This window comes from Morganella morganii H1r (genome assembly GCF_000633515.1).
GTDB lineage: Bacteria > Pseudomonadota > Gammaproteobacteria > Enterobacterales > Enterobacteriaceae > Morganella > Morganella morganii_B.
Genome location: NZ_AYMP01000049.1, coordinates 1 through 89,590, shown reverse-complemented (window position 1 = coordinate 89,590; position 89,590 = coordinate 1). Strand labels below are relative to the sequence as shown.

Annotated in this window: 79 protein-coding genes, 1 tRNA gene and 1 pseudogene; 22 read left to right on the top strand and 59 right to left on the bottom strand. The window is 52.0% G+C overall.

Translation table 11 applies throughout. The features are described from left to right. Positions 1-34: 34 nt before the first annotated feature. Positions 35-685, bottom strand: a complete 651-nt coding sequence (locus U868_RS0120890) for a CatB-related O-acetyltransferase (RefSeq protein ID WP_025154969.1) — start codon at positions 683-685, stop codon at positions 35-37. A 164-nt stretch (positions 686-849) separates the two neighbouring features. Beyond that, positions 850-2,304 carry an alanine/glycine:cation symporter family protein gene (locus U868_RS0120885; RefSeq protein WP_025154968.1) on the bottom strand — a complete coding sequence of 485 codons (1,455 nt, stop codon included), beginning with the start codon at positions 2,302-2,304 and terminating at the stop codon, positions 850-852. Positions 2,305-3,392: 1,088 nt separating this feature from the next. Between U868_RS0120885 and U868_RS24820 the strand changes: the two genes are divergently transcribed. Continuing rightward, entirely contained in the window at positions 3,393-3,569 is a 177-nt protein-coding gene (locus tag U868_RS24820; protein ID WP_071243230.1) for a GhoT/OrtT family toxin, read from the top strand. A 251-nt stretch (positions 3,570-3,820) separates the two neighbouring features. On the opposite strand, the gene U868_RS0120870 is transcribed toward U868_RS24820, so the two are convergent. Beyond that, positions 3,821-4,021 (bottom strand): hypothetical protein, encoded by a 201-nt coding sequence (locus U868_RS0120870; RefSeq protein ID WP_004235196.1) that lies wholly within the window; start codon positions 4,019-4,021, stop codon positions 3,821-3,823. A 918-nt stretch (positions 4,022-4,939) separates the two neighbouring features. On the opposite strand from U868_RS0120870, the gene satP reads away from it, so the two are divergent. Further along, positions 4,940-5,509 carry an acetate uptake transporter gene (gene satP, locus U868_RS0120865; protein ID WP_025154967.1) on the top strand — a complete coding sequence of 190 codons (570 nt, stop codon included), beginning with the start codon at positions 4,940-4,942 and terminating at the stop codon, positions 5,507-5,509. A gap of 64 nt (positions 5,510-5,573) precedes the next feature. On the opposite strand, the gene U868_RS0120860 is transcribed toward satP, so the two are convergent. Continuing rightward, positions 5,574-6,113, bottom strand: coding sequence for a YfaZ family outer membrane protein (locus U868_RS0120860; RefSeq protein ID WP_025154966.1), 540 nt, complete (start codon positions 6,111-6,113; stop codon positions 5,574-5,576). A 296-nt stretch (positions 6,114-6,409) separates the two neighbouring features. On the opposite strand from U868_RS0120860, the gene U868_RS0120855 reads away from it, so the two are divergent. Next, entirely contained in the window at positions 6,410-7,852 is a 1,443-nt protein-coding gene (locus U868_RS0120855) for a catalase (RefSeq protein WP_036412242.1), read from the top strand. Between the two features lie 61 nt (positions 7,853-7,913). Here the strand turns inward: U868_RS0120855 and menE are convergent, their stop codons facing one another. The 6 genes from menE to U868_RS0120825 form a co-directional block, all read right to left on the bottom strand. Beyond that, on the bottom strand, positions 7,914-9,305 hold the full coding sequence (gene menE / locus U868_RS0120850) for an o-succinylbenzoate--CoA ligase (protein WP_025154964.1): 1,392 nt from the start codon (positions 9,303-9,305) through the stop codon (positions 7,914-7,916). After that, positions 9,305-10,276, bottom strand: a complete 972-nt coding sequence (gene menC, locus U868_RS0120845) for an o-succinylbenzoate synthase (protein WP_025154963.1) — start codon at positions 10,274-10,276, stop codon at positions 9,305-9,307. Before menC ends, menE begins: the two co-directional genes overlap by 1 nt. After that, entirely contained in the window at positions 10,276-11,133 is an 858-nt protein-coding gene (gene menB, locus U868_RS0120840; protein WP_004235182.1) for a 1,4-dihydroxy-2-naphthoyl-CoA synthase, read from the bottom strand. The genes menC and menB overlap by 1 nt, the downstream gene beginning before the upstream one ends. Positions 11,134-11,146: 13 nt before the next feature. After that, a complete protein-coding gene (menH, locus tag U868_RS0120835; protein ID WP_025154962.1) occupies positions 11,147-11,920 on the bottom strand; it encodes a 2-succinyl-6-hydroxy-2,4-cyclohexadiene-1-carboxylate synthase in 774 nt (257 codons plus the stop codon). Beyond that, a complete protein-coding gene (gene menD / locus U868_RS0120830) occupies positions 11,917-13,587 on the bottom strand; it encodes a 2-succinyl-5-enolpyruvyl-6-hydroxy-3-cyclohexene-1-carboxylic-acid synthase (protein ID WP_025154961.1) in 1,671 nt (556 codons plus the stop codon). Before menD ends, menH begins: the two co-directional genes overlap by 4 nt. A gap of 126 nt (positions 13,588-13,713) precedes the next feature. After that, positions 13,714-15,045, bottom strand: a complete 1,332-nt coding sequence (locus U868_RS0120825; RefSeq protein ID WP_025154960.1) for an isochorismate synthase — start codon at positions 15,043-15,045, stop codon at positions 13,714-13,716. A gap of 184 nt (positions 15,046-15,229) precedes the next feature. Here U868_RS0120825 and U868_RS0120820 point away from each other — a divergent pair, with 184 nt between their 5' ends. Continuing rightward, positions 15,230-16,429, top strand: a complete 1,200-nt coding sequence (locus U868_RS0120820) for an alpha-xenorhabdolysin family binary toxin subunit A (protein ID WP_025154959.1) — start codon at positions 15,230-15,232, stop codon at positions 16,427-16,429. Between the two features lie 13 nt (positions 16,430-16,442). Next, positions 16,443-17,429 (top strand): alpha-xenorhabdolysin family binary toxin subunit B, encoded by a 987-nt coding sequence (locus U868_RS0120815; RefSeq protein ID WP_025154958.1) that lies wholly within the window; start codon positions 16,443-16,445, stop codon positions 17,427-17,429. A 43-nt stretch (positions 17,430-17,472) separates the two neighbouring features. On the opposite strand, the gene nuoN is transcribed toward U868_RS0120815, so the two are convergent. The 14 genes from nuoN to U868_RS0120745 form a co-directional block, all read right to left on the bottom strand. After that, positions 17,473-18,930: an NADH-quinone oxidoreductase subunit NuoN gene (nuoN, locus tag U868_RS0120810; RefSeq protein WP_025154957.1), complete on the bottom strand. Its 1,458-nt coding sequence runs from the start codon at positions 18,928-18,930 to the stop codon at positions 17,473-17,475. A gap of 6 nt (positions 18,931-18,936) precedes the next feature. After that, positions 18,937-20,457 carry an NADH-quinone oxidoreductase subunit M gene (gene nuoM / locus U868_RS0120805; RefSeq protein ID WP_025154956.1) on the bottom strand — a complete coding sequence of 507 codons (1,521 nt, stop codon included), beginning with the start codon at positions 20,455-20,457 and terminating at the stop codon, positions 18,937-18,939. Between the two features lie 19 nt (positions 20,458-20,476). Continuing rightward, positions 20,477-22,318, bottom strand: a complete 1,842-nt coding sequence (gene nuoL / locus U868_RS0120800) for an NADH-quinone oxidoreductase subunit L (protein ID WP_025154955.1) — start codon at positions 22,316-22,318, stop codon at positions 20,477-20,479. Then, positions 22,315-22,617, bottom strand: coding sequence for an NADH-quinone oxidoreductase subunit NuoK (nuoK, locus tag U868_RS0120795; protein ID WP_004235168.1), 303 nt, complete (start codon positions 22,615-22,617; stop codon positions 22,315-22,317). Before nuoK ends, nuoL begins: the two co-directional genes overlap by 4 nt. Continuing rightward, positions 22,614-23,150 carry an NADH-quinone oxidoreductase subunit J gene (nuoJ, locus tag U868_RS0120790; protein WP_025154954.1) on the bottom strand — a complete coding sequence of 179 codons (537 nt, stop codon included), beginning with the start codon at positions 23,148-23,150 and terminating at the stop codon, positions 22,614-22,616. The genes nuoK and nuoJ overlap by 4 nt, the downstream gene beginning before the upstream one ends. A gap of 13 nt (positions 23,151-23,163) precedes the next feature. Further along, positions 23,164-23,706, bottom strand: coding sequence for an NADH-quinone oxidoreductase subunit NuoI (nuoI, locus tag U868_RS0120785; RefSeq protein ID WP_004235164.1), 543 nt, complete (start codon positions 23,704-23,706; stop codon positions 23,164-23,166). Between the two features lie 14 nt (positions 23,707-23,720). Beyond that, positions 23,721-24,698 (bottom strand): NADH-quinone oxidoreductase subunit NuoH, encoded by a 978-nt coding sequence (gene nuoH / locus U868_RS0120780; RefSeq protein ID WP_004235162.1) that lies wholly within the window; start codon positions 24,696-24,698, stop codon positions 23,721-23,723. Next, positions 24,695-27,427, bottom strand: a complete 2,733-nt coding sequence (gene nuoG / locus U868_RS0120775) for an NADH-quinone oxidoreductase subunit NuoG (RefSeq protein ID WP_029991413.1) — start codon at positions 27,425-27,427, stop codon at positions 24,695-24,697. The genes nuoH and nuoG overlap by 4 nt, the downstream gene beginning before the upstream one ends. Positions 27,428-27,476: 49 nt before the next feature. Continuing rightward, positions 27,477-28,829 (bottom strand): NADH-quinone oxidoreductase subunit NuoF, encoded by a 1,353-nt coding sequence (gene nuoF, locus U868_RS0120770; protein WP_025154952.1) that lies wholly within the window; start codon positions 28,827-28,829, stop codon positions 27,477-27,479. Continuing rightward, a complete protein-coding gene (nuoE, locus tag U868_RS0120765) occupies positions 28,826-29,374 on the bottom strand; it encodes an NADH-quinone oxidoreductase subunit NuoE (RefSeq protein WP_004235157.1) in 549 nt (182 codons plus the stop codon). The genes nuoF and nuoE overlap by 4 nt, the downstream gene beginning before the upstream one ends. Before the next feature lie 2 nt (positions 29,375-29,376). Next, the gene (gene nuoC / locus U868_RS0120760) at positions 29,377-31,173 is read right to left on the bottom strand and encodes an NADH-quinone oxidoreductase subunit C/D (RefSeq protein WP_025154951.1); all 1,797 of its coding nucleotides are present in this window, start codon (positions 31,171-31,173) and stop codon (positions 29,377-29,379) included. Between the two features lie 78 nt (positions 31,174-31,251). Then, complete coding sequence (locus U868_RS0120755; RefSeq protein WP_004235152.1) at positions 31,252-31,926, bottom strand: NuoB/complex I 20 kDa subunit family protein; 675 nt, start codon at positions 31,924-31,926, stop codon at positions 31,252-31,254. Positions 31,927-31,944: 18 nt separating this feature from the next. Further along, positions 31,945-32,391: an NADH-quinone oxidoreductase subunit A gene (locus tag U868_RS0120750; RefSeq protein ID WP_004235150.1), complete on the bottom strand. Its 447-nt coding sequence runs from the start codon at positions 32,389-32,391 to the stop codon at positions 31,945-31,947. A gap of 676 nt (positions 32,392-33,067) precedes the next feature. Then, positions 33,068-33,979: a LysR family transcriptional regulator gene (locus U868_RS0120745; protein WP_025154950.1), complete on the bottom strand. Its 912-nt coding sequence runs from the start codon at positions 33,977-33,979 to the stop codon at positions 33,068-33,070. A 740-nt stretch (positions 33,980-34,719) separates the two neighbouring features. Here U868_RS0120745 and U868_RS0120735 point away from each other — a divergent pair. The 3 genes from U868_RS0120735 (at position 34,720) to yfbR (ending at position 37,723) form a co-directional block, all read left to right on the top strand. Further along, entirely contained in the window at positions 34,720-35,934 is a 1,215-nt protein-coding gene (locus U868_RS0120735; protein WP_025154949.1) for a pyridoxal phosphate-dependent aminotransferase, read from the top strand. Positions 35,935-36,201: 267 nt separating this feature from the next. After that, a complete protein-coding gene (locus tag U868_RS0120730; protein WP_025154948.1) occupies positions 36,202-37,020 on the top strand; it encodes a hypothetical protein in 819 nt (272 codons plus the stop codon). A gap of 121 nt (positions 37,021-37,141) precedes the next feature. After that, a complete protein-coding gene (gene yfbR / locus U868_RS0120725; RefSeq protein ID WP_025154947.1) occupies positions 37,142-37,723 on the top strand; it encodes a 5'-deoxynucleotidase in 582 nt (193 codons plus the stop codon). Positions 37,724-37,755: 32 nt separating this feature from the next. On the opposite strand, the gene U868_RS0120720 is transcribed toward yfbR, so the two are convergent. The 4 genes from U868_RS0120720 to yfbV all read right to left on the bottom strand — a co-directional run bounded on the left by U868_RS0120720 (position 37,756) and on the right by yfbV (position 41,565). Next, positions 37,756-39,585 (bottom strand): SLC13 family permease, encoded by a 1,830-nt coding sequence (locus U868_RS0120720; RefSeq protein WP_025154946.1) that lies wholly within the window; start codon positions 39,583-39,585, stop codon positions 37,756-37,758. 116 nt (positions 39,586-39,701) lie between these two features. Further along, positions 39,702-40,370: a sugar phosphatase gene (locus U868_RS0120715; protein ID WP_025154945.1), complete on the bottom strand. Its 669-nt coding sequence runs from the start codon at positions 40,368-40,370 to the stop codon at positions 39,702-39,704. A gap of 30 nt (positions 40,371-40,400) precedes the next feature. Then, entirely contained in the window at positions 40,401-40,895 is a 495-nt protein-coding gene (locus U868_RS0120710) for a YfbU family protein (RefSeq protein WP_025154944.1), read from the bottom strand. A 214-nt stretch (positions 40,896-41,109) separates the two neighbouring features. Further along, positions 41,110-41,565, bottom strand: coding sequence for a terminus macrodomain insulation protein YfbV (gene yfbV, locus U868_RS0120705; RefSeq protein ID WP_004239859.1), 456 nt, complete (start codon positions 41,563-41,565; stop codon positions 41,110-41,112). 367 nt (positions 41,566-41,932) lie between these two features. Between yfbV and U868_RS0120700 the strand changes: the two genes are divergently transcribed. Together U868_RS0120700 and pta are read left to right on the top strand one after the other, a co-directional pair. Then, positions 41,933-43,135, top strand: coding sequence for an acetate kinase (locus U868_RS0120700; RefSeq protein WP_025154943.1), 1,203 nt, complete (start codon positions 41,933-41,935; stop codon positions 43,133-43,135). 72 nt (positions 43,136-43,207) lie between these two features. Then, positions 43,208-45,355, top strand: coding sequence for a phosphate acetyltransferase (gene pta / locus U868_RS0120695; RefSeq protein WP_025154942.1), 2,148 nt, complete (start codon positions 43,208-43,210; stop codon positions 45,353-45,355). A gap of 117 nt (positions 45,356-45,472) precedes the next feature. Here the strand turns inward: pta and U868_RS0120690 are convergent, their stop codons facing one another. Next, positions 45,473-47,551 (bottom strand): M48 family metallopeptidase, encoded by a 2,079-nt coding sequence (locus tag U868_RS0120690; RefSeq protein ID WP_025154941.1) that lies wholly within the window; start codon positions 47,549-47,551, stop codon positions 45,473-45,475. Positions 47,552-47,951: 400 nt separating this feature from the next. Then, positions 47,952-48,527 carry an NUDIX hydrolase YfcD gene (gene yfcD, locus U868_RS0120685; protein WP_025154940.1) on the bottom strand — a complete coding sequence of 192 codons (576 nt, stop codon included), beginning with the start codon at positions 48,525-48,527 and terminating at the stop codon, positions 47,952-47,954. Positions 48,528-48,784: 257 nt separating this feature from the next. Between yfcD and U868_RS0120680 the strand changes: the two genes are divergently transcribed. Then, the gene (locus U868_RS0120680; RefSeq protein WP_025154939.1) at positions 48,785-49,696 is read left to right on the top strand and encodes a TIGR01777 family oxidoreductase; all 912 of its coding nucleotides are present in this window, start codon (positions 48,785-48,787) and stop codon (positions 49,694-49,696) included. Positions 49,697-49,737: 41 nt separating this feature from the next. Here U868_RS0120680 and U868_RS0120675 read toward each other — a convergent pair whose 3' ends face one another. The 11 genes from U868_RS0120675 to U868_RS0120625 all read right to left on the bottom strand — a co-directional run bounded on the left by U868_RS0120675 (position 49,738) and on the right by U868_RS0120625 (position 60,258). Further along, positions 49,738-50,331 (bottom strand): UbiX family flavin prenyltransferase, encoded by a 594-nt coding sequence (locus U868_RS0120675; protein ID WP_025154938.1) that lies wholly within the window; start codon positions 50,329-50,331, stop codon positions 49,738-49,740. A 23-nt stretch (positions 50,332-50,354) separates the two neighbouring features. Continuing rightward, positions 50,355-51,872 carry an amidophosphoribosyltransferase gene (purF, locus tag U868_RS0120670; protein WP_025154937.1) on the bottom strand — a complete coding sequence of 506 codons (1,518 nt, stop codon included), beginning with the start codon at positions 51,870-51,872 and terminating at the stop codon, positions 50,355-50,357. Between the two features lie 15 nt (positions 51,873-51,887). Continuing rightward, positions 51,888-52,394, bottom strand: coding sequence for a colicin V production protein (cvpA, locus tag U868_RS0120665; RefSeq protein ID WP_025154936.1), 507 nt, complete (start codon positions 52,392-52,394; stop codon positions 51,888-51,890). Positions 52,395-52,573: 179 nt separating this feature from the next. Then, positions 52,574-53,254 carry a cell division protein DedD gene (gene dedD, locus U868_RS0120660; protein ID WP_025154935.1) on the bottom strand — a complete coding sequence of 227 codons (681 nt, stop codon included), beginning with the start codon at positions 53,252-53,254 and terminating at the stop codon, positions 52,574-52,576. Continuing rightward, entirely contained in the window at positions 53,244-54,542 is a 1,299-nt protein-coding gene (gene folC / locus U868_RS0120655; protein ID WP_025154934.1) for a bifunctional tetrahydrofolate synthase/dihydrofolate synthase, read from the bottom strand. Before folC ends, dedD begins: the two co-directional genes overlap by 11 nt. After that, positions 54,535-55,485 carry an acetyl-CoA carboxylase, carboxyltransferase subunit beta gene (gene accD, locus U868_RS0120650; RefSeq protein ID WP_025154933.1) on the bottom strand — a complete coding sequence of 317 codons (951 nt, stop codon included), beginning with the start codon at positions 55,483-55,485 and terminating at the stop codon, positions 54,535-54,537. The genes folC and accD overlap by 8 nt, the downstream gene beginning before the upstream one ends. 101 nt (positions 55,486-55,586) lie before the next feature. Beyond that, positions 55,587-56,258, bottom strand: coding sequence for a DedA family protein (locus U868_RS0120645; RefSeq protein WP_025154932.1), 672 nt, complete (start codon positions 56,256-56,258; stop codon positions 55,587-55,589). 45 nt (positions 56,259-56,303) lie between these two features. After that, complete coding sequence (truA, locus tag U868_RS0120640; protein WP_025154931.1) at positions 56,304-57,125, bottom strand: tRNA pseudouridine(38-40) synthase TruA; 822 nt, start codon at positions 57,123-57,125, stop codon at positions 56,304-56,306. Further along, positions 57,125-58,135 carry an aspartate-semialdehyde dehydrogenase gene (locus U868_RS0120635; RefSeq protein ID WP_025154930.1) on the bottom strand — a complete coding sequence of 337 codons (1,011 nt, stop codon included), beginning with the start codon at positions 58,133-58,135 and terminating at the stop codon, positions 57,125-57,127. Before U868_RS0120635 ends, truA begins: the two co-directional genes overlap by 1 nt. A gap of 71 nt (positions 58,136-58,206) precedes the next feature. Beyond that, a complete protein-coding gene (gene pdxB, locus U868_RS0120630; protein ID WP_025154929.1) occupies positions 58,207-59,337 on the bottom strand; it encodes a 4-phosphoerythronate dehydrogenase PdxB in 1,131 nt (376 codons plus the stop codon). A 144-nt stretch (positions 59,338-59,481) separates the two neighbouring features. Further along, positions 59,482-60,258, bottom strand: coding sequence for an AraC family transcriptional regulator (locus tag U868_RS0120625; RefSeq protein ID WP_025154928.1), 777 nt, complete (start codon positions 60,256-60,258; stop codon positions 59,482-59,484). A gap of 101 nt (positions 60,259-60,359) precedes the next feature. Between U868_RS0120625 and U868_RS0120620 the strand changes: the two genes are divergently transcribed. Next, on the top strand, positions 60,360-61,289 hold the full coding sequence (locus tag U868_RS0120620) for a DMT family transporter (RefSeq protein ID WP_025154927.1): 930 nt from the start codon (positions 60,360-60,362) through the stop codon (positions 61,287-61,289). A 116-nt stretch (positions 61,290-61,405) separates the two neighbouring features. Then, on the top strand, positions 61,406-61,894 hold the full coding sequence (locus tag U868_RS26275; protein WP_345840337.1) for a colicin E1 family microcin immunity protein: 489 nt from the start codon (positions 61,406-61,408) through the stop codon (positions 61,892-61,894). Positions 61,895-61,924: 30 nt separating this feature from the next. On the opposite strand, the gene U868_RS24210 is transcribed toward U868_RS26275, so the two are convergent. The 3 genes from U868_RS24210 to fabB all read right to left on the bottom strand — a co-directional run bounded on the left by U868_RS24210 (position 61,925) and on the right by fabB (position 64,964). Beyond that, a complete protein-coding gene (locus U868_RS24210; RefSeq protein WP_025154925.1) occupies positions 61,925-63,160 on the bottom strand; it encodes a colicin-like pore-forming protein in 1,236 nt (411 codons plus the stop codon). A 201-nt stretch (positions 63,161-63,361) separates the two neighbouring features. Further along, a complete protein-coding gene (locus U868_RS0120605) occupies positions 63,362-63,631 on the bottom strand; it encodes a DUF3811 domain-containing protein (RefSeq protein ID WP_025154924.1) in 270 nt (89 codons plus the stop codon). Between the two features lie 118 nt (positions 63,632-63,749). Then, on the bottom strand, positions 63,750-64,964 hold the full coding sequence (gene fabB, locus U868_RS0120600; RefSeq protein WP_025154923.1) for a beta-ketoacyl-ACP synthase I: 1,215 nt from the start codon (positions 64,962-64,964) through the stop codon (positions 63,750-63,752). A 195-nt stretch (positions 64,965-65,159) separates the two neighbouring features. Here fabB and mnmC point away from each other — a divergent pair, with 195 nt between their 5' ends. Together mnmC and glsA are read left to right on the top strand one after the other, a co-directional pair. Next, on the top strand, positions 65,160-67,187 hold the full coding sequence (gene mnmC, locus U868_RS0120595) for a bifunctional tRNA (5-methylaminomethyl-2-thiouridine)(34)-methyltransferase MnmD/FAD-dependent 5-carboxymethylaminomethyl-2-thiouridine(34) oxidoreductase MnmC (protein ID WP_025154922.1): 2,028 nt from the start codon (positions 65,160-65,162) through the stop codon (positions 67,185-67,187). A 243-nt stretch (positions 67,188-67,430) separates the two neighbouring features. Further along, positions 67,431-68,438, top strand: a complete 1,008-nt coding sequence (glsA, locus tag U868_RS0120590) for a glutaminase A (RefSeq protein ID WP_025154921.1) — start codon at positions 67,431-67,433, stop codon at positions 68,436-68,438. Between the two features lie 92 nt (positions 68,439-68,530). Here the strand turns inward: glsA and U868_RS0120585 are convergent, their stop codons facing one another. The 7 genes from U868_RS0120585 to prmB all read right to left on the bottom strand — a co-directional run bounded on the left by U868_RS0120585 (position 68,531) and on the right by prmB (position 73,553). After that, positions 68,531-68,794, bottom strand: a complete 264-nt coding sequence (locus U868_RS0120585) for a hypothetical protein (RefSeq protein ID WP_025154920.1) — start codon at positions 68,792-68,794, stop codon at positions 68,531-68,533. A 389-nt stretch (positions 68,795-69,183) separates the two neighbouring features. Then, complete coding sequence (locus U868_RS0120580) at positions 69,184-69,711, bottom strand: GNAT family N-acetyltransferase (protein WP_025154919.1); 528 nt, start codon at positions 69,709-69,711, stop codon at positions 69,184-69,186. Beyond that, a complete protein-coding gene (locus U868_RS0120575; protein ID WP_004235092.1) occupies positions 69,708-69,989 on the bottom strand; it encodes a YfcL family protein in 282 nt (93 codons plus the stop codon). The genes U868_RS0120580 and U868_RS0120575 overlap by 4 nt, the downstream gene beginning before the upstream one ends. Before the next feature lie 36 nt (positions 69,990-70,025). Continuing rightward, positions 70,026-70,577 (bottom strand): elongation factor P hydroxylase, encoded by a 552-nt coding sequence (locus tag U868_RS0120570; protein WP_025154918.1) that lies wholly within the window; start codon positions 70,575-70,577, stop codon positions 70,026-70,028. Positions 70,578-70,602: 25 nt separating this feature from the next. Then, positions 70,603-71,403: a sulfite exporter TauE/SafE family protein gene (locus U868_RS0120565; RefSeq protein ID WP_025154917.1), complete on the bottom strand. Its 801-nt coding sequence runs from the start codon at positions 71,401-71,403 to the stop codon at positions 70,603-70,605. A 52-nt stretch (positions 71,404-71,455) separates the two neighbouring features. After that, positions 71,456-72,544 carry a chorismate synthase gene (gene aroC / locus U868_RS0120560; RefSeq protein WP_025154916.1) on the bottom strand — a complete coding sequence of 363 codons (1,089 nt, stop codon included), beginning with the start codon at positions 72,542-72,544 and terminating at the stop codon, positions 71,456-71,458. A 79-nt stretch (positions 72,545-72,623) separates the two neighbouring features. Then, the gene (gene prmB, locus U868_RS0120555) at positions 72,624-73,553 is read right to left on the bottom strand and encodes a 50S ribosomal protein L3 N(5)-glutamine methyltransferase (RefSeq protein WP_025154915.1); all 930 of its coding nucleotides are present in this window, start codon (positions 73,551-73,553) and stop codon (positions 72,624-72,626) included. Positions 73,554-73,747: 194 nt separating this feature from the next. On the opposite strand from prmB, the gene smrB reads away from it, so the two are divergent. Further along, a complete protein-coding gene (smrB, locus tag U868_RS0120550) occupies positions 73,748-74,293 on the top strand; it encodes an endonuclease SmrB (RefSeq protein WP_025154914.1) in 546 nt (181 codons plus the stop codon). On the opposite strand, the gene sixA is transcribed toward smrB, so the two are convergent. From sixA to U868_RS0120525, 4 genes are all read right to left on the bottom strand, one after another. After that, complete coding sequence (sixA, locus tag U868_RS0120545; RefSeq protein ID WP_029991407.1) at positions 74,294-74,764, bottom strand: phosphohistidine phosphatase SixA; 471 nt, start codon at positions 74,762-74,764, stop codon at positions 74,294-74,296. Positions 74,765-75,009: 245 nt separating this feature from the next. After that, positions 75,010-77,163: a fatty acid oxidation complex subunit alpha FadJ gene (fadJ, locus tag U868_RS0120535; RefSeq protein ID WP_025154913.1), complete on the bottom strand. Its 2,154-nt coding sequence runs from the start codon at positions 77,161-77,163 to the stop codon at positions 75,010-75,012. 12 nt (positions 77,164-77,175) lie between these two features. Next, positions 77,176-78,468 carry an acetyl-CoA C-acyltransferase FadI gene (fadI, locus tag U868_RS0120530; protein ID WP_025154912.1) on the bottom strand — a complete coding sequence of 431 codons (1,293 nt, stop codon included), beginning with the start codon at positions 78,466-78,468 and terminating at the stop codon, positions 77,176-77,178. Between the two features lie 210 nt (positions 78,469-78,678). Then, positions 78,679-78,975, bottom strand: a complete 297-nt coding sequence (locus U868_RS0120525; RefSeq protein ID WP_025154911.1) for a YfcZ/YiiS family protein — start codon at positions 78,973-78,975, stop codon at positions 78,679-78,681. A 338-nt stretch (positions 78,976-79,313) separates the two neighbouring features. On the opposite strand from U868_RS0120525, the gene fadL reads away from it, so the two are divergent. Then, positions 79,314-80,654 (top strand): long-chain fatty acid transporter FadL, encoded by a 1,341-nt coding sequence (gene fadL / locus U868_RS0120520; protein WP_025154910.1) that lies wholly within the window; start codon positions 79,314-79,316, stop codon positions 80,652-80,654. A gap of 72 nt (positions 80,655-80,726) precedes the next feature. Here fadL and mlaA read toward each other — a convergent pair whose 3' ends face one another. Next, the gene (gene mlaA, locus U868_RS0120510) at positions 80,727-81,485 is read right to left on the bottom strand and encodes a phospholipid-binding lipoprotein MlaA (RefSeq protein WP_025154909.1); all 759 of its coding nucleotides are present in this window, start codon (positions 81,483-81,485) and stop codon (positions 80,727-80,729) included. Positions 81,486-81,667: 182 nt separating this feature from the next. Between mlaA and proC the strand changes: the two genes are divergently transcribed. Next, a complete protein-coding gene (gene proC, locus U868_RS0120505; protein ID WP_025154908.1) occupies positions 81,668-82,477 on the top strand; it encodes a pyrroline-5-carboxylate reductase in 810 nt (269 codons plus the stop codon). Between the two features lie 65 nt (positions 82,478-82,542). On the opposite strand, the gene U868_RS0120500 is transcribed toward proC, so the two are convergent. Both U868_RS0120500 and dsdX read right to left on the bottom strand, forming a co-directional pair. Continuing rightward, complete coding sequence (locus tag U868_RS0120500; protein WP_025154907.1) at positions 82,543-83,877, bottom strand: D-serine ammonia-lyase; 1,335 nt, start codon at positions 83,875-83,877, stop codon at positions 82,543-82,545. Positions 83,878-83,889: 12 nt separating this feature from the next. Next, a complete protein-coding gene (gene dsdX, locus U868_RS0120495; protein WP_025154906.1) occupies positions 83,890-85,227 on the bottom strand; it encodes a D-serine transporter DsdX in 1,338 nt (445 codons plus the stop codon). Positions 85,228-85,444: 217 nt separating this feature from the next. On the opposite strand from dsdX, the gene dsdC reads away from it, so the two are divergent. The 4 genes from dsdC (at position 85,445) to U868_RS0120475 (ending at position 88,243) form a co-directional block, all read left to right on the top strand. Next, positions 85,445-86,410 (top strand): DNA-binding transcriptional regulator DsdC, encoded by a 966-nt coding sequence (gene dsdC / locus U868_RS0120490; RefSeq protein WP_025154905.1) that lies wholly within the window; start codon positions 85,445-85,447, stop codon positions 86,408-86,410. A 193-nt stretch (positions 86,411-86,603) separates the two neighbouring features. After that, a tRNA-Arg gene (locus U868_RS0120485) sits at positions 86,604-86,678 on the top strand. Between the two features lie 164 nt (positions 86,679-86,842). After that, positions 86,843-88,006: a tyrosine-type recombinase/integrase gene (locus tag U868_RS0120480; protein ID WP_025154904.1), complete on the top strand. Its 1,164-nt coding sequence runs from the start codon at positions 86,843-86,845 to the stop codon at positions 88,004-88,006. A 12-nt stretch (positions 88,007-88,018) separates the two neighbouring features. Beyond that, positions 88,019-88,243, top strand: coding sequence for a DNA polymerase III subunit theta (locus U868_RS0120475; RefSeq protein WP_025154903.1), 225 nt, complete (start codon positions 88,019-88,021; stop codon positions 88,241-88,243). On the opposite strand, the pseudogene U868_RS23805 reads toward U868_RS0120475, so the two are convergent. Further along, positions 88,244-89,590 (bottom strand): annotated as a pseudogene (locus U868_RS23805) (hypothetical protein); the annotation flags it as partial.

Below are 89,590 nucleotides of genomic sequence, written 5' to 3'. Positions count from 1 at the left end.
CTCTCAGCGCCGCAGCGGGTATTCAATAAGTCAGTTATGACTGAGTGAGTTTTTCTGTCCTGTCATACCGTTCAGACGCCGCTTTCAGCCCGGCAAAATCCGCCGAACAAATCAGTGGCTTCAGCGCATCAAACTTCGCCTGCGGCCAGTCATAAAGAGACAACGCCAGCAATCCGCAGATGGTATTTTCATCAAACCGGCTGCGGATAAAGGCAGCCGGATTACCGCCGACAATGGCATAGGGCGGCACATCGCGGACAACCACACTGTTCGCGGCAATCACCGCGCCCTCCCCGATAGTCACACCGGGCATAATCATGGCCCGCATGCCTATCCAGGCACCGTCACCGATACGGGTATCCCCTTTACCGGTATAAGCCTCATCAATCATATCCGGAAACGGATAAAGGCTGAACCAGTCATGGCGGTGTGTATGATTACCGCCCATCAGGATCACGGCTTCTGCCCCGATACAGACATAATCCCCGATATACAGCTCATCCGCTTTCCAGCTGAGCTGCCAGTCACGGCTGATTTCATCGCCCTGCAAATAGCGGACAACAGAGGCTTCAAAGCCCTTATCCCAGCAATCGCTGTAATAACTGTGCGTACCTTTGATATGAATATTCGGGTTTGTGACGGTTTCATGCAGCCGTTCACAGACAGACCAGTGTTTTTGTTTCATGGTAAATCTCATTATTGAATGAATCGTTACCACAGAACGCTATTCTGTGGTGATGTACCCGCGTTCAAAGCACATCACACCGGGTTATCCTCGCCCGTTTCAGCCGGGGATTGTCCATGATTCTCTCCCATACAGAAAAACACCCGCTTTCGCGGGTGTTATCATCAGTTAACTTTTTGTTCAACCAGCGATTCAGGCGTTTCTTCCCAGATGCCGTCTTCGACCTGTTTACGGATTTCAGGATAAAGGTTGATATCAAACTGCGGTAATTTCCCCGTTTTACGCTGTTGGTTATAATCTTTCGCCAGCTTAAATGCAACGCCGGATAACAACAGAATCGCAATCAGATTCGTCACCGCCATCAGCCCCATCGAGAAATCTGCCATTTTCCAGACCAGCGGCATTTCTGACAACGCCCCGAACATCACCATACCCAGCGCCGCCAGACGCAGCACAAACAGCCCTTTGGTGTGCTTATGTTCAAGGAACACCATATTGCTCTCTGCATAGGCGTAATTGGCAATAATAGAGGTAAACGCGAAGAAGAAAATCGCTACAGCCACAAAGATGGAACCCCAGCTGCCGACAACCGAGCTCAGCGCCAGCTGTGTGATTTCAATCCCGTTAATATTCCCCTGCGGATTATCCAGCACACCGGAGGACAGAATAATCATCGCAGTGGCACTGCAGATAACCAGTGTGTCCATGAAAACACCCAGCATCTGCACATACCCCTGCGAAACCGGATGCGGCGGGAACGGTGCTGCGGAAGCGGCGGCATTCGGCGCGGAACCCATACCGGCCTCATTCGAGAACAGGCCGCGCTGTACGCCGTTAATCATAGCCTGTGCCACACCGTAACCGACAGCGCCGGAAACCGCTTCCTGTAACCCGAAGGCACTTTTGATAATCAGCATAAAGACATCCGGCAGACGCTCTGCGTAATGGCCCATCACCCAGAAGGCGAGGATTAGATACGCAACCGCCATCACCGGTACCACCAGCTCCGCCACACGGGCAATCGAACGCAGACCGCCGAAAATGATCACGCCGCAGATAACCACCAGCACGGCACCGACATAACCGGCATCCGCACCAAAGGCCATTTTGGACGCCTGGGCAATCGAATTGGCCTGAACTGCATTAAAGACCAGCCCGAACGCAATAATCAGAAAGATTGAGAACAACACGCCCATCCAGCGGGCTTTCAGTCCGCGTTCCATATAATACGCCGGTCCGCCGCGATAATTTCCCTGGTCGTCCCGTGTTTTATAGAGCTGTGCAAGTGTGCTTTCGATAAAGGATGTCGCCATCCCGATCACGGCAACCACCCACATCCAGAATATAGCGCCGGGGCCACCTGCAGTCAGGGCGATCGCCACCCCGGTCAGGTTTCCGGTGCCGACCCGTGCGGCCAGGCTTGTACAAAGCGCCTGGAACGGCGAGATGCCGGATTTATCCGATTTCTTACTGTGCTTTAGCACGCTGAACATGTGTCCGAAGTGACGGAATTGGATAAATCCGGTACGAAATGTGAAGTACAGTCCGATACCCAGTAATAAATAGATGAGCAGGTGGTTCCAGAGCAGTCCGTTTAATGTATTAATTATATCGGTCAAAGTTATACCTCTTATATTGCTGTGCTGATTTGCGGCGAATAAGCCCCTTAACGAATGACAGGTAATATCCGTATTGTCATATCTGATAGTAATTGTTTAAAAAAAAGACACCTCTTATTAAGAATCAGCCAGACTTTACCATAAGAAATATTTCCCTGTATATTTTTTTATTTCTTTTTTTTCGTTCTATTAATCATCGTTACTTTTTCGCTTTAATACAGCGTTTAACACGATCTATTAACTCAATAAAACCGCTGAAAACATCATCATAAAACTCCATTTATTACATATAGTTACGTAAACACTTGTTTTATGGCGTGATTTATCACGCGCTTCTTTCAATTTACCGCCATAATTTATTTTGTTGTCTGAATTAAAACATGTGATTGCATTTAGCCTGAAAACTAAAAATGTATTACCTGTTATTTTAAAAGAGTATTTTACTTTATTTATTTACTATTTTAAGTAACGCGAAGACTTAATAATAAAATCCCATATTTATAATCAATAATAAATCCCGGCATTATTTCCGGGCAATGTTCCTTATTTCTGTTACCGGCAACGCAACATAAGAAGAGCAATCCGGGTATCCCGGCCAGCGCGGTTCATCACAGGCGGATACTGATTCCGGGCCAAACTTTGCTCTGTGACACACTCTCGTGAAAAAAAGCTTTCGCCGCTGACCTGTTTCCGCTACCATAGCGTTATATAATCTGTTATATACCGGATTGTATACATTGCTCTTAATATATTTTTTGCCGGTCAGCTGATCGGCAATTTTTTTGCCTGTCCTGTCAGATTTCGACTGATGAAAATGTGATCCCGCCTTGTATTTAGCATAAAGACAGGAATAACCGTATAGTAATTTTGTCATTAATCATTATTATCAGAACAGATAATCGTGCATTTCTTCGTTATTTTTCTTTATTTTTGCTCCCTCACGGGAGCATTTTCTTATCAGCAGGGCTGTAAAACACCACTGCCGGCACGGAAAATCGCAAAAATTTCTGTGCCGGCAGCAGATCCGCCATGATTTATCACGCCGGGTGAGATACACTACCCTCATCAGTTTAACTAATGTAACCGTTATGTCCTCAGCACAGATTTTACTGACTATCTACGCAACAGGTGGTCTTTTTTCATTTATTCTGACTTTTTTCCTGACAAAAGATCCGAACCCGTTTTTCCGCCTGCTCAGTTGTCTGCTGATAGCCCTCACCTGGCCGATGTCACTGCCGGTGGTGATCTTATTCTCTCTGTTCTGACGGTTTTATAGCCATAATATTTCCGCACCGTCCACCTGACAATAATCATCAGCCGCCCCCGCGTCAGAGAACTGCCGTGCCGCTGTCACAGTACATTTATTTGAGATGCCGGTGCATAACCGCGCTGAGAATACGGCGGCGGATATGGCGGGCAAGGAAAAGACGGAATACCAAATAGAGAACCGCAACCACAAAAAGGCAGGGATTGCGCGGCTGAGTTCTCCTTTATTCAGAATTAAGACTGACAGCTGTCAGTCCAGTGCATTGATAGCTTTTTCATAGATGACATTCATAAAGTCATCATTCTGCTGTTCCCAATATATTTCCAGCATTACCTGAATGGCTTCTTTAGTCACAGGCTCGCCACTTTTGCATAAAAGGACAGCGGCTCTGCCGATTGCCTGGCAAATTTCGCCATAAACATATGCGTCGCTAACTCGTTCTGAAATCATATTTATGCCTATTTATTTTTAATATAACGACAGCCTGTCCGTCTTTACTTAAGACATCCCGGCATTGCTGTTGACTGACACTCCGGTAAGAATTATCTAAAAATCCCTTGAGATTTATTATCGTCACATTGCATTTAATGTTCAAAGAAAAACATATTATTCCGGAGAATATTTTTTTGAAAAAACCGAAAAGTGACTAGTATCAAACAGTTATGCCAAATACATGCGATCATTGCTGCGGATTGTTACTTTCTGGTTGTTTATTGGTTAATACTATATCATGCGATATGTGCTTTTTCGCTATTAAAATACATAAATTTATCAATTTTTACCTGCATAAATAACGTCCTTTTTTAAGAAGTAAATAAATTAAATTAAATAAATTCGTCGTACTCATTTATGGATTATTATAATCATATAAAATCTCAATGCCCCTTCAACAAGCAGTAGTTCACATTATTCCTTTACTCTTTATGTGGGAATGATGGTATTTACACAATATAGGGATATAAGTATTAACCGATATACATCACACCTTTAATACGTAGTTTTATTGCCATAGTTAATTATATTTTTATTAGTAACAGTAATAAACACTTTCCGCTCTATTATTACTCAGTTCTCTTTATTTAATAAGATTATAAAATAATTCTGCGTAATTACGCTTAATCATAATTTGAATACACTTATTAACGGTAAAATAAACAGGTTATTCCATCCGGCAGTGAAGTGCTTTCGTTTCGCTATGTTTTTAAACAAATCTGTCGTAAACAAGACATCTTGTTTTACAAAATATTAATATTTAACATTCTCCCTGCAGTAAACAGTTTTTTATAGTTGTATTCCTGCGCGTTTCCCCTTATCATCCGCGCCTTTGAATAGCGTGTCTCTCTTTTATATATATCTGATTGAGGTTCTATGAGCTCTGACCGTATCGCGAATCCAGGCCCGCTGGGCTTACTGGGATTTGGTATGACGACTATCCTGCTGAATGTCCACAACGCCGGATTCTTCCCGATGGCTTCTGTTATTCTGAGCATGGGGATTTTCTACGGTGGCATTGCGCAGGTCATCGCAGGTCTTTTTGAATATAAGAAAGGAAATACTTTCGCTGCTACTGCCTTTACATCGTATGGCTTTTTCTGGATAAGTCTGGTCGGCATACTGGTCATGCCGTCAATGGGATTCGGCGAGGCAACCAGCCATGAATTCCTGGCTGTGTATCTGGCACTGTGGGGTATTTTCTCGTTCTTTATGTTTATTGCCACACTGAAAGCAAACCTGACACTGCGCGCGGTTTTCTTTTTACTGGTGATTTTATTCGCCCTGCTGGTTATCGGTAATGCTACCGGTAATGCTGCATTACTGAAATTTGCCGGTTATGAAGGTATTTTATGTGGTGCGACTGCATTTTATCTGGCAATGGCTGAAGTACTGAATGAGCAGTATGGCCGGACAATTTTACCTATCGGTGAACGTCACGCCTGATAACGGCTCTCCCGTATAAAAAAACCCGTTCAGTGAACGGGTTTTTTTGTCTGCAAAACGGGGATCAGAAACTCAGCCCCGCGCCCAGATAAGCGCCATCCGCGATACGGTTTTCATGACCGTTATTCGATTCAACTTCAATCATACGGTAACCGGCTTTCACATTCAGCGGCGCAAACACTGTCCAGTTCGCCCCCACATCCGCTTCTTTGTATGAATCATTACCGGAAGTCAGGCCTGACGGCGCGCCGTAAAACTCACCATAAACACGCACTGACGGCAGGATGCTCCACGCCACACCGACACCCGGTGCAACAGCCAGGCCTTTTTTACCCACATCCGGGTCCAGGTAAACGGCTTTACCGCCGACACTCGCGGAAACCGGGCCCAGCGGGAAGGCAAATTTGGCACGTGCGCCGCCTAACTGTCCCTGGTGATCACTGCGTGCCCAGTTACCGTCAAATGACAGACCGGAGTACGGGTCACCTACGCCCACATTGATATCGGTATATTTTTTACCGGCTTCAACGTCCATCGAGATTGCATTTGCAGCACCTGCCGCAAGCATCAGTGTTGCAGCCGCAGCTGCTTTATATTTTTTCATTTTTGCCACCACATAAATTCAGACAGGGTTTCGGGCATTCTCCCCGAAACTGTCACCGTTTGAAAGTTAATATTCTGATTTTTATGTAAAGTTATCTATATATTCAATCAATAGGTCACGCCAATCCATCAAATTGATACATTCTTTTTATGACAGTGCTATATTTTATAGCAAGTCATAAATACAGATAAAAACAACAACGCTCAGTACAATTTATGATTTACCATGCTGATTTTGCACATCGCGCCAATTTCTGCAATCAGTGTCTTTTTCCCTTTACCGACTGGAGATATGTGATGAAAAAGAAAGGATTAACAACAGCTGCGGGCGCCCCCGTTGTTGATAACAACAATGTCATGACCGCCGGAAAACGCGGCCCTATGCTGTTACAGGATGTGTGGTTTCTGGAAAAACTGGCGCATTTCGACCGCGAAGTGATCCCGGAGCGCCGTATGCACGCCAAAGGCTCCGGTGCATTCGGTACATTTACCGTCACCCATGATATTACCCGTTTTACCCGCGCAAAAATTTTCTCTCAGGTCGGCAAAAAAACCGATATGTTTGCCCGCTTCTCCACCGTAGCCGGTGAGCGCGGTGCGGCAGATGCGGAACGGGATATCCGCGGCTTTGCCCTGAAATTTTATACCGAGGAAGGCAACTGGGATATGGTCGGTAACAATACCCCGGTGTTCTACCTGCGTGACCCGCTTAAATTCCCCGATCTGAACCACGTGGTAAAACGTGACCCGCGCACTAACCTGCGCAATATGGCTTACAAATGGGATTTTTTCTCCCATCTGCCGGAATCACTCCACCAGCTGACCATCGATGTCAGTGACCGTGGTCTGCCGCAGAGCTACCGCAATATGCACGGTTTCGGCAGTCATACTTACAGCTTTATCAACGGTAATAATGAGCGGTTCTGGGTGAAATTCCACTTCCGCTGCCAGCAGGGCATTGCTAACCTGATGGATGATGAGGCAGAGCAGTTAATCGGGAAAGATCGTGAAAGTTCACAGCGTGATCTGTTCAGTGCAATTGAGAAAGGTGATTATCCGCGCTGGAATCTGCAGATTCAGGTGATGCCGGAAACCGATGCGGCAAAAGTACCGTATAACCCGTTTGATCTGACCAAAGTATGGCCGCATGCGGATTATCCGCTGATGGATGTCGGTTATTTTGAGCTGAACCGTAACCCTGAAAACTATTTCTCCGATGTGGAACAGGCGGCATTCAGCCCGGCCAACGTGGTTCCCGGTATCGGTTTCTCACCGGATAAAATGTTGCAGGGGCGTCTGTTCTCCTACGGCGATGCTCACCGCTACCGTTTAGGGGTCAACCACCACCAGATCCCGGTCAATAAACCGCGCTGCCCGTTCCACAACTATCACCGTGACGGCGCAATGCGTATCGACGGCAACAGCGGTAATGCGGAAACGTATGAACCGAACAGTGCCGGTCTCTTTCAGGAGCAGCCGGATTTCAGTGAGCCGCCGCTGTCTGTCGACGGTGCCGCCGACCACTGGAACCACCGCGAAGATACCGATTACTTCAGCCAGCCGCGTGCGCTGTATGAACTTCTTAGTGACGCAGAGCATCAGCGTATGTTTGCCCGCATCGCCGGTGAACTGGTGCAGGCCGCAGAAGCGACTCAGGCACGCCAGATAGCGCTGTTTAAACAGGTGCATCCGGAATACGGTGCCGGTGTGGAAGCCGCAATCGCAAAACTGAAAAAATAATCGTGTGATGACATGACAAAACCGCTGCGATCCGTGACCGCAGCGGTTTTTTTATATGAACTCAGCGGGTATGAAAACGATCCTGCGCCATCCGGATCAGCGGTGCGCGGGTGCGTTTGATACCACTGCCCGCATCCGCTTCCGGTAATGCATAGCAGGCTGCCGGGCGCATAAAGGCAGGCAGTTCCGCCAGACACCAGTCACTGAAATGCTGCCGCTGTTCATCTGTCCAGTCATCATAATCACGGATCAGATACACCGGCACAGCACCGAACTCGTCACTGCTGACCGGTACCACCAGACACTCCGTGATCAGCGGATAGTGCATCAGCTGCTTTTCTGTCACTTCCGGCTGGACATTCTCACCGCCGCAGCAGAAAAGATTATCCAGCCGTCCGTCGATCACCAGCTCACCATCCTGCATATGGCCTTTGTCACGGGTCGGGTACCAGCCGTCATGGGCCGGCAATGTATGCAGCGCGCCGTTCAGCCAGACACCGGCGGCAAAACTGTCGCCGTTGACCAGGATTTGCTGTTGCTCATCCAGGCGGATATCTTTGCCGGACAGCGGATACCCGACTCCCGGTTTGCCGTCCGCCCGTTTGGCACAGACTGTTGAGGCAAATTCAGTCATACCGTAACCGCACCAGCAGCGGATCCCGCGGGCTTCCGCCGCTTCCGTCAGCGCAACAGGGATTGCCGCACCACCGAGCAGGACATCCTGCAGCGGCGGCAGCGTTTCCGGTGATTGCAGCAGACGCCAGAGCTGTGTCGGTACCAGCGAGGCGTGAGTACATCCGCGCAGCGATTCCGCCAGCGTTTCCCCCTCAGCCCTGAGAACCATTTCCCCGCCCTGCAGCAGCCAGCGCCAGAGAATCCCCTGTCCTGAAACATGACACAACGGCAACGATAACAGCCAGCTGTCACCCGCCTGATAATTGAGCAGTGAGACCACGCCCTGTGCCGCAGCCAGATGCGCGACCGGACGGTGGGCAATGGCTTTCGGTAACCCGGTGGATCCGGATGTCAGGATCAGTGTTGCCAGCCGTTTCGGATGCGGGATCACGTCCGGCGGTGCTGTGCCGGTCACGGACGGATCCAGGGTTTTCAGCGGCAGCGCGATTGTGCCGTCGCTCCGGTCACACAGATAATCCGCATCGAGTGACGCGGCCAGTTCCGCCTGTAACCCGCGCGGCAGTGCGGGATTAAGTGTCAGAATCACCGCCCCGCAACGCAGCAGCGCCAGAAAATCGATCACCAGTTCTGTGCTGTTTTTGCCGCGCAGCACCACACAGTTACTTTCCCGCACTCCCTGCTGATAAAACCCGGCGGCACGGGCATCCGCCAGCGCCGTCAGCTCTGCCCATGTCAGCGATGAGTCCGCACAGCGCAGCGCGGTTTTATGCGGTGTCTGCTGAGCATGTGCAACCCACGGCCATTGTGCTGCCGTCATTACCATTGTCCTGTCTGAGTTAATTGCTCTGCGGTTATCAGTGCCAGTGTGCTGCCCGGCCACGGGCGCACCAGCTGTGACTGCATCAGGGAAAGCGTATCCAGCCCCGGCAGCGTGTCCGGCGTCAGCCATCCGGCAAGACGCGCCAGTTGTGTCAGGCCGAAACTGCTCTCCACCGAGGAGCTGATCACCGCCTGCAACCCTTCGCGGTGCGCCGCAGTGATCAGTTCACGGCAGCGGGCGATACTGCCCGTCAGCGTGGGTTTGATCACAATCGCTGTCACACCGGGCTGTGCTGTTACCGTAAATCCCGGTTCACGGACAGATTCATCCCAGGCAATGGCGATACCGGTGTCCTGTGCATAACACAGGGACTCTTCCGGCGTTTTGCACGGCTCTTCGAGGAAATCGATCCGCGTGCGGTGTTCCGGCGCCACATATTTCGCGAAACCGTCCGCTTTGGCCCGGGTCCAGCTGCGGTTGGCATCCAGACGCAGGCGCAGATCCGGCACCGCCTCCAGCAGCAGATTCACCACCATGCCGTCCCGGACTGCCTCATACAGCCCGACTTTCACTTTGGCGATTTTCTCACCGTCCATGGCATCGAGTGCAAGGATCAGATCATCCGGGTCACCGGTGCAGAGCGGTGCTTTGCGGGTACTGAGGATCTGCGGCAGCGTATCATCCAGCTCAGCGAGTGCGCAGCTCAGGCCGAATGCGACTGACGGCAGCGGGCTTTCCGCCGGATCATTGCCCTGACACCAGGCCGCGATCCACGCTTCTGCCGCCTGCAGGGCTTGCGCAAGGGTTTCACGGCTGAACTCCGGCAACGGGGAGATTTCCCCCCACCCTTCGCGATCATCCTCCCGCAGGCAGACCAGCAGTCCGTCACGGGTTTTCAGGCGCTGATTACGCAAAATAACGCCTGCCTCCATCGGCAGGCTGAAACTGTATAATGTGGCGTGGCGCATTACGGGTTACGTTTGAATTTAGAGAAATCCGGTGAGCGTTTTTCGTTGAATGCGTTACGCCCTTCCTGGCCTTCTTCGGTCATATAGAACAGCATCGTGGCATTACCCGCCAGCTCCTGCAGACCGGACTGACCGTCACAATCCGCATTGAGTGCCGCTTTCAGGCAGCGCAGCGCCATCGGGCTGTTTTCCAGCATCTCACGGCACCAGCGCACGGTCTCTTTTTCCAGATCCGCGTAAGGCACCACGGTGTTGACCAGCCCCATATCCAGTGCTTCCTGTGCATTGTACTGACGGCACAGGAACCAGATTTCACGGGCTTTTTTCTGACCGACAATCCGCGCCATGTAAGAAGCACCCCAGCCGCCGTCAAATGAACCGACTTTCGGCCCGGTCTGACCGAATACCGCGTTATCCGCCGCGATGGTCAGGTCACAGATCATGTGCAGCACATGACCGCCGCCGATAGCATAACCTGCCACCATCGCCACCACCGGCTTCGGACAGGTACGGATATCGCGCTGTAAATCGAGGACATTCAGATGATGTGTGCCGCTGTCATCACGGTAGCCACCGTAGTCACCGCGGATTTTCTGATCACCGCCCGCACAGAAGGCTTTTTCGCCCTGTCCGGTAAAAATAATGGTGCCGATGCCGTCATCATAACGGGCATTCGCCAGCGCGCTGATCATTTCTTTCACTGTTAACGGACGGAACGCATTGCGCACCTGCGGACGATTAATGGTGATTTTGGCGATCCCGTCTTTTGATTTATGAAACAGAATATCCTGATAATCGCCGGTGCAGTCGACCCATTCAACCGGGGCAGAAAGCTTTTCTTCGCTCGGATACATCATAGCGGTGAGTTCCTTAAACAGAATGTAATGATAAAAATGTCCGGACTGCCTCCGCAAACGCGGCGGGATTTGCCTGATGGGTGTTATGCCCGGCATATCGGATAGTCCGTAACGGAAAATGGTGTGCTTCTGCAATGGCGCGGAATTTGCTGTCCCGTTCACCGCAGAGATAGAGCAGCGGCAGATTCAGGGCATGCAGTTTCTCCGCCAGCTGCGGCTGATGCCCGAGCGAGGTGTCAGAGAGCATATCCGCAATCGCAAAAGCATTATGATGCAGATGCTGTTCCACCCGCTGCTGCCGCTGAACCTCATTGAGATCAGCGAAAACGCCCTGACGATACCAGTCATACAGCACCGATACCAGCGGGCGTTCACGTAACTGTTGTGCCTGGCGGTTATCGTGCAGCAACCGGGCATTGCGCTCATCGAGTGTGGCAAGCCCGGGATTCCCGGCTTCAATAATCAGCCCGCGCAATCCTGCCGGGTCGCCGTATGCGGCGTGGTACATCGCCAGCCGCCCGCCGAGTGAATAACCAATCAGCCAGTAATCGTCTATCTGGTGCGCGGCCAGGGTATCAGCAATCAATCGGCTGACATGCGGAAAATTTTTTGCACGGACAGATTGCGAGCCGCCGTGGCCCGGTAAGTCAATCAGTAATGAGGGATAGTGTCCGGCTTCTTCCGCCGGCGCCTGCCACTCTTCTTTATTTCCCCACAGGCCGTGCAGCCAGACCAGCCACGGACCGGGCCTGTCCGCATAACAGCGCTGTGCGGCCAGTACCGTCATTGTGCTGCCTCACGAACCAGTTGCTGAAGGTATTTTGCCCCCTCGTCGCCGTTTGTCACCACCTCAATGACAGTGGCGGAGTGCTGTGACCAGGCTTTGCTGATCGCGGCTTTCAGTGACGGCCAGTCCTGCGGGGCACTGTAGCTGAGGCCGAACATCTGCGCCGCACCGGCAAAACTGACCGACTGCGGCATACAGTAAAAGCGCTGACGCTCCTGCTCCGGTGTCGGCAGCATGGAAAAGATTTGTCCGCCGTTGTTGTTGACGATCAGCAGCACAAACGGCCCGGAGGTATAACGCAGCAGCGCCAGGCTGTTGAGATCATACAGCGCCGAGATATCCCCGACGACAGCAAGTGCCGGTTTGGCACTGCCGCGCTGAACACCGGCAGCGGTGGAAATCAGGCCGTCGATACCGCTCGCCCCCCGGTTGCTGTACACCGGATAGCCGCACGGCAACTGAGCAAACGCATCAATCAGCCGGACAATCAGGCTGTTACCGGCAAATAATACCCCCTGCGGCGGCAGCAGTTCAGGCAGGCGGCAGGCAATCTGTGCCTCTCCCCAGCCATCGCCCAGCGTTTCTGTAACATGAATGTTCAGTGCCCGCGCCCATTCCGTCAGCTGCGGAGCCCACGGTGTGCGGGTTTGTGCCGGATGGTCATCCAGCCATTCGCTGACACTGCACTCAAATTTACGGCCCCGGTGATTTGCCGGATCCAGCCGTCCCGGGATGGTATCCACAATCCAGTATTCCGGCGGCAAGCAGGCAGCCTGCCACTGTAAAAGCCGTTTGCCGGTCAGGCTTGAGCCGAACTGGATCACCACATCCGCCTGAGCCAGTACTTCGCGGTAACGCGGGGATGCCAGCCAGAGATCGGCATGCGGCAGCAGTTGCCCGGTCTGGGACAACACATCACTGATCAGCGGCCAGCCAAGGCATTCAGCCCACTGACGCAACTGTTTGCCTTCAGCGGCCTGCATACGTCCGGCAATAATCACGCCTTTTTTCTGCCGCCAGAAAAACCAGTCATCCACACTGATCACAGAGGTACAGCGGGTCTGCTGCAACCAGGGTTTATCACTCTGCCACCAGTTGCCGAGTTGTGCCTGCCATTCCTTACCGGTCTGTCCGTCATCATCATACAGCGGCTCGGCAAACGGGCAGTTAATATGCGCTGCGCCGTGCTGCAGGCGGTTCATGATGTCATCGAGGGAGGAGACCAGCCAGGACGCCGGGATATCAAAAACCGGACGCGGCAATGCCAGTGCGGCAAACGGGTGGGAAGAAAAAATACCCGGCTGGCGGACAGCCTGATTTGCGCCGCAGTCAATCAGTTCCGGCGGGCGGTCGGCGGTCAGAAAAACAAGGCGTTCGCCGGTCAGCCCGGCTTCAATCAGTGCCGGATAGAGATTTGCCACCGCCGTGCCGGAGGTGACAATCACCGCCACCGGCAACCGGGTACTTTTCGCCAGTCCCAGCGCCAGATGCGCAAGCCCGCGCTCATCAAAATGGGTGTGACAGATAAATTTGTCATCAGCGGCGGCAGCCAGTGTCAGTGGTGTTGACCGGGATCCCGGCGCGATACAGATATGACGCAACCCGTGACGGCTGAGCGCCTCCAAAATCACTTCCGCCCAGCGGCGGTTCAATGCACTGTTTGACATAGCTCACCTTTCCTGACCTGTAGTTCTCCGTAGTCTACGGATTGACTCAGGAAATACCTTAATGTAGTTCAATAAACCGGTAGATTATTTCACGGTTTCTGCCCCGGTAAGCAGAAAATGGCACAATCAGTGAGTTTCACCTTCCAGCAGGGTTCGCAGTCCGGCAGCTTTGTTTTCAATTTCGCTCCACTCTGCCTGCGGATCAGAACCGGCGACAATCCCCGCTCCGGCATACAAATCCACCCGGCTGCCGCTGATTTTCGCACAGCGCAGCGACACCGCAAATTCACTGCGGGACGGGCTGCAATAACCACCGCTGCCTGCATACCAGTCGCGGTCAAACGGTTCATTATCGCGCAAAAAGGCCAGCGCGGCACTGCGCGGCAGACCGGCAACCGCAGCTGTCGGCTGAAGACGCTGTAAACAATCACTGTCACGGGGGGCATATAACGTGGCAGCGATAACGCGGTAAAGGTGCTGCACTTTGCGCAGACGGATAACATCTGCCGCGCTCACATCCAGCGCACTGACAGCCCCCTGCAGGCGCTGACAAATATCATCAACCACCACGCTGTTTTCATGCACATTCTTTTTATCAGCCAGAAGCCATTGCGCCGCTTGTGCCGCGCGGTCATCTTCCGGGTAATTTGCCACTGTTCCCGCCAGCGCTTCGGTATACAACTGCGCCCCGGCCCTGAAATAGAGGCGTTCCGGCGGCGAAGCCACAAACGCGGTATCCGGCCCGGTGACCAGCATATAGTGATAACAGTGGTGATTGCAGTCACAACTGGCCTGCATAAAGGCTGCCGGAGAGACCGGTGCAGACAGTTCCAGTGCGGTTTTGCGGGCTGTCACCACTTTTTCCATCTCACCGCCGGTGATGGCAGTCACCGCATTCGTCACCAGCTGTGTCCAGCCCGCTTCATCCGGATGATGCCGGGCACTGATAACCGTGCTGTGCAACGCCGGAAGCGCGGTTTGCCAGACCAGCGAACGCAGAAACGTCAGGGTTTCTTCCGCCGGGCGGCGGCTGTCAATATTGACCAGAAAGTGTGTTTCATTGCCGGATATCCGCAGTTCGGCGCGGGGAACAAACAGATAACTGCCGCCGGTACCCTGTGCCGGAGACGGGGTATCAAACTGCCAGCTGTTCAGTCCCCAGATCCGGATTTGACTCTGTGCCGGTAACGTATCCAGCAGTGCCTGTGCCCCGCTGATATGCGTGAAACGGCACACTTCCCCGCACACCGCCGCTGTCTCTGTACCGTCACGGTGCTGCCAGTAAAACTGCGGCCAGCAGGTCTGGGCATTCAGCCAGCCGGTCAGGGCTGACGGGGGTAATGCATCAGCCAGTGGCGGCGGTAACGTCACCGCGTACTGATAAATACCATCGGGTTTATTTTTGTTATTCGTTATTTCAGTACAGACCTGAGAAATAAAATCAGAAAAAAGAGTCACTGCTTGCTCCGGATATGCAAAATGCGCGGGTCACTGTGATTATACGGTGAGATAAAAATTATTAAAACCATCCTTCTTTTTTATCCTTGTCACCGCTGTGCATTTTAAGCCATTAATGCGGAAACCGATGCTGTTTCGGCCTCATTCACCACTGAGTTATGTATCTCATGACAGGGAAATATTTATGCACACACAAACCATGCCGGCTGACCGGCTTATTACAGCTGATGAAATAGGCCCGGCTACATTAAAGTTACTTCTCAATGAAGAGGAGGACACTTTCCGGGCTGCAGGTATATTCACACATAATGACCTGGTTCATATCAAACGCTACATTAATTACGGGATGACACTTCCCCGGGAGGAAGAAGATATTATTGAGTTTATCGGCTACCGCGATACTGATCTGCCGGGATTTGAGCCTCACAATATTCAGCGCTTATTTTCTCATATTTATCAGCATGCACTGAGCTGGGAACAGGTTGAATCCATGACCAAACAACAGGCGATTGATCTTGAAATTGCCGGTGCCGGCATCACGACGACCGGGGATTATATTCTTAATGCAATAAACGAAATGCCGGTTATTACTCAGGCAAAAATAATAATGCAGGATGAACCTCCGGAAAATTTAAAAAATATTGTCTATAAAAGGCAGGATCGGATTATTTCCGGTGAATTGACAAAGATATTAACCATCATACGGGATGATATCGCGGAAGAAAGAAAAAAAACGCAGAGGGTAAAAAATATCATCGCACGATTCCGGCTGGAGCTGATCGGGGGTCTTGATGATTCCGGCAATGAGATCCCGTCGCTGATTTATGAAGTAAAACGTAAACAAAAAGTCTTATTAAAAAATCAGACTGACGATAACAGCTCAGATTTGCAGTCAGAAATCCGGGTCAGAAACGATGAGATTGAGATCCTCAAGCGGGAATACAACCAGTTTGTGAAGCTGTCCTTCTCCGGACTGGTCGGCGGTATTATCGGGCTTATCATCACCGGCGGTATTTTCGGCTACCGGGCAGAACAGGTCAGGCGGCGTAAAAACAAACTGATTGAGGAAGTCGCTGCTCTGGAAGAGCAGATTCTGACCCAGCAGAACATCCAGAAACTGATTATTAAGCTGGATAAAGAACTCAATACGCTGGACAGCTATTTTACTGATGCACATATTGCCGTCGATCATCTGGATTTTATGTGGCAGGTTATGCTGACTGAAATTAATGAATCCCTCAATACCTTTATGCAGATAAATGATGCATACAGCCTTTTGCAATTTTCATTACAACTGAAAAAAATCACCCTTCCCTGGCAGCGGATCCGTGGTTATGCCAAAGAACTCATCGCTATTTTTGATACCGCTAATCTGGCCGCATAATAAGGAAAATCACATGACACATTCTGATATTAATCCTGAACATATTACTTTGTCACACTTAAGAGCTAAATATCATGATATCAGTAACGATACCGAAACATTATCACTGCCTGTAGCCGATCTGCATTTTCAGATCCGTGATATAAAAAAATGGCAGACCAGAATACTGAATATGATTTCCGCTGATGCCGCCATTATTTATACTCATCTTCATAATTTTGATCTTGAAAATTTACTCGGTACACTTTCTTCCGATACAGGGACGAATCTGTTTTCGCTTCCCCATGAAAAACAAATTTATGAATTTTTAACCAGCCAGATGAATACGATTTATCATTCGGTGAACAACATTAATACCCTGTTTAATACTGAATTTGATGCCACCGCTATTTCGCTGTTACAGGGTGGGTTATTGTACCATCAGTCTTATCTGGACAAGGCTATCAGTAATGCACTGCCGGATATTGATAAATTTAAATGCGATAAACTCTATTGGGAGGAAAAACTGGCGGTCATTATTCAGTCTGAGGAAATTATTCATCAGCGCGGACTGCAGTCACTTTTCGGTACCACCACGCTGCCGACAGCTGATGAACTGAAGAATGTGGAGATGTCCTCTTCCGAGCGGTTTATTATGAATGAACTTCACCGGATTATTTCAGCGGTTATCAATACATTAACCGAAGGGCTGAGTTATGTTCAGTTGGTCGAAACCCGGACGACACTCAGTCAGCGGATCAATGACCTCAGCAAACTTATCCGTAACCTGAAAAAAGATCTGAAGCAGCTGCAGGATCATATGCAGGAAATCAGCAATGCCCTGACATTACTTCCGAAACTGCGGGAATTTAACAACCGGATCAGTGCGGTATTATTATTCTGGCTGCAAAGTGTCCGCCAGTATGAACCGTATTTCAGTCAGAATGTTCCTCTTCCCGGACTGGATACTCTTATCCTTGCGCAGCGCCGCTATTTCTCGGTATTTATCGGGATGGCATAAAAAAACCGGGCTGATTGCGGCCCGGTTTTTCTCAGTACAGATATCAGTAACTCAGTACCGCATATCCGGTCAGGGTGATAAACGGCTGCGGCCAGATACCGAGCACGATCACAATAATCGCGGAGAGCAGTACCACAATACCGCCGGCACTCATTGCCCAGTTGGACGGTGCCATACGGGCCGGAGACTCCGAACCGCGGATATAGAGGCTGATCATCATACGCAGATAGTAGTAAAGACCGATTGCACTGCCGAGTACCACTGCGGCGGTCAGCCACCACAGTTCCGCATTCACGGCGGTTGCCACCACGAAGAACTTACCGATAAAGCCGAAGGTCATCGGGATCCCCGCCAGGGACAGCATCATCACGGTCATGACCGCAGCCAGAACCGGCTTGCGCCAGAACAGACCGCGATAGGCATGCAGGGAATCCGCATCCGGCCCGGTGTACGGGCTGGACATCAGACTGACCACACCGAACGCGCCGAGGCTGGCAAACAGATAACCGGCCAGATAGATGCCGGCGGTCTCTTCCGCCAGTTTCGGGTCATTCACCGCGATAAAGGCCACCAGCAGATAACCGAGGTGTGCGATCGAAGAATAACCCAGCATACGCTTGATGCTGTTCTGGGTGATCGCCATCAGGTTACCGAACAGGATTGAGGCAATCGCAATCACCGTCAGGACAATCTGCAATGTCCCGGAATCCGCCATCGGCGCCAGTACCAGCAGGCGCAGCACTGCGGCAAAAATCCCGATCTTGCTGGCGGTTGCCAGGAAGGTGGAGACCGGTGCCGGCGCACCCTGATACACATCCGGTGTCCATAACTGGAACGGGAACAGTGACAGCTTAAAGCCGATACCGACAATCATCATCCCCAGACCGGTCAGAACCAGCGGCTGGTGAATCTGGCTGTCCGCCAGGCTGCGGCCTAAACCGGCAAAGGACAAATCACCGGATTCCGCGTACAGCAGCGCCATCCCGAACAGCAGGAAAGACGAGGCCGCCGCAGACATCAGCATATATTTGATGGACGCTTCCAGTGAGCGTTTCTGGCGGAAAGCATAGCCTATCAGCCCGAACAGCGGCAGCGTCAGCAGTTCAATCCCGATAAAGAAGGACGCCAGGTGATCCGCGCCCGACAGCAGGATGCCGCCGAGTGTGGCAATCAGTACCAGCAGATAGAACTCTTCTTTGTTATCCGGATAGGTCTCCAGCCACGAATAGGCAAAGGTCGTGGTGGCCAGTGACGAAATCAGGATAAGCCCGGTGTAAAACATGCTGTAGCCGTCGATGTGCACCAGCGGTGTCACATCCATCGGCTGCTGCTGCCCGACAAAGTACAGAGACAGCAGCGCAAGGTTCAGACCAACGACGGTCAGTGTGGCATTAATAAAGTGATCGCGTCGCCACGCAATGGACAGCATCACAACCACCACTGTCAACCCGATAATCAGCAGTGGTGAGAGTGCGATCAGTTGTTGAGGAGTTATTGTCATGGCGCGTTACAACCCTGTATTTGAAATTGAAGCAGTGTACCACTGCTGAATATTTGCCATCGCCGCTGACGAGGTATCCAGCACCGGCTGCGGGTAAACACCCAGAATCACCAGTAAGACCACCAGCAGCATCACAATGGAAAATTCACGCAGATTCATGCCCGCGATTGGCTCTTCCGACTTCGGTGCACCGTAATACGCCTGCTGCATCATCCACAGCGCGTAAACGGAGGCAAACACCAGGCCCGCCGAGGAAATCACGGTGATCAGGGTGTAGTTGCCGAAGCTGCCGAACAGGATCATGAATTCACCGACGAAGTTACCGGTGCCCGGCATCCCGAGCGTTGCCACCGCAAAGAACAGTGACAGTGCAGGCAGGAACTTAATCCGCTTCCACAGGCCGCCCATCCGGCGCATATCACGGGTACCGAGACGCTCATATAACTGACCGCACAGAATAAACAGACCCGCCGCAGACAGACCGTGTGCAATCATCTGCACCACCGCGCCCTGATACGCCAGCATGCTCGCCGAGTAAATCGCAATCAGCACGAAGCCCATATGCGACACACTGGTGTAGGCGATCAGACGCTTGATATCCGTCTGTTTAAACGCCATCCACGCGCCGTAGAAGATACCGGCGACACCCAGCCACATCGCGATAGGTGTGAAATCGGCAGAGGCTTCCGGGAACAGCGGCAGACTGAAACGCAGCAGACCATACGCAGCGGTTTTCAGCAGAATACCCGCCAGGTCGACAGAACCGGCTGTCGGTGCCTGACTGTGAGCATCCGGCAGCCAGCCGTGCAGCGGCACCACCGGCATCTTGACCGCGAACGCGATAAAGAAGCCCAGCATCAGCATATACTGCACACCATAGCTCATCGGCGTATTCAGCAGATCTTCATACGCGAAGCTCCACTGACCGGTGGCGTTCTGATGAACAATCGCCAGTGCCATAATGGCAATCAGCATCACCAGACCGCTCGCCTGGGTGTAGATGAAGAATTTGGTCGCCGCCCCGATACGGGTTTTGCCGTCAGAACCGCTGTGTCCCCACAGGGCGATCAGGAAGTACATCGGCACCAGCATCATTTCCCAGAAGAAGAAGAACAGGAAAAGATCCATCGCCAGGAACACGCCCATCACACCGCCGAGGATCCACAGCAGGTTCAGATGGAAGAAGCCCTGATACGGCTGGTTTTCCCCCCAGGAACAGAGGATAGCCAGCAGGCCGAGCAGCGCGGTCAGTACTACCATCAGCAGTGACAGACCATCGAGAGCCAGATGAATATTGATGCCGAAACGCGGGATCCACTCCAGGAAATACTGCTCCTGCCAGTCCGGAATACCTTTCGGGTTAACTAAGCTGTAGTTCCCCTGCATCCACAGATACAGAGAAAGAAATAACGTAATCCCCATCGCCAGCAGCGCGATCCAGCGCGGCAGCTTTGTGCCGAAGCGCTCAGCCTGCCAGCACAGCAGGCCGCCGATGAAGGGAAGTAAAATCAGCCAGGGTAATAGCATGGCGCAATGTGTCCCTTATTTAAACCAAAAACAGCAGAGCGAGAACCAGCACTGCACCCAGCCCCATAGAGGCGATATACCAGCGGACCTGTCCGTTTTCACTCAGGCTCAGTCCTTTGTTACTCCAGCGGGCAAACAGCGCAGGCAGATTCATCAGGCTGTTCAGCGGGTCACTCTGCAGCAACCAGCCCACCGCTTTAAACGGCTTAACAAAAATCGCATCATACAGGTTATCAAAGCCCCATGCGCGGAACCACCAGGCCGAGAAGAAACGTCCCGGCGCGGAATTCGCGATTGCTGTCACCAGCGTGCGGCGTCCCAGCCAGAGCATTGCGGCCAGCACAATCCCCGCCACAGCAACCACACCGGAAATAATTTCGGTGGTCAGTTTGCCGTCAGCAGAACCGGTCAGGGTTTCCGCCGGGAACACGCCGTGCAGCGGCTGCGGGATAAAGGCACCGGCAGCAGTGGAAAGTACCATCAGCACCAGTAACGGGAAAGTATGGGTAAAGCCTTTCACCGCATGCGCCTGTGTATGCTCTTTACCGTGGAACACGATGAAAATCATCCGGAAGGTATAGAGCGATGTCATAAAGGCACCGACCAGACCGGCGATAAACAGCGGGTTCTGCCCCTGAACCACCGCACCCCACAGGATTTCATCTTTACTGTAGAAACCGGCGGTGATAAGCGGCAGCGCAGCCAGTGCGGCACCGCCGACCAGGAAGCAGAGATAGACAAACGGAATTTTTTTCCGCAGTCCGCCCATCTTAAAGATGTTCTGCTCGTGGTGGCAGGCCAGGATCACCGAGCCGGAGGCCAGGAATAACAGGGCTTTGAAGAATGCATGGGTCATCAGGTGGAAAATCGCCGCATCCCACGCCTGCACACCGAGCGCCAGGAACATATAACCAATCTGGCTCATGGTGGAATACGCGAGAACACGTTTGATATCCGTCTGCACCAGCGCGGCAAAACCGGCCATCACCAGGGTGACAGCACCGACCACACCGACTAAATGCAGCACTTCCGGTGATAACAGGAACAGCTCATGGGTACGGGCAATCAGATACACACCCGCCGTGACCATGGTCGCGGCGTGGATCAGTGCCGAAACCGGTGTCGGACCGGCCATGGCGTCCGCAAGCCAGGTCTGGAGCGGTAACTGCGCGGATTTACCGACCGCACCGCCGAGGATCATCAGGGTCGCCCAGAAAATCAGGTCAGAACCGGCCGCGATATGCTGCGGAGCCATAACTGCCAGTTCACGGAAGCTCAGGGTGCCCAGTTTATCCCACAGGATAAACATACCGATCGCCAGGAACACATCACCGATACGGGTGACGATAAAGGCTTTCATTGCCGCTGCGCCGTTGGCCGGATTGGTGTAATAGAAGCCGATCAGCAGATAACTGCACAGCCCCACCCCTTCCCAGCCGAGGTACATCAGCAGCATGTTATCGGCCAGTACCAGAATCACCATACTGGCGATAAAGAGGTTGGTGTAGGCGAAGAAGCGGGAGTAGCCCTCTTCACCGCGCATATACCAGGAGGCATACATGTGGATCAGGAAACCGACACCGGTGACCACACCCAGCATGGTCAGCGACAGGCCGTCCAGCACCAGGGTGACCGGGATGGAGAAGGAAGCGGTATCCATCCATGTCCACAGGGTCTGCTGATACACCCCGCCGCCGTTAGCGAAGAAATCCATCCCCGCCCACAGCGCCGTGAGTGCCGCCAGTCCCACCGACCCGGTGCCGATGGTGGCTGACACATTTTCTGACCAGCGGCCGCGTGAAAAGGCTAATAACAGAAAGCCAATCAGCGGCAGCAAAATGGTTAAAAAGAGTAAGTTCATCCGCGCATCTCACTGACTTTATCAATATCCAGATCCTGACGCTGACGATGCAATTGCAGCAACAGTGCCAGCCCGATACTCGCTTCAGCCGCCGCCAGACTGATGGCCAGGATATACATCACCTGTCCGTCCGGCTGGTTCCAGTAGCTGCCGCCGACGACAAACGCCAGAGCCGCCGCGTTAATCATCACTTCCAGACCAATCAGCATAAACAGCAGATTGCGGCGGATCACCAGACAGGTGAAACCGAGGATGAAGAGCACAGCCGCGAGAATTAATCCGTGGTGCAGAGGGATCATGCTTTTTCCTCCGTGTTGCGCTGACTGACAAGATCGCCGCCCGCTTTTTCGTCACGCCCGATGTGGTATGCCACCACCAGACCCGCCAGCAGCAGGAAGGAGGCCAGTTCCACCACCAGAACATACGGGCCGAACAGACTGATACCCACCTGTTTCGCGGTAACCACCTCACCGGCGATACCGTTATCTTTCAGGGAGCTGATACCGTAAATCATCACGCCGAGCAGAACCGCCGAAAGCAGGCCCGGTCCCATCCAGACAGACGGGGACAGCCATTTGCGTTCCTGGTCGACAACCGCCCGCCCGAGATTGAGCATCATCACCACAAACACAAACAGCACCATGATGGCACCCGCGTAGACGATAATCTCCAGTGCCCCGGCGAAATACGCGCCGAGAGCAAAGAAGACCGCAGAGAGTGCCAGCAGCGAGGTGATCAGATACAGCAGCGCATGCACCGGGTTGGTCTGTGTGATCACACACAGCGTGGACAGAATGGCGATCAGTCCGGCGACATAAAAGGTAATTTCCATGTATGTTCTCCCCTTATGGCAACAGACTTTTCACATCAATCGGCTTGGCTTCATTGTCGGCTTCGCCTTTGGCTTTGCCCGCAACCGCCATCCCGGTTTTGTGATAGAAGTTATAGTCAGGATATTTACCCGGACCGGAGATTAATAAATCCTCTTTCTCATACACCAGATCCTGGCGCTTAAACTCACCCAGTTCGAAATCCGGCGTCAGCTGGATTGCGGTGGTCGGGCAGGCTTCTTCGCATAATCCGCAGAAAATGCAGCGAGAGAAGTTGATGCGGAAAAATTCCGGATACCAGCGGCCGTCCTCATGTTCTGCTTTCTGCAGAGAGATACAGCCGACCGGACATACCGCGGCGCACAGGTTACAGGCGACACAGCGCTCCTCGCCGTCCGGGTCGCGCGTCAGCACAATCCGGCCGCGGTAGCGCGGCGGCAGGTAAACCGGCTCTTCCGGGTACATCTGGGTTTCGCGTTTATGGAAGGCATGAAGCCCTATCATCCAAATACTGCGTACCTGGGTGGCGAAACCAACCACTAACTCTTTCAATGTCATGGTTCAATCACCCCTTATTGAGCTATCAGGATCACGGCTGCTGTCACCAGCAGGTTTATCAGTGTCAGCGGCAGACACACTTTCCAGCCGAATGACATCACCTGGTCATAACGCGGTCGCGGCAGCGACGCACGGATCAGGATAAACATCATCATAAAGAAAGCGGTTTTCAGCGCGAACCAGACAAACGGCGGCAGGAATGGTCCGTGCCAGCCCCCGAAGAACAGCGTCACAATCAGGGCGGAAACTGTCACGATACCGATATATTCCCCGACGAAGAACAGACCGAACTTCATCCCCGAATATTCAATGTGATAACCGTCCGCCAGTTCCTGCTCAGCTTCCGGCTGGTCAAACGGGTGACGGTGGCACACTGCCACGCCCGCAATCGCAAAGGTGATAAAGCCGAAAATCTGCGGAATGACGTTCCAGACTGTGCTCTGGGAGTTGACGATATCCAGCAGGTTAAACGACCCTGCCTGCGCCACCACACCCAGAACCGAGAGACCGAGGAACACTTCATAACTGACTGTCTGTGCCGAGGCACGCATTGCGCCGAGCAGTGAGTATTTGTTGTTACTCGACCAGCCCGCGAACAGCACGGCATACACCGCCAGTCCCGCCAGCATCAGGAAGAACAGGATCCCGATGTTGAGATCCGCCACCACCCAGTCCGGGCTGACCGGCACAATCGCAAAGGCCAGCAGCAGCGAGGTGAATGCCACCATCGGTGCCAGGGTGAAGATAAAGCGGTCAGCGAATTTCGGTGTCCAGTCCTCTTTAAAGAACATTTTGATCATGTCCGCGACCAGCTGGAGCGATCCGCCCCAGCCCACACGGTTCGGCCCGTAACGGTTCTGGAACAGCCCCAGCAGGCGGCGCTCACCAAAACTCATAAAGGCACCGCAGGTCACAACCACCAGCAGGATCACAACGGCTTTGAGAACATTAATCAGCACATCGATTAATTCAGGTGTAAACCAGCTGCTCATTGTGCCACCTCCTGCAGATTAACCGCCGCACCCGCCAGTACCGGCGAAATGCCCGGCATGCCCAGCGGCAGACCGATTTGCCCGGCTGTCAGCTGAGTGCTGATGCGTACCGGCAGTGTCAGTGCGCTGTCAGCCAGTTGTACCGACAGTACCTGACCTTCCGCCACATTCAGCTTCTGAGCATCCTGTGCATTTAACATCACATAGCTGTCCGTCATCCGTTCCTGAATCACCGGTGCCCGCTGTGATAACTCCTCACTGCCGAACAGGTGATAATACGGCGCAACCGTCCAGACATTCTGCTGCGGCGCAAATGCCGCCGGGATGGCACTGAAGTAATCCATACCGCCGTCTTTTTCGCTGAACAGACGCACACCCGGATCACCGAAACGCAGATGACCACCCACTTCCGCCTGGAATTTGTTCCATGCCTGCGGTGAGTTCCAGCCCGGCGCCCAGGCAAACGGAATTTGCTGACGCGGTGCTGCCGGGCTGTTGTTCCCTTCCATCGAGAAGGCAAACGCCGTGTCTTTGTCCTGCGGCTGACGCTGCTCATGAACACTGATATTCGCCAGCATCGCGGTACGCCCGCTGTAGCGGTGCGGCTCACGGGCCAGTTTCTGTCCGCGGATACGGAATGCGGCATCCGGTGCGGCATCTTTGATACCGGCCAGGTGCGGCATCTGCTCAATGCAGGCATCAATCACATGATCCAGCTGTGACCAGTCACGGGTGTTTTCACTCAGGTCATTGTACAGCGCTGTCAGCCAGCGCCAGCTTTCATGCATAATGATGGATTTGTCGTAGAAGGATGGCTCATAGACCTGGAAGAAGCGCTGTGCGCGGCCTTCGTGGTTGATGAGTGTGCCGTCACTTTCCGCAAAACTGCTGGCGGAGAGGATAAGTGACGCTTTATCCATGATGTCAGTGCGCTGGTGATCCAGCACAATCACATTTGCGGCGGCATCCAGCGCACAGTCAACAGCGGCTTTATCCGCATGGCGGTAAAGGTCGTTTTCCATCACCACCACGGTATCCGCGCTGCCGTCTGCCAGCAGAGCCAGTGCTTTATCCAGCGGCTGTGCTTCTGTCATGGCGGCACCAAAGCTGTTGGCTTCCGCACCGACAAAAGTCAGCCCGGCGTCAATGCCTTTATCTTTCAGTGCCCAGGCCACGTTTGCCGCCGCCTGAATCAGTGCGTCACTGCCCGGGTTGCTGCCGCTGATAATCAGCGGTTTTTTCGCACCACTGAGTGCCTGTGCAATCATTTCTGCCTGTGCTTTCACATCTGCCGGTAAATCCGTCACCGCCGGGGCCGTGTTATCAATGATATTGGCAACGGCAAAGCCCAGACGCGCCTGATCATCCACCGGAGCGTTGTAATGCAGTGCCGCCACATCTGCCAGACGGGTGGTATCCACCGCCGTGACAAACAGCGGGTATTTCGCACGCTGGCCGATATTCTGGATAGCGGCGATCTGCCAGTCCGCCACTTTCTGTGCAGCGGCCATTTCACGGGCTTTGCCTTTCACGGCCTGACGGACAGAGAGTGCCACACGGGCTGCGGTTTGAGTCAGATCTTCACCCAGCACCAGTACCGCATCATAGTTTTCCATCTCACGCAGTGACGGCGTATAGATTCCGCCCTGCTGTAAAATTTCCAGCATCATTTCCAGGCGGTGCTGTTCACCGGCTGACAGGCCGCTGAAGAAGTTTTCCGCCCCGACCAGTTCACGCAGTGCAAAGTTGCTTTCCACACTGGCACGCGGCGAACCGATACCGATGGTGCGTTTCGCGTGATACAGCATATCTGCCGCCGCACGTTCCGCCTGCTCTGCATTGATGGTGATCCAGTCATCACCACGGCGCTGCTGCGGCTGACGCGGACGGTCATCACGGTTGACATAACCGTAACCGAAGCGCCCTTTGTCGCACAGGAAGTAGTGGTTGATGGTGCCGTTATAACGGTTTTCGATACGGCGCAATTCGCCGTAACGTTCGCCCGGGCTGATGTTACAGCCGACGCTGCACTGCTGGCAGACGCTCGGTGCAAACTGCATATCCCATTTGCGGTTATAACGTTCAGAGTGGGTTTTATCGGTAAAGACCCCGGTCGGACAAATTTCAACCAGGTTACCGGAGAATTCACTTTCCAGCGTGCCGCTTTCCGGACGCCCGAAGTACACGTTGTCGTGTGCGCCGTAAACCCCGAAATCCGTACCGTCCGCATAATCTTTGTAGTAACGGACACAACGGTAACAGGCGATACAGCGGTTCATTTCATGTGCAACAAACGGCCCCAGCTCCTGATTCTGATGGGTACGTTTTGTGAAGCGGTATTTGCGCACTGAATGCCCGGTCATGACGGTCATATCCTGAAGATGGCAGTTACCGCCCTCTTCACAGACAGGACAATCGTGCGGGTGGTTGGTCATCAGCCATTCCACCACACTTTCCCGGAACTTTTTGGCTTCTTCATCATCAATCGAGATAAAGGTGCCGTCCTGTGCCGGTGTCATACATGACATTACCAGACGACCACGGGTGTCATCGGCATTCTGATATTGCTTTACCGCACACTGGCGGCAAGCGCCGACGCTTCCCAGCGCCGGATGCCAGCAAAAATACGGAATATCAAGTCCGAGCGAAAGACAGGCATGCAGCAGGTTATCCGCGCCGTCGACTTCATATTCTTTGCCGTCTACATGTATTGTAGCCATAGTCAGCATGCTTCCAAAAGGCCTGCTATGCAGGCGTTAAACGAAAATCCGTAAGGGATCACCAGCGCTGCTTCAGCAGGTTCGGCTGGATCCCGGCAATGGTCTGCACGTTGCCGTAAACCGGCTGTACGATCCCCGCTTCAAATTCATCACGGAAATATTTGATCGCACTCTGTAACGGCTCTACCGCGCCCGGCGCGTGTGCGCAGAAGGTTTTACCCGGTCCCAGGAAACGACATAATTGCTCTAATGTCTCAATGTCTCCCGGCTGGCCTTCCCCTTTTTCTATTGCGCGCAGAATTTTCACGCTCCACGGCAGTCCGTCACGGCACGGTGTACACCAGCCGCAGGATTCGCGGGCAAAAAATTCTTCGAGGTTACGGGTCAGTGACACCATGTTGATTTCATTGTCCACCGCCATTGCCAGCGCCGTTCCCAGACGGCTGCCCGCTTTGCCGATATGCTCAAAATCCATCGGTAAATCAAGGTGATCCTGTGTCAGGAAGTCGGTTCCCGCACCGCCGGGCTGCCAGGCTTTTAAGGTCAGTCCGTCACGCATGCCCCCGGCGTAATCCTCCAGGATCTCGCGGGCAGTAGTGCCGAACGGCAGTTCCCAGACCCCCGGATTTTTCACGCGGCCGGAAAAGCCCATCAGTTTGGTCCCGGCATCGGTACTTTTGCCTTCACTCAGACCGATGTACCACTCTTTGCCGTGTGCCAGAATCGCCGGTACGTTACACAGGGTTTCGACGTTGTTGACACAGGTCGGTTTTCCCCATACCCCGGAACTGGCCGGGAACGGCGGTTTGGAGCGAGGATTGGCACGGCGGCCTTCCAGGGAGTTAATCAGTGCGGTTTCTTCCCCGCAGATATAACGCCCGGCACCGGTGTGCACAAACAGCTCGAAATCAAACCCGCTGCCGAGGATATTTTTCCCCAGCAGACCGGCTGCTTTCGCTTCTTCAATGGCATGACGCAGGTGTTTCGCTGCCTCAATGTACTCGCCGCGCAGGAAGATATAGCCCCGGTATGCTTTCAGGGCAAAGGCGCTGATCAGCATCCCTTCCACCAGCAGATGCGGCAGTTGTTCCATCAGGAGCCGGTCTTTGTAGGTACCCGGTTCCATTTCGTCGGCGTTACACAGCAGGTAACGGATATTCATGCTCTCGTCTTTCGGCATCAGGCTCCACTTCAGACCCGTGGAGAACCCCGCACCGCCGCGGCCCTTCAGACCCGCGTCTTTGACAAGATTTGTGATCTCATCCGGTGCCATGCCTTTCAGGGCGCGTTCCGCCCCCGCATAACCGTTTTTGCTGCGGTATTCATCCAGCCACACCGGCTGATGGTCGTCGCGCAACCGCCAGGTGAGAGGATGGGTTTCCGCAGTACGGCAAACCGTTTTAACTGTCATGGATACTGCTCCAGTAACGTTTCAATGGCTTCAGGCGTCACGTGACTGTGGGTATCTTCATCAACCATCATGGTCGGCCCTTTGTCACAGTTCCCGAGGCAGCAGGTCGGCAGCAGCGTAAAGCGGCCGTCGGCGGTTGTCTGTCCCGGCTGAATATTCAGTTTGCGCTCAAGTGCGGCCTTGATCCCCTGGTAACCGGTGATGTGGCACACCACGCTGTCACAGTAACGGATCACATGGCGGCCGACCGGCTGACGGTAGATCTGGCTGTAGAATGTCGCCACACCTTCCACGTCACTTGCCGGGATGCCCAGCACATCGCTGATGGCGTAAATCGCGCCGTCTTCCACCCAGCCACGGTGTTTCTGTACGATTTTCAGCGCTTCGATAGAGGCGGCACGCGGATCTTCGTAATGGTGTTTTTCCGCTTCGATTTCGGCGCGCTCTTCGTCACTCAGCACAAAATCAGGTTGTTTTCCGGCCGGCTGCGCCGCATTCACTGCGCCTTGCAGTGCTTTTTTTGCTTCAGGGTTCAGTTCTTGCATAATCAGCGATCCACATCCGACATAACGAAATCGATACTTCCGAGGTACACAATCAGGTCAGAGACCAGGCTGCCGCTGATCACCGACGGGATCTGCTGCAGATGGGCATAACTTGGTGTACGGATTCGGGTACGGTAACTCATGGTGCTGCCGTCACTGGTCAGGTAATAACTGTTAATCCCTTTCGTGGCCTCAATCATCTGGAACGATTCCTGAGCCGGCATCACCGGACCCCATGACACCTGGAGGAAATGGTTAATCATGGTTTCTATGTGCTGTAACGTGCGCTCTTTCGGCGGCGGCGTGGTCAGCGGGTGGTCTGCTTTAAACGGCCCTTCCGGCATGTTTTTCAGGCACTGTTCCAGAATACGCAGACTCTGGCGCACTTCTTCCACTTTCAGCATCACGCGGTCATAGCAGTCACCGTTGGCGGCAACAGGCACTTCAAAATCGAAATTCTCATAACCGGAGTACGGACGCCATTTACGCACGTCGAAATCAATCCCGGTGGCGCGCAGACCGGCCCCGGTCACACCCCAGTCAAGGGCTTCTTTCGCGTTGTAAGCAGCCACGCCGACAGAACGGCCTTTGAGGATGGAGTTTTTCAGTGCGGCAGTGACATAGGATTCCAGGCGTTTCGGCATCCAGTCGAGGAAATCACGCAGCAGGCGATCCCAGCCTTTCGGCAGATCATGCGCCACACCACCGATACGGAACCAGGCCGGATGCATACGGAAACCGGTAATGGCTTCCACCACATCATAAATTTTCTGGCGGTCGGTAAAGGCAAAGAAGACCGGCGTCATCGCCCCGGTATCCTGAATGAAGGTACTGATATACAGCAGGTGACTGTTAATGCGGAACAGTTCTGACAGCATCACGCGGATCACATCCACACGTGCCGGAACCTCAATCCCCGCCAGTTTTTCCACCGCCAGTACATACGGCATCTCGTTGACGCAGCCGCCGAGGTATTCGATACGGTCAGTGTACGGAATGTAGCTGTGCCAGGACTGGCGCTCACCCATTTTTTCCGCACCACGATGGTGGTAGCCGATATCCGGCACACAGTCGACAATCTCTTCACCGTCGAGCTGAAGGATGATACGGAAAGCACCGTGAGAAGACGGGTGGTTCGGGCCGAGGTTCAGGAACATAAAGTCCTCGTTCTCGTTGCCGCGCTTCATGCCCCACTCTTCCGGTTTGAAGGTCAGCGCCTCCATTTCCAGATCTTCTTTCTGTTTGGTCAGGACAAACGGATCAAATTCCGTTGCCCGCGCCGGGTAATCTTTGCGCAGCGGATGCCCTTCCCAGGTCGGCGGCATCATAATACGGCGCAGGTTCGGGTGCCCGTCGATAATAATACCGAACATTTCCCAGGTTTCGCGCTCATACCAGTTTGCGTTAGGGAACGCGGAAATTACTGTCGGCACATGCAGGTCATTTTCACTCAGCGCCACCTTAAGCATGATATCGCGGTTACGCTCAATGGAAATCAGGTGATAAAACACGGAATAGTCCGCCGCCGGCAGACCTTCGCGGTGGGTGCGCTGGCGCTCATCCGTCCCGTGCAGATCGAACAGCATCACATACGGTTTCGGCAGCGATTTAAGATAAAACAGTACTTCCAGAAGCTGCTCACGCTTCACCCAGACGACCGGCATCCCGGTACGTGTCGGCTGAACCGTAAATGCGTCAGGACCGAACTTACGGCGCAGCTCCTCAATTACCGGATCATCCAGGTAATCGTGAGTCTGCCACGCGGGACGCTGTGCGGTCTGCGTATTACTTTCTGTCATCATTCTTCACCACAACAGTTGTTCAGGGTTCAATGGACGCAACACATTGCAAATATTGCGCCCGGTGGCCCGAAAGCCTTAAATTTCGTCCGGGGAGCGCAGGTTGGTCACTGCAATCCGTTCACCGCGTTTACGTTCTTTTTCTGACTGCATATTGGCGCGGTAAACGCCCTGATCACCGACCACCCACGACAGCGGGCGGCGCTCTTTTCCGATAGATTCCTGTAACAGCATCAGTGCCTGCATATAGGCTTCAGGACGCGGCGGACAACCCGGAATATACACATCCACCGGAATAAATTTATCCACCCCCTGCACGACAGAGTAAATGTCATACATACCGCCGGAGTTGGCACAGGAGCCCATGGAGATAACCCATTTCGGTTCCAGCATCTGGTCATACAGGCGCTGAATCACCGGTGCCATTTTGGTAAAGCAGGTTCCGGCCACAACCATAAAGTCCGCCTGACGCGGGGAGGCACGCAGCACTTCCGCACCGAAACGGGCAACGTCGTGCACCGCCGTAAAGGAGGTCACCATCTCTACATAACAGCAGGAAAGACCGAAGTTATACGGCCACAGGGAATTTTTACGGCCCCAGTTAACCATATCGTGTAATGCATGTTCGAGTTTCCCCATATACACACTGCGGTGAACGTGCTGTTCAAGCGGATCACTGACAACCTCTTGTTTTTGCAGGGGATAACGGTCATTCTCACCGTTTGGATCGATGCGGGTGAGCGTATAATCCATCTTGTGCCTCACTATTGACTACGGTTGATTGTTATTGATTTTGTTCACAACGCTCGGGTGTTTCACCTCGCGGCGTGAACGTGCAGGTGTCCAGTCCAGCGCGCCGATACGTGCCAGATAGAAAAGCCCTGCCAATAACACCAGAATAAAGATCGCGGCTTCGGTGAACCCTATCCAGCCCGATTCTCTGACCGAAACAGACCAGGCGAAAAGGTATAAGGCTTCAACATCGAAAATCACGAAAAACATGGCAACCAGGTAGAACTTTGCAGACATCCGCAGGCGTGCGCTGCCGACCGAGTCAATACCTGATTCGTAAGGGAGATGTTTGGCACGTGCTTTTGCACGGCCCCCGAGATAACGGGCGCCCAGCAACATAAATGCACATAACCCGAGAGCACCTAAAAGGTAGATGGCAAATGCCCAGTTATGGGCCAGAACTTCAGTGGCTGTTGACATACTCATTGCTTACTCATTAAAGGTGGTGTTGCCTGCCGTACCTGCATACAGCACCACAGCGACACACGAGAGGAACAACTCAGTGGCGGATACAACACTTATCGTGATGAGAAAGCCGGTAACCCGGTTTGTTCCCCGCTCTTCCCAATTTTGTTACAAACAATCAACTCAATATTAACCCGTTGTGCGACTTTATCGCTAAAACGAGTCAGTAAGTAACCAAATTGAAAATTAACTTTATTATATTAACGGATAGATCGCTTTTACTAACCCATTATCTCAGGAAAAACCTGTCTTTCCATCGGTAAATAGGGGCAATATTTTTGATCCCGGTCACAGTTTGGCTGAAAATTATTTAACAAATGATTAATTCATAATCATTTCTTAAAACCTGAGAAAACCAGTCAGGTTTTTAACAAAGTTTTATTGCAATGTAATGAGCACGGTTAATTTTGGCAATCACAGAACTTGTGTTTTGTTAACATTGTAACAAACAAGTAAACAAAACTGCGATGTGACGCTTAAAACGGCATCAAAAACCGGAACACGGCGTGATGCTGTTAACATTTATATGATATTTCCGTACCGGCGGAGAGGATACAAAAAAGCCGGGGGAATTTATCCCCCGGCTATGTGTCTGATTGTCACAAAGTATGTCGGTTCTGTATCAGAGTATAACGGCTTACTCTGCGGCTTTGTCATCATCCGCCGGTGTAACAGTATACGGCGTCTTTTTGTTTTCAATCGCCTGGTAGACCGTCAGCACTGACTCGCTCTGCTCGTCAATGTTACGGTATAACCAGTACTGAATTTCCGGCAGACGCGGCACCCCTTCGCTGACACTCAGAATGCGCAGGTCAGCATTCTGCATTTCCAGCGGACGGGCGGTGATCCCGACCTCGGCATTCACCGCCGCACGGACAGCAGAGAGTGATGCGGCCTCATAGGCGATCCGCCACGGAACCCCTGCCTCATCCAGGGTTTCAGCTGCCAGATGGCGGAACGGGTTGGTTTCGTCCATCACCACCAGCGGAATCGGCTCATTCGGCTGTAACTGGAAATCCGGCGCACAGTGCCACAGCACCGGTGCGGTACGCAGAGCGGTACGCGGGTGATGAGCAATACGCGCAGTGGTCAGCGCCAGGTCAATCTCATGGTTATCCAGCATACCTTCAATGTACTGGCTGCGTTTGATGCGGACATCAACGGCCATACGCGGGTATACCGATGCAATACGATTGAGTAAGAAAGGCAGCAGTGAGTCAACAGAATCATCGGATGCACCGATGCGTAACTCCCCTTCTGCATCGTTATAAGCCAGTGATGCGGTGGCATCATCATTTGCCCGCAGGATCTGACGGGCGTAACCTAACAGTTGTAACCCATGGTCGGTCAGTAATTTGTTACGGCCATGACGCGCAAACAGTTCGCGTCCGACAAGCTGCTCGAGACGCTGCATTTGCTGACTGACGGCAGACTGAGTACGGCATACTGCCGCAGCTGCTGCCGCGAAGGTATTCAGATCCGCGACTGCCACAAACGTCCGCAGCAGATCGAGATCCAGATTTAGCACTGGACGGTTTGAATTTATCATTGTTTTTTCTTCACTAATTTTGATTTTTAATAACTACCTGGTGTTTATTGGCGTGAAAAATGGCATCGCCAACGAAGACATTACCCTATACAACAGGGTAGAGTAAAACATAACTAACACTAACAAAAATACGTAACGGTGAGTAACTCCATTATGTAATGCTGCATACTAAAACAGCAGGTCTGCTATACAAACACACAAATTTTACGTATCTTACCGCACTGTTTTCCGGATATTGCGAAACCATACAAATTGTAAATAACGAAAATGCATGCTGTGAATATGTCCTGTTGCAGGATAAACCTGATTATTCTGCAACTTTAAGGTTAAATACTCTGAAAATCACATTATGCCGTAAACTTTTATTAGTTATACTACTAATAATTACCAACTTCAGGGTTTAATATATAAGAAAAGATTATACAATTTCAACAACTGCTTGCTATTTAGTAAAAACACGGTATTACTTTACCAATTATGATCTTCCGATAGATAACTTTACAAAATTCAGTACACCTCCCCCTTGTCAGTCATAAGTTCCGGATTAAACACAACATTAAGCATGATAATCCGGCATATCCATAATAAACCGGCACTCCTGATCCTTTCTAAAACAAATCCTGTTGTTTTTAACCAAAAGACGTTTACTGTCTTCAAAACCCCGGACGGTAAGAGTAGAGTGGGTTATAACGGGTTTTACCTGATAAAGTATAAGATTAACGCGCTAAGGTCCTGAACAGATGAATATAATAAAGAAATCCGGCAAACTCGATAATGTCTGTTACGACATTCGCGGGCCGGTACTCAAAGAGGCTAAACGTCTCGAAGAGGAAGGCCAGAAAGTTCTCAAACTGAATATCGGTAACCCGGCGCCGTTTGGTTTTGATGCCCCGGACGAAATTCTGGTTGATGTTATCCGTAATTTACCAAGCTCCCAGGGTTACAGCGATTCAAAAGGTCTCTATTCCGCCCGTAAAGCCATTGTCCAGTTCTACCAGGAACGCGGCATGCGCGATATGACCGTGGAAGATGTCTATATCGGTAACGGGGTGTCTGAACTGATTGTGCAGTCCATGCAGGCGCTGCTGAACAACGGTGATGAAATGCTGGTACCGGCACCGGATTATCCGTTATGGACCGGTGCGGTCTCTCTCTCCGGCGGTACTGCCGTCCACTATATGTGCGACGAAGAACAGGGCTGGATGCCGGATATTGAAGACATCAAAAAGAAAATCACCCCGCGTACCCGCGGTATCGTGGTGATTAACCCGAACAACCCGACAGGCGCTGTTTACAGTAAAGATCTGTTACAGGAAATTGTCGAACTCGCCCGTCAGAATGACCTGATCATTTTTGCTGACGAAATCTACGACAAAATTCTGTACGACGATGCTGTCCACCACTCTATCGCCGCGATGGCACCGGATCTGCTGACCGTGACCTTCAACGGCCTGTCAAAAACCTACCGTATCGCCGGTTTCCGCCAGGGCTGGATGGTACTGAACGGGCCGAAGAAACATGCCAAAGGCTATATCGAAGGGCTGGAAATGCTTGCGTCTATGCGTCTGTGTGCCAACGTGCCGATGCAGCATGCTATCCAGACCGCTATCGGCGGGTATCAGAGCATTAATGAGTTTATTCATCCCGGCGGCCGCCTGTATGAACAGCGCAACAAAGCCTGGGAACTGATTAACCAGATACCGGGCTGCTCCTGTGTCAAACCGATGGGCGCACTCTATATGTTCCCGAAATTTGATGCCAAACGCTTCAATATTCACGATGACCAGAAAATGATCCTCGACCTGCTGTTACAGGAAAAAGTACTGCTGGTACAAGGTACTGCCTTTAACTGGCCGGAACCGAACCACTTCCGTATCGTGACACTGCCGCGTGAGGACGAGCTGGAGATGGCGATTAACCGCTTCGGGCGCTTCCTCTCCCATTACCGCCAGTAACCGTTACTGCTGTCAGCGGCTTCCCCCGGGAAGCCGTTTTTATTTACATTCCCCGGAACACCACAGAATATCCGCTCTTATGATGGGGTTGTTGCAAATGATGAACCAGTCGATAGCCGTATTGCGAAATTAAAGGTCAGGGACAGATAATAGCATCAATCACTTCATGCTGGTTCCGGGAGACCCTCCTGCGGGCCGGTTGTTTTATGTATTCCGGCAATACCGGGCAGATATCCGGTTCCGGGAGTGCTATCAGCGGGGTTTATCATGCGGATTCCATCAGCGGCAGATATGTCAGCACTGAGTTATTTTACAGAGATCTCTTATAGTGAAACAGACCCTCTCCAGCCACATGATCATGAGCGGTTTGCTGACGTCATCAGCGCCCCGGAAAGCACAGGCTTTTGTTCATGGCTGCATTCATTCATCAACAGGCTTCTGGGTATTTTTGGTGAAAAGCTGTCTCCGGGTCAATTAAATCAGAGCCTGGATAGCATTTTTTCAGAAGATAAGGGGTGGCGGAAAAACGGAAGCTTCAATGCGGGGGGAGTGGAACATACTGTCTTCAGAGTAAAAGAATCTGCCGGGACTACCCATATTGTTTGCGCCACTACACATGACCTGCCGGAGTCTGATTCTGTCGCCGCACACATGGCGGGAGGCCGATCGCTTCCCCAGACATTTAAAGAGTTAACTGACGCGTATCCGCAAGGTCCGGTAAAGGCGCTGATTCCTGTCGCTCAGAGCAATACTTATGGCCCATTTGGCCCGCGCGGACATTTTACCTTATTAGAAGCAGACATCGATAATGGCATTATACAAAGCGCAGTTCTTCATGATCCTAAAGGTGGCTTTGCAGATATGTTCTATGGCGGCGCGGGACGTTTAACAGCAATCTTGCGGAAAAACACTTCACTCAGAGATGATTTTTCTGTGACTGCCGAGCATCACGGGGATCAATCCCTGCTAAACGGGAATGATTGTGGTCGTTTTGCAGCTTACTATGCTGCTAAAATTATTGCTGAAGGCGGTCTGGATCGTGCTGACAAAAAAGGCGCGGTTGCTTTTTTTACAGAGCATTTTTGAGGATCCGGGCCTGTCCGTCATTCGGGCTGTTTCCTCCCGGCAACCCGATGAAACCTATGTCAAAGAAGCTTGTTGCGACAAGCCCCTTATTATCAACAAATTGCTGCCAGGAATGTTGTCTATGAGTTACTTTTTTGCCCACCTTTCCCGTCTGAAACTGATCACCCGCTGGCCGCTGATGCGCAATGTGATTCAGGAAAACGTCTCTGAACACAGCCTTCAGGTGGCGTTTGTGGCGCATGCGCTGGCGGTGATTAAAAACCGCAAATTCGGCGGCACACTCAATCCGGAAAAAATTGCCCTGCTGGCGATGTACCATGACGCCAGTGAAGTGATCACCGGTGACCTGCCGACACCTATCAAGTATTACAATCCGCAGATAGCCCATGAGTACAAAAAAATCGAACGCATGGCGCAAAAGAAACTGATTGCCATGATCCCTGAAGAGTTACAGGCGGATTTTGCTCCGCTGATTGATGAAGACGCCCATTCGCCGGAAGATGCGGCAATCGTCAAACAGGCCGATGCCCTGTGTGCCTATCTCAAGTGTCTGGAAGAAATCGGGGCGGGTAATACCGAGTTTCATCTGGCGAAAGCGCGGCTGGAAAAAACCCTCGAAGAACGCCGCAGCCCGGAAATGGACTATTTCCGCAACGTGTTTATTCCGGGGTTCAGTCTGTCACTGGATGAGATCAGTCAGTAACCGGGCAGCGGCGTTTTCAGCAGGGTACGCCGTCAGAACGGAAAGAGTAACGGGATCACCGCGATACTGATTGCCATGACCACCAGCGTAAACGGTACGCCGATTTTGACGAAATCCCCGAAGGTGTAATTCCCCGGCCCGAGCACCAGCGTGTTTACCGGGGATGAAACCGGTGTCATAAAGGCAGCGGATGCCGCCACGCCCACCACCATCGCAAACGGCAGCGGCGAAACCTGCATTTCATGTGCCGCCTGGATGGCAATCGGTGCCATCAGCACCGCTGTCGCGGTATTCGAGATAAACAGCCCGATAGTCGCACACAGCACAAACAGGGCGGTCAGCATCACATGCGGGCCCAGATCACCGGCGACATCCATCAGCCCGCTGACAATCAGCGTGATCCCGCCGGTTTTCTGTAACGCCAGGGCAAACGGCATCATCCCCACAATCAGAATGATGCTCGGCCAGTGGATCGACCGGTAAGCACTTTCCATATCGATGCAGCGAAATTTCCCCATCAGCAGGCAGGCAATCAGTGCCGCGATAAAATTCGGGATTTCGTTGGTGACCATCATCGCCACCATCAGCGCCAGACAAAACAGCGCATGCGGCGCCTGGGAGGCCGCCGGTACCACGGCTTCCGCTTCCGCCGCCAGATTCAGCACAATAAAGTGACGCCGTTTGGTCGCCAGCACGCGGATAATTTTCCAGTCCCCGACCACCAGCAGAATATCCCCGAGTTGCAGCGGTTCATCGACAATATTACCGTCAAGCGCGGCCCCGCCCCGGCGCAGACCCAGCACATTCAGCCCGTAGCGGGTACGGAAACCGATATCCCGCAGACTTTTGCCGATAAGCTCACTTTCCGGGTTCAGGGAGACTTCCGCCATTCCCACGTTGCGGGAGTGTTCAGAGAAATATTCGCCGCGCAGGATCATCGGTTCCAGCATCTGCTCGGCACAAAACTCGCGTAAATCCATATCGCTGGCAGACATATCAATCAGCAGCACATCGCGGTCACGCAGTTCCATACCACCGGTCGCACCGACCATTACCCGCCGGAAACGCCGCCAGCGCTCAATCCCCACCACATTGGCACCATAACGGGTGCGCAGATGCAGTTCATCCAGCGTTTTGCCGATCAGCGGTGAGCCGTTACGGACAGCAAGACGCCGCGCACGGCCGCTCAGCTTGTAGTCGCGGATAAGATCACGAAAGGTACGCTGTACATTATCCCCTGCTTTCTCCGGCTGTTTGCTGCCCAGCCAGTGGCGGGCAATCAGCATATAGCCGACACCGGCCAGCAGGATCAGTAATCCGATAGGGGTAACCGAGAAGAAATGAAAGCCTTTGATGCCTTCCATTTCCAGAACACTGTTCACCACCATGTTCGGCGGTGTTGCCACCAGCGTCATCATGCCGCTGATAAGCCCGGCGAAGCCGAGCGGCATCATCAGCCGCGAAGGGGAAATTTTCATACGTGCGGAGACACTGAGCACGACAGGGATAAAAATGGCCACCACGCCGGTCGAACTCATAAACGCGCCGAGCCCGGCAACACTGACCATCAGGAATACCAGCAGACGGGTTTCGCCGGAACCGGCCACCCGCACCAGCCAGTCCCCCATCTGATAGGCAACCCCGGTACGCACCAGCCCTTCCCCGATCACAAACAGGGCGGCAATCAGCAGAATATTGGGATCACTGAACCCGGCGACGGCTTCATTAACGGTCAGCGTGCCGCTCAGTACAAAGGCGGTGATCACCAGCAACGCCACAACATCCATCCGGACTTTGTTGGTGGTAAATAAAACAATGGCGATAAACAGCAGGGTCAGCACCCACACGAGTTCCGTATTCACCAACGTCCTCTTTCGTCAATGCCCGGACAGCGAACATCCTGTCTCATCGTTTTTGTTAACGCACAGCCCGTTTTCCCTCATTGTCTGACCGGTGCTGTGCAGCGGTGTTCCGGCTGTCAGCCGGGACGGCGGGTCAGTGTTACCGTACCGTCCGCCGCTTTCTCAACCTCAATGTCTGTCAGTGAATCCACCCGCATGGCCAGTTCATCCGTGCGCGGTGTTCCGGCAGGAACATGCACGGCAATCACCTGACAACCGGCATCCAGCCCGGAAAGCAGACCGGCGGTGGCATCCTCAAACACAAAACAGTCGCGGGGAGCCAGCCCCAGCTTTTCCGCGCCCAGCAGATAAGGCTGCGGGTCGGGTTTGCCGCGGGTGATAGTATCCGCCGTCACCCAGGCATCCGGCTCCGGCAGATTTGCCGCACAGTGACGCGGACGGGCTATCGCCACAGAACCGGAGGTGACTATCGCCCACGGAATTTCAAGAGAAACCAGACGCGCCAGCAGTGCCTGCGCACCGGGCAGATCAGTCACCTCGTCACTCTCCCTGATTTCCTGCTCTGTCACCCACGCCAGCTGCGCGGCGATTTCGTTCTCATCCGCATCCGGCAGAAAATGGCGGATGGACTCAACCGCCGGTTTGCCGTGAATAAAATGTTTTACTTCATCCTCATCCGCCCCGGTACGGCGGGCAAACGCCAGCCAGGCACGCTCCACCACATGCAGGGAATCGGCCAGTGTGCCGTCCAGATCAAACAAAAAACCTTTTGCAGTCAGTGCCATGCGTGCCTCGCCGTTGCGGATACCAGAATATTATGCGTTAAGGATCTGATTAATTTCCACTTCACTCAGGTGATACTGGCGCGGGCAGTTATGCCATGCACCCAGCATACGGACATATTTATCCCACATCGGTGTCTGGGAGTTAAAGCCGTGGCTGCCGCTGTCAAAGTGGGTATAACGCCCTTCTGTATTTACCAGAAAACGCACATAACTTAAATAACGTGCTTCGGTCGCCGCATCAAAACCTAAGAAGTGGATACGGCGCGCGTCGATATCTTTTGCTTCTTTCAGGTTATCAAAGGAGATACGCAATGCGTGGTACATTTCCATCATATCAATCACACGGCGGCAGATTTCTTCCGGCAGCTCACCGAAATCGCGATCCAGTTCGCGCATCTGCAGCCCGAAGCCGCGCTCAATAATGGTCTGCTGGCGGCGGTAGCGCTCGGCATTATCCGGATCCAGCATAGCCATCATTTTATACTGGTTAGAGAGGATAAGGCGTTGTGCGTTAGTCATTTCCATGGTGTATCTCCTGAAAAAGTAATCCGGGGTATGCTCAGAATCATCGCATTACTCAAATCTATAAGATAGTGAAATACACACCTTTTTTGATCTCAGCGGGGAATTTCATACTGGTAATTTTACGGAGAGGAAAAACAGGGGGTTACAAAAGCTGAATCGATTAACAAAGGAAGGATTTATACCGCCCGCGGAAACGGGCGGAAAACAGCGGTACTTACAGGTCATCCAGGAAAGAGTTATCCAGCTGCTTAAAAGCGCGTTTCAGTAACTCCGCCAGTGCCATATAATCCGGTGTGCCTTCGACCGGTGCAATCGCAATCCCGGCTTCGGCAAACTTAGCGCGGATTTCATAAAACCAGCTGAGCAGCCCGGCCGGTAAAGGTGTGGCGGCACGCCGTCCGAGCCACCATAACCCCTGCAGCGGCAGTGAGCAGGCAAACAGAGCGGTGGCGACTGCGGGACCTAATGCCCCGCCGAGGGCTATCTGCCATGTCAGGGTAAACACCGACAGCGGCGGCATAAAACGGATACCGAACTGTGTCGATTTTATGACACGATTCTCCGGGAAAACCGGGGCGAGTTGTTTCACGGCCGGCCAGGTGGCGGCGTAACGTTTGCCGAGACGCAGAGCGCGGAACAAACCCGGTTTTGCCGGTGTGTTATCAGGCATTATGACCTCAATCAATAAAAAACATAATAATTAAAATATGGCTACATTCAGTCAAAATATTTTTGTAGGATTAAGTATATTTTGAAATTGCTGTCATCTGCGGGTATGCTACGCCCGTTTAATCACGGTGAAATAATCCTGAGTTAATTATTTTGTCTGATGCGGCCTTTTTCAAGGGCAAAATGTGTGTTTTTACGCCATCACGCCTCAGACAACAGATTGCAGCGATGATTTATCGTTCAATATAAAAATTGCATGATGTTAATCATGAACGGCGCTGAAATATTGCGCTACGCTTAGTTAGATTACGTTTTAACCACTGTCTTAATACATAAGACTTATCCACAACAAGATTATAGGTAATTCCATGTCAAGTAAGCTGGTACTGGTACTTAACTGCGGTAGTTCTTCACTGAAATTTGCGATCATTGACCCTACAACTGGTGATGAATATCTGACGGGTCTGGCAGAATGCTTTAACCTGCCGGAAGCACGTATCAAGTGGAAAATGGATGGTGCTAAACACGAAGCACAATTAGGCGCGGGCGCTGCTCACAGCGAAGCACTGCGTTTCATCGTGAAAGATATCATGGGTGCAAAACCTGAGCTGTCCGCACAGATCGGCTGCATCGGTCACCGTCTGGTTCACGGCGGTGAGAAATTTGCTCACTCTGTTATCGTCACTGACGAAGTTATCAAAGCAATGGAAGAGTGCTCTGCCTTTGCTCCTCTGCACAACCCGGCTAACCTGTTAGGCGTGGAAGAAGCACTGAAAGCCTTCCCTCACCTGGCTGATAAAAACGTTGGTGTTTTCGATACCGCTTTCCATCAGACCATGCCTGAAGAAGCTTACCTGTATGCCCTGCCGTACAGCCTGTATAAAGACCACGGTATCCGCCGCTATGGTTTCCACGGTACAAGCCACTACTTCGTCAGCCGTGAAGCCGCTAAAATGCTGAACAAACCGGTTGAAGAACTGAACGTGATCACCTGCCACTTAGGCAACGGTGGTTCTGTTGCAGCCATCGTTAACGGCGAGTGCGTGGACACCTCTATGGGTCTGACTCCGCTGGAAGGCCTGGTCATGGGTACCCGTTCCGGTGATATCGACCCGGCTATCATTTTCCACCTGCATGATTCAATGGGCATGAGCGTTGAAGACATCAACAAAATGCTGACCAAAGAATCCGGCCTGCAGGGTCTGACTGAAGTCACCAGCGACTGCCGCTATGTTGAAGAAAACTACGGTAAACAAGCTGACGCGACCCGCGCAATGGATGTATTCTGCCACCGTCTGGCGAAATACGTCGGTGGTTACGCGACACTGATGGAAGGCCGTCTGGATGCTATCATCTTCACCGGCGGTATCGGTGAGAACGCAGCAATGGTTCGTGAACATACTCTGGAAAAACTGGCTCTGCTGGGCTTCAAACTGGATCACGAACGTAACCTGGCTGCCCGTTTCGGTAACGCAGGCAAAATCACCACTGACGACAGCAGCATTGCCCTGGTGATCCCGACTAACGAAGAATTAGTCATCGCACAGGATGCAGCCCGCCTGACTGCATAATCTTTGCTCTCCGCCGGCCCCCGCCGGCGGATTTATTTTGAACACCGAATTGTGAAAAAATAAGAGGTTCATGTGTCCCGTACTATTATCCTCATTCCTACCGGCACCAGTGTCGGCTTAAGCAGCGTCAGCCTCGGGGTTGTCCGCTCAATGGAACAAAAAGGCGTCAGCCTGAGTTTCTTCAAACCGGTTGCACAGCCGCGCCGTGCAGGTATTGAAGATCAGACCACCCAGATCTTACGCGCTCACTCTTCCCTGAAGATGGCAGAGCCGCTGGATATGGATTATGTCGAAACGATGCTGACCACCAATCAGAAAGATATTCTGATGGAAGAAATCGTTGCCCGTTACCACGAGCATACTCAGGGTGCGGAAGTGATCCTGATCGAAGGCCTGGTACCGACCCGCAACTACCCGCATGCTCAGTCCCTGAACTACGATATCGCCCAGACCCTGGGTGCGGAAATCGTGTTCGTGACAGCACCGGGCAATGACAGCGCAGCGGAAATCAAAGAGCGTCTGGAACTGATCCGCAATGAATTCGGTGGTCACAAGAACACCAACATCGCCGGCGTGATCGTTAACAAAGTTAACGCACCGGTTGATGAGCAGGGCCGTACCCGTCCTGACCTGTCTGAAATCTTTGATGACTCATCCAAAGCCACTATCGCTCACCTGAGCGCGGATGATCTGAAATCCCTGCCTCTGCCGGTTGTCGGCAGTGTACCGTGGAACTTCGAACTGATTGCCACCCGTGCAATCGACATGGCGAACCACCTGGGCGCGAAAATCATCAACGAAGGTGACATCAAAACCCGCCGTGTGAAATCGGTGACGTTCTGTGCACGCAGCATTCCTCATATGCTGGAGCACTTCCGTCCGGGTTCTCTGCTGGTGACCTCTGCTGACCGTCCTGACGTGCTGGTTTCTGCCTGCCTGGCCGCGATGAACGGCGTGGAAATCGGTGCGATCCTGCTGACCGGCGGTTATGAAATCGACGACAGCATCGCCAAACTGTGCGAACGTGCATTCGAAACCGGCCTGCCAATCTTCACGGTGAACACCAACACCTGGCAGACTTCGCTGAACCTGCAAAGCTTCAGCCTGGAAGTCCCTGCTGATGACCGTGAGCGCATCGAACTGGTTCAGAACTACGTGGCAAGCCACATCGATACCAAATGGATCGATTCCCTGGTTGCGGATTCCGAGCGTCCTAACCGTCTGTCACCACCGGCATTCCGTTACCTGTTAACCGAACTGGCACGCAAAGCGAAAAAACGCGTTGTACTGCCTGAAGGTGATGAGCCGCGTACCATCAAAGCCGCCGCTATCTGTGCTGAACGTGGTCTGGCGACCTGCGTACTGTTAGGCGATCCGGAAGAAATCCGCCGCGTGGCAGCTGCACAGGGCGTGACGCTGGGCACCGGTATCGAGCTGGTTAACCCGGCTGACATCCGCGAGCTGTATGTGCCGCGTCTGGTTGAACTGCGTAAAAACAAAGGCATGACCGAAGTCGTTGCCCGCGAGCAGTTACAGGACAACGTTGTACTGGGTACAATGATGCTGGAGCAAGATAAAGTTGACGGTCTGGTTTCCGGTGCGGTTCACACCACGGCGAACACCATTCGTCCGCCGTTACAGTTAATCAAAACTGCACCGGGCAGCTCACTGGTTTCTTCCGTGTTCTTCATGCTGATGCCTGAAGAAGTGCTGGTCTACGGTGACTGTGCAATCAACCCGGATCCGAACCCTGAACAGCTGGCAGAGATTGCAATTCAGTCTGCTGACTCTGTTAAAGCATTCGGTATCGACCCGCGCGTTGCGATGATCTCTTACTCTACCGGGACTTCCGGCCAGGGTGACGATGTTGAGAAAGTCCGCGAAGCGACCCGCATTGCCAAGGAAAAACGTCCTGATCTGTGCATCGACGGTCCGTTACAGTACGATGCCGCCGTGATGGCTGACGTTGCGAAAACCAAAGCACCGGACTCTCCGGTTGCAGGTAAAGCAAACGTCTTCATCTTCCCTGACCTGAACACCGGTAATACCACTTACAAAGCGGTTCAGCGTTCAGCAGACCTGGTCTCTATCGGACCAATGCTGCAGGGTATGCGCAAGCCGGTTAACGACCTGTCCCGTGGTGCGTTAGTCGATGATATCGCGTACACCATCGCACTGACTGCTATTCAGGCAGCACAGGACGAAGCGAAGAAAAAATAAGTTCTGCTGACTGAAAAGTCACAGACAATAATCCCGGCCGGGTTTCCCCGCCGGGATTTTTTATACATCCCGTCAAAAAAACCGCCTTGCGGCGGTTCCCTGTATTTCAGCAGAAAATCACTGCCTCAGCTCATGCTTCACATGTGCCATCTGTAACTGCCCATGTACCAGCTCCGATAAATCCTGCGCCGATAACGATTCTCCCTGCCAGATGCGGACACCCGCTATCATAATTATCAGCTTCTGCTTTTTGGCATCGTATTTAAAGAAACGGTTTTTTACTGCCATGTCCGGTGCAGGCGCCCCGTCAGCCACATGCAGTGTGAGCGTCGCCACACCGTAGACATCCGTGATGTCATAATCAACAATGTAGTGCAGCGGATACGCCTGTACCAGCTTATCACTGACCAGCTGTCCGTGACGAAAAGCAAACAGCGGTGCTTTTCCTCTGTCACGGTACATAAACGCCGCCCCCCAGAACAACAACAGCAGCCACAGGCCGTGAACCGCACCGGAGCTTATCAGATTTTCCGCACCGAGTTTCACGGCGGCAATCCCCATCCCGGCCACAACCACCAGACCAAAGGTGAACATCACACGGAATGTTCTCCGGCCCTCACTGATAACCACCTCATCTGCCACCACAGATTCATGCAGCAGGGTTTCCAGTGCTTCTGTCCGCTGTGTGATGCACTCCGTAACAATGCCGGAGAGTGATGCTGTCAGCATCATGGAAAGCGCTTTGGCATCCGTGAACAGATCCGCAATATTGGCGTAATCATCCGATTGTACCTCGCGGGAAGCGGCTGCCAGCAACTCATCACTGATATCCTGAGACAGCGCTTCAATACGGGCACGGGTCTGCGGGTGACTGTCGCTCGGGTGGCTGGTTGCCTCATTCAGAAACTGACCGGCTTCCGGTACACCACGCTCCCTCAGGCGTGCCATCACCACCGGTAATAAATCATCCGTTTTCAGCGTGCCTTCATACAGCTCACCCAGCGTTTCCGAAATCACCTCACTGACGGCGGAGATTCGTAACAGGGATGATGCCACCGCCGCCGGTGAACTGACCGATGCCCCGGCTTTGTCCGCTTCCAGTTCACGGATACGGCTCCAGTGACTGACCGCGAAATCAAACTGCTCAAGGAAAAAGATCCCGAGATACACCGACGGGCTCATAATCACTTTACTGTAGTAATCTTCCACCTCATTAGCCACCAGCGAAATACTGTGGCTCATACCGGCATAGATCGGTGCAAAGTTCAGGCTGTAAGTGGTATCTTCGCCGGTGAAGTGCCCCAGTTCATGCCCGATAACCGCACTGGCTTCCTCACGGTTGAGCAGTGCGGAATAGAGCAGCGGGAAGTACAGGGTTTTCCCTTCAATCAGCTGATTTTCATTCAGCATTATACGGTGAGATGTCACATAGAAGCATTCCATCATACCGGCAATAATATGATCCGGCGGCGTTGTGCCGACTTTCGCGGCAATCTCATCCACCCACTGCCACAGCCCCGGCGCTTCCTCACGGCTGACAGCATGCCCTGCCACATCAGACGGTTCGCTGCGGAACATTGTAAAACTCTTACGCAGCTTAAACAGCCCTTTGATGATGTACCAGGTAATCAGCACAATACTGATCAGAATAAAAACCATGATTTTTGCACCGCCGCCGCTCATGGCGAAATTACCGGCGAACCACAGTGCTTCATAGGCCATCACACAAATGATGCTCAGGCCGACCAGCGTCATCTGCCCGGTCAGGATAAACGGCAGCAGTTTGCGGCAGCGGGCAAAGACCTTCAGCAGTGTATCGCGGGAGCGCCGGGCAGCACGGCCGCTGCTGATACAGAGGTAAATCGCCCCGGCACCGAACAGCAATGATAAAATTCCGGTGGCGACAGTCCCCTGACTGATACCCACCCTGGCCAGAATCATCGTAATTTCACTGCTGTATTTATTCAGTTCACGGTTGATCATTCCCAGCTGCTGACCGGCAGATACCGTTTCCCCGTCATCATAGATAATCTGTGTATCCGGATTTTTGGCAATCAGATGCTGAAGATCCGCTTTCTCTGCCATGACAAATTGGTAAGACTGATATGCATCACTGACCCGCCAATACTGAATAGCACCCCAGGTGGTGAGAAGCAGCGGTAATAATAACAGCCATCCTGCTAATTTATTTCTCATTATTACTCTCGTTCAGGTTGTATTTTATTATCTTCCGTTTATTTCAGGATGATTCTTATTATCCTGCGGCCATACATCACAGCCTCCGTTAACAACCCATCCGTGTAAATATATAAAACAACCCTATTTCAATGTGTTGGTCGTTTTTAATTCTTACTGTATAAACAGGTCGTTTCCGGACAAACGTCAGAAACAATACCAGATAAACATTGTGGAATTATTGTTTATATCCGGAAAGAAAGTTTACAGGAAAATAAGTCAATGCCAAAACCGGAATAACGGGAATAATACCGGCTTATATCCAATGATATTCCTTCTGCCGGAATATTTACTGTCTGCATTTTATCTTACCGGTTTTTAAATATAAAAAAGCCCGCATATTTGCAGGCTTATCCGGTTTTTATTCGCTGTCGCTGCTTATTTCAGCTTCAGTCTCTGTAACCGGCTTCTGCCGCTCTGCCGGCGTATAATTCTGATTATTCCGCGTCAGCCAGAGTGAAAGGGCCTTCAGTGAATCTGCTGTAAATTCATCACAGCGGGCAGTGATTTCAGCCGGGGTCAGCCAGGTCACTTCTGATACTTCGCTTTCCTGAAGCGCGAACGGGCCGTGTGTCACACAGCTGAATAACCCGCCCCAGACACGGCAAACCGGCTCTTCATAATAAAACAGGCCGTGCTCGGCAAACGGCACACCGGCGATCCCGAGTTCTTCCTCTGCTTCGCGCCGGGCAGAATCAAGCATCAGTTCGCCCTGCTGCACCACACCACCGGCAGTGGCATCCAGCAGGCCCGGACAGAAATCTTTATGCTCAGTTCTGCGCTGGACAAGAATTTTTCCCATGCCGTCATGCACAACGATGTAGGTTGCCCGGTGACGCAGGTTTTCCGCCCGCATCTGCTCGCGGGTCGCCTGGCCGATAACATCATTATTTTCATCGACCACGTCCACCCACTCGATAGCGCTATCTTGTTCCATCCTCTAACCTTTTCTTTTTTATCAGTATTACGGATACTGTTTCTGTTTTTTCAGTGGCACACGCGGTTAATCTGCGGGCCTCTGCTTTATACCGCTTTTATATACCAAACTAATAATGATAGTGGTCATTATGGTCTTTGAATCAGTATATCAAGAATTGATAGCGGTTCTATGATTGTTTTTCTTTCTTGCTGATCACATCCACCGGCAGCAAAAACTGCTATAGTCAGAGAAACCTACCGGCAGAAGGAGCATCTATGCGTATTCTGATCACAGGCGGCACCGGGCTTATCGGCACCCCGCTGGTGCAGGCACTGATTGCCCGGAAATATCAGGTGGTGGTTCTGAGCCGCTCACCGCAGAAAGTCTATTCCCGTTTTTGCTCAGCCGCAGAAAATCTCAACTCGCTCAGCGAAATAACGCACCTTAATGATATCGATGCGGTGATTAACCTCGCCGGTGAGCCTATCGCGGATAAACGCTGGAGTGAAGAGCAGAAAAAGCTGCTGTGTGAGAGCCGCTGGCAGATAACTGAACGGCTCAGTGAGCTTATCAATGCCAGTGAAACGCCACCGGCGGTATTTCTCTCCGGCTCTGCCGTTGGCTGGTATGGTGATCAGGGGCAAACCGTGGTGACGGAGGATGATGAACCGAACCCGGAATTTACCCATACCCTGTGCGACCGCTGGGAGTCTCTGGCGATGAAGGCACAGAGTGAAAAAACCCGCGTCTGTCTGCTGCGCACCGGGATTGTGCTCTCTCCGGAAGGCGGGGTACTGGCAAAATTGCTGCCGGCCTACCGCGCGGGTCTCGGCGGACCTGTTGGTAACGGTCGTCAGTATATGCCGTGGATCCATATCAATGACATGGTCAGCGCCATTCTGTTTCTGCTCGATGACCCCGCGCAGAACGGCCCGTTCAATATGACCGCGCCTTATCCGTCCCATAATGAGCAATTTGCGGCGGTACTGGCGCAGATCCTGCACCGTCCGCATCTGCTGCGTGTACCGGCGTTTGTGGTAAAGACACTGATGGGAGAAGCGGCAGTGCTGGTGCTGGGTGGTCAGAATGCCCTGCCGAAACGGCTGGAGGAAGCCGGGTTCGGCTGCCGGTTTATCAATCTGGAAGAAGCACTGCGGGATTTACTGGACAGTCCGGCGGAGTATTAAGGCAGAACCCGGCCGGAAACAAACGGCCGGGTTATTGCGGATTACGGCTGCCCGGAACGGGGATTTTTCGCCCCGCTCCAGCGGGTAAATAAATCTTCCTGTAATGAAATATCAAACTGATCAAGTACACGGTTAACCGTCTGGTCAATAATATCCTGCACGGTTTCCGGCTGGTGATAAAACGCGGGCATCGGCGGCATAATTACCGCGCCGATTTCCGCCGCCTGTGTCATCAGCCGCAGATGTCCCAGATGCAGCGGCGTTTCGCGAACACCCAGCACCAGTTTGCGCCCTTCCTTGAGCACCACATCCGCCGCGCGGGTCACCAGGGTGTCCGTGTAGCTGTGAACAATCCCCGACAGAGTTTTCACCGAACACGGCAGGATAACCATCCCCAGGGTTCTGACAGAGCCGGAAGAAATACAGGCGGCAATATCACGCTCATCATGTACCACATCCGCCAGTGCCTGCACGTCCCGCAGACTGTATGCCGTTTCCAGCGCCAGTGTCTGCCGGGCCGCCTGACTGACAATCAGGTGGGTTTCCACTTCCGGCACCGTTTGCAGGACCTCCAGCAACCGCACACCATAGACAGCACCACTTGCGCCGGTCAGCCCCACAATCAGTTTTTTCATAACATCACCTGACAAAAAAAAGATTAACCCTCATTATATATCTCAAGGTTCTCAATTTCGTTATGATCCCGCAACTTTAATTCATCATCCTTACGTAAGTTTTCCACATAGTCGAGATAATCCTGGTCGATATCTTTGGTGACATAGATACCATCAAACACCGATGCCTCAAGACCGCGGATATCCGGGTTCTCTTCACGCACCGCATCGATAAGGTCACTGAGATCCTGGAAAATCAGGGCATCCGCACCAATCAGGCGGCAGATTTCATCCGCTTCACGACCGTGAGCAATTAACTCGTTGGCATTCGGCATATCGATGCCGTAGACGTTAGGGAAACGCACTTCCGGCGCCGCAGAGGCAAAATAGACTTTCTTCGCCCCGGCTTCCCGTGCCAGCTCCACAATCTGCTCTGACGTGGTGCCGCGCACAATGGAATCATCCACCAGCAGCACGTTTTTGCCCCGGAACTCAGTACGGTTGGCATTAAGTTTGCGGCGGACGGATTTTTTGCGCTCCTGCTGGCCCGGCATGATAAAGGTACGTCCCACATAGCGGTTTTTCACAAACCCCTGGCGGTACGGCTTATTCAGCATATGGGCGATTTCCAGTGCGCTGTCCATCGAGGTTTCCGGAATCGGGATCACCACATCGATATCCAGATCTTCCCACTCGCGGGCAATTTTCGCGCCGAGTTTCTGACCCATGCGCAGACGGGCGTTGTAGACAGAGACTTTATCGATAACGGAATCCGGACGGGCGAAATAGACAAACTCAAACAGGCACGGTGTCAGTGACGGATTTGCCGCACACTGACGGGTGTAGAGCTGCCCGGTTTCCGTGATATACACCGCTTCCCCCGGTGCCACATCACGCAGATATTCAAAGCCGAGGGTATCCAGTGCGACACTTTCAGACGCTACCATATACTCTTCGCGGCCATCATTCAGGGCGCGCTTGCCGAGCACCAGCGGCCGGATGCCGTTCGGATCACGGAACGCCAGCAGGCCGTGACCGATAATCAGGGCCACGCAGGCATACGCGCCGCGGATTTTGGTGTGCATCGCGCTGACCGCAGCAAAAATATTGTCCGGTTCCAGCGGGTGCGCATCAAAGCGATCCAGCTCATACGCCAGCACGTTGAGCAGGATTTCAGAATCGGAGGTAGTATTAACATGACGCCGTGCTGTTTCAAACAGCTGATGTTTCAGCGTGTGCGCATTGGTCAGATTGCCGTTGTGCGCAAGGGTGATACCGAACGGTGAATTGACATAAAACGGCTGTGCTTCCGATGCACTGGAGCTGCCTGCGGTCGGGTAGCGGACATGGCCAATCCCGAGTGTGCCCTGTAAACGCAGCATATGGCGGGTTTCGAAAACATCTTTCACCAGTCCGTTGGCTTTACGGAGCCGGAAACCATTGTTACTGTCAATGGTTGCGATACCGGCTGCATCCTGGCCCCGGTGCTGTAACACCGTGAGCGCATCATAGATTGATTGATTGACTTGCGTAAAACCAACGATACCAACAATACCACACATGTAGTTTTTTCCTCATCAGCCGGGCGGAGAAGGAAAATTCTCCGGCAGGAAACTTGACGCATTCTGGAGGTAGTCAAAGAACCACCTGATAACATGACTGAATTGGGGGATGAGTTGTGACTGCTGCCAGTCGCTGCTCTGATTCATCTGTGTGAAGCTGTCGAGGAAGAACAAAATTGCCGCCACGATCAGCACCCCGCGCAGAGCACCAAAACAAACCCCGAGAACACGATCTGTGCCTGATAAGCCTGTCCGCTGAACCAGTGAACCGATAACATGGTTAATCACCGAGCCGACAATCAGTGTCGCAACAAATAAAATCGCGATAGCGATCCCGTTGCGGACCAGCGGGTCATCAAAGCGCGTAAAATAATCCGCCAGCAGCGGGAAAAACTCGCTGGCCACATAAAACGCGCAGACCCAGGTCACTAACGATAAGGCTTCGCGAACGAAACCACGAACCAGGCTGACTAATGCCGAGAAAGCAATAATTGCAATAATTGCGTAATCAATCCAAACCATATCACTATCCAAATTGATGCCCCGGCATCAGTGACGGGCGCATTCTAACAGAAAACGAAAACGTTTGCGTAACGGATTTTTGCTCTGTCTGAAAATAAATTGCGGCGAAATAAAAATTTATAATCGCCGCAAAGAGTTAACTGATTTTATTAACAGATATTGCTAATTCCTTAAATTTGCTACGGTTTATAAGACTGCACCCGGCCATCCAGCCCGGTAAGCTGTCTCAGTTCCCCCAGCGAGGATTTCAGCTCTGCCTGCGAGGCAGACGGCCCGACCATAATCAGCTTCAGTTTGCCGCGCGGCACGGTATACACCTGATAACCGGACAACCGCAGGGTGGCAACAATTTCCTCGACCTTGCGGGCATTGGATAACGCACCCAGCTGCACAACATAAGCCTGTCCCTGAGGCGCTTTTTCCGGCTTGGGTTCCGGTTTCGGCTCAGGTTTTGGTTCCGGCTTAGGTTCCGGTTTTGGCTCAGGTTTCGGTTCCGGTTTCGGCGGCGGTTGTTTATCCGGCACCACCACCGGTGGCAGCGGATCCGCACCCGGCGGCACATTAGAGGTTGTGCTGCCGCCCGCAGACGCCTCTTCCGGTCCGTCTTCCGTTCCGGTTTGTGCCGCTTCGCTAATCATAGCGCTGGATGCCCCTTCTGACGGCATCGTCGGCATGGTCTGATTGATCGGATTCACCGCATCAATCTCATCCTGCTCCCCTTCTTTCGGGATAAGCGGGATGGCTGCGAACTGGTCTTCGTTATATTTCTTATCGCCGTCCAAAAGCACCGGCAGGACAATCACACCCACCGCAACCAGGATAATGGTTCCGACTAAGCGATTCTGAAATTTACTGGCCACCCGCACCTTCCTTCGCTAAAACGTCCATAACATGCGCCACTGTGTGGAATGACCCGCACACCACCACGATATCCTCCGGTGACGCATCACGGCACGCCTGTTCCCAGGCACTTTCCACATCCGCAAACTGCTGCGGGTCAGTCAGGTGCTCCGCCAGCTGTTCCGCCGGGGCGCCGCGCAGTTCCGTCAGCGGCGCGACATACCAGTCAGTCACCTGCTCATCCAGCACCGCCAGAGTGCCTTTGATATCTTTATCACCCAGCATACCGATCACCGCCCGGACACGGCTGTGCGCAGTGCGCGGCAGTTGTGCCAGTTTCGAGACCAGATAACCGGCGGCATGCGGGTTATGCGCCACATCCAGCACGGTCAGCGGTTGTTGCGAGACAATCTGGAAACGGCCCGGCAATTGTGCCTGACGCAGCCCGGTATCAATCGCCTCACGGGTGATGGCGCGGCCGGTTTTGTCTTTCACCTGACGCAGATTATGGATCACCGCAAGAGCGGTCGCGGCATTTGCCAGCGGCACATTCGGCAGCGGCAGATTTTCGAGGGTTTCATCCTCACACTGCCACGTCCAGTGGTCGCCCTGCTCTTTATAAGACCAGTCATCGGCACGGCAGAACAGCGGGGTTTCCAGCTTGTTTGCCACATCAGCGATGGTATAAGGGGCATCCGGCTCACCGATCACCGCCACACAGTGCGGGCGGAAGATCCCGGCTTTCTCGCGGGCGATATGCTCACGGTCAGCCCCGAGCCAGTCGGTGTGATCCAGCGCGATACTGGTAATCGCGGTGATATGAGAATCGACGATATTAGTGGCATCCAGACGCCCGCCGAGGCCGACCTCCAGAATCACCACATCAAGGCTGGCTTCGCGGAACAGCTGCAGTGCCGCCAGTGTGCCCGCTTCAAAATAGGTCAGTGTGATATCGCCGCGCTGCGCGTCAATATCTGCAAAGACACGGCAAAAATCGGCTTCCGGCGGGTTTTGTCCCTGAATCCGCACCCGTTCGGTGTAATTCACCAGATGCGGGGAACTGTACACCCCGACCCGCAACCCTGCTGCCAGCAGGATGGATTCGAGCGTGTGGCAGGTGGTGCCTTTGCCGTTGGTTCCGGAAACGGTAATGACTTTCGGGGCGGGATAGCGCAGATTCATGATATCCGCCACCGCACCGACACGCTCCAGTCCCATATCAATAACCTGCGTATGCAGATCACCCAGATAAGAAAGCCACGTCATCATCGATGACGCGGCTGTCGGTCTTTCTCGCTTATCAGACATCGTGTTTTTTGACATCAGTCTCTGTTTCGGAAGATAAGTCGGTATCAGGTTCATCCGCAGTCAGGATTTCAATGGTTTCATCTTCCTGCGGGAACTGATAGTTCGTCAGTTTTGACAGAATTTCCGCAACGGTATCACGCATTTCCGGGCGGCGGACAATCATATCGATCGCCCCTTTTTCAATCAGGAACTCACTGCGCTGGAATCCCGGCGGTAATTTCTCACGGACAGTCTGCTCGATAACACGCGGACCGGCAAAACCGATCAGGGCTTTCGGCTCGGCGATATTGATATCACCCAGCATAGCCAGACTCGCGGAGACACCACCCATGGTCGGGTCAGTCAGCACAGAGATATACGGCAGACCGCGCTCCTGCATTTTGGCCAGCGCCGCACTGGTTTTGGCCATCTGCATCAGTGACATCAGCGCTTCCTGCATACGGGCACCGCCGCTTGCGGAGAAGCAGACCAGCGGACAGTTATCTTCCAGCGCCTGCTCTACCGCGCGGACAAACCGTGCACCGACCACCGAGGACATTGACCCGCCGATAAAGGCAAATTCAAACGCCGCCGCGACAACCGGCATGGTTTTCAGGGTGCCTTTCATCGCAATCAGGGCTTCTTTTTCCCCGGTTGTTTTCTGGGCGGATACCAGTCTGTCTTTGTATTTTTTGGAATCACGGAATTTCAGGACGTCTTTCGGCTCCAGATCAGTTCCCAGTTCCGTGGTGCTGCCTTCATCCAGAAACGTCAGCAGACGCGCACGTGCAGGGATCCGCATGTGATGATCACATTTCGGACACACCTCAAGATTACGTTCCACCTCCTGGCGGTACAGTACCTGACCACAACTGTCGCACTTCGTCCAGACACCTTCAGGAATGCTCGCCTTGCGTGTCTGGTTCATTGGGGTCTTATTCAGAATTTTTTCAATCCAGCTCATTAATGACCTTTCCGTCTGAAATCTGGCTCAGCCAGTGTAATTATTATCTGCCATTAAACCACATTGCTTATGCACTGTGGATAAAAAACTGCTCAAACCACTCAGGCGTCATCACGTTTCTGTGCTTTTTTCGCCGCACGGCGGTGACGCCATACCTCGATAATACCGGGTAGTATGGAGATGAAAATAATCGCCACGATAAGTAATTTCAAGTTTTCCTGTACAATCTTCGTTTCTCCGAAGATATACCCTGCATAGGCAAATAATACCACCCATACAATCGCACCGATAACGTTAAACATCGCAAAGTGGCGGTAGGACATTTTGCTCATACCGGCAACAAACGGGGCAAATGTCCGCACGATCGGAACAAATCGCGCCAGAATAATCGCTTTGCCGCCATGGGTTTCAAAGAACGCATGGGTCTTGCGCAGATAGCTCTGACGGAAGATTTTTGAGTCCGGATTGCGGAAAAGCCGCTCCCCGAAAAAGTGCCCGATAGTGTAGTTAACCGCATCACCGATAATTGCCGCTGTAATCATCAGCAGTACCATGATATGAATATTCAGGTCGTTAGTCGGCAGTGCCGCCAGTGCCCCTGCCACAAACAGCAGCGAATCTCCCGGCAGGAACGGCGTGACCACAAGCCCGGTCTCACAAAACAGGATCAGGAATAAAATCGCATAAACCCAGATACCGTATGCCGCGACCATCTCCTGCATATGCAAATCAATGTGCAGAATAAAATCAATCAGAAATTTAATATATTCCATATTTCACCCCGCCGGATGCAGGCTTTTGCTTGTCCGGCTAATAAATTAATCTGCCAGGAAAAGCGGCCCCATTGCCGGTGACGGCAGGGCAAATTCTTCCGGGTAATCCACTGAAACCAGATACAAGCCTTCCGCCGGTGCTGTCGCCGGTGCCTGTGTCCGGTCTTTCAGTGCCAGCAGCTCCGCCATCCGGCTGACCGGCAGATTACCGCAGCCGACTTCCAGCAGAGCGCCGGTGATATTGCGCACCATATGATGCACAAAAGCATTGGCTTTGATGTCCACAATCACATACTGCCTCTGACGGGTGACGTTTACATGCATCACATTACGCCACGGGCTTCTGGACTGACACTGGGCAGCGCGGAAAGAGGAAAAATCATTCTCCCCCAGCAGGCTCTGTGCCGCTTCATGCATCCGCTTTTCATCCAGCGGATAATGAAAGTGAGTCACACCTTTACTGAGAATAGCCGGACGAAAGCGGTGATTGAAAATCACATAGCGGTAACGCCGCGCCGTGGCGCTGAACCGCGCGTGGAAATTATCCGGCACGGTTTTGACCCAGCGCACCGCGATATCCGGCGGCAGGTGAGTATTCACACCCATCGTCCAGGCGGCATCTTTACGGACAGCTGCCGTCTGAAAATGCACTACCTGGCCGGTGGCATGCACCCCGGCATCAGTGCGGCCCGCACAGAAAACCGAGACCGGCTCTGCGGCCACTTTTGACAGGGCTTTTTCCAGACAGCCCTGTACACTCGCGACTTCTGACTGACGCTGCCAGCCGTAATAGCGGCTGCCGTCATATTCAATACCCAGCGCGACCGTGGTTTTACCCTCTTCCGCCGGTAAAATCACCGCTGACATCAGTAAAACTGCTCCTGCGTCAGACGTTCGGCAATTTCGACTGCCATCAGTGCGCCGCCGAACTGCACGTTATCCGCCACCGACCAGAAATGCAGAATTTCCGGGATACCGTAATCATTGCGCAGACAACCAATATTCAGCAGATGATTGCCGGAGGCATCCGTCACCTGAGTCGGGAAATCCTGCTCGTCAGAGAGCTCAATATCCTCTGCCCGTTCCAGTTCATCACGGGCTTCCTCACTGCCGAGCGGGCGCAGCGTTTCCAGTTGTACGATCTGCGCGTTACCGTAGAACACCGGGGACTGCACACAACTCACGCTGATCGGCAGACCGGCATCCTGCAGAACTTTGCGGGTTTCTTCCGCGATACGGCGCTCTTCTGACACACTGCCCTGTTCATCAGCCAGCAGCGGCAGCAGGTTAAATGCCAGTTGTTTGCTGAAGCGTCCGGCTTCCGGCGGAATACCGTTGAGAAGTTTTCCGCACTCACCGGCCAGCTCTTCCACCGCACTTTTCCCGAAACGGGAAACAGAGAACAGGTTGGTCAGATTGATACGCGATAACCCGGCGCTTTCCGTCAGCGGGCGGATAGCGGTCAGTAACTGACTGACGGTGCTGTCCGCCAGCGCAATCAGATTGCGGTTGCGGTACTCGCCCAGTGCCTGCGGGTTCACCGACGGCACCACCAGCGGCACATCCGGCTCCAGTGCAAACAGGCCGCTGCTGTCAATGACAATACAGCCGCTGTCAGTCGCCGCTTCATAATACGCGGCGGTGGCTTCCGCACCGGCCATGAAAAAGGCCAGCTGTACCTGTGACCAGTCGAAATCGCGGGCTTCGGTAACCAGATAGCTTTTGCCGTTCATGCGCACCGATTCTCCCGCGCTGCGCTCTCCGGCCAGTAAATACAACTCTCCCACCGGAAATTCACGCTCTTCCAGTAATGACACCACGGCGCTGCCGACAGCACCGGTCGCACCCAATACGGCAATATTCCAGCCTTCTGACATAGTTATCTCCGGAACAAAGACTGCACCGCGTCAGCGCGGTACAGCCGGAAAAAATGATGAAAAAAATGATTTTATGCGCGGTATTCTGCCGTGAAACCCAGGTCAGACAACAGCGCCGCACTCTGTGCATCATCACAAATAACGGTCAGTGATGACCACTCACGGCGATCAGGGTAAAACTTGCGCAGTTTATCAAACTCACCCGGCACACCGGCCACCGCGCGTAATGCCGCATCATCACGGCGGACATCATAAACCAGATGCATTAAACGTTTGAGAATACTTTGCGTTACTTTACCTGACAGTGTGATACAGCCGAATTCCGGTGCCGGTAACAGTTCCGTCAGCGCAACCTGCTGCGGTTGTCCGGCAAATTCCGCAAAGGCTTCAAAGACCTGCGTAGTGCCGCGCGCCTTGCCTTCCAGGGTATAACCGGCAATATGCGGCGTACCGATATCCGCCAGTGAAAGCAGTTCAGTTGACAGATCCGGCTCCGGCTCCCACACATCCAGTACCACACTCAGCGGCTTGCCGCCTGCCAGTACCGATAACAGCGCCTGATTATCCACCACCGCACCACGGCTGGCGTTGATCAGAATGCCGTTATCTTTCATAGCATTGAGACGGGTTTCATCCATCAGATGCAGCGTGGTGTACGGCCCGGACTTATTCAGCGGGGTATGGAATGTCAGGATATCAGCCTGTGCCACCAGGGTATCGATATCATAAAATACCCCGGCATCTCCGTTATCCGCGCGCGGCGGGTCGCAGATGAGAATATTAACACCCAGTGCCTCCAGCCGCTTCGCCAGACGGCCGCCGACATTCCCCGCACCGATAATCCCCACGGTTTTATCCGTCAGCTGAAAACTGTCACGTTCCGCCAGCAGCATCAGGGCGGAAAAGACATATTCCACCACCGCAATCGCGTTACAACCCGGCGCTGAGGAGAAACCAATTCCCTGCTCTGCCAGCCAGGCTTTATCCACATGGTCAAAACCGGCGGTTGCGGTACCGGTGAATTTCACCGGGGTATTTTCCAGCAGCTGTGCATTCACTTTCGTGACGGAACGTACCATCAGTGCATCAGCATCATCCAGCACCCCGTCCGGCAACGGACGTCCCGGCACCGCCACCACGTCCCCGAGACGGGAAAACAGGGTTTCGGCGTAAGGCATATTCTCATCTACAACGATTTTCACGGGCTTCACCTTCATACTGTCGGCGGCCGGCGGAGACCTGTCGGTGCTGCGGCACAACCGGAATTGAAACGGATGGCCGCTATTTTGCCACTTCTGCGGCATAAAACCTACGCCCGGAACACCGATTGTTGCTAAAGAGAGCAATTAAGGCTGCTGACGGAAACGTTCCGGCGTGACACCCGCCAGCTGGGAAAACATGGCAATGAAGGCTGATGATGAACTGTAACCCACGTCCAGCGCGACATTCTGCACACTGCGGCCCTCCTGTAATAATGCCACCGCCCGCAAAAAACGCAGGCGCTGACGCCATTCACTGAAGGACATCCCCAGTTTCTGCTGACAACGGCGGGATAATGTCCGTTCCGAGGTAAAGCGCCTTGCCGCCCACTCCGCCAGTGACGTATTATCGGACGGATCATTCTCCAGCGCACTGAGCACCGGTGCCAGCAGTTTATCATCCGTGACCGGCAGATAGGTCGGCTGACAGCGTGACAACAGCAGCTGGTCAGTCAGCACCAGCGCCAGCCGTCTGTCCGCCCCTGTTTCCGGCTCCCGGACTTTGCGCCCGAACAAATCCTGCATCACGGCACTGAACACCGGCGTCAGTTCTATCACACAGGCCATCTGCGGTAACTGCGGTGCCCACTGCGGCGAAATATCAATAATTTTGAAAGAGGCGCAGGCTTTGTTATAACTGGCATGTTCCGTCCCCGGCGGGATCCAGATACAAAACCCGGCCGGGGCCAGATAGCGCTGTCCCTCAACCGTCATCTCCATCACACCGCTGGCAACATATAACAGCTGACCAAAGGGATGATGATGAAGGGCAAATTCTGTTTCCGAATAAAACTGTTCATGACGGCAGATTAATGTTACCGGGTCTTTCACGCCCAGTGATGAAATATCTGACTTGCGGGCCATCTTGTCAGATCCTCTCTATAAATTGGCGGGATATCGTTATATAGAATAATTAAGACATATTACACTACATCACCTGCCTGATAATGAAAATGAGTTTAAGAATGAAAAACCTGCTTTTGCCTCTCGGGGCTGTATTAATCTGGTCTGTGAATGCCGTGGTGAATAAACTGGCCGCCGGTGCCATTGCCCCCGGCGCGATTTCCTTTTACCGCTGGGCACTGGCGCTCGCCGTGATGACACCGTTTCTGATCATACCCGTCTGGCAGCAGCGCGCGGTGATCAAACAACACGCATGGAAACTGTTTATCCTCGGTTTTCTCGGCATGGGGCTGTATCAGAGCCTCGCGTATTACGCGGCGTATACCGTCAGCGCCACCTTTATGGGGATTATCACCTCGCTGATCCCGCTGCTGACCGTGGTGTTAAGTATCCCGGTACTGCGGATCGCACCGACCATCGGTATTGTGCTGGGAACGATACTCTCCCTGAGCGGCCTGACCTGGCTTATCAGCAAGGGACATCCGGCAGATTTACTGCATCAGGGGCTGGGACAGGGTGAGATGCTGATGTTTATCGCCGGTCTGGCTTATGCTTTCTACGGCGTGCTGACCAAACGCTGGGCGATCCCGCTGTCCAGCATTCACTCGCTGTATATGCAGATTGTGTTTGGCGTGCTGCTGCTGATCCCGGTATTCCTCAGTGCCGGGGATGTGACACTGAACCGCGATAATATCGGATTGGTATTGTATGCGGGAATTGCGGCCTCTATTTTTGCGCCGCTGCTGTGGATCCTGGGCGTCACCCGTCTGGGTGCAAACGCCGCTTCTATCTTTATGAACCTGGCGCCGGTACTGACTGCCATTATCGCCGCGGTCTTCCTGAAAGAAGAACTGCACAGCTACCATATTATCGGCGGCGGCGTGGTACTGATCGGGGTCATCATGGCGCAGCGTCTGCGCACACCGCTGACACAGATTATCCGCCGCAAAAGCAGGAAACCGCGGCAGCAGCGGTGTGAGGCCGGGGAATAGATAAAAACAAAATCAGGGCCCGGCATTCAGGGATAACCAACAAATGAAAAGCGTTAATTCATTGATGAATCATATGATTTTCTTTTGTTGTTATCCCTGTTTTAATAACTCTATCAATGCCTTATCTGTATTCTGCTATTTTGGGGCATCTTTGTAATTTTTCACCTCTGTCACAAAGTGACAAAACAGTATCAGTATTGATTCTTATTATCATATATGACCATGTTAAAGTCCTGCCAATGGCACACCAATCTACGGGAGACCATACAGTGACTAAACAATATTATATTCAAAATATGTGCTGGGGATGGGTTATTAGTTTTTGGCTTTTATATCTGTCATGGGGTGATGACTTTAAATATAAAACAGCCCTTTTAGTTATTATATTTTTTGGTTTCATATTCTATCCGTTTACTAAATGGTGTGTTGAATGTTTTTTCTTAACATTCACTACAAGGAAATTTTGGAATAGTGGTTTTTTTATAGATACTCCGGGGAAAATGGGGCTACTTGCAATATACAGTTGCAGTACTTTTTTACTATCCATTCCAATTATAATTATTTTTATTCTGACACATATTATAAAAAGGCTGCTGATAAAATAAGCAGCCTATCTGTTTATCCGGCTATGTAATTCAGATCCCCCAAAATTGGTTAGCTTTTTCTACAAACTTATCATCAATGACGAAACCAACGCCCGCCATGATCAGGCCATACATTATCAGCCCTACAGGATTACCAATTAGCATACTGAACGCAAAGGCAACAACTACTGTAGCTGCCATTCCTGCAGCAATTGTTTCTGTTTTGACGAAAAATGGTCGCCAATCACCAGTTTGTATTGCGTTGTATAATGAGGTACTCCAATTAGCTAAATCAATAAATTTACTGGTATACCCCATACCCTTACTAAATCGTTTAAAATTTTCAGCGGCAACTTTTACATCAACAGATTCAAGCCACTTTGCAATGGCGGCGCGATCCTGAGAATTGATTTTTTTATCCGGATTAGCTCTGTGTTTCTCCCATGACTTCGCGGCATCGTCTGCATTACGGATTATCTTCCCTTTCGCCTGCTCCGCCAACATTTTCGCCAGTCGCTCTGCTTTTTCACCATACATTTTAAACACTTCTTTATAAAAATCTGCTGTAAATTTTACGGCTGTTTTAACCTGACTAAATTCGTCTTCTTCTTTTATTACGTCATTTTCTGCTGCTTTTATCCTCTCATCCTGTAAAACAATTTCTTTTGTTATACTTTTTCCTTTTTCCCATTCCTTTTTTATATCCCCATGGGTTTTATCCTGCATACGCCTGTTGAGCTCACTGTTATAAAACCATGCCTCATCACTTAATCTCTTTCTTTCTGCATCAGATTTTCTTTTTCTTGCTTCATTCAGTAAATTAATTACCTTTTCTTTTTGTAACTGAAATTTTTTCACAATAACGTTTAGTGTGGCACTTTCCAAAACATCACTTGCGTTCTTTATTTTTTCATTTACCTCAGCTATATTTTTTATTATCTCACTGATATCTTTATTTATATCTTCTTCAAGTTTTGTTAAGTATTCTAATTTCCTTGCCGACCCTTCACGACGTTCCTTTCTGATTTCTTCATCCACCGGATGCATCCAGCCATCATCGGCATCATCCCATACAGGATTCGGGGATGTGTTCATATCTGCAATATTCTGATCCCAGATATGAGTTATCCTGCCGCTATCTGCCGGGATATCCCCGGTCCATCCGGTAACAATCATAGTCTCACCATTGTCTGATGCTTTTTGCCAGCCCTCTCCTTTCCAGTGATACCCCATGGAGGTCATCACATCACGCTCAAACGGTGTGGTGTCTTCGTATCGATTCGTCATAACATATTCCTTTTATAAAAATGCGCAGTGAATACAAATCGGCTCCCAGCCGTGTTTTTCACTGTAATTCAGGAATATGTTGTTTATTAAAACTAAAATTAATCAGGTCTGTATCTTATAAAATAAGACAACAAGGCGGGATATAAAAACCGCCGGGTGGCGGTTATCATAATAAAAACGGAAGTAAATTATCCGGAAGGCTCAGCGTAATCCCCGCGTATGGGTTTTCGCTGACCAGCTGTATGTTTCTGTTCCGCTGCCGGGTTTGATTTTATCCTTTTTTTTCTGCGCTCTGACTTTGGCGGCAGCGGCATCCACTTCTTTGGAAATCTCGGTGATAATCTGATCTTTGACTTTATTCTGCTCCGCATTGGTCAGCGGACGCCCCTGTTTCTTCTGTTCCTGAGCCAGCCGGGTGCGGACACGGATTTTCTGCGGCTCAGTCATCTCTGCGATAGTCAGCTTTTTCATTCATCACCCCTGTGGCAGTAAAAAGATAAACAGTACCGTTATACCCTGACAGACTTTGCCGCAAAAGAAAATGCCCCGGTGATTAAACCGGGGCATTTATCTGATCAACAGGGCAAAATCAGTTCTGATATTTGCGCATAACCAGTGTGGCGTTGGTGCCGCCGAAGCCGAAGCTGTTGGACATCACAGTGGTCAGTTCGCGTTCGGTCGGTTCGGTGATAATCGCCATGCCTTCCGCTTTCTCATCGAGGTTTTCCACGTTGATGCTCGGCGCGATAAAACCGTGCTCCAGCATCAGCAGGCTGTAGATAGCCTCGTGAACACCTGCCGCACCCAGTGAGTGACCGGTCATGGCTTTGGTCGCTGACAGTGCCGGGGTATGGTCACCGAAGACTTCACGGATCGCTTCCAGCTCTTTGGTATCACCGACCGGCGTGGATGTGCCGTGGGTGTTGATGTAGTCAACCGGCGTATCCAGACCGTGCATCGCCATCTGCATGCAGCGGACCGCACCTTCACCGGACGGGGCAACCATGTCCGCGCCGTCAGATGTCGCGCCGTAGCCGACCACTTCACCGTAGATATGTGCGCCGCGCGCCAGCGCGTGCTCCAGCTCTTCCACCACGACCATACCGCCGCCGCCTGCGATCACGAAACCGTCACGGCCCTGATCATAAGTACGGGACGCTTTGTCCGGTGTTTCGTTGTATTTGGTGGACAGCGCGCCCATTGCGTCAAATTCGCAGCTCATTTCCCAGCACAGTTCTTCACCGCCGCCGGCAAACACCACATCCTGTTTGCCCAGCTGGATCAGTTCCACCGCGTGGCCGATACAGTGTGCAGAGGTGGAGCAGGCAGAGCTGATAGAGTAGTTCACGCCTTTGATTTTAAACGGTGTCGCTAAGTTTGCGGACACACCGGATGCCATTGCACGCGGCACCAGGTAAGGACCGACACCACGCAGACCTTTGGCACGCATGCCGTCAGCCGCGATAGCCTGCGTGCGCGGGGAACCGCCGCCGGAACCGGCAACCACACCGGTACGGTAGTGAGACACCTGCTCTTCTGTCAGGCCTGAGTCTGCAATGGCCTGTTCCATGGAAAGATACGCATAGATAGATGCATCACTCATGAAACGGACAGTTTTACGATCAATAAGACCCGCAGTGTCCAGTTTGACGTTACCCCAAACCTGGCTGCGCATGCCGATCTCTTTAAATTCTTCTGAGAATGTGATCCCGGAACGACCTTCTCTCAAAGAAGCCAGTACTTCCTCCCGGTTATTACCGATACTTGAGATAATCCCCAGACCGGTGATTACTGCACGCTTCATTCAATACCTCTGTCATTTTAAGTAGTACGGGATTTTAGCGCTACTTTAGCTTACACCTGTAAGCTGAACAAGTCCGATCAGACGTTTTTTCGCATCTTTACATACCGATATTGTGCTGTGTCACATCCGGCATGGCAGTACAGCGCAAAGCAGAGTAAAATCAGGGAAAACCGAACAGAACCCTCAGGCCGTAACGTGAAAAAAACCGCAATTGAAACTGCACATTTAACCTGGAATGAACAGGGTACACCTGTTTCGCAACATTTTGATGACGTCTATTTTTCTAACGATGACGGACTGGCGGAAACCCGCTATGTGTTTCTTAACGGAAACGGTTTTCCGGACAGATTTGCACAAATGACCACGCCGGTCTGTACTGTCGCAGAAACCGGGTTTGGTACCGGGCTGAATTTTCTCACGTTGTGGCAGAGCTTCCTGGCGTTCCGGGCAGCCAGTCCCGCGCATCCGCTGAAGCGTCTGCACTTTATCAGTTTTGAAAAATTCCCGCTGACCGTGGCCGATTTACAGGCCGCTCACCGGCACTGGCCGGAGTTTGCGGATTTCTCCTTACAACTGTGCGCTCAGTGGCCGCAGCCACTGCCGGGTTGTCACCGTATTCAGCTGTCCGGCGGTGAAATTACCCTCGATTTATGGCTGGGTGATGTCAATGAATTACTCCCTTCCCTCACTCACGCGCTGGACAACAAGATTGATGCCTGGTTTCTCGACGGTTTTGCCCCGTCCAAAAATCCGGATATGTGGCAGCAGTCGCTGTTTGAGCTGATGATTCGTTTTTCAAAACCGGGCGGTACCTTTGCCACCTTTACCGCCGCCGGGTTTGTCCGCCGTGGTTTGCTGCAGGCCGGATTTACCGTTGAGCGCCGTAAAGGCTTTGCACATAAGCGGGAATGCCTTGCCGGGATAAATCACCGTGACGCAGCACCATCGGTGACGCCGTGGTTTGATCGTCATCCGGCCACCGCCCGGCAGAAGATAGCGGTCATTGGCGGCGGGATCGCCGGGGTTCTCTCTGCTCTCGCCCTGCTGCGCCGTGGTGCGGATGTCTCCTTATATTGCGCGGATGCGGCTCTGGCACTCAATGCTTCCGGCAACCGCCAGGGCGCGCTTTATCCGCTGCTGACCGGACGGGATGATCCGCTTGAGCGCTTTTTTACCGCCGCATTCCCGTTTGCCCGCCGTACATACGATGCACTGTCAGCTCAGGGCGTGAAATACGATCATGACTGGTGCGGGGTGATCCAGCTGATGTATCACGAAAAAAGCAGTAAAAAAATCAATAACATTTCATCTGTCGCGTGGCCGGATGAGATGGTGCAGCGCCTGTCACGCGAACAGCTTTCCGGTCTTGCCGGAACCGATGTCAATTTTGACGGCCTGCACTATCCGCAGGGCGGCTGGCTCTGCCCGCAGGAACTGGTACGCAATACCGCAGCGCTGGCACAGAAAGAAGGACTTCAACTGCATTTAAACTGTGAGGTGAAAGCGCTGATCCCGGCAGAACAGGGCTGGCAACTCCGTTTTGCGGATAACAGTACGGCAGAGGCGGATGTGGTGGTGCTGGCAAACGGCCACTGTATCACGCAGTTCCCGCAGACCGCCCCGCTGCCGGTTACCCCGGTGCGCGGCCAGGTCAGCCATGTGCCGTCGGTACCGGCGATTGCCGGGCTGAGAAAAGTGCTGTGTTATGAAGGTTATCTGACCCCGGTGAATCCGGCTGACGGTCTGCACTGTATTGGTGCCAGCCACCAGCGCAATGATTCGGGCACGGAATACCGCGAAGAGGAACAAACCGCCAACAAACAGCGGCTGCTCACCTCACTGCCGGATGTCAGCTGGCCGGAGATGGTGGATATCAGCACCGGAGAGTCCCGTCAGGGGATCCGCTGCACATTACGTGATCACCTGCCTCTGGCCGGAAATGTTCCTGATTTTACAGCATTAACAGCGCATTATGCGCATCTGGATGAACAAAAATCGTCCCCGGAAACCGTATGCAGCGTTCCGCATCTGCCTCAGCTGTTTTTGCTGGCCGCACTCGGCTCACGCGGATTATGCACCGCCCCGCTGGCGGCTGAAGTGCTGGCAGCACAAATTTTCGGTGAGGCGCTTCCGCTGGATGATGACACACTGGCGGCCATTCATCCCGCCCGTTTCCATGTCCGCAAATTGCTGAAAGGCCGTCCGCTGCCGCAAAAATCCTGATCCGCTTCTGACCGGCCACCTGCCGGTCTTCATCACATTATTGATATTTTTTCCGCCGGTGAAATAAAATTTCATCAGCAGACTTTATTGATCGCCGCCACAAACCCGGGCCATTTTGTGTTCATTCTCACAAAAACCGGCTCAGTTCGCCTGCCAGCGGCAATTTCTCTTGCCCAATGATCAATTTACAGAAAAGTCAGTACACCTATACGCTTCATCCGGAAATAATAACCGGAGAAGATTATGAAGAATAAAATAATTATCGCCCTGACCTTTTCGCTGTTTTGTTTTACCTCTGCCTACGCAAAGAACAATAATATTCCCGATAATAGTGTTCGCTACGATACGATTGCTGAGCAGGCGTATCAGAAATTCAAAAGCGAAAAAGCCGGTGACGTGGCGGATTATATTCCGGCGCTCGCCAAATACAGCGCCGATAATTACGCCGTTGTGATTGCCACGGTAGACGGCAAAATCTACAGCGCCGGGGATAAAGATAAGCTGTTCCCGCTGGAATCGCTGTCAAAAGTCTTTACCCTGGCGCTGGTGATGGATCAGCAGGGTTCAGAGGTGGTTCTGGAGAAACTGGGGGCCAATGCCACCGGGTTGCCGTTTAACTCCGGGCTGGCGATTGAACTGAGACCGGATCGCCCGCAAAATCCGCTGGTTAATGCAGGCGCTATCAGCGCCGTCAGCCTGATCAGGGCCAAAAACCCGGATGACCGCTGGCAGCAGATTATGGAGAACATGGAAGCTTACGCCGATACAAAACTGACGGTGAATGATGAAGTGTACCGCTCTGAATCCGAAACCAATCAGCACAATCAGGCACTGGCGCGGCTGATGCAGTCTTACGGCATGTTATACAGCAATCCGGATGAGGCGGTTGATCTCTATACACGTCAGTGTTCTGTCGATGCCACCACTGTTGATCTGGCTAAAATGGGGGCGGTACTGGCTAATCACGGGAAATCCCCGTACAGCGGCAAACAGTTACTGAGCGCAGAGAATACCGGCAAAGTTCTGGCCGAGATGGCGATTGCAGGACTGTATGATGGTTCCGGTACCTGGTTATATCAGGTCGGTATTCCGGCGAAAAGTGGTGTCGGTGGCGGTATTCTGGCCGTGGTTCCGGGCAAATACGCCGTGGCTGTTTATTCACCGCCGCTGGATAAAGCAGGCAACAGTGTCAGGGCACAGGCGGCTATCCGCTATATTGCCCAGGAAACCGGCGCTGACTTGTATCAGTAATGTGACATAAAAAAGGATCATCAGCATCGCTGATGATCCGTGATCGTCACTTCTTTATATTTATCAGTCCGCGTGACGCGATCCTGTTTCTGTCAGGCGTTCAGAGCAACCACGCTTTGCGCGCATTTATCCTCTGAACGGTACAGTGAATCTAATTCCCGTTTGGCATTAAATATTATTAATCCGGTAAATAAAATCATACCGATGGATGGAACTGCTCTTTCAATGATGCTCATTCCGTCAAGTTTAAACCAGAAAGAAAATAACAGTGCCAGCAAGACCACCGCCGCAACCGCTATCTTCGTGTAAATAGTCACAGCCTGTTGTGCCGTGTTTTTCGGTTGTAATTCAAACATAATCAATACCTGTGTTTTGTGGGGACAGACACATTCTGACACAATAAATGTTAATAGCAAGTTAATAGTTTATGCTATTTAATCAACATATCTACGTAGCCATTGACTTTTACGCAACAAAAGAGACGGCAATCTCAGAAATAAGCATCATATTGTATATACGGAAAACGATTAAAAATCATTCTGTTGAGCAGAAAAATCTATAATCTGGTACAAAACTCAGCGCTGAGACATGAAAAACGGCACTATTTTCGCCGTTAATGTAACAATCACAAGTTCTTTTATTATTATCTGTTCACATCTTAATAGTCAGATACTTAATCCATCATAAATAAAAAAGGCCGCATATTAGTGCGGCCATTCCTCATTACTTCAAATATTTCACTTTTTCAGAAAATCCGGTAAATCATGGAACAGCGATCACAGAATTGCAGCCCGTATTCTGCCTCTTTCAGCATAACAGCCTCAAGTGCCGGTGCGCGGGAAACATCGCACACCTCAAAACCAAGATGCTCATAATAAGGCCGGTTCCAGGCCACATCACGGAATGTCGTCAGCGTAACCGCCGCGCAGCCGCGTGCAATCGCCACATTCCGCACCCGCTCAATCAGCTGACGCCCCAGCCCCTGACGCTGATGCGCCGCAGAGACAGAAAGCTCATCAATATGCAGCCCGGTACCGAGATTAGACACCAGCACAAACCCGGCCGGCTGATCCTGACTGTCCGCCGCCACCCAGGCATTACCGTTGGCGATATAATTGCGGAATGCCGTTTCGGAATGGCCTTCACTGCGCGCTATCCATTCATAGCCCGGTACTGTCGCAAATAACGCACCGGCAGAGGATTCAACAGCCGGCAGCAATGCGGCATCCGCCGGACGGGCCCGGCGGATACGGTATTGCGGTTTGGCTGTCATTCCTGCTCCTGCGCGGTTTGCAGCAGGCGTTTCCAGGTTTCCAGCACCAGCACCTGATCCGGTGGTGTCAGTTCCCCGGCACTGATTGCCTGACGGATACTCTCCTCCACCCGGTTGTGAAGCGCCTCAACAGAGTGATCACCCGACTGTTCCAGTTCTGCCACCGCCAGGGTCAGATGCCCCTGCAGATAGCCACCCGCAAACAGTTCATCATCAGTGGCATGTTCGACCATGTCATCAATCTGGGCGAGGATACGCGTTTCATAATCCGCAAGCATGTTTGTTCCTTAAAGTTCAGTCACCGGAATCGTTTGTCAGGCAAACGGATCTTCCGGCCATGGAAATTGGTCCGCAGTCAGCGGCGGCGTATTGTAGAACGATTGCAGGGCATTAATAAACCTTGCTGCACGCGGGGGTATTGAGTTCTGCGCCAGATACTCCATCACCTGCCCGTGGACAATTTGCCGGAATTTGATGCGATCAGGCTCGAAATCACCGTCAAGGTTGTCACAACTGACGTTAAACGGATAACCGGCAGCCTGACAAAATAACCAGTCCAGCGCCTGTGGTTTTATTTCGACAACCTCAAATTCTGACTGCGTTTGTGCATCCCGGCCGTCCGGACAGTACCAGTAACCAAAATCCACCTGCTTTCTGCGCTCTTTCCCGGCAATACACCAGTGCGATATTTCATGGATAGCACTGGCATAAAAGCCGTGAGCAAACACGATACGGTTATAAGGCGCTTCATCATCTGCAGGCAGATAAATCGGCTCATCGTCGCCTTTAATCAGGCGGGTATTGAAATCAGCAAAAAATTCGTTATCAAAAATCTCAATTAACTGCTGATATTGATGTGTACTCATTGATTATATAAACCACTAATAAAAATTAAAAAAGCTGAGACAGCCACGTACTGATAGTATCGCCGTGATTGTCATAAATCAGTTTGATGCTCATCAGGAAAGAGACAGTTACCAGCATCGGCCGGATCAGTTTTTGTCCGCGGCTCAGCACCATACGGGCACCGAGGCGGGCGCCGATAAGTTGTCCGCCCAGCATGGCAAAGCCCATCAGCCAGATAACATGACCGCTGAAAATAAAGAATGAGAGTGAACCGACGTTGGAGGCAAAGTTCAGCACTTTGGCGTGAGCCGTGGCTTTCGCCAGGTTAAAACCGGCCAGGGTCACATACGCCAGGGCGTAGAAAGAGCCCGCGCCCGGCCCGAAAACACCGTCATAAAAACCAATGCCGATACCGGCGGTACAGCCGAAGGCAAACGGCATCAGGCGCTGTTTCTGGTCAGCAGCACCGATGGAGGGTGTCAGCAGGAAATAAAGGCCGATGGCGATTACCAGCAGCGGCAGCAACTGGCGGAGGAATTCCGGATTCACAAACTGCACCAGCCCGGAACCGATAACAGCGCCAATCAGCGTCATCATTATCGGCACCCGTTGCCCCACAAGATCCACCGCTTTGCGCCGGACAAAATAGAAACTGGCAGAGAACGAGCCGCCGACCGCCTGTAATTTGTTGGTCGCCAGTGCCTGCACCGGCGGTACGCCGACAGCCAGCAGCGCCGGGATTGTCAGTAATCCGCCGCCGCCGGCAATCGCATCAATAAACCCGGCAATCAGCGCAACAAAGAACAGCAATACATAGATTTCAACACCGAACTGAAACCATTCCATTTTTTACCTGCCAATAAAATCCCGGGCACAATACCCGGGACGTCTGTTTAAATCATGACCAGGCCGGTAACGGCGGCGTGACATCCGCACATTGTCCGCGGTGACGCAGAAGGTGATCGAGCAGCACAATCGCGGTCATTGCTTCGGCAATCGGCACAGCACGTATCCCGACACAGGGGTCATGACGCCCTTTGGTGATCATTGCCACCTCTTCGCCCTGCCGGTTCAGCGTATTACCGGGAACGGTAATCGATGAAGTCGGTTTCAGGGCAATATGTGCGATGATTGGCTGGCCGCTGCTGATGCCGCCGAGAATGCCGCCCGCGTGATTGCTGGTAAAACCGGTCTGATAAATTTCATCCCGGTTTTCGCTGCCTTTGAGGTTAACCACACCGAATCCATCCCCGATTTCGACACCTTTCACCGCGTTGATGCTCATCAGCGCATGCGACAGATCCGCATCCAGACGATCAAAGACCGGTTCACCCAGACCCGCCGGGACGTTTTCCGCCACTACCGTGACTTTCGCACCGATGGAATCCCCCTCTTTTTTCAGGCCGCGCAGTAATTCATCCAGCGCCTCCAGCTGACGTTCATCAGGACAGAAAAACGGATTTTGCTCCGCCAGTGCCCAGTCGCGGATATCACATTTGATATCCCCCATCTGGGTCAGACAGGCCCGGACTGTCACACCGAATTTCTCATGCAGATACTTTTTGGCAATCGCCCCGGCCGCTACGCGCATCGCCGTTTCACGGGCAGATGAGCGGCCGCCGCCGCGGTAATCCCGAAAGCCGTACTTCTGCTCATAGGTGTAATCCGCATGCCCCGGCCGGAAGAGATCTTTGATGGCACCGTAATCCTGTGAGCGCTGATCGGTATTTTCAATCAGCAGCCCGATACTGGTTCCGGTGGTTTTTCCTTCAAATACCCCTGACAGAATTCTGACCTGATCCGGCTCACGGCGCTGCGTGGTATAGCGGGATGTGCCCGGACGGCGGCGGTCGAGATCTGCCTGCATATCAGCCTCGGTCAGCGCCAGTCCCGGCGGTACGCCGTCAACAATACAACCCAGCGCCGGGCCGTGTGATTCACCAAAGGTGGTTACGCGAAAAAGTTCGCCGATACTGTTTCCGGCCATCGTGTTTTCCTGTCTCTGATTGTGTGCAAGTGAATGGTTTTAACCTGTTTTTATGTTTCTATTCCTACAGGAGGAACGGTTATTTGAAAAGTTTAAAAGCATCATGATGTTCTGCTAATTGATCACGAGTTAACATAAAGACACCGTCTCCCCCGTTTTCAAACGACAGCCAGATAAACGGCACTTCCGGGAATTCGGCCATCAGATGTACCTGACTGTTACCGACTTCACAAATCAGCACCGCATCTTCTGACATATAATCCGGCGCATTGGCGAGGATCCGGCGTACCAGTTTCAGGCCGTCACTGCCTGCAGCCAGCGCCAGCTCTGGTTCTACGCGGAATTCATCCGGTAAATCACTCATATCTTCCGCATCAACATACGGCGGATTGGTGACAATCAGATCATATTTCACCGCAGGCAGATCGTTGAACAAATCTGAACGCATCGGCACCACACGGTGAGATAAGCCATGATTCTCAATGTTCATTTCTGTGACTTCCAGCACATCGGCGGAGATGTCTGCCGCGTCCACTTCCGCATCCGGGAACTCATACGCGCAGGCAATTGCGATACAACCGCTGCCGGTGCAGAGATCGAGAATCGTTTCCGGTTCTGCATCCAGCAATCCTGCAAAGTGATTGTTAATCAGCTCACCAATCGGTGAACGCGGGATCAGCACGCGCTCATCAACATAAAATTCATGGCCGCAGAACCAGGAACGGTTAGTCAGATACGGCACCGGCACACGTTCAGTGATCCGGCGCAGTACGCGCTCCACAATACGGTGACGCTCCGAGGAGGTCAGCCGGGACTGATACAGTTCAGCGGGTAAATCCAGAGGCAGAAACAGTGTCGGCAGTACCAGCTGGAGGGCTTCATCCCAGGCATTATCTGTACCGTGGCCATAGTAAATGTTGGCCGCATTAAAACGGCTCATTGCCCAGCGCAGCATATCCTGCAGCGTGTGAAGCTCACTGACGGCTTCATCAACGTAAATTTTATCCAAAGTGCCTCCGGCGGGGTAAAACAAAATAAGATATCTGATAGCGTAGTTTGCCATGAAGTCGCTGCTAAATCAGCATATCTTGTGAAATGCGCGGCAATTTTCCGGTGGCTCCCGTCAGCGGTGACCGGCAGTATAGCGTCAACATCCTTAAAAAAATCGGTTACACTATGGAAAATAGTAAGTGATGAGATGTTATGAAAAAGAAGACACCCCTGACTGATGATGACCTGAACCTGTTTAAAGAGGCCATCAGCGGGACACGTAAAATCAGACAGGATATTGTGGTGCATCCGAAATCACGGGCTGGTGTGACAAAAATTGCGCCTGAACGGCTGTTACAGGATCAGGTTGATGCCAGTTTCTATTTCTCTGATGAATATCGCCCGAACCTGGATATGGACGGCCCGGCGCGCTATCTGCGGGAAAATGCCAGCCCGTATGAGCTGAAAAAACTGCGTCGCGGGGATTATGTACCGGAGCTGTTTTTGGATCTCCACGGGCTGACTCAGCTTCAGGCCAAGCAGGAAATTGGTGCACTGATAGCCGCAGCACGCCGCGAAAATACCTATTGTGTCTGTATTATGCACGGACACGGCAAGCATGTACTGAAACAACAAACACCGTTATGGCTGGCACAACACCCGGATGTGATCGCCTTTCACCAGGCCCCTAAGGAATGGGGCGGCACTGCCGCATTACTGCTTCTGATTGAGATTGCTGAAACCGCCCGGCGCGAGTAATCAGTCAATCTGCCCGGGACCGCGGTGCCAGAGCAGTGCGCCGCGTCCGTCATCATCCAGTTCAATACAGGCAACAGACGATGTTGCAAACATCGGTGCGGTTTCCTGCGGACACAATGCCGCCACCAGATAACCGACCAGCGGAAGATGCGATACCACCAGCACCCCTTTGTGCCCCTCTTCCGCCAGAAAACGGATATAATCTGCCACGCTCTCCGCATTCCCGGAAGGCGTCAGTCCCGGCATCACCTCTTCCTGAGCCGGTAAACTCAGCGCATCACGGATTTCGGTCAGTGTCTGCTCTGCCCGCAGATACGGGCTGACCAGAACGGTATCAATCTGAACGTGCTGCCCGGCGAGCCATTTTGCCATGCAACGGGAATCTGTTATCCCTTTTGCGGTCAGGGGCCGGACTGAATCACTGGCGGCCTGCAAAGCAGCATCGCCATGTCGCATAATAAGAACTTGCATACGTCACCGTCTGAACAGGACGGATACGGTCATGTCTGAATCCCCGGGCCGTATCACATCAAAGAATGGTCTGTTTAAAATTATCGTTATTTCTGTGTCCCCGTCGGGGGAGGTGAAAGGCATTCTGCCTCAAATTAATCATAATTAAAATGATTCAGCACAGAGATAAACCTGAATTTTGTTCAGAACCTGTTCAGGAAAATGAAACAACCGCTCCGTGTTCCCGGTGACTTCACCGCACTTTCTCAGTAAAAACGGCGGTTATCCGCAGCCCGTTGCTGTAATGCCTCACACGGCGTGAAGCGATCACCGTAACGGGCAGCCAGTGCCGTCAGTTTTTCAGTCATAACGACCGCTGACATACTGTCCATATAGTAAAACGGTCCGCCGAGGAATGGCGGAAATCCGATACCAAATACCGCACCGATATCCCCGTCCGCCGGTGAACGGATAACCTGTTCATCCAGCGCCCTGACCGCCTCATTTAACATCATCATCAGGCAGCGTTCTGTAATTTCCTGTGCTGTCAGGCGCTCCTGCGCGGTGATACCCAGCAGCGGATAAATCGCTTTATCCGCTTTACGCGGCGCTTTTCGGCCACAGCGTTTCCACCACGGCAATGGTGTATAATCATAAAATCCGCGTTTGTTTTTCCTGCCCAGCCGGTTGTCACGGAAAAGCGCATCCAGCTGCGGCGGCAGTGCAAACCGCTCACCAAATGCGGCTTCCAGCACCGGCATAATTTTTGTGCCGACATCAATGCCCACTTCGTCCAGCAGTGCTACCGGCCCTATCGGAAAACCGAAATCAGTCAGTGCCTTATCAATTTTTTCCGGCGGTTCACCTTCCGTCAGGCAACGCAGTGCTTCCGTAATATACGGTGCCAGAATCCGGTTAACATAAAATCCGGCTTTATCACCGACCACAATCGCTGTTTTCCCCTGTCTTCGTGCCAGTTGCAACGTGGTTGCCAGTGTCACAGCATCTGTGCCTTCATGGGGGATAATTTCCGCCAGCGGCATTTTTTCGGCAGGGCTGAAATAATGCAAACCAATCACTTTTTCAGGCCGTGATGCCTTCGCGGCAATATTACGGATTGGCAGTGACGAGGTGTTTGAGGCAAAAATAGTATCCGGTGATGTCACTGCCTCGATCTCAGCAATCATCTGTTGTTTGAGTGCCAGAGATTCGAAAACCGCTTCCGCCACAAAATCAATATGATGAAATCCCCGGTAATCCGTGGTGCCGGCCATACCACTCATCATGTGTGTCCGCTCACGCGGGGAGAGCCGTCTGCGTTTAACCTGTTTGCTCAGGTGCTGCCAGAAAAAAGCCAGTGCTTTATTTACCCCATCCTGCGAAACATCTTTGATTCTGACCGGTAACCCCGCACGCTGACGGGTAATCGTGGCAATCCCTGCCCCCATCAGCCCGCCGCCCAGCACCGCCACATGATGCAGTTCTGCGGGTTTTACCCCATCGGCAGACTCTTTTTTCAGTGCTGTTGAAGCAAAAAAGAGATGACGGAGTGCACCGGATACCGGAGTGACCGCCAGTTTACCGAATGCAGCGGCTTCGGCTTTAAACCCGGCCTCACGGCCTTTTTCCAGGCCGCACTGCACCACGTCAATAATCTGTCCGGCTGCCGGGTAATGTCCGCCACTGCGGCGGCGAACCTGTTTGCGGGTCATACGGAAAATGATATCCCGCAGCCCCTTCATTTTTTCCGTCTTCTGCCGGAAAGGTACCGGAGCCCGCTGTGCCGGGTTTGCCGACAAAGCACGGGCCACCGCGGTTTCCAGTAAAATATCCGGCGGAACAATATCATCAGCCAGGCGCATTTTAACCGCCTGTTTTGCCCGCAACTGCCGCCCGGTCAGCATCATATCCAGTGCAGCCACCAGCCCGACCAAAGCAGGAAGACGTTGTGTCCCACCGGAACCGGGTAACAACCCCAGCTGAACTTCGGGCAGCCCGAGCCGGGTTTTATCGCTGTCAGTAACAACACGGCTGTGACAGGCCATCGCCAGTTCCAGCCCGCCGCCGAGACAACTGCCGTGAATCGCTGCCACCACCGGCAGCGGATAGTTTTCAATCAGGTTAAATAACCGCTGCCCGGATTCAGACAGTGCCTGCGCCTGTGCGGCCTCTGTACATCCGGCGATCATATGAATGTCCGCACCGGCGATGAACGTATCCGGCTTACCGGAGATAATCACCATTGCCCGTAATCCCGGAATTTGCCGGGCATCACGCAGTACGGCCTCAAACTGTGCGGCAAACTCCGCCTTCAGAGTATTCACTTTTTCACCCGGGACATCAATCGTGATGACCCCGGTGTGATCCGGACGCACAGTCAGGCGGAAGGCAGAAGGTGTTTCATCATGTTGTGTCATCATCAGTCTCCCGTCTTATTCTGTTTCCCAGATCATCGCCGCGCCGAGTCCGCCCGCCGCACAGGCCGTGGTCATTGCAAAACCGCCGCCCCGCCGCTGTAACTCGCGTAATGTCTGCGTCACCATCCGGGCACCGGTAGCCGCAAAAGGATGCCCGTAGGCAATTGACCCGCCAAGTACATTAAACCGCGCCGGGTCCACTTCACCAATTGCCGATGTCCGGTTGAGTTTTTCGCGGGCAAAGTCCCCGCTGGCAAAACAATGCAGGTTAGTCAGAACCTGGGCTGCAAAAGCTTCATGCATATCAATCAGTGTCAGGTCAGATAATGTCAGCCCGGCACGATCAAGTGCCAGCGGTGCGGCATACGACGGTCCCAGCAGCATATCTTCCTGCACAGCGTTGCCCGTAAATGCATAACTGCGCAGAAAACCCAGCGGTGTCAGCCCGAGTTGACGGGCGCGGGTTTCGGTCATCATCAATACAGCTGCCGCACCGTCAGTCAGTGGTGTGCTGTTTGCCGCGGTCACCGTGCCGTGACGTTTATCAAATGCCGGTTTCAGTTGTGCATAGCTGCAGGGCAGTGAATTTTTCCGTAAAGTATTATCTTCTTCACAAACCTGACTGAACGGCGGGAAACGGGCTGTCATCACCTCATCGCGCAGGACACCTGATGTCCACGCCTGTGTGGCGGCCTGATGTGACTGGTGGGCAAATGTATCCTGTTCCTGACGGCTGATATGGTAACGTTTTGCCATTTGTTCGGCGGTATCGCCCATGCGCAGGCCGGTGGAATACTCCGCTACCGCCGGGGCAACCGGCAGGAGGTCACGCGGCCGCAATGAGGCCAGTAACCTGAGTTTCTGCGATAATTTCCGGGCTTTACTGAGATCCAGCAATACTCCCGCCAGTTTGCGCGACACGCCGATCGGAAGCACCGACGCAGAGTCCGCCCCGCCCGCTACCGCGATTTTATTCTGACCGCACTGTATCGCCTGTGCCGCATTGGCAATGGCCTGAAAACTGGTGGCACAGGCGCGGGTCACCGAATACGCATCGGTGGTCACCGGCAACTGGGTGCTGAGCACAATTTCACGGGCAATATTGGGCGCGGCCGGCATTTGGATCACCTGGCCGAAAACGACAAGGTCAACCAGTTCTGCCGGAAATGACTGACGAAAAAGAAGTTCCTGCACCACCGCCCGGCCAAGTTCAACCGCCGGGATATCACGGTATACCGTGGACTGCCGGGCAAACGGCGTCCGTAATCCGTCAACAATTGCAATGCGTTCTGCCTGTGCCTGCTTCATTCGTTCATCCTTACATGATGAGAGGTTATCACGAACTGCCGGTGGTCTGACCTGCTGACATTGTTAACATCATGTTGCATTCACGCAATACGGTTAGCTGAAAACTGCGAGGTGGCTCAGGGAAATAAACTTTTTATAACAAAAAGACGATAAAAAAAGCCCCCGTATTCACCGGAGGCCTGAATTCAGTTTGCGTATTGTTCTGGTGAATTAACGCAGACCCAGTTCAAAGATCAGTGTTTCAGCCTGGCAGCTGAAAGTGAAATCCGCTTTCAGCTCGACGCCGTCAGCGGTTTCTTTATATTCGCTGTGGATTTTACATGGTTCAGATGCTGCTGCATTTGCTTTGGCAGTCAGTGCTGCCATCATCTGCTCAGCGTCTGCTTTAGATGCAAATACGCGCTCGAAAGAAGAGGTGCAGCTTTCGTTATCAATAATCGTGCCTACATCCACACAGCAGCATGCCGCGGTTTCTTCTGCGCTGCACAGTTTTTTTTCGTCAGCCATTTCAGTCTCCCGTTAGTTAAAAATAGCCTGCAGTCTTAGTACTGAATCATACCATTTATCAAAGTAAACCATAAAAATTCAATCTATTGTTTGATCTACTCGGGCTAAAGCCACTTTTTGCGTTTAAAAATCACGTTATTGTTAAACTTTTGTTATTCAAATCTCATTTTTACATCTCAATTCGCTTATTTTTGTACAAAAAAATAACATTTCAGTGTACTGATTCTATACTCTGTCAACTGGTCTGATTTGTCATATCCACAAGCAAACATACAATCCAGCGCTACTTCTAACTACCAAAGTAGTACATAAACAAAATAAACAAGAGGGTTTTGGTCATGAACCAGAAAAACCTGTTCACTCGTTCAGCACTTGCAGTGGCAGTTTCATTAACAGCGACTCAGGCTTTTGCGGCGGGTTTTCAATTAAATGAGTATTCCACGTCTGCACTCGGACGTGCGTTTTCAGGGGAAGGTGCCGTGGCAGACGATGCCAGCGTCGGCAGCCGCAACCCGGCAGCAATGACATTATTTGATCGCCCGTCCATGTCCGCCGGTGCGATCATGATCAATCCGTCAGTGGATATCAGCGGCAAGTCCCCGCTGACCGGTAACAGCACGGATGCCAAAGATATCGCACCAAGCGCGGTTGTCCCGAATCTGCATTTTATTATGCCGATTAATGAAAAATGGTCAGTCGGCGCATCAACCACCACAAACTTCGGCCTGGCAACTGAGTTCAAAGATAATTACTCCGCCGGTGCTATCGGCGGGAAAACCGATCTCGTTACTGCCAACTTTAACGTGGCCGGTGCTTACCGTCTGAATGACAATTTCAGCTTTGGTCTGGGGTTGAATGCGGTTTACGCTGATGCGGAAATTTCGCGTCATACCGGTGAGTTAGGCCAGGTTGCAGCCGGACTGACCAAAAATCCTGCGTTAGCAAAAATTCCTGCAAACTCTAACCTCGCCAAACTGAAAGGTGATGGCTGGGGTTACGGCTGGAATGCGGGGATGTTATATGAGCTGGATAAAGATAACCGTTTCAGTCTGACTTACCGCTCTAAAGTCACTGTGAAATTTAAAGACGGTGATTTCACCCAAAACATTCCGGGTCTGGTTGACCGCTCCACCAAAGGTAAACTGGATCTGAATTTACCGGATATCTGGGAATTCTCCGCTTATCACCGCGTTGCACCAAAATGGGCGGTTCATTATACCTTTGCTTACACCGGCTGGGATTCATTCCGGGAACTGAAAGCGACAGATAAAGGCAACGGTGACGTCCTGTTTGAAAAACATGAAGGTTTCAAAAATGCCTACCGCGTGGCATTAGGTACCACCTATTATCATGACGATAACTGGACTTTCCGTGGTGGTATTGCCTTTGATGACAGTCCGGTTCCGGCGAACAACCGTTCCATTTCTATTCCGGATCAGGATCGTATCTGGTTCAGCCTGGGTTCAACCTACGCCTTTAACAAAGATGCCTCTGTTGATGTCGGCGTTGCTTATATGCACGGACGTAAAGTTAATATTTCTGAGCCGCTGATGAGTAAAGATCAGCTTGCAACTATCGGAGGCAAATTGGGTAATCCGAACCTGCAATTACCAAATTACGAATTCAGCTCCTCCGGTAAAGCCTGGTTATACGGCGTTAACTTTAACTACAGCTTCTGATTTTTCCGGCTGAATGCATAAAAAAAGTTCTGGTCACTGACCAGAACTTTTTTGTTTATCTGTACCCGTGCATTATTCGCTGTCGATAGAATCCAGGTCATCAGCAATTGCTGCCGCATTCGGGTTTTCCTGTACTTTCAGTTCTCCGCCTGATGCCAGGAAATCATTACGCTGGAAATAGGCTTCACGCATCATCAGATACGGGTCACTGGAATTATGCAGCACCCCTTCCGCATCCAGTGCCTGTGCACGGTTATCGATACCTTCAATAGCCCATTTACCGACGCCCATCCAGATAGTCAGATAACTCAGCATCGGATACGTGGTATCCAGCCAGTCGCCGCCATCCACACGCGGTGTCCAGCCGCCGTAGCCCGGGATAACCACATAAGGCCCGTACCCGACCCCGTAGTTTCCTAAGGTATTACCAAAACGGGCCGGTTCTGTTTTTGCCAGTTCCGGGTTTGCCATCGACGCAACATCAATCAGACCGCCCAGACCAAAGACCGTGTTGAGGAAGAAGCGGTTAAAATGCTTAAATCCCTGGTAAAAATCGCCGCGCAGAAAGTTATTGACCATACTGGCCGGTTCTCCGAGGTTACCGAGGAAATTAATCGTGCCGTTGCGCGCCGGTGTCGGCACATAATCACGCCAGGCCACTGCCACCGGCCTGAGCACGTAAGGATCCAGCACGTTATAGTTAAAATTGAACATTGAGCGGTTAAATCCTTCGAGCGGATCACTGCGCGTTCCCGGTGTCTGATCCGAACTTGCGCACCCGCCAATCAGCAGCACCGCAGCAAGTGTCAGGCCACTTACCTGATACTTCATATGTTTCTCCATGGCAAAACGTGAGCACAATTTACCGTTTCACGTATCTATAATAAGTCAATATTACCCGGATTTTGTATATTTGTGTATGTAAATCATGCCGAAATTACCGGGTTACCCCGATAGCACAGAGTGGTATCCTGCTCTTACGGTCAGTTTTTATCAGCAATACAGGAGCCATCATGAATAAAAAAACCGGATTTATTGGTTGCGGGAATATGGGGAAAGCCATCCTTAATGGCCTGATTTCAGGGAAAATCATCACCCCTGATACTGTTTTTGTGCATAACCACAGCCCGGCCAGTACAGACCGCGTGGCTCAGGAATTCGGTGTTCACGGCGAAGCACAGGCTCAGCGGGTAGCGGAACAATCCGATATTATTTTTATAGGTGTAAAGCCTTATGCCGTTCCCGGTGTACTGCGTGATATTTCCCCTTGCCTGAAAGCGGATACCCTGATTGTTTCGATGGCCGCCGGTGTCACACTGGAAGTTCTGGAAGCCGCCCTGCCGCCATCCGCCAAAGTGGTCCGTCTGATGCCGAATACCCCCGCGCTGGTCAACGCCGGGATGACATCCGTTACCGTAAATGCTTATCTGACAGATGAAGAAACTGAGCTGGTGATGTCATTGTGCCGCAGTTTCGGACGCGCCGAATTAGTGCCGGAATCGCTGATCGATGCCGTGATTGGTGTCAGCGGTTCCTCACCGGCTTATGTTTTTATGTTTATTGAAGCAATGGCGGACGCCGCAGTGGCAAGCGGTATGCCGCGTAAACAAGCCTATGAATTTGCGGCACAGGCGGTTATGGGTGCGGCAAAAATGGTTCTCGAAACCGGTAAACATCCGGGTGAACTGAAAGATATGGTCTGCTCGCCGGGGGGGACCACGATTGAAGCGGTCACCAAACTGGAAGAAATGGGTTTACGTCAGGCGGTGATAGCCGGTGTCCGCAGTGCGACAGAAAAGTCACAGGAAATGAGCCGTAAATAATGGCCGGATACCGGAACCGGCAATCCCCCTGCCGATTCCGGTCCGTTCAGTTGATCACTGCCCTGTCAGTTACCTTTGGCCTGTGATAAATATTTCTGCATCTCATCTTCAGGAACCATGCCGCCGCCGGTTGCCCAGACCAGATGTGAGGCATTCGCCATCACTTCCGGTGTCAGGGCGTTAGCCTGTAAATAGGCTTTATTCCGGGCGATATGCACACAACCGGGCATGCCCGCTAACGCGGAAGGCTCCAGCCTGATGGCTTCAGTCTGATCAAGCAATCCTAACAGGTTATACATTTCCGCATCGTCAATGGTGTAATAACCGTCGATCAGCCGCTCCATGGCCCGGCCGACAAATCCGGATGCCCGGCCGACCGCGAGGCCATCTGCTGCAGTAATATTATCAATACCGATTTCCTGAACAGAGACGGCATCATGAAGACCGGTATGCACCCCGAGTAACATACAGGGCGAATGTGTCGGTTCCGCAAAGAAACAATGCACCGCATCACCAAACGCCAGTTTTAATCCGAAGGCAACACCACCGGGGCCCCCGCCGACACCGCAGGGCAAATACACAAACAGCGGATGCTGCTCATCAACGGTAATTCCTTTTTCAGCAAATTGCTTTTTCAGCCGCAGACCCGCCACCGCATAGCCTAAAAAGAGTGTGGAGGAGTTTTCATCATCAATAAAGAAGCAGGACGGATCTTTTTCTGCCTCTTTGCGCCCCTGCTCCACCGCGATACTGTAATCCTGTTCATATTCAACAACATTGACACCATGAGAACGTAATTTGTCTTTTTTCCATTGTCTGGCATCCGCAGACATATGCACACTGACACTGAAACCCAGCTTCGCGCTCATAATGCCGATGGACATCCCTAAATTACCGGTTGATCCGACGGCAATACGATACTGACTGAAAAACTGCCTGAACTCATCGGAGAATAGCACCGCATAATCATCACCGGTTGACAGCAACCCGGCGTCCAGCGCTAATTTTTCCGCATGAGTCAGCACTTCATAGATCCCGCCGCGAGCTTTTATTGAACCGGAGATCGGCAGATGACTGTCTTTCTTGAGATACATTTTCCCTGCCAGCGGCGTCTGATAACGCGCCGCAAGAGCGGCCTGCATATCAGGAATCGCTGCCGTCTCAGATTCAATGATCCCCTGCGTGGCCTGCGTTTCAGGAAAGGCTTTCATCAGATACGGAGCAAAGCGGGCTAAGCGGGCCTCTGCATCCTGCACATCCTCAAGCGTCAATCCCACATACGGTAATCCCGCTTCCGTGGTGGTTACGCCGGGGTTAAACCAGGCCACCGGTGTTAAATCAATCAGTTCCTGAATCAATGGATAGTCAGCAATTAACTTTTCAATATTAATCTGAGTCATCATTACTCTCTTTTAAATCACATAGGAAAGTGCAAAAGTGCCGGTCAGCGCGACAACGGACGCAATCAGCGTGGCGACACTGTAATAACGGAATGTTTCCGCCAGCGTGGCATTACAATATTGTTTAACCAGCCAGAATAAGGAATCAGTCACAATGGTGCAGCCGATTGCCCCGGAGCCGATTGCCAGGGTCATAATTTCAGGGCTGATGTGCGGGTACAGCGGCATCAGCGGAGCAACTATCGCGGTCGCGCCCATCATGGCGACCGTTGCTGATCCGACTGCGGCATGAAGAATGATAGCCACCAGCCAGGCAAGTAAAATCGGATGTATATCGATACCGGACAGCACCAGAGCCAGAGAATCACTCAGCCCGCTGCCTTTCAGGATGCCGTTAAATGCACCGCCGGCTCCGATAATCAATAAAATATTCGCAATCGAGCTAAAGCTCTCTTCCGTTTTGCTGAGCAGCACGCTCATTCCCATATTACGGCGGATACCCAATACGTAATAAGCGGCAAACGCGGCAATAAACATGGCGGTTATCGGATTACCGATAAACTGTAAAAAGGTGAATAACGGGCTATTTTTGCTCATGTTTAAATCTGCGGTTGTTTTAATCAGCATGAGCACAATCGGCAGCAGAACCGTAAATAACGCCGCGCCTAATGAGGGTAAATCTTTCTCTTCACGGACTTTCAGGTCAGCAAATGCAGCCGGTACGACTTTGAACGGTAAACGATCCCCCAAAAATTTCAGGAACAGTGGTCCGCCAATCAGTGAAGCAACCAGTCCCGCCGCTAACCCGGCCACAATAACAGTGCCGATATCCGCGCCGAGTTCATTGGTGACAAACAACGCAGCGGGATGCGGCGGAATAATGCAGTGTACGGCCATCAGCGCCGTACATAACGGGATCGCCAGTTTTAATAATGAGGTGTTTGTTTTTTTTGCAATCGAAAATGCCAGCGGGATCAGTAATACAACCCCGACCTCGACAAACAGCGTGATACCACAGATAAGACCGATCAATATCATAGTGACATCGGGACTTAACCAGCGGCACTTTTCCAGCGTAATCCCGATTCGCTCAGCAGCGCCGGATATTTCCATCATCTTTCCGAGTATCGTTCCCAGTCCGATAATGGCCGCCAAAAATCCGAGTGTCCCGCCAATCCCGTTTTCAATGGCGCTGACCATATCCTGCGGTTCCATATTCATGGCGATACCGACAAAAAAGCTGGTGAGCAATAATGCTAAAAACGGGTGAAACTTAAATTTAATAATTGAAATAACGATCAGCAAAATACTGAAAACCAGCGTGCCGATCATCCACATTACAGAATCCATATCCTACCCCTGGTTATATTGTTGTTGTGCATTCATTGGATAATAAATAGTCAGGGGTGACAAACGATGAAAGCAGGGCTTTGGATTAGCTGAATTAACTCAAATGCGTGACATTCGTCAAAATCAGCACTTTTTTCGCGAACTGCATCATATAAATTCACCTTAAACGCGGTATTCTTTATGTGAAAGACATCCGGCGTAATAAAAGAGAGAGGCTATGTCATCGGAGATAAACCGGTATGAACCGTCAGGATCCCTGCGGCGAAACAAGCGGGTATCAAGCCATCAGCTGTCACGTCTGCATACTTTCGAAGCGGCGGCACGGCACAGTTCATTTGCTCTGGCAGCACAGGAACTGGCGCTGACTCCCGGCGCGGTAAGCCACCGTATCAATACCCTCGAAAATGAGCTGGGCTTCCGGTTATTTGAGCGTTTTCACCGGCGGGTTGAACTCACATCAGACGGTGAACGCATCTACTGGGCATTACGGAAAAACCTGGATGATATTAACCAGGAAATCATTGATATTAAAAATCAGGAAATCTCCGGTGAGTTAACCGTCTATTCCCGCCCGTCACTGGCGCAATGCTGGCTGATTCCGGGGATCGCGGATTTCACAGAGCAGTACCCGGCTATTCAGCTGAACCTGCTGACAGGTAATGATGATGTCAATTTTCGCGGCTATGGTATTGATATCGCAATTTATTACGATGATATATCAAGACCTAACCTCTATTGCGACGATTTGATGTCAGAATCAGTCGTGCCGGTATGCAGCCCGGAATATGCAAAGCGTTATGATCTGTATAACAATCTTCATCAGCTCAGGAACTGCATGTTATTGCATGATCGCCAGGCATGGAGCAGTAACTCAGATTATGATGAATGGAAAGCATGGAGTGAACACTATCAGCCTGATTTGTTCCCGCACCGGCGCAATCTGTGTTTTGATCGTTCAGATTTGGCGATTGTGGCGGCAATGAACCATGCCGGTGTCGCGATGGGACGTAAACAACTGGTGGAAAAACGTATTCAGAGCAGGATGCTGGTAATGCCGTTCGGCGATATTTCACTGACATGCAGGCAGCGATATTACTTTGCGATGCTTGGTGACAGGCGAAACCCGAAAGCCGATATTTTTATTTCGTGGCTGAAACAAAAGGTTACGAAGACATTACCATAAATACAATCAGACACCCCGGAGCCAGCAGGTAATGCACCCAATCTGCACATCCGGGACCGGCACCCCACATAAAAAATGCAACGGTAACCGGAAACGAAGAAAAAACAAAGCGGAAATAAAGACTTGATAGAATACGGGGTTGAGCGGTAACATATGACCCGCCGCAAAAACCGGTCATACAATCAGATATCATGTCCTCTTAGTTAAATGGATATAACAAGCCCCTCCTAAGGGCTAATTGCAGGTTCGATTCCTGCAGGGGACACCAGTACCGGATAACCCCGCATTACCCTCCGTTACCAGCGCCCCTTGAAAAATCAGCACTTCACAGAATTCACCGTTACCAACCATAACCACACGTTACTTGACTGAACCGCAATTTTGCGGGCATATTTGTGGGCATCAAAACGGAGTCAACCCAAAGGTGCCCACATGCTGACAATAAAACAGATAGAAGCGGCCAAGCCGAAAGAGAAGTCATACCGATTGTCAGATAGTGGTGGGCTGTTTCTTTTCATCTCAAAAGGTGGCGGAAAAATTTGGCGCTTCCGGTATCGCAAAGACGGGAAAGAGCAAACTCATGTCATCGGTTCATATCCGGAAATATCATTGATAGAAGCCCGTAAACTTCACGCCTCAGCAAAATCAATTCTCGCTACCGGCGGGTCACTGGAAACAAAGAAGGAAGCATCACAAGAAGAAAGCATCATCACTTTTGAAAGTGTTTTCCGTGAATGGTACGAGTTTAAAAAAGAGGTATGGTCTGCCGGTTACAGGAAAGAAATGCTATCCATGTTTAATGATGATGTCTTACCGATTATCGGAGAGGAAGACATTGCAACTATGGATCCGCTACGTGTTGTAGATGTGATACGCCACTTCGAGAGCCGTGGCGCAATGGAAAGAGCGAGCAAAGCCCGCCGGCGCTGTGGTGAGGTATTCCGTTATGCGGTTATAACAGGACGCTCTAAATACAACCCTGCCCCTGACCTGGTTGATGCTGAACGCGGATATCGGAAAAAACATTATCCATTCCTTACCAAAGAGCAGATACCCGCCTTTAATAAAGCATTGTTGTCTTTCTCCGGAAGCGCTATCAGTAAAATAGCCACGCAGGTTTTACAATATACTGCGCTCAGAACCAAAGAACTCCGGTCTATGCAATGGTCAGACGTCGATTTTGGAAACAAGGTGATCACCATATCTTCCGAAGTAATGAAAAGCAGGAAGCCGCATGTCGTACCGATGTCAGACCAGGTTGTCGCACTGATGGAGCAGATTAAACCTATGACATCAGGAATATCAGACCTGGTTTTCCCCGGAAGAAATGATAAAAGAAAGCCAATAAGTGAAAATGCTGTATTACTGGTAATCCGGCAAATAGGTTTTGACGGAATAGCAAGCGGCCACGGATTCCGTCACCAGTTCAGCACTATACTTAATGAAAACGGGTTTGACTGTGACCTGATAGAGCGACAGCTTGCCCACGTTGACCGTAACGCAATACGCGGCATCTATAATCATGCCGAATACCTTGATCAGCGCAGAAATATGATGCAGTGGTTCGCTGACTATATTGATGAAATCTCAAAGTAACAGGAAACCAACATGCACAACCTCGCCAACCTGCCGCAAGACGAAAAAGACAAAATTAATGCCGATTTAGCCGCATCTGGTATCGCGTACAAAGAAAGACTCGGACTGCCGTATGATCTGTACGAAACAGAAAGCCAGCAGCCCGAGCACTTACGCCCGTACTTTAAAGAGAGACTGGAGCACTACAGGGAGATCGGGAAAAGGTTTCCGCGCGGGTTTGAGCATGAGAAGGAGTGATTAACGCCAAGCCTGAACAAATATATTTAGTGACCCTGCTGTATCCGTTGCTCCGGTTGTAGTATTAACTATCCTTGCAACGGCGGTTAAACTACCGTATGTGTCAAAATGCACTGAGCGGACAAAAGGATTCGGCACTGCGACAGCGCTAAAATCAGGAACTGCAACAATATGTTTCGGAGCAAAGCCAAAATTAATGATATCCCCGCTTTTTACTGCCAGGTGTTTACCAATGTAATCTGGCGCGTTACTGATTTTGTGTGTCCTGATTACCTTGCCATTGCCGAAGATATCTATTTTCGTGAACGCGCCAAGCGGGTCGTTAAGATAAACAACAGCATTACCGGCAACATATAAATGCCTTATGTTTGCTCCCTCTCCGATTACTGTTGGCATATTAATATGCACAACAGCAGAATCCTGAACTCTGACAAGATAGGTGTTGGTGCTGCCTGGTGCGCCTGCTGGTGACGCAAACTGAGGACTGTTCAAAATAACCTCAGAGCTGGAGAGTATCGTTACTGCCGCCTGGTTTACGCCAAGATAACCGGCATCCTGTTCAAAATTGGGGGAGTTAAAAATTACGCCTTTTGACCCCAATCCTATTAATACGTGCCGCGCACCCGTTGACCCTGAGTTATAGCAGTTAAACACCGCACCTTTAACACCTGCGATATTAAGCCCCAACTCGGATGGTGCAGATGAATAACAGTTATTGAACACGTTCTGAATGAGTCCACCGCCGCCGGTTAAGTCAAAGCTGATTCGGCACTCATTGGCACGAACATTATCAAATGTACATGAGAAATCAGTGGCACCGGCTTTGTAACCAATATCGAATTTATTCAGATACAGGTCAGATAACCGGCAATTAACCATCCCCCAAGTGTTACCATCAATACCACGTCCGGCTGTTGGCGATTCTGTGGCAATGGTCATTTTTGATATTTCGCCACCACGAACGATCTGAGATGACATCACAATGCCTGACTGACCAGAAGGAACATTAACGATAGTTGACTGACTACCCGACCCGATCAGACCGAACCCTGATTTCCATGTGAAGTTTCCCGTAAATGCCCCAGCCGGAACAGTAAACAGGACAGGTTTATCTGCCGTTGATATGTGGTCATTTACCGGTGTTAAATCATCACCTGATACACCATACCCGCGAACACTGTTAAAGCGCCGCCAATCTTCCCTATCAAAAAATGACTTTAAGGTATCACCACCAACGCCAACCAAACTACCGTCACCGCTTATCAAATCAGACCTTAATGCCGCATCACCAACACCAATCCACGCCCCCATGCCAACACCGCCAGCAGACTCAGGCGTTGACCCGGC

Bases quoted from the DNA above. Each gene is read 5' to 3' on its own strand.
- U868_RS0120890 (WP_025154969.1), bottom strand. From the start codon at position 685: ATGAAACAAAAACACTGGTCTGTCTGTGAACGGCTGCATGAAACCGTC.
- U868_RS24820 (WP_071243230.1), top strand. From the start codon at position 3,393: ATGTCCTCAGCACAGATTTTACTGACTATCTACGCAACAGGTGGTCTT.
- U868_RS0120870 (WP_004235196.1), bottom strand. From the start codon at position 4,021: ATGATTTCAGAACGAGTTAGCGACGCATATGTTTATGGCGAAATTTGC.
- satP (WP_025154967.1), top strand. From the start codon at position 4,940: ATGAGCTCTGACCGTATCGCGAATCCAGGCCCGCTGGGCTTACTGGGA.
- U868_RS0120860 (WP_025154966.1), bottom strand. From the start codon at position 6,113: ATGAAAAAATATAAAGCAGCTGCGGCTGCAACACTGATGCTTGCGGCA.
- U868_RS0120855 (WP_036412242.1), top strand. From the start codon at position 6,410: ATGAAAAAGAAAGGATTAACAACAGCTGCGGGCGCCCCCGTTGTTGAT.
- menE (WP_025154964.1), bottom strand. From the start codon at position 9,305: ATGACGGCAGCACAATGGCCGTGGGTTGCACATGCTCAGCAGACACCG.
- menC (WP_025154963.1), bottom strand. From the start codon at position 10,276: ATGCGCCACGCCACATTATACAGTTTCAGCCTGCCGATGGAGGCAGGC.
- menB (WP_004235182.1), bottom strand. From the start codon at position 11,133: ATGATGTATCCGAGCGAAGAAAAGCTTTCTGCCCCGGTTGAATGGGTC.
- menH (WP_025154962.1), bottom strand. From the start codon at position 11,920: ATGACGGTACTGGCCGCACAGCGCTGTTATGCGGACAGGCCCGGTCCG.
- menD (WP_025154961.1), bottom strand. From the start codon at position 13,587: ATGTCAAACAGTGCATTGAACCGCCGCTGGGCGGAAGTGATTTTGGAG.
- U868_RS0120820 (WP_025154959.1), top strand. From the start codon at position 15,230: ATGCACACACAAACCATGCCGGCTGACCGGCTTATTACAGCTGATGAA.
- U868_RS0120815 (WP_025154958.1), top strand. From the start codon at position 16,443: ATGACACATTCTGATATTAATCCTGAACATATTACTTTGTCACACTTA.
- nuoN (WP_025154957.1), bottom strand. From the start codon at position 18,930: ATGACAATAACTCCTCAACAACTGATCGCACTCTCACCACTGCTGATT.
- nuoM (WP_025154956.1), bottom strand. From the start codon at position 20,457: ATGCTATTACCCTGGCTGATTTTACTTCCCTTCATCGGCGGCCTGCTG.
- nuoL (WP_025154955.1), bottom strand. From the start codon at position 22,318: ATGAACTTACTCTTTTTAACCATTTTGCTGCCGCTGATTGGCTTTCTG.
- nuoK (WP_004235168.1), bottom strand. From the start codon at position 22,617: ATGATCCCTCTGCACCACGGATTAATTCTCGCGGCTGTGCTCTTCATC.
- nuoJ (WP_025154954.1), bottom strand. From the start codon at position 23,150: ATGGAAATTACCTTTTATGTCGCCGGACTGATCGCCATTCTGTCCACG.
- nuoI (WP_004235164.1), bottom strand. From the start codon at position 23,706: ATGACATTGAAAGAGTTAGTGGTTGGTTTCGCCACCCAGGTACGCAGT.
- nuoH (WP_004235162.1), bottom strand. From the start codon at position 24,698: ATGAGCAGCTGGTTTACACCTGAATTAATCGATGTGCTGATTAATGTT.
- nuoG (WP_029991413.1), bottom strand. From the start codon at position 27,427: ATGCTGACTATGGCTACAATACATGTAGACGGCAAAGAATATGAAGTC.
- nuoF (WP_025154952.1), bottom strand. From the start codon at position 28,829: ATGACAGTTAAAACGGTTTGCCGTACTGCGGAAACCCATCCTCTCACC.
- nuoE (WP_004235157.1), bottom strand. From the start codon at position 29,374: ATGCAAGAACTGAACCCTGAAGCAAAAAAAGCACTGCAAGGCGCAGTG.
- nuoC (WP_025154951.1), bottom strand. From the start codon at position 31,173: ATGACAGAAAGTAATACGCAGACCGCACAGCGTCCCGCGTGGCAGACT.
- U868_RS0120755 (WP_004235152.1), bottom strand. From the start codon at position 31,926: ATGGATTATACGCTCACCCGCATCGATCCAAACGGTGAGAATGACCGT.
- U868_RS0120750 (WP_004235150.1), bottom strand. From the start codon at position 32,391: ATGAGTATGTCAACAGCCACTGAAGTTCTGGCCCATAACTGGGCATTT.
- U868_RS0120745 (WP_025154950.1), bottom strand. From the start codon at position 33,979: ATGATAAATTCAAACCGTCCAGTGCTAAATCTGGATCTCGATCTGCTG.
- U868_RS0120735 (WP_025154949.1), top strand. From the start codon at position 34,720: ATGAATATAATAAAGAAATCCGGCAAACTCGATAATGTCTGTTACGAC.
- U868_RS0120730 (WP_025154948.1), top strand. From the start codon at position 36,202: ATGCGGATTCCATCAGCGGCAGATATGTCAGCACTGAGTTATTTTACA.
- yfbR (WP_025154947.1), top strand. From the start codon at position 37,142: ATGAGTTACTTTTTTGCCCACCTTTCCCGTCTGAAACTGATCACCCGC.
- U868_RS0120715 (WP_025154945.1), bottom strand. From the start codon at position 40,370: ATGGCACTGACTGCAAAAGGTTTTTTGTTTGATCTGGACGGCACACTG.
- U868_RS0120710 (WP_025154944.1), bottom strand. From the start codon at position 40,895: ATGGAAATGACTAACGCACAACGCCTTATCCTCTCTAACCAGTATAAA.
- yfbV (WP_004239859.1), bottom strand. From the start codon at position 41,565: ATGCCTGATAACACACCGGCAAAACCGGGTTTGTTCCGCGCTCTGCGT.
- U868_RS0120700 (WP_025154943.1), top strand. From the start codon at position 41,933: ATGTCAAGTAAGCTGGTACTGGTACTTAACTGCGGTAGTTCTTCACTG.
- U868_RS0120690 (WP_025154941.1), bottom strand. From the start codon at position 47,551: ATGAGAAATAAATTAGCAGGATGGCTGTTATTATTACCGCTGCTTCTC.
- yfcD (WP_025154940.1), bottom strand. From the start codon at position 48,527: ATGGAACAAGATAGCGCTATCGAGTGGGTGGACGTGGTCGATGAAAAT.
- U868_RS0120680 (WP_025154939.1), top strand. From the start codon at position 48,785: ATGCGTATTCTGATCACAGGCGGCACCGGGCTTATCGGCACCCCGCTG.
- U868_RS0120675 (WP_025154938.1), bottom strand. From the start codon at position 50,331: ATGAAAAAACTGATTGTGGGGCTGACCGGCGCAAGTGGTGCTGTCTAT.
- purF (WP_025154937.1), bottom strand. From the start codon at position 51,872: ATGTGTGGTATTGTTGGTATCGTTGGTTTTACGCAAGTCAATCAATCA.
- cvpA (WP_025154936.1), bottom strand. From the start codon at position 52,394: ATGGTTTGGATTGATTACGCAATTATTGCAATTATTGCTTTCTCGGCA.
- folC (WP_025154934.1), bottom strand. From the start codon at position 54,542: ATGTCTGATAAGCGAGAAAGACCGACAGCCGCGTCATCGATGATGACG.
- accD (WP_025154933.1), bottom strand. From the start codon at position 55,485: ATGAGCTGGATTGAAAAAATTCTGAATAAGACCCCAATGAACCAGACA.
- U868_RS0120645 (WP_025154932.1), bottom strand. From the start codon at position 56,258: ATGGAATATATTAAATTTCTGATTGATTTTATTCTGCACATTGATTTG.
- truA (WP_025154931.1), bottom strand. From the start codon at position 57,125: ATGTCAGCGGTGATTTTACCGGCGGAAGAGGGTAAAACCACGGTCGCG.
- U868_RS0120635 (WP_025154930.1), bottom strand. From the start codon at position 58,135: ATGTCAGAAGGCTGGAATATTGCCGTATTGGGTGCGACCGGTGCTGTC.
- U868_RS0120625 (WP_025154928.1), bottom strand. From the start codon at position 60,258: ATGGCCCGCAAGTCAGATATTTCATCACTGGGCGTGAAAGACCCGGTA.
- U868_RS0120620 (WP_025154927.1), top strand. From the start codon at position 60,360: ATGAAAAACCTGCTTTTGCCTCTCGGGGCTGTATTAATCTGGTCTGTG.
- U868_RS26275 (WP_345840337.1), top strand. From the start codon at position 61,406: ATGCCTTATCTGTATTCTGCTATTTTGGGGCATCTTTGTAATTTTTCA.
- U868_RS24210 (WP_025154925.1), bottom strand. From the start codon at position 63,160: ATGACGAATCGATACGAAGACACCACACCGTTTGAGCGTGATGTGATG.
- U868_RS0120605 (WP_025154924.1), bottom strand. From the start codon at position 63,631: ATGAAAAAGCTGACTATCGCAGAGATGACTGAGCCGCAGAAAATCCGT.
- fabB (WP_025154923.1), bottom strand. From the start codon at position 64,964: ATGAAGCGTGCAGTAATCACCGGTCTGGGGATTATCTCAAGTATCGGT.
- glsA (WP_025154921.1), top strand. From the start codon at position 67,431: ATGAAGAATAAAATAATTATCGCCCTGACCTTTTCGCTGTTTTGTTTT.
- U868_RS0120585 (WP_025154920.1), bottom strand. From the start codon at position 68,794: ATGTTTGAATTACAACCGAAAAACACGGCACAACAGGCTGTGACTATT.
- U868_RS0120580 (WP_025154919.1), bottom strand. From the start codon at position 69,711: ATGACAGCCAAACCGCAATACCGTATCCGCCGGGCCCGTCCGGCGGAT.
- U868_RS0120575 (WP_004235092.1), bottom strand. From the start codon at position 69,989: ATGCTTGCGGATTATGAAACGCGTATCCTCGCCCAGATTGATGACATG.
- U868_RS0120570 (WP_025154918.1), bottom strand. From the start codon at position 70,577: ATGAGTACACATCAATATCAGCAGTTAATTGAGATTTTTGATAACGAA.
- U868_RS0120565 (WP_025154917.1), bottom strand. From the start codon at position 71,403: ATGGAATGGTTTCAGTTCGGTGTTGAAATCTATGTATTGCTGTTCTTT.
- aroC (WP_025154916.1), bottom strand. From the start codon at position 72,544: ATGGCCGGAAACAGTATCGGCGAACTTTTTCGCGTAACCACCTTTGGT.
- smrB (WP_025154914.1), top strand. From the start codon at position 73,748: ATGAAAAAGAAGACACCCCTGACTGATGATGACCTGAACCTGTTTAAA.
- sixA (WP_029991407.1), bottom strand. From the start codon at position 74,764: ATGCAAGTTCTTATTATGCGACATGGCGATGCTGCTTTGCAGGCCGCC.
- fadJ (WP_025154913.1), bottom strand. From the start codon at position 77,163: ATGATGACACAACATGATGAAACACCTTCTGCCTTCCGCCTGACTGTG.
- fadI (WP_025154912.1), bottom strand. From the start codon at position 78,468: ATGAAGCAGGCACAGGCAGAACGCATTGCAATTGTTGACGGATTACGG.
- U868_RS0120525 (WP_025154911.1), bottom strand. From the start codon at position 78,975: ATGGCTGACGAAAAAAAACTGTGCAGCGCAGAAGAAACCGCGGCATGC.
- fadL (WP_025154910.1), top strand. From the start codon at position 79,314: ATGAACCAGAAAAACCTGTTCACTCGTTCAGCACTTGCAGTGGCAGTT.
- mlaA (WP_025154909.1), bottom strand. From the start codon at position 81,485: ATGAAGTATCAGGTAAGTGGCCTGACACTTGCTGCGGTGCTGCTGATT.
- proC (WP_025154908.1), top strand. From the start codon at position 81,668: ATGAATAAAAAAACCGGATTTATTGGTTGCGGGAATATGGGGAAAGCC.
- U868_RS0120500 (WP_025154907.1), bottom strand. From the start codon at position 83,877: ATGACTCAGATTAATATTGAAAAGTTAATTGCTGACTATCCATTGATT.
- dsdX (WP_025154906.1), bottom strand. From the start codon at position 85,227: ATGGATTCTGTAATGTGGATGATCGGCACGCTGGTTTTCAGTATTTTG.
- dsdC (WP_025154905.1), top strand. From the start codon at position 85,445: ATGTCATCGGAGATAAACCGGTATGAACCGTCAGGATCCCTGCGGCGA.
- U868_RS0120480 (WP_025154904.1), top strand. From the start codon at position 86,843: ATGCTGACAATAAAACAGATAGAAGCGGCCAAGCCGAAAGAGAAGTCA.
- U868_RS0120475 (WP_025154903.1), top strand. From the start codon at position 88,019: ATGCACAACCTCGCCAACCTGCCGCAAGACGAAAAAGACAAAATTAAT.